Consider the following 115,343-nt stretch of genomic DNA (forward strand, 5'->3'; position numbering starts at 1 on the left):
GCCTGAAAGTGTCATAAACTCACGCAGTTTCACATTTGCAGCCAAAAGCCCCGAACCACCAAAGTGGAACGGGGCGAACGGGCATCTAAGCAACGCTAGGCGGAGAAGCCCGGTGGCGGTTCAGCGCACTGCCCCACCATCCACTACGGGCTACTACCTACCCAGCTAGTACACGACGCCGAATACCCACTGCAGGAGCGTCAGCGATGCCACAGAAATCACGATCAGTGCGACGACGTTCAGCCAGACACCGGCCTTGACCATGTTGTCCATGCTGACGTAGCCGGAGCCGTAGGCGATGGCGTTCGGCGGTGTTGCAACCGGCATCATGAATGCCGAAGTAGCTGCCAGTGCAACTGGAACTGCGAAGATCATCTGGTCGTGGCCCAGACCGATTGCCATCGCACCAACCAGCGGCAGGAAGGTCGCGGCCGTCGCGGTGTTAGAGGTGAACTCGGTCAGGAACAGCACAACGGCGCCGACGACAACCACGAGTGCAGCCACTGGCATCCAGCCGAGAGTAGACAGCTGCTCGCCAATCCAGTCCGACAGCCCAGAGGCACCGAACTGTGAGGACAGCGCCAGGCCACCACCGAACAGCAGCAGCACACCCCACGGCAGCTCCAACGCATTTTCCCAGCGCATGAGCTTCACGCCATTAGGGCCACCCGGAATAAGGAACAACGCAATACCCACGGTCATTGCGATAACCGCATCGGCAATCTTGGTGTCGGGCAGCAGCACCGGAACAAAGACCCACGCCAGTGCCGCCGCGATAAACACCAGGAGCACTCGGCGCTCTCCAGTCGACATACGGCCAAGGCGCTTCAACTCGTCACGCATGAGTTCGCGCCCACCTGGAATATGCGTAATCTCCGGCTTAAACAGAACATTTGTCAGCAAAAACCATGCACAGAGCATGAGCACAACCGCCACCGGGACACCCAGCAGCATCCACTGGCCGAACCCAATGTTGACACCCTGCTCCGCCATGTAGGCCGCCAGCATCGCGTTCGGCGGAGTACCAATAATCGTGCCCAGCGAGCCAATCGATGCCGCGTAAGCGATACCCAGCATCAGCGCGATACCGAAGTTTGACTTTGGCATCGGGTCATAGCTTGACGACGACTCCTCGGCCTCCTCCAGCGCATCCCCACCGGGGGTTTCAGCGACGGATTCACTCGCAGAGCCCGTATCCTCTGCAGGAACCTTTTCATCGTGCAGCATTCGGACAATGAGGCTCAGGACGGACACACCGATTGGCAGCATCATCACGGCCGTGGCCGTGTTGGAGACCCACATCGACAGGAAGCCAGTAGCCACCATGAAGCCGAGAATCAGCATTTTTGGTGACGACCCCATGAGCACCAGAACCCACAATGCGACGCGCTTGTGGAGGTTCCAACGCTGCATCGCCAGCGCCAACAGGAAGCCGCCCATAAAGAGGAAGATGGTCGGGTCTGTGTACTTGCCCGAGAAATCCTTAATCTCAGCGAGGTTGAGAATCGGGAATAGAGCCAGCGGCAGCAGAGCCGTAACGGCAATCGGGATAGCCTCGGACATCCACCACACGGCCATAAGCACTGCTACACCTGCGGTTGCACGCAGGTTGTGATCGAGCTCAGCCGGCATAAAGAAGTACACGAGCAGGGCCAGGATGATACCGAGTCCTAGACCGGTGCGCTTACGGAAAAGCTCCCGGCTGAGGTATCCACGGTCTTGTTGGCCCGGTGACAGTTCCGGGGAGTTGTCGCGCGTAGATGTCGCTGCCACGATTCACGCTCCTATTTAATAATCAGCAGACATCCTGTATTGCACGCGTGTTCAAACGTTTACCGCATGTAGGGGATGCCAAATGTGGGTACTTTCTGACACCAATATCATTACCAACACTCGGCCAAATATGAGATTTCACTAAGAAACCCCCGGCCGAAACTGCAGGCAGTTGGGCTTCGGGGGTGGATTACGGGGTTAGCTCATTTCCTGATTGCGTATTTGGCGTTGACCGAAAACTCCGGGCACAAAGTAAGACCGCCATTGATGTCGCTTCCGAACTCACTCCGATTGCTTCATTGGCTGATCAGTACCCATCTGCTTAGAGATGCACTCGGCATACTCTCCAGAGGTGCGCTCGAACTTCTCGCACTTCGACATCGCATCTGATGTCGACGAATACAGCATCAGCGACACCACGGCGGCCGCAATACCCGTCACAATGCCGACCACGCCCAATCCGAACGAACCGCTGATGACCGCGTCTCCCCCAGCTGCCTGCACGCGCTTCTTCGCACTCATTGCCTTCGCCATCGCGATGATGCCTAGAACAATGCCAAAGACACCGAGGATGCCACCAACAATCATCCAGGACATCAAGAGTCCGCCGACGCCAAAGATCAGCGCCAGCACGCCAATAGTCCGACCGTCATTGCCTGGTACAGCCGACAAACCACCGCCGGTCAATTCCGACGGCCTCGACTTATCACTGCTTGCCGACATTCTTCTCTCCACCATAGATTGCTTAGTTCGTTTGAAACCCTACCAATTACGCAGGTAGCTGATGCGATCACGCAACTGTTCCTCCGTACATAGCGCAGTCGGCGGGCCACCACAGGCGCGCCGAACCTCGTTATGCACTTGACCATGTGGCTTACCTGTCCGCGCCGCCGTCATCGACACCAGCGTATTGAGCTCCTTCCGCAACTTCGGCAACACCTCACTGGCCACCTTCTGCGGCCTTGGGTACGCTGATCCCTCAATCCGGTGCACCGCGCCCCCTTCGCCCCCGCTTGACGACGATTCCCTCGCCTCCTCGCGGGCTTCCTTCTCTCGGGCACTGGCGGCTTTAAGCTGTTCATCCTGCCGCTGACGCAGCAAGAGTCGCATCTGATCGGCGTCGAGAAGCCCTGGCAAACCCAGATAATCGGCCTCTTCGGCGGAACCGGCAACGGTTGCGGTGCCGTAGGAGGAGCCGTCGTAGATGAGGTAGTCAAGTTCAGCATCCGCGCCAATGGATTCGTAGGCCGGCAGCAATTCGTCGGGCTCATCCTTGCGGCGATTGGCCTCAGCGACCAAGTCATCTTCCCAGCCTTCCGAAGGCCGATCCGGCTTGCCGAGCACGTGGTTGCGCTGCACCTCCATCTGCGAGGCCAAGTCGAGCAGCACCGGGATCGACGGCAAGAAGACCGAAGCAGTCTCCCCTGGCATGCGGCTTCGCACGAATCGTCCGATAGCCTGCGCGAAGAATAGTGGAGTCGAGGAACTGGTCGCGTACACGCCGACCGCCAGCCTCGGCACGTCCACGCCTTCGGAGACCATGCGCACGGCCACCATCCACTCATCGGTGGACTCGGAGAAAGTCTTGATTCGTTCCGACGAGCCCGGTTCATCCGAGAGCACCAACGCCACCGGCGTAGAGGCAATCTGCTCGAGAATGCGTTTGTACGCACGAGCAGTTGCCGCATCGGAGGCGATGACCAGACCACCCGCGTCCGGGATATGCTGCCTCATCTGCGAGAGACGGGTGTGCGCTGCCCGCAGCACAGATGGCATCCACTCGCCCTTTGGGTCAAGCGCGGTGCGCCAAGCACGCGTGGTCTCCTCTGGGCTCATCACGGTGCCCAGTCGCGCAGCGAACTCATCACCCGCGCTATCACGCCAGCGAGCTTCACCGGAATAAGCCAAAAAGACCACTGGGCGCACGACGCCGTCGGCAAGCGCATTGGAATAGCCGTACGTGTAATCGGCGACGGAACGCGAGTAACCATCGCCGTCCGGCGAGTAGCGAACAAACGGAATCGCCGCGTCATCGGAGCGGAACGGCGTACCAGTTAGGCACAGGCGGCGTTCGACATCGCCGTAAGCTTCGGAAATACCGTCGCCCCAGCTCTTGGCATCGCCGCCATGGTGCACCTCGTCCAGAATCACCAATGTCGGCCGAGCGGTGGCTACGGCATGGTGCTTAAACGGATGCACTGCGACTTGGGCGTAGGTCACAACAATTCCCTGGTAGGAGGGGTTTACCACACCCTTGGCGTTGGTGAATTTGGGATCCAACGCAATCCCCGAACGAGCAGCGGAAGCAGCCCACTGCACTTTCAGGTGCTCAGTGGGAACCACGACGATGATGCGCTCGACGATCCGGCGCGACAGCAACTCACTGGCGATACGCAAGGCGAAGGTCGTCTTACCTGCGCCCGGTGTCGCCACTGCAAGGAAGTCCTTGGGGTTAGTCGCCAGGTATTTGTCGAGGGCCTCCTGCTGCCATTTACGAAGCCCGCTCACTTGCGACGCAGGGACTTGTAAATCCGCTCGCAGTCAGGGCATACCGGTGAACCCGGCTTCGCTGACTTCTTCACAGGGAAGGTTTCACCGCACAGAGCAACGACGTAGGAGCCGTTGACCGCGGAGTTCACGATCTGGTCCTTCTTGACGTAATGGAAGAACTTCGGGGTATCGTCCCTCGTCGACTCATCGACGCGGGTATCGGTGCGTTCAATCGTCTTTGTCGTCTTCAATGGAGTGCTCACAGATTCCAATTGTGCCCCATCGGTCAAATTATGCCCAGTGCCCCAGGTGCTGGCCGCTGCTGACTGCTGCCTTCCACAGCCATCCACAACATCGCTACGACTACGCGAGCATGCGGCTGCAACGGACATAGCTAGTTGAGACGACCCCACGCCACAGGCGTATGCTAGACAACCATGGCGCGAATCAATGACCGTCGCGACTCCGCGCTGCCGAAACGCGGAAGTTCCCGGCGACGCAAGAAAGACGCGGCGTTGATTACCGACGCCCGCGGCTCTCGGATTCGCAACTATGACCACCGCCGCCACGTCTACGCGGCTCTGCAATGGTCTCGCATTCCGCTGCTGCTTCTTTCCGGCGCTTTTTATCTGTGGTGGGATGTGCCGTGGATTGCAGCGATTCTCATGGTCGTCTCCGTACCCATGCCGTGGATCGCGGTTGTTATCGCCAATGGCGTTGGAGAACCCGCGGACAAGCGTAAGCCGCGCGTCTACAAGCCTGGAGTTGTACGCGAGCAAAACCGCAAATGGGAGGAGCAGCAACGCCAGCGCGCCCTCAAGGAAGCGGAGATGCGCGCGCTCGGTTCTGCCGCCAGTACCGAAGACACCGACGCACCGCCGCAGTCCGGTAACGAGACCATCTCACCCCCCTTCGATGATGCAAATGTCATCGATATGCCGGAAGACGACGATCCGTCGTCAAGCTCCCCTAACTAGCCCCTCCGCCCCGCTTTACGACGAAGGTAGTGCCTACGATGACCTTTTCCCCCTCCACCTTCACCCCACCGACTGATCAGCAGCTTCGTGATTTTGTCGACTGTGCGGAGGAATTTGCCACCGCGCTCAGGCGCCTTGAGTTTTCCAGCGAGTCACTGCGTCGAGTCCTAGGCGCCGAGGGACTGGCCGCGCTGGACCGCGGTGAGCCCGGCGTTGTCGATGTTCTACTTACCGAAACTGAGGGCGTTTCTGCGGACACTGTGACCGCGTTGCGTCTTTTCATCCTGGGCGATTTCGCCGACGCACAGCAGCTATTTGGGGCTGAGCTGACAGCCAAGTTACTGGGCAGCGGCATACTTGCCGGCACCGCCACCAACGCACAGGTGTGTATCGATGTGCGCCCGGTCGAGATTGCGGGAGTCGACCGTATTGTCTTTTCCGACCGCGATGCCTCTATGAGCGATCACGTTCCTGGACCCAATCATGTCTTGGGCGTAGGGCGGGCTTCCCGCTCCCTCCTCGATATTTCGCCGACCTCGGCGGTGGAATCCGTACTCGACCTCGGTGCCGGTTGTGGCGTCCAGAGCCTTGCCCAGCCTGATGCAAAGTCGATTGTCGCGACGGACATTCACCCCCGGGCGCTGTTTTTTGCCCGCGCTACTTTCGCAGCAAATGGCTTCGCCCAGGCGCAGGCCGTCGAAGGCTCGTGGTTTGAACCGGTTGCAGGCAAGAAGTTTGACCGCATTGTGGCGAACCCGCCGTTCGTCGTAGGGCTGCCAAGTGTGGAACATGTTTACCGTGACTCAGGATTGAATCTGGACGGTGCCACCGAACTTATGATCCGCGGTCTGGCCGACCATCTCACCGACGGCGGCACGGCGCATCTGCTCGGTGCTTGGGCCCATATCGAAGGCGAAAGTTGGCAACAGCGCATCGCCTCTTGGCTCCCTGCTGAAGGCCTAGAAGTGTGGGTAACACAACGAGATGTCGCCACGCCGGCGGAATACATCGGCACCTGGCTTCGAGACGAGTCCATCGACCCCCGCAGCCCAGAAGGCTGCGAGCGCTCCCGTGCCTGGCTGGAGCACTTCCGCAACAGCGGCGTGACAGGCATCGGGTTCGGCTACATCACGGTTCAGCGCATCGACGGCCCGACTTCCGCTGTGTGTGAAGAAATGCCTCAGCCTTTGGCCGCTCCCTTCGCCGCCGAAGCCGAGGAGTATCTCGGCCGCGCCGAATGGCTTCGTACACAAACTGCTGACACCATCCTCGAAGCTGCCTTTACTGTGCGACCCGGCGTCGCCTTAGAACGCGTTTCGCTTGCCGACGTCGACAGCGGCCAGGGCTTCACTGAGTTCGATACGCGCATCTCACGCACCGACGGCCCCGCCTGGACACACTCAATCGATGAGTCCGTCGCAACCATCCTGGGTGCACTGCATCCCGAAGCTGCCCTGGGCTCCGTCATCGACATCATGGCAATGTTTGGAGCCTTTGATGAGTCCGAAGTCCCTGCAATCAAGGACGCCCTAGTTCCCATCGTCGTTGACTTGGTTCGCCATGGTCTGATTCTCCCCACCGAGCTCTTGGAGGATAAACAGTAAATGAAAGCCGTTCTCACCCGAGTTAAATCCGCGTCAGTCACTGTCGACGGCTCCGTTGTTGGCCACGTTGACGGAGGCGATACCGGCGCCATTTTGGCGCTCGTAGGTGTTGGCCGCGAGGACACTGCCGATGCTTGGGAAACGATGGCCCGCAAGATCGCGGAGCTGCGCATTCTGGATGGCGAGCTCAGCGCTGTCGACGCTGGCGCCCCGGTGCTCGTTGTTAGCCAATTCACGTTGATGGGGGCGACAAAGAAGGGACGGCGGCCGTCGTGGGTAGACGCGGCTCCGGGCCCAGAGGCCGAACCCGTCATAGAAAAAATTGTCGAGAACTTGCGCAATCGTGGCTTGACGGTCGCAACGGGACAATTTGGAGCGATGATGGAGGTCGCATCCGTCAATGATGGCCCCTTTACAGTTCTCGTAGAATGCTAGTCGCGGCAGTTTTTCTTAACATTATATTTGCATGGCAAAATTACCCTATTGACATTCATCAACTTTCACGGGAACATTTCCGTAACTCCGTGCGTTGTAGTTATTGAGTCCACTTAAAAATCCAGGAGGCAGATTCATGAAGAGTGCCGATATTCAAAATGACGAACTGGAAGGTCAGCCACGGGACAAGGGGCGCCGCACTGGCAATAACTCCAATCCGTCCGCCGATTTGGTTCGTGTGTATTTGAACGGCATCGGAAAGACTGCTCTTCTCAGCGCTGAAGAAGAGGTGGAACTTTCTAAGCGCATTGAAGCCGGTGTATACGCCGAGCATTTGCTGCAGACCGGCGCGAAAATGACCCGCGCAAAGAAGCGTGATGTCAAGATTTTGGCAAAGGAAGGTAAGGCTGCACGCGCCCACCTACTCGAAGCCAATCTCCGTCTTGTGGTCTCGCTGGCGAAGCGCTACACCAACCGCGGTATGCCTCTGCTGGATCTAATCCAGGAGGGCAACTTGGGCCTCATCCGCGCCATGGAAAAGTTCGACTACACCAAGGGTTTCAAGTTCTCCACTTACGCAACGTGGTGGATTCGCCAAGCTATTACCCGCGGTATGGCTGATCAGTCGCGCACCATTCGCCTCCCTGTTCATTTGGTTGAGCAGGTCAACAAGATTTCTCGTATCAAGCGTGAGCTCTACCAGCAGCTCGGCCGTGAGGCTACGAATGAGGAATTGGCAGAGGAATCCGGCATTCCAGAGGCCAAGATTGAGATGCTGCTGCGTCAGTCCCGCGACCCGGTGAGCTTGGACATGCCGGTGGGCACTGATGAGGAAGCTCCTCTGGGAGACTTCATTGAGGATTCAGAGGCAACTGATGCCGAGGAGGCAGTTGTCGCTTCCCTGCGTCACCACGATGTCCGCAAGGTTCTGTCCACTCTCGAGATTCGAGAGCAGGAAGTTATTAAGCTCCGCTACGGTCTCGACGATGGCCTGCCCCGCACGCTGGATCAGATTGGCCGCCACTTTGGCCTGTCTCGAGAGCGCGTCCGCCAGATTGAGCGGGAAGTTATGTCCAAGCTCCGCGAGGGTGACCGTGCTGACAAGCTGCGTGAGTACGCAAACTAACGCCACATGGCGGTGACATCGATAGGGTTCCTAATTTCAGCCCTGAGATAGAGCTGGACTTCAATGCCGACCCCGTGCCGGAGTTTCATCCACACTGGCGGTCGGCGTTTTCGTCTGCACGTCGAACTTTCGACATCGCGTACGCTCCCTTCCGTCTCAGCAGCGCCCACCGAACCAAGCTTTTCGCTGCCTAATCAGCACCAAAGCCACTAGATTTGCGAGCCCTAACATCTTTCTTGCGCAAGTGTGGTTATCCTAATACTTGAGTGAAAACTTTTAAGACTGTGTTATCGGAGGAAAACCGTGAGGGATTTGGTTGACACCACGGAAATGTACTTACGTACGATTTTCGAACTCGAAGAAGAGGGCATCATTCCTTTGCGTGCTCGCATTGCCGAACGCCTTGAGCAGTCGGGGCCGACCGTTAGCCAAACCGTTGCGCGCATGGAGCGCGATGGCCTTCTCGTAGTTGCCCCAGATCGCAGCTTGCAGCTTTCCGACGAGGGCCGCAGGCTGGCCACGGCTGTCATGCGTAAGCACCGCCTAGCTGAGCGCCTACTTACGGATGTCATTGGCCTCGAATGGGACAAGGTTCACGACGAAGCCTGCCGCTGGGAGCACGTAATGAGTGACGAGGTCGAGCGCAAACTTCTCGACGTGCTTGACTCTTACACACGCTCCCCATTCGGCAATCCGATTCCCGGTTTGGGAGACCTCGGTGGGACTCAGTCACCAGAGTCGTTAGAGAACGTTCGCCGACTGTCCGATCTAAACCCCGGCGAGTACACCGTTGAGATCGTCCAGATTAACGAAATCCTGCAGGTCGAGCAGAGCTACATGAAGCGTCTCCACAAGGCTGGAATTATGCCGGGTACTGAGGCACTTGCCGAGGTTGCCGCCGGCCGCGTGACTCTCGCCCGTGGTGATCATTCTCTTGACATTCCGGATACTCTGTCTCACGCAATCATGGTGATTATCAAATGAAACTCCTCGTCACTGGTGGTGCCGGCTACGTCGGTAGCGTGTGCTCGGCAGTATTGATTTCTCTTGGCCACGACGTCACCATTCTGGACAACTTCTCTGTTGGCAACCGTGATGCGGTGCCAGAGGGCGCGACCCTAGTCGAAGGCGATGTGGCGGACAAGGCCTACGAGGTTCTGTCCTCCGACAGCTTCGACGGCGTCGTTCATTTCGCTGCGAAATCGCTTGTTGGCGAGTCTGTCGAAGTTCCTTCCGACTACTGGCACAACAATGTGGGCCAAACCCTGAAGCTACTCGACGCGATGCGTGATACCGGTACGAATAACCTGGTGTTCTCTTCGACAGCTGCAACCTACGGCGAGCCAGAGAAGACACCAATTACCGAAGACATGCCAACCGCGCCGACCAACCCTTACGGTGCCACCAAGCTGGCCATGGACTACGCCATCGCCTCTTACGCCAAGGCATACAACATCGGCGCTACCAGCTTGCGTTATTTCAATGTGGCGGGTGCCTGGGGCGGTTTTGGAGAAAACCGTGAGGTGGAAACTCACCTCATCCCACTGGTACTGCAGGTTGCGCTCGGTCACCGCGACAAGATTATGGTCTTTGGCAATGACTGGCCGACTCCGGACGGCACCGCGGTGCGTGACTACATCCACATCAAAGACCTCGCCGATGCGCATGTCTTGGCACTAGAGTCCAACACGCCGGGAACCCACCGTATCTTTAACCTCGGTTCCGGCGACGGCTTTTCAGTTCGCCAGGTCATTGAAACCTGCCGTAAGGTCACCGGTCACCCGATTCCCGCTGAGGATGCACCGCGTAGAGCCGGTGATCCGGCAACCCTTATTGCCTCTTCTCAGCGTGCCATGGACGAGCTCGGATGGAAGCCCAACCAGACGGAGCTTGAAACCATCGTCGCCGATGCATGGGAGTACACCAAGAACCTCGGCGACCGAGCCCACTCGGCGCACCGCTAGGTACTGCAGTACAGCTTGCAGGGTCGCTAATCAATACGCGGCATTTTCACCTTGTATACCCTGCGCAGTACCTCTTGTGCTGCTCCAAGAATTGTGCCGACGCACCTCGGCACAATTTGATTGGCGACCGCAATTTCCAGCAACTGAGTCAGTGAATGATTCGGTTGCTCCCCCGCTGCCTCATCGAGAGCTGTTTGCGCAAAGTTCTCCAGCCCAGCCGCGAACTTTGCGATGGCAAAACACGCTAAAGCGTTAGCACGCAGGCTGCCGCGGTGGACGATTGCGGCCTCGCGCCAGATTTCTCCCATTGATTGCGCCAACTGCGTAGTAATGAAAATCATGGACATATCGCGCAAGGTGACGTTGGTCAGTGCTGCTGCAATGGCATATCCTGCGTTTTCATCGCGCACCGCCTCATGTGCATCCATCACACCATCGGCCACGTTTTCCACGGCGGTTTTGAGCATGTCGAAGTGCTCAATGAGCGCGGGATTGTCCGAACCAATTTTGAGCTTCCTCGGCTGCTCAACGGCTGTCGCTCGTTCCCGGAGGCGTTCAATCAGAGCCCTGTCTTTACTGTCGTGGAATTGGCCACCTCGAAAATAGCTGCGGTACTCCTCATAGTTTTTGAAAATCTGCTCTCCCTGCCGGGAGATTAGATTTGCATTGTCGGTCATCAGACTGTCACCGACAATGCCGACGATCTCTCCCTGCTCGTCCGTGACAACTTCCCCCGCAGCAATAGTGGCAACGCCCGCCAAACGCACCTCATGCAGGCCGCCTTCTCGCAGCCAGCCTGTAATAGGTGTGGAGTCCTTTTCAATCCCCCAGGATTCGTCGATGATAAACACATCTGCGTGAGTGCATCCTTCATCGAGCAGGAAGTCCGCGGCTGCCCGCACCAAGTCAGGATTGTTCTCCATCGAAGCCACATCCTTGATCAGCATCGGGCCAGCATGCGCTGTCGGGTCAAACTCAACCTTGCCATCGATGAGATCTTCGACCTGCTGACGGTACAACGCCGCAATCACTACTTGCCCCCGCGGATAGAATCCAACGATTCCCGGCAGGTTCGTCAGAAAGACACTCGGCTCAATTTCAGGCTTTTGTCCTGCACCGAAGTTCTTTTTGTTTCCCATTAATTCCTTACCCCTTTTCCCCCATTGGAATAGCTCGACAGCGGACAATCCTCTCGCCATCTGGTGGCTCTCATTGTTATCGAATCCGCAACAGCCTTGCTTGTGCGCGACCGGAAGAATCGGCCCATCTGTGGACTACTTTCAACTTGTGGATAACTGGAATAATTTCTGCGGTATCGTGGTTGTTTACTTCAAATGACGAAAAATGTGATGCAGGAGGTAGTCGTACGTGAGTGATCCGACCGACAAGCCTCAGGGCAATATGTACGAGGTAGTTTTTCCGGTTCCTGACGTAACGGGAAGTGAGGGCCATCTGACCCTGGTCATTGCACTTAGCGGTTATGCGGATGCCGGTAATGCCGTCTCGGAATCAGCTAGTTTCCTCTTGGATGCTCTCGAGCACCGTCCATTGGTGAACTTTTCTATCGACGAGCTGATTGATTATCGTTCTCGCCGTCCCTCTGTGACGATGAACCACGACCAGATTGTGGATGTATCCGATTTGAACCTGTCACTCAATGTGGTTCGCGACAACGTCGGTAAGCCGTTCTTGCTGCTTTCTGGCCCTGAGCCAGACATGCGGTGGGAGGCTTTCTCGACTGCCGTGGCAGATTTGGCGGAGCGCTACGATGTCGGTCGGACTGTGTCGCTGTACTCGGCGCCGATGACGGTTCCGCACACCCGACCGCTGGGCATCATCGCCCACGGCACAGATAAGCAGAAACTCGGTGATATGCATACCTGGGGAAACCGCGTCACAGTTCCGGGTGCTGCGAGCCTGAACATTGAGTACGAGCTCGCAAGCCGCGGTTGTGATGCCTTTGGTTTCACCGCACAGGTGCCACACTATGTCGCGGCCTCTGAGTATCCGCTGGCGTCACTGCGGCTGTTGCAGGAGGTAGCAAAACTAGCCAAGCTCGAGCTCCCGCTTGAGGCGTTGGAGAAGGAATCCGCGCGGGTGGCGGAGCTGCTCAATACGCAGACGAATGATTCCGGCGAGGTCTCTCAGCTGGTCAATCTTCTCGAGGAACAGTACGACCAGGAAGTTCAACGTCGTCAAGAGCTGGAGACTTCTCCCCTGCTTGGACCTAACGGCGAGATGCCTTCGGCCGACGAGATTGGCGCTGAGTTCGAAAGGTTCCTCGCTTCTCAACCGCTGCGCCCAGTAGAGGATTCTTCCTCGCTTGACGACGAGGCGGAGACCCCGGCCAACTCGGATTCCTCGGCAACTACATCAGAGGACACTGACGCACACTCGGAAGAATCCGAGTCGGCCTCGGCGGATGATAGGTCTGCGGAGTTTTCTGCAGACGGCACTGCCGAACAGCCTGAGTCAGAACAGCCTCGGGAAGAGCAGGCGGAAAGCGAAGAATCCGGTGAACCGGAACAACCTCGCCGTCGGCGCGGCTGGAAGCCCTGGTTCCGCTTCTAATCCGGGGTTACCGCTAGGGTGGGAAGCGTGTCACTATCTGAAATGCTTCCCGACCTAGCTGAGGTTCCAGAGTCCCTTTTCGACGATGCGATTATGGACTCGTTCATTGCCTGGACCAGGGATCAGGGCATCACGCTCTACCCGGCCCAGGAGGAGGCCGCTATTGGTCTCGCTGGTGGCGACCACGTCATCCTTGCCACTCCGACAGGGTCGGGCAAGTCCATGGTGGCTATTGCTGCCCACTTCTGCGCGCTTGCCCGTGGCCAACGCAGCTTTTACACAGCGCCTATTAAGGCCTTGGTCAGCGAGAAGTTCTTTGCCCTCTGCGAGGTCTTTGGCGCTGAGAACGTCGGTATGATGACCGGCGATGCCACCGTCAACGGTGGTGCACCCATCATCTGCGCAACTGCGGAAATTGTCGCCAATATCGCCCTGCGCGACGGGGCCGACGCCGATATTGACCAGGTGGTAATGGATGAATTCCACTTCTATGCGGATCCCGATCGCGGGTGGGCATGGCAAGTGCCCTTGCTCGAGCTTTCCCGTTGCCAATTCCTGTTGATGTCCGCCACTCTCGGCGATACTCAAAAGTTTGAGACGGATTTGAAGGAACGCACGGGACTCGACGTCAACCTCGTTACAGGTACGACGCGCCCGGTACCGCTGGATTTCCACTATGTCTACACACCAGTTCATGACACGCTGGCGGAGTTGTTGGAATCCGGCAAAGCCCCAATCTACATCGTCTTTTTCTCCCAGCGCCAAGCAGCTGAACAGGCTCAAGCACTGACCGGTCTGAAGCTGCTGACGAAGGAGGAGAAGGAGCGGATTCGCGAAGAGATTGGCGATTTCCGGTTTACCACGGCCTTTGGTCGAGTTCTTTCCAAGTTGGTGCGCCAGGGCATTGGCGTCCACCATGCGGGAATGCTGCCGAAGTACCGTCGTTTGGTTGAGCGTCTCTCTCAGACTGGTCTGCTGAAGGTCATCTGTGGCACGGATACCCTCGGCGTCGGCATTAACGTGCCTATTCGCACGGTGCTGATTACCGGTTTGGCCAAGTTCGATGGCCGTCGTAGCCGTATTCTCAAGTCACGCGAGTTCCACCAGATCGCTGGACGCGCCGGCCGTGCTGGCTACGACACCGAGGGCACCGTAGTTGTCGAAGCACCTGAACACGAAATCGAAAACGCCAAGCTGCGGCGCCGTGCCGGCCAGGATGAGGCCAAACTGAAGAAGTTGCGGCTGAAGTCCGTTCCCAAGGGCGAAGTGACATGGTCGGAGAAGACCTTCGACAAAATCGTTTCTCAGCCACCGGAGCCGCTGACCAGCCGCTTTGCAGTTACCAACGGTATGTTGCTCAACGTCATTGCACGTGGTGGCGATACCTACGAACACATGCGTCATCTGCTGCGCACCAATCACGACACCCGCCACCAGCAAAATGAGGCTATTCTGACCGCAATTGAGCTCTACCGCGGTTTGGTCAACGCCGGAATCGTCGTCACGCATGGCGAGGGCGATGACTGCCGCCCCGAGCTGACAATGGAGCTGCAGCGTGACTTCGCGCTCAATCAGCCGCTGTCGCCTTTCGCCATCGCCGCGCTCGAACTGTTGGATAAGGACAGCCCGAACTACGCACTCGATGTCATCAGTGTGTTTGAGTCAATTCTGGAAGACCCTCGCCCACTGCTCATCGCGCAGCAGAAAAAGGCACGCGGTGAAGAAATCGCCGCGCTCAAGGCCGAGGGTGTTGATTACACCGAACGTATGAACATCGTCGAAGACATCACATGGCCGATGCCGCTTGCCGACGAGCTGGAGGGTGCATTCGACACCTATGCTCAAGGTCACCCGTGGGTGCGTGAGTTTTCGCTGTCGCCCAAGTCAGTAGTGCGCGAGATGGTGGAAAAGGCCATGACTTTCTCGGACGTGGTATCTGAGTACGGAATTGCCCGCTCCGAAGGTATTTTCCTGCGCTATCTCACCGATGCCTGGCGCACTTTGCGACACACTCTCCCTCCGGAAGCCGCTAACGAGGAACTCCGGGACATTGTGGAATGGCTCGGCGAGCTCGTTGTGCAGGTGGATAACTCCCTGGTGGATGAATGGGCGCAGATGGCCGATCCGGACAAGCCATTGGACGAGGAAACTCTCAAGGAAGCGGCTTTTGGCACCGACGAGTCGCGGCCCCTTACAGGCAACGAACGTGCATTTACCCGTATGGTGCGCAATCTCATGTTTCGCCACGTGCAGCTCTTTGCCTTTGAAAAGGAGGAGGAGCTGGCCGACCTGGACAACTACCTCGACGACGCACCTGATTGGCCTGCCGCGATGGATGACTACTTCGATGAATACGATGACCTAGGGATCGATGCAAAGGCTCGCGGCGGCGATATGATTTCGATTGACCGCAAGGCTGGTGAGGGCCTATGGCATGTGATCCAGATACTCGATGACCCTGAGGGCGACCACGGCTGGCGCTTTGAAGCGGGCGTTGACTTGGCTGCATCTGATGAATACGGCGAGGTCAGGTTGGCATCGCTGCGAATTATTCAGGGATAAACGCGAAAAACCGGGCTGGAACTACCAGCCCGGTTTTGCTTATTTCATACGCTACTGCGGCATGCGCCAAGAGAGCTTTAGGCAACAGCGTCTATGTAGGCCTGCCGTACCAGTTCAGCAATTCGATTGAACTCGCCGCCGCGTACCGATGATGCGCGGTGAACCAGCCCAATGGTGCGTCCCGGCCGTGCCGGACCTTCGAATCGCGCAACAGCCAGGCCGGGACGGTCGGCCTCAATCTTGACAGCCGATTCCGGTACAAGCGACTGCCCCAACCCACCGGCAACACACTGCACGACGGTCGATAGAGAAGCCGCCCGTGTTTCCAAGCTGGAGGTCTCGCCGTGAACAGCATCGACCTTGCGACAAATATCCAACACTTGGTCGCGCAGGCAATGACCGTCGTCAAGCAGAAGCAAGTCCAAGTCTCTGATTGCCTCAAGCTTTACCTCTTCCTTACCTGCCAGCGGATGATCCTCTGGCACGACGATGTAGAACTCTTCGTCGTAGAGGTAGATCTCTTCAAAGGAAGGCACATCGGACGGCAGTGCCATGATGGCTGCATCAATGGTGCCGGAGCGAAGTGATTCGATGAGGCGCTCGGTCGGCTCTTCGACGATCCTAGGCTTTAGATCTGGCAGCTCGTCACGAACCAACTGGAGGAAGTTGGGCAGCACGTATGGAGCAACCGTAGGGATAACACCAATGGATAGTGGTCCGGACAAATCATCTGTACGGCCAGAGGCGCGAGCAACGATCTCGTCAACAATTTCAGATGCTTGGCGGGCATATGGAATCAGACCGCGACCGAGTGGCGTCACCAGCACTCGGCGAGTCGAACGCTCTACAAGCTGCACCCCCAGTCCCTGCTCAAGGGTGGAAAGCGCTTGTGACAGGCTGGGCTGTGAAATGCCGAGGCGGGCAGCGGCTTGACCGAAGTGACCGGTATCGGCAATCGCGACAAAGGCACGTAACTGAGGCAAAGTGGGCCGATAATCTCTATTACGCATACCTATAAGCCTACACGAGCTTATTAACTTTTTCCTCTTGACGGTTCGGGAATCCATAGGCATAATGGTGTGTGACCCCAAAAGGAATACATTCAGGAGGATTCCATGGCAATTTTGACTGTTGGCGACAAGTTCCCCGAGTTTTCTCTGACCGCTCTGAAGGGCGGCAACCTGCGTGATGCAAACGCTTCTTCTCCGGATGACTACTTCGAGCAGGTAACCAATGAGTCCTACGAGGGTAAGTGGAAGGTCGTCTTCTTCTACCCGAAGGACTTCACCTTTGTCTGCCCGACTGAGATTGCTGCATTCGGCAAGCTGAATGAGGAATTCGAGGACCGTGACACCGTTATTCTCGGTGGCTCTGGCGACAACGAGTTCTCCCACTTCAACTGGCGTGCAACCCACGAGGAACTGCTGGACATCCCGTTCCCGATGTTCTCCGACATCCGCCATGACCTGATGCGTGCACTCGGCGTCGAGAACGCTGACGGTGTTGCAGACCGCGCAACCTTCATCATTGACCCGGACGGCATCATTCAGTTCGTTTCCGTTACCCCGGACGCTGTCGGTCGTAACGTTGACGAGGTTCTGCGTGTTCTCGACGCTCTTCAGTCTGAAGAGGTCTGCGCATGTAACTGGCAGAAGAATGACCCGACCAAGAACATCGACAAGATGGACGTTCTGAAGCAGGAGCTGAAGTAACTCATATGAGCATCGATAACCTTCGTTCCGGTCTACCGGAGTACGCCAAGGACATGAAGCTGAACCTTGGCACTCTCACCCGTTCTACGGAACTCTCCGAGCAGCAGCTGTGGGGTACCCTGCTTGCATCCGCTGCTGCCACCCGCAACGAGACCGTTTTCTCCGAGATCGCTGAGGAAGCCAAGGAGCACCTGTCTGACGAGGCTTTCGAGTCTGCGCTTGGTGCGGCCACCGTTATGGGCATGAACAACGTTGCTTACCGCACTCGCCACATGCTCGGTGATGACTACGCACAGGTCAAGTTCGGCCTGCGCATGAACATCATCTCCAATCCGGGTGTCGAGAAGGAAGACTTCGAGCTGTGGTCTCTGGCAGTTTCTGCCATCAACGGCTGTGAAGCTTGCGTGACTTCTCACGCAAAGGTCGTCCGCGATGCTGGTCTGACCAAGGAGCAGGTCTGGGAAGCTGTGAAGATTGCAGGCACCGTCTCTGGTGTTGCACAGGCTGTCTTCGCCGAGGCTACCCGCTAAATATTCGGAGCATAGGTTCGGCTTTTGATAGCCGAACGCTCCCCCGCAGAATTACCTGCTGACGAAATAGCGCCCAAGGAACCAATTTGTACCGGTTCCTTGGGCGCTTTTTCTTGTTCGTTTTTGGCTACTGCTGTGGCGGGTAATAACCCGGATTCTCCTGGGCTTCATTGATAACCCGCCGGCCACCGATGAGCTGACGGTAGATGTGTACTTGCACTAGGAGAGCAAGCGGGACTGTGTACAACATACCGATATAGAAGAGCATTGCACCTGCGGAAGAAACAATCGACGTCAGAATGAATGCAACGAGCATCGTCCAATACTGAGGCTTCACCAAGCGCCATGCGACGACCGGAGCCTCAAGTGCTGTTGCTCGACCATCAAAAACAAGAAGCGGCATAGTCGCTGTGATTGGCATGATGAAGATGGACAGCACAAATACCAACAGGTAGCCGATGGGAATCATCGCAGCTGCAGCTTCACTGCCGTTGGCAGACAGGGATGCTCCAGCGATGAAGAGTGCCATCCCCGGAAGCATGGCGAGCAGCCCCACCAGGAACGTGACAATGTAGGCACCGATAAGAGATCCCCACCGGTTTACACGGAAGAAAGTACCGTAGCTCGGCACTCGCCCGTCGACAGCTTCGAACGCACCGCGCAGCATGAATGCCTGCATCGCGAACATGCCCACCGCAAATAGCAGTGCCATCGCGCCGAGAGTCGCGAACATCGACCCTAGATCCTCAAACGGAACATCGCCTGGATAGTTCGGCTCAAAGTCCGGATCGAAGTCACCAGATGCAAAGAGAATTGCCGCTGCGCCAACAATCAGGGCAACTAGTACGGCGAAGAACGTCAGCATGATGCCAAGCCAGGAAGCAAAATTGCTGTTTAGACTACGAAACGCCGCGGAAAAGGCACGTCCAATGTCGACCTTCGTCGACCCCTGTGCCACAGGCTTCACCGGCGGCTCATCGCCACCTGGCATGTTGACACCTGGAGCAAGCGCGCCGGCTGCAGGATTCCCACCTGCCGGTTGCTGCCAGTAGCTCGAGTCCGCACCATGGGGTTGCCCGGCATAACTATCGCGAGACTCGCCAGTTCCATAAGAAGGAATTTCGCCATAAGCCTGTTCACGGCCGTAAGCCTGATTCCACTGTGGCGAATCCTCTGGTCCACGCGGGCCATGTTGTGCGTCCGAATCGAACCCGTAAGGGTTGTAATCCTGCGAACCATTGTTGGGAAAACCGTGACTCTGGGAGTCATAGTTATTGGACTCATTGTCCCGGCTGCCGTCACCGTAAGGATCGTTGTTGCTATATGGATCGTTTGAGGTATTCATGAAGCAAATTGCTCCTGCCAAATTGACGTATACATACAAATAATGCGCACAACGGACTATACGTGAGACAAGGCCTTGACGAGATTTTAAAGGCCGAAGTATAAGTCACATTGTGCGCATGGACGTATTTAATTGGACGTTCTTACACGAGCTCCACCGCGGCGACTCCCTCGAATGGGTTCAGCGAATCACCGGCACCCAACGCGCTACCACGCACGATGATGTCATACTTGCCCGGCGCGACTCCTCCGGTCTCCCAAGTGACCTTGGCGGTGGTATGAATACCGTCCTTGGCAAACTCAATGACAGTTGCCTGGTCCCAGTCGTCAGAAACGATCTCACCGCGGTCATTCTTGATAAGTAGGTAGCCGTCTTCCAGTCGCAAGTCGTTATTCGGATTTGCCGCGACGAATTGGGCAACGGCCTTCTGCCCTACCGTGACGCTTGCAGTCGATTCGAGCACGTCACCAAAATTCTTGCCCATTGGTGCGGAATCGATAATCTTTCCTCCTGCTGGCGACGGCGGGATGATGCCAGTGAGATCACCTGCAGCACTACCCGGGTCGACAGCCATGCCGTCGGCAAGCGCGTGGGCGAGATCGTGATAGATGGAGATCATCGCACTGAGCGTGTACTTGCCGAAAGCCGTCGCGCCGCCCTCGTAGTCCTGCTGATCGTATTCCTCTGGGGTAACGACGTAGTGTCCATAGCTGTTGGTGTAGCCCTGGCAGATGACAGTGTCGATTGGAACGCCGAGGACTTCGGCGACGTGCTGACGCATGCGGTAACCCGACATCGTGGTGGGTTCAAGGCCGTTGGTGATCAAGGTGAAGCCACCGATGCGGGTGATGGAGAACATATGGGTCTGCTGGAGAAGACCATCGATGTAGCCCACTGGCAGCAGGCACTCTTTCTCACCCTGAATCTCCCCGATATTCTTCGGGAGTACGACGTTATTGAGCTGACGTACCCACGGTGTGCCTCCACGCTGACCCTCGTTGAAACCTAGGGCCGGTTCGCCGCCGCCGTCCTCCTGGCTACTGGCTGCGAAGGCCGCACCGAGGATTGCAGGTCCAGTGCGGTGTGGCTGGCCATCGGGCGTGAATTGGCCATCGATGTCGACATCGCCGAGGTTGACCCACTTGTGGACGGTGGAGATCCCGCCTCCTGGCAGTGCAATGGTCTGGCCTTGGGTAGCGTCAATCTGACGCTGACCGAGAATGCGGGCGGACTCTGCTTCGTCTCCGTTGCCGGGACCCGAATTTGGCACGAGCCCCATGTTCGGGCTGATGTCACCCGGGCACGACATGGTAAATGCGGCGACAAAGGGGGCATCGGCCGGCTCACGGTGGGTAACCCCGCGGTCGACCTCGACCTTCCATGCTGCGTAGCCCTTGTTGTCGCCGTCGATGATGGTGTGCTCGGGGCCGAAGGTGGTCGGATGAATTCCATACCAGTTAATGAATCCGACTTCGCGGCCACCGCGACTCACGTGCAGTGTATGGCTTTCCGGGTTGACTCCGTCGGGGAAGCGACGCAGTTCTTCTTCAGGGTTACGCTTAAATGCCTCCAGGGAGCGGTTGACACCCGCATCCTGGGCAAGCCCCTTGGTCAGGTGGATAGTCGACGGCTGGTAATCAGCGTGTGCACGTTCAATCGCCTTGACCACACCAACGACCACAGCTTCGAAAGTGACGGGACGGAATCCGAGAGTAGTCAGGTCCACCATAAGATGGCCCGATGTACCACCCGGCGCGACATGCGTATGAGATGCGCAGATAAGCACGTTGCCCTCGTGGTAGAGGTCTCCGAAGAGAGCTCGCAGTCGCCGCAGAACTTCCATCTGGATGGACTGGAACATGAGCCCCATATCTGCGGTGACATGGACGACACGGTTGTCGTCGTCATCACCGAAGATGAATGCACGCGCCATCTGGCGAAGACGCAGACCCGAGGTGGTCTGGTCCATGACCGCATACCCGTTCATGCCAGCGCCAAGTGGCTCACCTGTCATGTCAGCCATTCCTCGACCGACATTCAAATTGGTGGTCGAATTCCCCGCGGCGGCAGAAGCCCCGTTTGCAGGAGCGGCGTTTGCCTTTGATGCACCATTTACGGCAGGCATCATACTCGCAGCTGACACGGCAGTTGCTCCGACGAGGAAGCCTCGCCTGCCCACTTGGTACGGGGCGCGTGCGGTTGGTTCTGCCGAATTCGACGATGATGCCATCTGGGGATCAAGCATGTCACATCCTCTTCATATTTCTTTTTGAATATCAATATGTTGGACTTTAATCAGACAATCCCCTACGCGTGGCCTAATAAGCCAAAGTTTCCAAAATTCCCCCCGCGACAGCAGTAACCGATACGACATTCGTAAGGCGGTATCACTACCATGGACACAGTAGAATTTCGCAAGCTTTAGCGCGCTCCCCCGCAGACACAACTTCAGAAAGGGCACCATGGCTCAGGCTGTCGGTTTTAACCGCGAAAAGTACATCGAAATGCAATCCGTTCATATTAAGAAGCGGCGCGCAGACATCGCAGGTGAAGGCGGCAAGCTCTATCTCGAAATGGGCGGCAAGCTATTTGATGACATGCATGCCTCGCGCGTGCTCCCCGGCTTCACGCCTGACAATAAAATCGCTATGCTCGATCGCCTCAAAGACGATCTGGAAATCATGGTGTGCATCAATGCCAAGGATCTGGAGCGCCACAAGGTCCGCGCTGACCTCGACATCACTTACGAAGACGATGTGCTGCGCCTCGTCGATGTCTTTCGGGAACGCGGATTTCTAGTCGACAGCGTCGTCGTCACGCAGCTTTCCGACGACAACACCCTGGCAAAGAACTTCATTGAGCGCCTACAGCGACTCGGATTGAGCGTCATCCGCCATCGCAATATCGAGGGCTACCCGACAAACACGGAGAAAATCGTCAGTGAAGCCGGCTTCGGGCTGAATGAATGGGCGCAAACGACGCGGGACTTGGTCGTTGTTACAGCGCCGGGCCCGGGCTCTGGAAAGCTGGCGACCTGTCTATCGCAGATTTACCACGATCACAAACACGGAATTCGTTCCGGTTACGCAAAATTTGAGACCTTCCCTATCTGGAACCTGGCGCTCGAACACCCGGTAAATCTGGCCTACGAGGCGGCAACGGCTGATCTCGATGACATCAATCTCATCGACCCTTTTCATTTGGCCGCCTATGACACCAAGGTCACCAGCTATAACCGCGATGTCGAGGTCTTCCCACTGCTGCGCACTCTGTTGGAGAAGCTCGCAGGCGAGTCGCCGTACAAGTCACCGACCGACATGGGCGTCAATATGGCCGGTTACTGTATTGACGATGACGAAGTGTGCCGAGAGGCATCCAACCAGGAAATCGTTCGCCGTTACTACAAGGCTCTTGTCGACGAACACAAGAACAGCGCAGACGACGAAGTCTCACAGCGCATTGCCATGATTATGAGCAAGGCCAACGTGTCGACAGCCGCCCGCCGAGTCGTCGCACCAGCTCTTGAAGTTGAGAAATCTACCGGGGCACCGGGCAGCGCAATCGAATTGCACGATGGCACAATCATCACGGGCAAGACTTCTGAACTACTCGGATGCTCAGCAGCAATGCTCCTCAACGCTCTCAAGAAGCTCGCCAATATCGACCCGGACTTGCACTTGCTCTCCCCTGCTGCCATCGAGCCAATCCAAACGCTTAAGACGCATCACCTGGGCAGCCGCAACCCCCGCTTGCATACCGACGAGGTTCTTATCGCCCTTTCCGTGTCGGCGGCCACCAGCGACGATGCCCGCGCAGCCCTCGCCGAGCTGAAGAACCTTCGAAACTGCGATGTCCACACCACCACCATTCTGGGCAGCGTGGACGAAACAATTTTCCGCAACCTCGGCGTCCTAGTTACTTCGGAGCCTAAGTACCAGAAGAAGGCTCTCTATCAGAAGCACTAAACCAAACCAGCAGTTCACACCGAAAATAGGATAACTGGGAGAGCAGACTAGAATAGTCCCCGTGAGCATCAGCAAGATTCTTCTGTACTACCAGTTCGCCCCGCTGTCCGATCCGCGTGCCATCATGCTGTGGCAGCGTGATCTTTGCGAGTCGTTAGGGCTCAAGGGCCGCATTCTGGTGTCCGAGCACGGCATCAATGGCACCGTCGGCGGTGATCTCGATGCCTGCAAGAGGTACATCAAGAAAACCAAGCAGTACCCCGCTTTTCACTCCATGCAGTTCAAGTGGAGCGAAGGCGGCGCTGATGACTTTCCAAAACTCTCCGTCAAGGTTCGCGACGAAATCGTCGCTTTCGGGGCTCCGGGCGAGCTGAAAGTCGATGTCGATGGTGTCATTGGCGGCGGCACACATTTGAAGCCGGAAGAGGTCAATAAACTGGTCGAGGAACGCGGCGACGATGTCATCTTCTTCGATGGCCGCAACGCAATGGAAGCCGAGATTGGCAAGTTTAAAAACGCTGTCGTCCCGGACGTAAAGACCACGCACGACTTCATCGACGAACTGGAATCCGGTAAGTACGACTGGATGAAGGACAAGCCGGTTATCTCCTACTGCACCGGCGGCATCCGCTGCGAGATCCTCTCCGCACTTATGAAGAACCGCGGTTTCGAAGAGGTCTACCAAATCGACGGCGGTATTGTGCGCTACGGCGAAAAGTTTGGCAATAAGGGGCTGTGGGAAGGCTCTCTCTATGTCTTCGACAAGCGCATGCATATGGAGTTTGGCGATGGCATCGAAGACGAGGACTACGTACAGCTCGGGCACTGCGTCCACTGCGGCAAGCCCACAAACACCTTCCAGAACTGCATCAACGAAGATACCTGCCGTCGTCAGGTACTTATTTGCGATGATTGCTGGAAGCACACCGAGACACAGCACTGTGGGCGCGAGGACTGCAAGGAAGTTGCCGACGAGCTAGCGGCGGCAAAGTAGGACGCTCCCTGCTGCCATCGGACTATCTCGAGCACCTCTTAATCAGCACAGATGTGGGTTGTCTCCCCAGACGCGGCTAATCTAGTAGGCAACCATGAGTACTCCTAGCCGTTCTGATAAACCAGCTCCACGTGCCCAGTCGGGAAACCACCACTCCGGCCACCGCAATTCCGCCAGGCCACAGCGCTCTGGCAAACCTGCTAAGGACACGCGTAAAAAGGAGCTCTACCAGCTCGCTGATCAATTGCCGATTCGGGAGGCTCAGTCCTTCCGACGCCGGCTAAAGCGAGCATCCGCGCCGAAGGCGCTGTCTGCAATCTCTGCAGACCTCGACTTTGCGCTGGAGCGGTTAGAAGATCGTCGTAAAGCGATTCCTCGCATCACCTACCCTGCCCAGTTGCCGGTGTCCGCGCGCCGCGACGACATTGCAGAGGCAATTGAAAACAACCAGGTCGTCATTATTGCTGGTGAGACTGGCTCTGGTAAGACTACGCAGATCCCGAAGATATGCCTCGAACTGGGACGCGGCGTGCGGGGCAAGATTGGTCACACTCAGCCACGTCGTATTGCGGCGCGTTCCGTCGCGGAGCGCATCGCTCATGAGCTGGGCGAAAAGATTGGACAGCACGTCGGCTATGCAGTGCGTTTTGACGATCGCGTGGGCAAGGATACCTGCATCAAACTGATGACCGACGGTATCCTGCTGGCCGAAATTGGCCGCGACCGGCTGCTGCGCGAGTACGACACCATCATCATCGATGAGGCGCACGAGCGCAGCCTCAACATCGACTTCCTGCTGGGATATTTAAAGCATATTCTGCCGCAGCGTCCAGATCTGAAAATCATTATCACTTCCGCGACGATTGATCCGGAACGGTTCGCTCGTCATTTCGCGCCTGACGACGAGCACCCTGCGCCCATCATCGAGGTGTCAGGGCGCACCTACCCGGTGGAAATCCGCTATCGCCCGCTGGTGCGGACCGTTGTTGCGAAGAATGGGCAGGAAAAGGAAGTCGCCATCGAGCAGATCGATGGTGTAATCGCTGCGTGTGAAGAGCTGATGCGGCTTGGCGACGGCGATATCCTGGTGTTCTTTTCGGGTGAGCGAGAGATCCGAGAAGCTGCCGAAGCCATCGAGGGCAAACACTGGAAAGGTGTAGAAGCCGTTCCACTATTCGGTCGGCTATCTAATGCAGAGCAGCATCGGATCTTCACTCCGCATTCCGGGCGTCGCATTGTGCTGGCGACCAACATTGCGGAAACGTCGCTGACGGTCCCTGGTATCGAGTATGTCGTCGATACTGGTACCGCACGCATTTCCCGCTACTCCACCCGCACGAAGGTGCAGCGCCTGCCAGTTGAGGACATCAGCCAGGCATCCGCGAATCAGCGCTCTGGACGCTGTGGCCGTGTAGCTGATGGTGTGGCGATTCGTCTCTACAGCGAAGAGGATTTTCTCTCGCGCCCCGAGTTTACGGATCCGGAGATTCTGCGCACCAATCTCGCTTCGGTTGTACTGCAAATGATTTCACTGCGGCTTGGCGCGATTGAGGACTTCCCCTTTGTCCAGCCACCAGAGCACAAAGCAATCCGCGATGGCATTAACCTGCTCACAGAGCTTCAGGCTATTACCACCACGTCGGGGTCTGATGCCCCCGAGCTGACGGACATCGGCCGACAAATTGCCCGTATCCCAGTCGACCCGCGTCTTGCCCGCATGCTGGTCGAAGGGTACGAGAACACCACTCTTGGGGCGGTAACCGTCATTGTCGCCGCTTTGTCTCTGCAGGATGTTCGCGAACGTCCACTGGAGTTCCAAGCTCAGGCAGATCAGCTACATGCCCGTTTTAAGGACACCACCAGCGACTTCAACTCCCTACTGAAGCTCTGGGAGTACCTGGAGGAAAAGCGTCGCGAGCTTAGCGGTAACCAATTCCGCAAGATGTGCAAGCGCGAGTACCTCCACTATCTGCGCGTTCGCGAGTGGCAGGACTTGGTGCGTCAGCTCCACCAGGCAACGGCCGAGCTGGGCTGGCATCTTTCGGCCCGCAGCTCAACCAACGGTGTCGACAATCCCGACGAGGTGGCAAAGTCACTGTTACCGGGTCTGTTATCGATGATTGGTACGCGCGAGGGCGAGGGCAAGGAATTTACTGGCACCCGCAACACTAAGTTCCTCATTCACCCCTCGTCCGCGTTGGCAAAGAAGCCGCCTCGCTGGGTGATGGCTGCGGAAATCGTCGAGACCTCGCGCACTTTTGCGCGCAACGTCGGCACGATTCAGCCGCAGTGGCTAGAGAAGGTAGCCCCTCATCTGCTCAAGCACCAGTACTCAAAGCCTCACTGGTCTACTAAGCGCGGTGCAGCGATGGCTTACCAGAAGTCGACGCTCTACGGCGTGCCCGTGGTGGTTGACCGTTTGATGCCTTATCACCGAGTCAATGCCGACGCCGCCCGCTCGATCTTCATTCGCTCTGCGCTTGTCGACGGCGAATGGAACACACATCACGAGTTCTTTAAGAACAATCAAGACAAACTTGCCGAAGCCGAGAAGATCGAGGAAAAGCAGCGTTCCCGCGGCATTGTCGTCGATGACGACGTGCTCTACGCGTTCTACGACTCCAAGCTGCCCGCCTCTATCACCACGGCCACCAATTTTGACCGCTGGTGGAAGAAAACTAAGCCCAAGCAGCCAAATCTACTGGACTTTGATCCCAATAAGCTGCTCAACCCCGAAGCCGGCGACATCGACGACAACGCCTTCCCCGAAATGTGGCAGCAGGGCTCGGTCGATTTCTCTCTGTCCTATAAATTCGAACCGGGCGCCCCTGATGACGGTGTGACTCTCCGTGTCCCCGTGCCTCTTCTTGCAGGTCTGCGTGAAGATGGCTTCGACTGGCAGGTACCAGGTCTTCGCGCTGAGCTCGCGGAAGCCTACATTCGCACTCTGCCGAAGGCACTGCGGAAGTCCGTTGTCCCCGCCCCGGATTTCGCACGCCGCGCGCTGGAGACGATGACTCCGTACTCAGGCCGCTTCGTCGATGTTTTTGCCGATGCTTTACGACGACTCGGAGGCTCGGGCATCAATGGTGCAGACTTTGCCCCTTCGAAACTGCCAGCACACTTGCGCTTTAACTACGCAGTGGTTGACCGCCATGGAAAGATCGTCGATCAGAGCCGGGATCTTGCTGCGCTTCGAGACAAGCATGCCCCGACGGTCTCAACTGCTGTGTCGAAACGTTCGAAGTCTGCAGCACGCGAAGCTGTGAAAAAGTGGACTTCAGAGAACTTGGGCGCCGTCTCAGAAACGGTCAAAAGTACTGTCGACGGTCAGTCCGTCACGATGTATCCGACGCTGGTGACCACCAAGGATGGCGTGGCCATTGAGGTCAAACCAACTAAGGCTCAGGCTGAGGCGACGTTGGCGACCACAAACTTGACAATGCTATTGCGGGATTGCCCAGTAAATGGTGCACAAATGACTAAGGGGCTTCCACTCCAGCAACGTGTTGGCGTGGACGCATGGCCACATGGGGGCGCCGATGGGCTTGTCGAGGACTGCCGTGTCGCAGTGATTCGCGACCGTATGATGGCTGCCGGTGGCCCGGTCCGCGATCCGAAGGAATTCGACAAACTACTCGAACACGTTCGTTCTGGAGTCGCCTCAGAGGTGCGCCAATTGGTCGTCGGCGTTGCCCAGGCAATGCCTCGTTATGTCTCGGTGGTGAATCAGCTAAACAAGTGGGAAGGCGATGCCATTGACGATATGCGTCGCCAGCTGGAGTTCATGTTCCCTAAGGGCGCTGTGGCAAGGCACGGTTGGCAGCACCTACGACATTTGCCACGTTATCTCCAAGCGATGGAGATTCGGCTTGAGGAAATGAACCGTGACCCGGACCGTGATGCTGAACGTGAGGATGAGGTGACTGAGGCCCGCGAATACTTGGCGGCAAAGCTTCAGCAGCTACCTAAGGCACGTTCGAATTCCGCGGAGGTACGGGATATTCAGTGGCTCATCCAAGAACTGCGTGTCAGCCTTTTCGCACAACGCTTGGGTACCGCCCAGAGCGTATCCCTGACTCGAGTAAAGAAACGTGTGGATAAACTGCGTTAGTCCTTTTTTACCTCGTTGCCATTAGCCTGCGGCCCTTTCCCCTTCCGCATGCTGGCAATCTCTTGCGCGAAATCGTCCGCGGAGGAAAAGGACTTGTACACCGAAGCGAAGCGGAGATAGCCAACTTCGTCCAGTTCTTTGAGCGGCTCAAGGATGGCAAGGCCAATATCGTTTGAGTCCACCCGGGGCGTGCCTTTCTCGCGGAGGCTCTCCTCCACTTTTTGTGCAAGTTTCTTCAGCTGAGACTCTGATACTTCGCGCCCCTGGCACGCACGTCGAACACCCTGGATGACCTTTTCACGGTTGAACTCCTCAGGGATTCCATCCCGTTTAACGACCATCAGCTGCGAGCGTTCAATCGTAGAAAAACGTTTACCGCAATTCAGGCATTCTCTCCGGCGACGAATCCCCATACCGTTATCTATTAACCGTGAGTCCAAGACTCGTGTCTGATCATGATGACAAAACTGGCAATACACAGTCTCCAGTCTACGTCCCACCCCAACGCAGGAAACCGGAATGATTATTGTGCGGAGTACGAAGCGTACGTGGACGTAAAGGTGCTTTCGACTGCCTCATTTTGCCCTTGTTCAAAGACCATGCTGCCGACAATTCCGAAGAAAGCACCAAGCCCTAGAGCCCATACCGCCATCAGGCGAGTCAGGTTAGTGCCTTCGGATACATCACTACGATTGGACTGCTGCGCCCTGCTAACGGATAGAGACGGACGCCCGTAGTTGACCGAGACATGACTGGGCCGCGACCTGTCCCTCCGCATTCGCGCCGATGAAGCCCCATTTCGATTGCGCTCTGCAATACGTGCACGCTGACCGGGCCGAACGATGTGCTGTGTGCAAGACGCACTACGTTCACCCCACACCAACGGGGCTTTCCGTGTCGTCCGAGCAGAGCGCTCAGAAACTTGAGAAAAGTCAATATCAGATGTGCTGCTAACACCTAGTGCGGTTGAAACCGTAGACATCATGTTTTCTCCCTTTCCAACGTTGACTCTCCCACCGTTGCCGGCCTGGAGAGAATAAGAGTTGTACGACCGTTTCCCGACGCTGTGGAGACTATGTCCAAGGGCGGATGCGGAGAATCCGTCTAGACCTTTTCATCAAACGACTGTTCGAGTAACTTGTCATGTTTGATTTATAACACCATGTTCGAACGTTGTCTACTGCTATCCGGATTTATTTTCGATTTTCGACATCGGCACCGCCTCCGAGCACGGATAATGTACATCTTTTCCAAAGAGTTTAAAGACGCACGGTGTTCGATGCTCGACGATTCGAACAGTTTTGAGTTATGATTCATTCGAAAGAGTTTGAGAAGGGATGTTCCATGGCTCAAAAGAAGAAAGCGAACCCTAAAACACTCACCGATCGGCAGCGTCGGATTCTTGACGTCATTTCGGATGCCGTCGTACTTCGCGGATACCCACCGAGCATTCGAGAAATTGGGGATGCTGTGGGCTTGAATTCCACCTCGTCGGTGGCATACCAACTCAAGGAGTTGGAGAAGAAGGGCTTTCTTCGCCGCGACCCACACAAACCCCGCGCGGTAAACGTAAGGGATTCGAAGTCCTCCGCTGGCACTTTCACTCCGGTAAAGCCTGGGCCAAAGGCTACTGGCACCACCCAAACTCCCGAGATGCCAGAGGACATGCCAGAGCCAATCTTCGTTCCTATCGTTGGACAGATTGCGGCTGGCAACCCTATTTTGGCGGAGCAGCATGTGGAAAGTCACATGGCACTTCCGATGGAGATTACGGGCTCTGGTCAGCTATACCTGCTCAAGGTCGTGGGTGATTCCATGGTTGACGCGGGCATTCTCGACGGAGACTGGGTGGTAGTCCGTTCCCAAGACGTGGTCGAACAGGGAGATTTTGTTGCAGCCCTGTTTGAAGATGAAGCAACAGTCAAGGAATGGCACGAAGACGCTGCTGGCAAGTGGCTCATGCCCCATAATCGCGCCTTTGACCCACTCCCCGCGGAGCACGCCAAGATCCTCGGCAAGATTGTCAGCGTCCTACGCAGCCTCTAATTTCCCACATTTTCGTTGCCCGAAACAGACATAAACGGGCATACTGGGAACAGATAGTAAAGCTGAGATTTCTTAACAGCTAAGGAGCGGGGAATGTACGCAGAGGAACGCCGCCGGAAGATTGCGTCTTTGACAGCAGTCGAAGGGCGCGTGACGGTCGCTGATCTTGCGGAAGCTTTCGATGTCACAGCAGAGACGATTCGCCGTGACCTAGCTCAGTTGGATGCAGAGGGCGCAGTTCACCGCGTACACGGTGGCGCTGTGGCTACTCGTTCTTTTCAGACTGTTGAGTTTTCAGTTGCCGCTCGAAAGAACGCGCAAAAGGACGCGAAGCTCTCTATTGCCCGCTGTGCTGCGGATTTTCTGCCTGACTCTGGTGGTGGAATTTTTCTCGATGCTGGAACTACCACCGAGGCTCTTGCAGAGCTGATGGTCCACTCCCCTGATAACCGCCGTTGGTCGGTTGTCACAAACTCTCTTCCCAACGCCATCACACTCGCAGGATCGAACCGCATTGAGCTTCAACTCCTTGGCGGCCAAGTTCGCGTCATTACTCAGGCGGTTGCTGGCGATACGGCACTCCGCACTCTCGCGGTTATGCGTGCCGATGTCGCTTTCATTGGTTCTAATGCCTTGACAATTGACCACGGTCTTTCTACTGCTGATCCACAGGAAGCGGCGGTAAAGCGCGCGATGATTACGAATGCGCGCAAGGTCATCGTTATGGCGGACTCGACGAAACTTGGCCGCGACTTCCTCGTCAGCTTTGCAGCATTGGAAGATATCGACGTCGTGATTACAGATTCCTCTGCCCCGGAACAGTTCGTCAATGACCTCAGGGAGCAAGGTGTCGAGGTTGTGGTTGCTTCATGATCCTGACCTTGACTGTAAATCCGTCAATCGATCGACTTGCTCGACTCGATACGGAGCTCAAGCGAGGTGGCGTGTTCCGTCTACCAATGGCTGAGGACATGGCTGGTGGCAAGGGAATTAATGTGTCCAAGGCGTTGCACTACGCCGGAGAAAAGACGCTCGCGCTCTACCCGGCATCGGACTCCGGAAAATTCACGCGCCTGTTGGAAGTCTCTGGCATACCTCATGAAGCCATCAACACGACTAACGAAGCCCGCGTTAATCTCACACTCGCAGAGCCAGATGGGACGACCACCAAGCTCAATTCCCCTGGCATGACATTGACGAAAGCGCACCGTAGGCGTGTCCTGGAGAAACTTATCCACCATGCTAAACACGCCACGTGGGTAGTTTTCGCAGGTTCATTGCCCCCTGGTGTCCCCAGGGATTTTTACGTTCAATGCACCGAGGCGGTGTATTCGGTCAACCCGAATATTCGTGTTGCTATGGATACGAGCGACGGCCCACTGACTGAGGTCGTTCGCGCATTTCCAAAGGTGCGACCTTTCTTGATGAAGCCGAACGCCTACGAACTTGGTCAAATCATTGATCAGGACGGCGAAGAACTTGAGGCCGCTGCAGCCGAAGGGAACTATCTTCCCGTAGCGCAGGCTGCTCGTGCGCTGAACGAGCTTGGCGTTTCCGAAGTCCTGGCCACTCTCGGCGAAGCAGGGGCGGTGCTTTCAGTGAAGTCAGGCGGTTGTTTCGCTGCTACCTCCCCCTCGATAGTCGCTCAGTCGACGGTCGGTGCTGGAGACTGTGCTTTGGCCGGCTACGTTATGTCCCGCGAACGCGGTGATAGCTACCAAGATGCACTAACCACCGCCGTAGCTTATGGGGCGGCGGCAACCAGTCTTCCCGGTACGACCATCCCCTATCCAGAACAGGTTCACCCCGAGGCCGGCCGGTTATGGCAGCTCGACACTTAGCTTTTCGATGCCTAGATAAGGAGCATTAGAAAACCATGTCTTCTTCGGCAGATTTTTCCGCTATTGCATCAGACCTAGCCGATGAGTCGACAGTGTTCCTTGACCTAGATATCGGTCCGCAAAAGGAGAAGATCCTTAACTATCTCATCGCTAAAGCTGTAGAGACCGGCCGCGCCACCGACAGCAACGGCATCGTCGCAGCAGCCCTCGAACGCGAAGAGAAGGCCCCGACAGGTCTGTCGGGAGGGATAGCCATCCCCCACTGCCGCCATGAGGACTGGTCGAAGCCGACCCTGATGTTTGCCCGCTTAACCAGCGCTACAGAATTCACCACACCAGATGGGCCGGCGGACCTGCTCTTTTTCATTGGTGTCCCATCTAGTAACAGCGATGTCCACGTCGATATTCTGGCCGCACTCGCAAAAGCACTTCGCGATAAGGGGTTTCGCGCAGCTCTTCGCGGTGCTGAAAGCGATGAAGAGACTGCCCGGATCATTAGCGAGCACGTCACCAAAGCGCCTCGTCGGAAAGCGAAAAAACCTCCGGCGAAGACCAATATCGTCGCCATCACGGCCTGCCCCACGGGCATCGCACACACTTATTTGGCAGCCGAAGCGCTTACTGGCGCGGCAGAAAGCATGTCTGATGTCACACTAACTGTAGAGACGCAGGGCTCGGCAGGAACCCAGGAAGCCCCCGCAGAGGCAATTGTCCGGGCCGACGTGCTAGTAATCGCAGCCGATATTGGGGTTACGGGGCTTAAGCGCTTCAGCGATAAACCACAGGTCAAAGTGCCAATTCGTAAGGCAGTCAATGAACCTACTGCGGTTATTAAACAAGCGAAGGCAAAAGCAGAACAATCACGGGTTCGCGCCTACGACCGAAAGGCGCCGCAACCTAAGGATGACCACGACAAGGAGGCCGGTTCGCAAACCGGTACTACAGGCGCAGACCCTTCATCTGAGAGGGTACAAGCAACTACGAAGGTGGGGGCACATAAATCATCGTTAGGCGGTGACAAAGCCTTCGGACACTGGGTTCGTGATGCCATTATGACCGGTGTCAGCTATATGGTGCCGTTCGTGGCCGCATCGGGGTTGTTGATTGCGCTGGGATTCCTCGTCGGCGGTCATCAGGTTGGTGTAGTAGCTGACGCCGTGACTAGGGATTTGCGGCTGCCGGAGATTATCGGACTCGATGCCCCGATTGCTGTGCCGACAGAAGATCTCGGCACCGTGCTAATTGATCGTAGTGGGCTGTGGCTGTATCTCGGCTCGGCGCTTTTTGCCATTGGCAACCACGGCATGCAGGTCATTGTGGCTGTAATGAGTGCTTATATCGCCTTTGGCATGGCTGGCAGAGCCGGCATTGCACCAGGCTTTATTGGCGGTGCCATCGCGGTCACGGTTGGCGCCGGCTTCCTTGGGGGCCTGGTGACAGGCATCCTGGCGGGACTAGTTGTAGCCCTACTGTTGAGGATGAAAGTCCCGGACTGGCTGCGACCGCTGATGCCGGTTGTCGTGATTCCTATGCTCGGCGCTATGTCCGTTGGGCTCACCATGTACCTGCTGCTCGGGATGCCGCTGGCGTGGCTGATGACGGCTCTGCAGCAGTGGCTGCAATCACTGGATACGACGGCGGCGTTCCTGTTCGGTGGTCTTCTCGGCGCAATGATGTGCGTGGATATGGGCGGAATGATCAACAAGGCTGCTTATCTTTTTGCCGTCGCAAACATCGCCTCAGCAGATCCCGCATCATGGAAGGTCATGGCCGCTGTGATGGCGGCGGGCATGGTACCTCCATTGGCTACATCTCTGGCAGTTGTGCTCCGACCAAAGCTGTTCAGTTCGGCGGAGCGTCAAAACGGCAAAGCGGGCTGGGTGCTCGGTGCGGCCTTCATTTCAGAGGGAGTAATTCCCTTCGCCGCCGCAGATCCGCTACGTGTGATTCCGTCGATTGTGATTGGCGGTGCCGTCACCGGTGGCACCTCAATGGCTTTGGGTGCGGCCACACGTGTTCCGCACGGAGGTATTTTTGTGCTGTTTGCAATCGACAACCCTGTCGCATGGCTTACTGCAATCGTCTTGGGCAGCATAGTGGCAGCAATTCTCGTTGTGGCAGCTAAAAGCCTGTGGCCGCGGCAAGTCAGCACCGATAATCAAAACCTAGAAGCAGACGTTTCAGCGGAAGCGTAGTTTTTACCGCACCGGCTGGTTTATCCCAACGAGCATTTCTACGATTTTCAGCAAACATTCCCCAACCCATCCGGGCAACCTATTAAGCTCAGAAATGGCATCGAGGAAATCGAGAAGCAGAAAGGCAGGATGCCGCTCGCATGGTTACTCAACATGTCCACGTCGGCTCCAAGGTGGGTATTCATGCCCGCCCTGCAACGGTCATCGCTGAGCGTGCCTCCCGTTTTCAGGAAGAAATTCTGGTCGAGCTCCTTGACTCAGACGAGCCCGACAACGAACCGGCCGATGCTTCATCCTCGTTGATGCTCATGGCACTCGGTGCCGAATTCGGCGATGAAGTCACTGTGACCAGTAGCAACGCGGTTGCGGTAGAGAAAATCGCCGAACTCATCGCCCAAGATCTGAGCGATTAAAAGCAATCAGCTTAACGACGAAACATCGTGGCAACGGTCACGTGGTTCCGTCGTTAAGCATTCGTGCGAGATTCTGCCCTGGACGGGTGGCCTACGAGCGGTTCTCACCGATGCGGTTGTAGAGCCAGTTCAAAATTGGATAGCCGATAATAATGCCGACCGAACCCCAAGCAATGCCCTCCAGCGTCAGCGAACCAATGTCGAGGGTGAGGTTACCGATACCCGCGATCAGCGCGGTGGCGGCAGCGGTGAGATTAACCGGGTTGTTGAAGTCGACCTTTTCGTCCATCCAGATGCGCACACCGAGCAAACCGATCAGGCCGTAGAGCACCATCGTTGCCCCACCGAGCACGCCGGTAGGAATGGTCAAGATGAGTGCGCCGAACTTTGGAATGAAAGCCAGTGCAATGGCGGTGAAAGCTGCCACCCAGTAAGCTGCGGTCGAATAGACACGGGTAGCGGCCATAACACCGATATTTTCAGCGTAGGTAGTGGTACCAGAACCACCAGCTGAACCGGCGATGGTGGTGGCTAGACCGTCTGCAATAAGAGCATCGCCAGCGATGTCATCGAGGTTTCGGCCGGTCATGGCAGCAACAGCCTTGACGTGACCGACATTCTCTGCGATGAGTACTACGATGACGGGCAGACCAATCAGCATCGCATTGAAGTGGAACTCCGGCGCGTGGAATGCGGGCAGACCAATCCAGGCGGCATTGCCGACAGTTTCTGTAGCCTCGGGCGAGAGATTTCCAGTGGCAGCGGCGAAGACCCAGCCGATTAGTACGCCGATAAGGACACCCAGACGGCTGACCATACCGCGGCCAGCGACGGTTGCGAAGACAATGGATGCCATCGTGACAAATGCGACCAACGGCTGAGTGGCGAAGTTCTCCGTGGCGGCAGGCGCCAGGTTAAGTCCGATGAGAGCGACGATGGCACCGGTTACTGCAGGTGGCATCACTGCATCGAGGACACGCTTGCCGGCGAACTTTACAACGCAGCCAACGAGCATGAGCGCGATGCCGGCGCAGAGCACGACACCGAGCTGAACACCAATACCCTGCGCCTGTGTCGCGGTCAGTGGTGCGATGAAGGCAAACGACGAGCCCAGGTAAGAGGGCAAGCGGTTTCGGGTGATTAGCAGGAAGACAATCGTGCCGATACCCGAGAACAGCAGTGTGGTATTGACTGGGAAACCAGTCAACAGCGGCACCAGAAGAGTTGCACCAAACATGGCAATGACGTGCTGTGCGCCAATGCCAATTGTACGAGGCCAATCGAGGCGTTCGTTGGGAGCCACCACGGCTCCCGGTGCAATCTTTCGACCGTCACCGTGAATATCCCAACCGAAAAGACGGCCACGTTCGGCGTTTTCAGCAGGCGGATTTGCGGAGGTTCCCTGTTGGGTCTCCGCGTCAGAAGTAGAATTCATGGTTGTAATGCTAGTGGATGCCCACCGCAGATCACGCCACGGATACCGCATTAAACCCAGGACTGCCGGAGCTCTTTGTCGCTCTCCCTATTCCAACTCCGCTCTCCCTATTCCGACTAGGCGTCGTTGCTACTATCCTCATTCGCATCCGCCGTGAAGTGAGGATCCGCTGCAGGTTCGATGCGGTATGCCGACAGTTCATCCGCGAGGCTAGTGGGCAAACGCACATCCATCTGGGTGCCTTGCTCTGTCCATGTCTCCGACAGCACGGTCGCATCTTCGTGGAGCATGGAGACAATATTGCCCTTGTCATAGGGGATCAACATGTGGACGTGAGACTCCAGCTCATTGAGTGCAAGCTCGAGTCGGGTCTCCAGTTCACCGATCCCCTCACCCGTTCGCGCAGAGACAAAGACCGCATCATCGAGCTGGTGACGCAGTTGCGCCAGAGTGATGCCATCGGCCTTGTCCACCTTGTTGACTACCAACAGCTCGGGCGGAATCTCGGCCTTTTCTTCCTCCGCGATTTCGTTGATGACTTTGTTGACAGCCTTAATCTGCTCCAGCGGGAATGGGTCAGAGGAGTCTACGACGTGCATGATGACGTCGGCTTCGAGCACCTCTTCCAAGGTCGAGCGAAAAGCTTCAATGAGCTGCGTCGGCAAGTGGCGAACAAATCCGACCGTATCGGTCATAATCACCGTGCGACCGTCGCGAAGCTTGGTGCGACGAGTCGTCGGATCCAGCGTCGCAAACAGCGCGTCTTCCACCAGCACACCAGCGCCTGTCAGTGCGTTGAGCAACGAAGATTTACCCGCGTTGGTGTAGCCGACAATTGCCACGCGCGGCAGGTGTCCAGCCTTACGACGTGCGCGCTTGATCTCACGCGCAGTCTTCATGCCAGCTAATTCCTTGCGGATTCGCGCCATATCTTGGCGTAGGCGCTGACGATCGGTTTCGATCTTAGTTTCACCCGGACCACGCAGACCCACGCCGCCGTTGGAGCCCGCGCGACCACCAGCCTGACGCGATAGGTTGCCGCCCCAGCCGCGCAGACGCGTGTACAGGTACTGCATTTGTGCCAGCGAGACCTGCGCCTTGCCCTCCTTGGACTTCGCGTGCTGAGCAAAGATATCCAGAATCAGCATGGTGCGGTCAATAACCTTGGCGTCAAGGCGATCCTCCAGCGCCACCAACTGGCCGGGAGACAGCTCACCGTCGCAAATAACTGTATCTGCGCCGGTAGAGGCGACAATATCGCGAAGCTCGTTGAGCTTGCCGGATCCCACGTAAGTACCAGGGTCCGGCTTATCGCGACGCTGCAGCACCATCTCTAAAACTTCCGAACCTGCAGTCTCTGCCAGTGCGGCGAGCTCCTCCATCGCCACTTCGGCTTCCTGCAGGGTCCCGGATGTCCAGACACCGAGCAGCACAACGCGTTCCAGTCGGAGCTGACGGTACTCGACCATCACTTCTTCAGACTCAGTATGTGCTACTGACCTGGTCAGCCGGCGCAGAGAGGAACGCGCCTCCAGATCCAAATCACCGACGGTAGGTTCCCTTTGCGTGCCGACGTTCGTTGCGAACGCATCCCCGGAGGCACTATCAGCGTTTTCGCCAGCATCATTAGCGTCGATGAAAAAACCGTCCATCTCGTGCGAGGTGCGAGCTTGCTGCGACGTTTCGCCGCTGACCTCATCAAAGTTGTTGGAAAAATTCGTCATACTAGCTGCTATTGTCGCATGACAAGCCAAATTCTCCGCATTGTGTGCGGAGAATACCGAGCCGAAGCTCAAGACTTAGGCTGCAGAAGGTGGCCTGCGTGTCAGAACCAGTGCGACCGGACCACTATTAGAACTACCGCCAGCACACGTACCACTGTCGGACATTCCACAGTTGGAACAACCTCCGCCTGGGCACATGCCACCGAGGGATTCTCGGCGCAGTTGGCCGGTGTGTTCCATGCGGTCAAGGATGAGGTCTACCGTTGCTCGCTGCAGGCCAGTGATTTCGCAAATCTTGCGTCGGGAGCTAATGCCCTGCGCAATTGCATCTTGAACGGCTTCTGAAGGCCGACGAGTAACCGTCGTATTCTTCCTGGCTCTAAAGAGTCCCACGGCGATAGCTCCTTTCCGTATCGCGATTCTTGTTGGATCTGATTTCTAGTTCGCAAGTGTGACTTAGTAGCTTTGCCGAAGCTACTAGGAATCGACGAGGCTTTACAGGAACAGCTTCAACCCTTGGAAAACAATCACGGCCAGTGCCCATGCAACGACCAGCTGCGCTAGCAAACCGAAGCCCGTCCACTTCAAGCCGATCTCTCGACGTTGTGCCGCGAGCGTAGCCACGCACGGTGTGTAAGCCAGCAGGAAGATCATGTAGGCCCAGACTGCTGCCAATCCGTGTCCATCGGATGCATTGTCAAAGTCACGTCGAATATTCTCCGCGAGCGGGCTGGAGGCCTGTTCGCTCGAATTGGAGTCGGTGACGTCCTCCACTGCATAGGTCTGTGCCCAGGTAGAAATGACGGCTTCCTTGGCCACAAAGCCCGTCACCAACGGACCTGTCAGAGACCATGTACCGAAACCTGCCGGGTTAAACACAGGAGCAATAGTTTCGCTGACTGCACCGTATGCGGAGTCCTGCGGTGCCAGGTCTTCATCGGCAAAGGAGTGCCCGGAGACAACCGGAATAGACATCAGTAGCCATACGACGATGACGGTGCTGACGATGATTCCACTAGCGGTCTGCAGGAAGCCCTTCAGACGCATCCACATCACAGATAGTGCCAGCCGCGCGGTCGGAAGCTGGTAGGTTGGCAGGTCAATGACCAGCGGTTCCGACGGCATGGTGCGCCACAGGGTCTTACGCAGTGCAAGGCCGGTCAGAACGATCAGCAGAATCGAGATCACGTACATAGCGAAGACGACTGTGCCCGCGTGTTCCGGGAAGAACACCGCACCCAACATGACATACACGGTTAGGCGCGCCGAGCAGGAGGTAAACGGAACCAGTAGAGCCGTCAAAATGCGGTGGCGCGGATTACTCAGCACACGTGTTGCCGAAATCGCTGGCACGTTACAACCAAAGCCAACAATGAGCGGAATAAATGCCTTACCCGGAAGACCAATTGCACGCATGACACGGTCAGCCACCACGGCTGCACGCGCCATATACCCTGAATCCTCGAGTACTGCGAGGCACAGGAACATGAGTGCCATCAGCGGAACGAAGGTCAGCACCATGCCGACACCACCGATGATGCCGTTTACAAGCAGCCCGGTGACAATCGGATGGTCCCATCCCACCGCTTCTAATCCACGGGTAACCAAATCTGCGAAATTACCGGTAATAAGGGTTTCCAAACCGTCCTGCAACGGTGCTGCTACCGTCGTCGTGATTTGGAAGACTGCCCACATAACTGCCAGGAACACAATCGGTCCGAGCACCGGGTGAAGAACCACGTTATCAATGCGGTCGGAGAAAGTCTGGCGATCTTCCACCCCGCCCGTAGATGCCGCAACCGCCGCATCAATCGCGGCAAAGCGTGCGTCGTCCAGGCGTTCAATCGATTCGCCATCGACCTGGCGAATCGGTGACGACACCGAACTACATCCGTCCAGAGCCGCTGCTACCGCGTCGGCCAACCGCGCCATTCCCGCTTTACGACGGGGATCCAGCGCTACCACCGGCATCCCCATAGCTGACTGCAATGCGTCCGGATTCACATCGATGCCCTTGGCCTTGGCAACATCTATTTTGGTCAGAGCCAGAACGATGCGCTGGGGCTGTTCCGCCAATTCCGCGGCCATGTAGAGACCACGGCCCAGTGCCGTGGCGTCGACAACGACAACGACGAGATCCGGGCGTTCTTCTTCCGGTTTCTCGATGAGCATCTCGCGAGTGAGCTCTTCGTCCGGGCTCATGGCATCCAGCGAGTAAGCACCTGGGAAATCGATGACATCGTACTCAGCGGCATCGGTCTTCCACGCGCCGCGGCTGACCTCTACGGTCGTACCAGGCCAATTGCCCATCTGCGCTTTCGCACCAGTCAAACTATTGAACAGTGTTGACTTACCGGAGTTCGGTGCGCCGACTACTGCGACAACAGGTGCACCATCCTTTGCTGGTGCTCCGCCACTGCATGCATGGCAGCTGGGCGTGGATGCGAATTTTCGCGTTGAGGAATCCGTAGGTGTTGTCATTGTTTACTTTCAGGAGGGAGGTGAGAAAAGAGATGTAGGGGACCTAACCCACGACGGACATCTTGTGCAGCGTGCTGGCATCGATGGCGTAGCGCGTTGCGCCAGCATGGACGATTCGCCCACCGCCGCTGGTGCTCCGTCCCACAGTGACACTCATTCCAGGGCGAAGCCCCAGTTGCGAAAGCCTGCGGCACAGGCGCTCATCCACATGCGACGCTCCCAGAGTGACGGTTACCCCCACCGGGACGTCGGCAAGCGACTGAATGTCATCCGACTGTTTTCGAGACCGCAATCCGAGCATGAGAAACCTCGCTTATATAGATAAGAATTAAGCTAAGCAAATCGTGTTTACGGAGATGAGCTTACTCTTAGGCATGCCTAAATGGAATAAACCGGGCACACCTAAGGAAAGTTATTTATGCCACACTTAATATTTGCCTATTTAGCGTGGCAGAATTGTTAGTCCCATCCGAATAGTTGCCGCGGCGTGGAGGAATGGTTCTAGGTACCCCAGAGCACAATGTGCTCACGTGCGATTCGTTAGTTCGCAGATGAAGATATGGGAAGTATCATCGAAAAGTATGACTACTGACTTGCGAAGCATTGGCATGGACTACCCCAGCTGGCGAGACGCGATGGAAGCCGCGATTGCCAGTGACAATCTGTCGGTCATCGGCGAGGTCCGCGGTGGCCAGCTGGTCCGTTTCGAAGATTCCTCTGGTGCGCGTCTGCACATCCTGGGTGTTGAACCATTTTCTACCTACGCCGGCTTCGCGGGCAGCCCGACCGTCACTGCCCATGTATCCAGCGTGGACGATGTCTTGGCGCTCGTGGAAATCGTCGAGGATGATCCCTCCTCGGATAACTTTGACAAGGTCATCGAGGTCGCTACCTGCCTGCTGTCACAGGGGCCAATGATTGTTGATACCGGAACTCAGACTTTTGAGCATGTCGCGCTATCAGCTCTAGCAACTGATTTCACCCTCGACGCATCCATCGAAGAGTACGAGAAGCGCACCGGGGCAATCCCGACAACATTGGACTTCGAAGGTGCTAAGGCAATTGTCGGAGATCAGGTCGGGAAGGCATCGCCTAGCGCAACCGTGAAACTGGCTGGTGTTATCAATAACTCCCGCAAGCATGTCAATGAGCTAACCGGCAAGAAGTTCTGGGTGCTCAACCTTGCTCTGCCGACTCCTATGGACGTACTTGTCCCCGGCGGCGACGAAGCTCCCCAGCCAGGCATGGTCGTTTCCGGTACTTTCTCACTGACCGGTGAGATCATTCCGCCTCAAGGTTGCGGAGGCGGCTGTGGCGATGGCGGCTGTGGTTGTGGCGACGGTGGCTGCGGCGGACACTAGTCCGCTGATTCCCCACCGCTTCCACTACCCCGCTAGTGCTCCTGCAGCACTAGCTACCAGTCACAGGGCTTCCAGCTCAATATCGCCGAGCGTGTGAATCACGCTCGGCCCGGTCAAGGTCGCCGAGAAGTCCCCATCCGCATTGCTGGCCTTGTGGACATCCACAGTCACCACACCGCCGGGCACCTTGACTGTCACAGCCCCCTCAATCCGGCCGGCATCGGCCAGCGCGGCAATAGCTGCCGCAACCGTACCGGTGCCACACGAGCGGGTCTCACCAACTCCACGTTCAATTACTCGCATGGACACCGAATCAGAGGCATCCAGCGGGGTGACAATTTCCACATTGAGGCCGTTCGGGAACATGGCTTCGTCGGCACGCACTGGCTTCGCGACACTACCCGCCGCTTCCAATTCCAGCTCCGCCAGAGCGGCGGCATTTAGGCCAGGCATGACGCAGGCCAAATGCGGATTTCCCACGTCGACACCAATCCCGGCGAATTTCTGGGCATTGTTGCCCGAACCAATGAACGCAGTAGCGAGGCCGAGGACTTCCGGCTGGCCCATATCCACCCCAACGACCGCGTGCCTGCGGCTGAGCTCATCAATCGAAACAGCGCGCAGCCCTGCTCGAGTGCCCACCCGCAAAGTTCCGTCGACGACACTGTCCGGGCTGTGAATCGCGGCAATATAGTGTGCAAAGACGCGGACACCATTCCCGCACATCTCGGCAATAGAACCGTCACTATTGCGGTAGTCCATAAACCAATCGTCGGCTTTAACGCCCTCCGGCAATGCCGCCAAAACACCGGCATCGACGAGTTTCCCCGCACGGGCAACCCGCAGGACGCCGTCAGCGCCAAGACCTCGCTGTCGATCGCACACTGCTGCGACCAGTGATTCGGTCAAATCAATCGACACCAAATCATCTGGAAAAATCAAGAAATCGTTTTGCGTACCGTGGCCTTTGGCAAATGAAACCATGCCCTTGATGCTAGCGGGAGGCCCGAATCTCTTACAGACCAAGTGCGGAAAACGCCTGTCCCGGCACGTCACCGGCAGCGTCTAGCCACATGATCCGATGATCACGGTTGAACCAGGAGCGCTGACGTCGCACATACCTGCGCGTACCAGTAATCGTGCGTTCACAAGCCGTATCCAGGTCGTAAACCCCATCGAAGTAGTCCAGCACCTGCGCATAGCCGATCGCGCGACTAGCGGTCACACCTTCGCGCAACCCTTGCGCAATCAAACTCTCAGTTTCTTCCACCAGGCCAGCGGCAAACATGCCCCGCGTACGCTGTTCAATCCGCGGATTTAGCCATTCCGCCTGCGTGCGCAACCCCAATATGCGAGTGTTCCACCGCGGTGGCTTATCAATCGACGGCTTCGACGCTGCAAAAGGTTTGCCCGTGAGCTCGATGACCTCCAGGGCGCGGACGGTGCGCCGCGGGTCATTGGTCTCAATAATTGCCGCCGCATCCGGATCAATCTCTGCCAGCCGATCATGCAACGCCGCCGGACCGATCTCGTCCTGCACTGTCTCCCACTTCGTACGTACTTCAGGGTCCGTAGGTGGGAACTGCCAGTCGTCCACCAACGCCTGCACATACATCATCGACCCGCCGACAAGGATGGGGACTTTCCCCCGCGCGCGAATGGCCTCAACATCCGCGACCGCCTCACGCTGATACGTCGCCACACTCGCCGGCTGCGTCACGTTCAGCACATCGAGTTGGTGGTGCGGAATCCCCCGCCGCTGGTCCACCGACAGCTTCGCTGTTCCGATATCCATTCCTCGATAGAGCTGCATCGAATCAACATTGACGACCTCACCGCCAAGCTGCTCCGCAAGTACCAGCCCCAAATCCGACTTTCCCGACGCCGTCGGCCCTACCACCGCAATCGGCACCGGCAAGCTCTCACTCTCGAAAGCCGTCACTACCCAGTTCACACTCCTGCACAAAAACTAAAATCGCGCGCTCTTACTTCGCAACACACCGCCAGCTGGCCACGTGGTAGCCGATTCCATAAGGCGCCCCGTCATAGTAAGAACGCTTTACGACGGTCAATCCAGACCCCTTCCAGCTTTCAGCAGCTTTACTCAGCTGCTGCCATAACTCGGCTGCGTACGCGCCGGGAGCTGGAAACACAATATTTTCCACGTTAATACTTGAGCAGTCCTGACCAGCAATCAGACTGCACAGCGCATCAACCTCCGCTGCACCTTCAATTACGCCGACCGGGGAATCGTCCGCAAGGCCGAATGCGCCGTCGACAAGCACAAGCAGACGCGTGTGACCGGCAGCGAGTGCCTCAGCGATAGAGTCGAAGCACGTTGCCTGAATGACGCGGCCAGTGGGTCCTTCAGAATTCCGTCGCGCGTAGTCTTCGATAAGCCAGCGTCCCAGCAGCTCAGGTAATTCGGTTCCGCCTGACACCGTGACATCAACCCCATACGGAGAAAAACTGCCGGGTGCGCTGGTCTGGTGCGGGGACTTCGCCTGCATCCTGCCAGTGATAATAGCGACCGCGCCGGGCTCCCCGGGTTCGTCATCTGTCCACAGCGTCGCGACGGTTTCACGGGCATGACGGCGCAATTCCGTGGCGATAGGTGCAAAACCACCCAGCTCCTCGACGATGAGGAGCGCACGCGGAACGATAACAAGCCGAGGCAAACGCGAATTCACGTCCTCAACGCTACCGTGAGGGGCTAGTCGATGCCTTAATCCGGCGGTGTTACGCGCGCTGTGCCAAAATTTTTGGGATACTCGAGCACATACCGTAAGTGTTTGATGGCAGCCGTGTCGCGCGGCAGTTCTGCATGAAGATTGGAAGAGGTTTACCCACTATGACCGGTACCAGCAATTCCCCTAAGCCAGGTCCACGCCCGGGTCCACGTCCGGGACCTCGACCAGGCTCAATGCCGGCTCATCGTAAGGCCCCTGGAGCTACTCCAGCGCCTGCGGGGTCGGCCGCTGTGGCACATGCCGTCCACAATGATCCAAAGAAGTTTGGCCGCATTGACGGAGACGGCACTGTTTGGCTGGTCACCAGCGCCGGCGAACGCAATATTGGCTCCTGGCAGGCTGGCACCGTAGAAGAGGGTTATGCCCACTACGGCAAGCGCTACGAGGATCTGGCCACCGAGGTCGAGCTACTGGAATCTCGTGTAGTCTCCCACCCGCAGGAGGCAAAGACCATTTCTCACAACGCAGTTGAACTGCGTGAGAGCCTTGCCACCGCCACGGTCCTCGGCGATATCGATGCGCTGGACAAGCGCCTTGCAGAGGTCATTGCCACCTCCCACGTCGCAGAGGAAAAAGTCGCTCACGACAAGGCAGAGCGCCGTAAGAACGCCATCGCACGTAAGGAAGAGCTCGCCGCAGAGGCCGAAGAGCTCGCAGAGAACTCCACCGAGTGGAAGGTCGCCGGCGACCGTATCCGCGAGATTCTCACGGAGTGGAAGCAGATTCGCGGCATCGACCGCAAAACTGATGATCAGCTCTGGCGCCGTTACTCCCGCGCGCGTGATTCTTTCAACCGCCGCCGCGGTGCCCATTTTGCGGAACTGGACCGCAACCGTGCGGCTGCTCGCCGCGTTAAGGAGGACATCATTGAGCGAGCTGAGGCCCTGAAGACCTCCACTGATTGGGGTGGCACCGCTGCTGCCTTCCGTGACCTGATGGCTGAGTGGAAGGCCGCTGGTCGAGCCCCGCGCGAGGTCGATGACAAGCTGTGGGCGCAGTTCAAGGCCGCCCAGGATGAGTTCTTTGGTGCTCGCAACGCGGTCAACGAAGCTCGAGACAGGGAGTTCGAGGAAAACGCTGCGGCCAAGGACGCACTGCTGGCTGAATACGAAGACCGCATTGATCCGTCCAAGGGCCTCGATCACGCTCGCAACGAACTGCGTCAGTTGCAGGAGAAATGGGAGGCCATCGGCTTTGTGCCGCGTGGTCGTGTGCGTGAGTATGAAAACCGCATTGGCGCACTGGAAAAGCGCGTCTCCGATGCTGCCGATTCGCAGTGGCGCCGTACCGACCCCGAAGCACAGGCTCGCGTCCAGCAGTTCGCCGACCGCGCAGCGGAGTTTGAGCAGAAGGCCGCCGAACTCGAGGCGAAGGGCAAGGCTTCTCAGGCAGCCAAGGCTCGGGAGCAGGCCGAACAGTGGCGACAGTGGGCAGAGCAGGCCGCGGAGACTCTCAAGGAGCTCTAACAGAAGCTAGTTGTGTGTCGGGGAAGCAGGTTCTCGCTCGCCGGCGTCCGCAACAGAATCCTGGCTCAGCTACGCGCTGGCAACGCGTCGATGGTTAAAAGTAAGGGGCTCTCTTCCGGAATGGAAGAGAGCCCCATACTTACTGCGCTAGTTAAAAAGTCTCACTACTCGTCGCTGACCTGTTCGTCCTTTTCGCCGGTCTGCTGAGAGACATTATCCGCGCTACTGCCCTGCTGGACACGATTGCGTCGGCGAGCGCGTTCACGGCGGTCGTCGACGACCTCAACATCCGTAGTCGTATTCGGGGTCAGGCCCGCCCGCAGGTAAACCTGCTGCGCGCGCAGTACCGGATCGGTGTCAGCGTGCTTGCGACGTTTCGTCGCGATTGCGAGCTGCTCCTTACTACGTCGGAAAGCGATGAAAGTCACGGAGATGGCCAGTAGAAAACTGCAGAAAATACCGAGCATCAGGCCGAAGGAAATACCCTCGCCGGCCAGTTCCTGTGGACGAGACTGACGCATCCAACCAGCGAAGACTGAGTAGACCATCTGAATACAGGCAAAAAACCAGGTGACGAATGCGAGAATCGTCGTCCGCGTAATCAGCGTGGCAATAGCTAGCAAGACACCTACCACCACGAGAATGGAGTAAATTCGCTCCGGTCGAGTCGTGAAGTACTGATGCGCAACATCCGTATCCAGCAACACATCAAAGCCCAAAACAACGCCCGAGTGCGGAAGGAAGAAACTCGTAATGAGGCCGATGACGGCAACCATCATCGGAATCACTGCACGGCCGAGATCCAGCTCGCCAGCGACCTTGCGCTCCTGAACCCGCAACGCCTGCGCGGATTCCACCGACTGCTCGCTAGTGGATTCCATATCACTTTCCGGCGAAGCCTTGTCACTACTCACAGCCGCATCCCTCACTTACACTCGTTTTCTCCGGGCGCCCAATCTTTGGCAAGCCCAGACCAACTCCAATCGGAGCGGTCGTCGGAGTCTGACCGACCTCTACATTATCCCCCGCCTTAGTGCGGCGGTGTGTGAGCACTCCGGAGTCGGCAATGAGGAAGTGCGGTGCGAAGTCGGTCACGCGTACTGTCACGTAATCACCTGGGCGAATCTTGCGGTCGACGACGCCTGGTTCGCTTTCCGACGGGCTGAAGTGCACCAGGCGGCCATCCCGACTCCGACCTGACATGCGATGAGTCTCCGCATTCTTACGGCCATCGGACTGGCTGACCAGCAGCTCGACTTCCCGGCCGACTAGCTTAGCGTTTTCTTCCTCGGAAATACGCTCCTGAAGCGCTAGCAGCCGACCATAGCGTTCCTTCACAACCTGTGGTGGAACCTGATCCGCCATGGTTGCCGCCGGAGTTCCCGGGCGGGGCGAGTATTGGAAGGTGAACGCCGAGCTAAAACGAGCCTTTTCCACCACGTCGAGAGTTTGCTGGAAGTCCTCTTCAGTCTCGCCTGGGAAACCGACAATGATGTCAGTGGTAATGGCCGCGTCCGGCATTTTTTCCCTAACCTTCTCCAGAATTCCCAGGAATTTCTTGGTGCGGTAGGAACGGCGCATGTCTTTCAGCACTCGGTCGGAACCGGACTGTAGTGGCATGTGTAGCTGATGAACCACATTCGGTGTCTCCGCCATAGCGTCGATGACATCATCGGTGAACTCAGCTGGGTGCGGAGACGTAAAGCGCACGCGCTCCAACCCCTCAATCTGGCCGCAGGCGCGCAACAACTTGGAAAAAGCCGAGCGGTCGCGTTCCATGTCAGGGTCGGCGAAGTTAACACCATAGGCGTTGACATTCTGTCCGAGGAGGGTGACGTCAGTAACGCCCTGCTCCACGAGTGCCTGTACCTCAGCGAGAATCTCGCCCGGACGACGATCGCGTTCCTTACCACGCAAACTGGGGACGATGCAGAAGGTGCACGTGTTATTGCAGCCTACGGAAATACTCACCCAACCTGCATAAGTGGATTCACGCTTGGCCGGCAGCACCGAGGGAAATTCTTCCAGCGCGTCCTTAATCTCGACTTCAGCCCGGTCATTATGAGCGGCGCGTTCCAACAAAGCTGGCAACGAACCCAAGTTATGCGTGCCGAAGACTACGTCCACCCATGGGGCCTTCTTTACGACGACGTCCTTATCCTTCTGGGCCAAGCAGCCACCGACGGCAATCTGCATGCCTGGGTGAGCATCCTTGACCGGTTTGAGCTGTCCCAATGTGCCATAGAGGCGATTGTCCGCATTCTCTCGAACGGCACAGGTGTTGAAAACGACCAGATCAGGATTATCGCCTTCTGCAGCCGCTACATAACCGTTTTCTTCCAGCAAGCCAGACAGTCGTTCCGAGTCATGGACGTTCATCTGACAACCGAACGTACGTACCTCATATGTGCGAGGCGAAGACTGCTGCTGAGAGTTCAAAGAAGGGGTAGTCACGGCAGTTTAGGTTAGCTGTTTATGGCCCATTTCCCCAATCAGCGACCCCTTTAAACCTGACGGGTCCGCAGCCGGCGTGCTAATCCGGCGTGCGGTGGCACCGGCGCTAATCTGTGTCCTCTTCGAGTTCCCGGTATCGCTCTTCTAACTGATCCCGAGCAATGCTCATGGACAATTCAGAGGGGAAACCGCGCCGCGCCAGCACACCGACGACTTTGCGTAAATCCTTTTGCTTGGTGTTGAAGTCAGGTGCCACTGTTTTAATAGTGGCCGCTTTCTTCGCCGCTAGCTTCCGGGCGACTTCTTCTTCCGCGTTGTGCGTAATCTGCTCCAACGCATCTGCACGAAGCGAAGCATCAATGCCCTTTTCCTGCAGCTCCCGGTTCAAAACCATCTTCGACTTGCCGCGACTGGCAAAGCGCTGCCGCACCCATTCGGATGCGAAAAGCTCGTCGTTGACCAATCCACTTCGGGTCAGGTCATCAACGACTTCTTCAATCATCGAGGTTGGAAACTCCTCGACTGCCTCGAGCCTTTCTACGAGTTCCTTGCGGGAACGCATTCGCTGATCGAGCAAGCGCAGTGCCTTAGCACGAATCGGGGCCTTGGATTCCTCACGACCCGCATCGTAGAGCGAACTACCGTCAGCTTCCGCAATTTGCTGAGCAAGCTTTTCGATAGTCTCCCGCACATCGCGGCCGTTACGATCCTCCACGGTCCTCACTTTTCGTGTGTCGCGGCACTACGCCTCGAGCTAGCTAGTCTTCCAAATCATCGAAGTCGATGTCCGGCACGACATCGACAGGGGCATCGATATCGGTCTCGTCCTCGACCTCCGCGAATTCCCCGACACCGAGCTTCTTCTTGATCTTGACTTCGATTTCCTGGGCAATTTCTGGATTCTCGCGCAGATGCATACGAGCCTTTTCCTTGCCCTGACCCAACTGATCGCCCTCGTAGGTAAACCACGAACCGGACTTCTTGACAATGCCGTTATCAACGCCCATGTCAATCAACGAGCCCTCACGCGAAATGCCCTCGCCGTAGATGATGTCAAACTCTGCCTGCTTGAACGGCGGCGACACCTTGTTCTTGACTACCTTCAAGCGCGTGCGGTTACCCACCGCATCCTGGCCGTCCTTCAACGTCTGAATTCGGCGTACGTCACAGCGAACGGAAGCGTAGAACTTCAGTGCTTTACCACCCGTGGTGGTCTCAGGAGAGCCGAACATGACGCCAATCTTTTCACGCAGCTGGTTAATGAAGATGGCAGTGGTGCCGGTGTGGGACAGCGCACCCGTCATCTTGCGCAGCGCCTGACTCATCAACCGCGCCTGCAGACCAACGTGGGAATCGCCCATTTCACCGTCGATTTCAGCCTTCGGAGTCAACGCGGCCACCGAGTCAACCACAATGATGTCAATAGCACCGGAACGCACCAACATATCTGTGATCTCAAGTGCCTGCTCACCGGTATCTGGTTGGGATACCAGAAGGTTGTCCGTATCTACTCCAAGCTTGCGCGCATAAACCGGATCCAGCGCATGCTCCGCATCAATAAATGCGGCAATACCGCCCTGCCGCTGCGCCTCTGCAATAGCATGCAGTGCGACTGTGGTCTTACCCGAGGATTCTGGACCATAGATTTCTACGATGCGACCACGTGGGAACCCGCCCAGGCCCAAGGCCACGTCGATAGCGATATTGCCGGAGGGAATAACCTGAATCGGAGGACGATTGTCGTCCCCCAGGCGCATAACTGCACCCTTACCGAAGTCCTTCTCAATATTCGCCAGAGCTACATCGAGCGCCTTCAGGCGATCATTGCCCTGGTTCGAAGCCGTAGCCTTCTTACGAGCCATAGTTCGTTGTTCTTCCTCATTGTCATTGTCGCGGTCATTGTCGCGTACGGTATCGGGTTCTGGAGCCGTACTCAGAGAATGTGTGTCCCGATTTTCATCCAAAACAGAAACTTCGCTCACACTTAATTAGGCGCGAAACTAGCCGTTCCGGTTCCAAATTGGTCCGCGACACCTCTACTGCCGGTTACACCCGGAAGTTATACCGAATCAGACGGATTGACTTCATCAGCACTTTCGATAATATGCGAAACCCTGTTCGAATGGCAACGACACGCAAGAGCCGTCGGCAAGCATTCACCGTCGTCTACGCCGGACCCTATTCGTCAGGACCGTACCAGCGGTCTTCGGGAATATCGTGTTCCCTACACAGCGCCCACCAGATATCCCGAGGTTCGACCCCGTCCTCGAGCAATTCGGCGGGAGTTTTTCCATATTCCATCAGTACGTGGGAATGCAACAGCCACGGGCCGTGCTGAGGCCCAAATTCGTGGTTGACGAAGTTGTGAAAATCGGCCAATCGCATGAGACCAACGTACAAGATACCTGTCACTGATACCTACCTGGCCACCCTCTTTTCATAACCTAATCCCCGGTCCCCTGCCTGAACAGTGCTCAACTCAGGGGTTTAAGATGAGAGCTGTGAATAATTCCAAGGTGTATGACCTCACTATTATCGCTGCTTTCGCAGCACTAATCATCGTGCTCGGCGGCATTGCCATTCCCGTTGGCGGCCTCGGCGTGCCAATCGTGCTACAGAACATGGGCATCGCACTGGCCGGGATGATTCTCGGATTCAAACGTGGCGGCCTCGCCACTACCCTGTTCCTGGCTGTTGGTCTCGTGGGTGTCCCAAACATGGCGGGCTGGAAACCACTTCTCGCCGCACTCCCCGGCCCTACCGTGGGCTACATTGTCGGCTATTTAATTGCAGGTTTCGCAATCGGCGCGATTGCCCAGCAAGCACCACGGGCGAAGGTTTCACGAATCAGCGTCTTCATCGGCGCGGGCCTCGTTGGAGTTCTACTACAGTACTTCTTCGGATCTGTCGGATTGGCTTGGCGTATGGGACTTAGCTTCACCGACGCACTGATTACCAACGTCCCGTTTATCCCAGGCGACGTGGCAAAGGTTGTCGTAGCCGCGCTTATTGCTACTGCAGTACTGCAGGCTTTCCCTGATTTGCTTCCCGACGCTGCCAACCGTAAGCAAAGTCGTTTGGTTAAGGAAGCAGCCACCTCGGGCAATTAACCCCACAGAATTAGAAAGGGTCTCGAGTCGCACTATGCCCACCATCGCTTTTGACCGCGCTTCCGCAACCTATTCGGGACGCCAGATACTGAAGCCGACCACGCTAACTCTCACAGAGAAGCGCATTGGCATTATCGGCGAAAACGGTGGCGGTAAGTCCACGCTGGTGCGACTCATTAACGGCCTGGGCCCGGTCACTGGTGGCACGGTCACGTATGAGGGCATGAATGTCGCAAAGCAGGCAAAGGCAATTCGCAAGAATGTCGGCTTCATCTTTTCTGATGCGGATAATCAAATTGTGATGCCTACAGTCGCAGAGGACATTGCCTTTTCACTACGCAAGCGAAAACTACCAAAGGATGAGCGCAACCAGCTGGTGCAGGAAGCCCTCGAGCGGTTTGGGCTTGCCGATCATGCTGACGCCTCGCCACACTTGCTCTCGGGTGGACAAAAACAGCTACTGGCGCTGGCGGCAGTGTTAATTCTTAATCCCACGACCATTATTGCCGATGAGCCCACTACGCTCCTCGACTTGCGCAATCGTCTCCACATTCGGAGTATTTTCGCCCAGCTTGAGCAGCAAATTATCGTGGTCACTCATGATCTGGATTTTCTTATGGACTTCGACCGAGTTATCCGTGTAAGCGCAGGAGAAATCGTCGACGACGGTGCGCCGAAGGAAGTTATTGACCGATACGTCAGCGATATGACTCGTGCGGAAGAAGGCCGCTCATGATTCATCCAGCCGATGTCCCGTTAGGGCTTTACCTAAACCATAAGTCGCCTGTGCACAGGCTCCCGACGGCCCCCAAACTCATCATTGTCATCGCATTTTTATTGCTCACCGGGATTCTCGTGGATACCTGGCTAGGCGGGGCGATTGCCCTGGCAATTGTCACCCTCGCTTATGCGGTGGCCAAGGTGCCACCAATGGTTGCTTTCCGACAGCTCCGTGGAGCCGTAGTCATTTTGGCGCTGCTTTCGCTTCTCCTGTGGTGGCGCGCCGGGGGTGAGCAAGCGCTGACGACCTTCCTCGCGCTTCTCGCCGCAATCGCAGCGGCAATATTGCTAACGCTGACGACCCGCGTCAGCGACATCATGGATACTTTGACCACTGCGATGCAGCCGTTCGCCCGTTTCGGCCTACCAGTCGACACCATCGCGCTCGCACTATCGCTGACGCTGCGTATGATTCCGCTTCAGGTTATGGCCGCTGCCGAGGTACTGGAGGCTCGAAAAGCACGAGGGGCTGCCGGCTCAATCATTGCCTTCGGCGTACCTGTGGTCATCCGAACCATTAATCGCTCGAAGGCAATGGGTGATTCGCTAATCGCACGTGGTGAAGGTGAGTAGGAGAATTAATTGCCCTCACGCAGCTGGCGCATGCGCTCAGCAACAGCAGGGTCAACGTTGGAGGCAGCGCTTCCCTCGATGGACTTCTGAGCCTCGCCACCAGAGAGCTCGTTGCCACCGTTCATTTCTGCGCGGATTTGCTCCAGGCGAGAGTGCCCAGCAAGCTGAACGCCTGCGGCCTCTACCTCAGCCATACGCCCCTGAACCGAGTTCTGAGCTAGCTCGGCCTGACCAAGAGCGTTAGCGTAACGACGCTCAATCTTGTCACGAACCTGATCCAGATTAGGTGTAGCCCCCGAAGAAATCTGATTCATCGACTGCAGGGACTCAGAGACTTTCTCCTGCATCTTTGCTTGCTCCAGCTGGCTGAGGAGCTTTGCGCGCTCCGCGACCTTCTGCTGCAGCTGCATGGAATTACGCTCGACGGCCTTCTTAGCCTGAGCCGCCTGCTGCAGCGACTGATCGTGCAGAGCCTTCAAATCTTCTACCGACTGCTCAGCAGTAACCAACTGAGCTGCGAAAGCCTCAGCTGCGTTCTCATACTCCGTAGCCTTGGCAGTATCCCCCTCAGCACGAGCCTTGTCAGCGAGCTGCAATGCCTGACGAGTGTTCCCCTGCAGCTTCTCAATCTCAGCGAGCTGACGGTTAAGGCGCATTTCCAGCTGGCGCTGATTACCAATCACCGCCGCTGCCTGCTGCGATAGTTCCTGGTGCTGCCGCTGGGCATCCTCGATAGCCTGCTGAATCTGCACCTTCGGATCAGCGTTTTCCTCAATCTTGGAATCAAAAGCGGCCATCAAGTAATTCCACAGCTTTACAAATGGATTAGCCATAGCGTCCCATACACCTTTCTTATTGCAACTACCTCAAAGCAGGTCTGTGCTTATCGCGCACCCAATCTTAACTAAAGCCGAGCGTCTTCGGGTGCTAAGTACCGGAGCAATGGAATGAAATTCCACCGCCGCAACCAATTTCTACATCGCTGCCAATTCTGGGCTCGCCGAATGCAGGGCCATCGCTGTGGCTGCTTCCATCATCAAATCCGACACCGTCACACCAAGCGCCGCGCATACCGACGCCAGCAGCTCAGATGAGACTTCTTTCCGTCCACGCTCAAGCTCAGACAAATAACCAGGGCTAATAGCCGCATTTTCAGAAAGCTCACGAAGCGTCTGTCCACTGCGCGAACGGATATCACGCAGCGTCTCCCCCAGTGCCTCTCGCAGGAGCGGCTCACGGGATTCTCCCCGTTCCGCCAAATCCTGTGCCGTTAACTTTGCAACCGATCCAGGCTGCTCCGCTACAGCCACTCGCGCCGACGGTGCTGTGGCGTCCATGGAAGCCTCCAAAGCAGCAGCGCTATCTACCTCTGGGTAGCGAATGGTCATAAGTGCAGTATTGTTGGTCATCACTTTGTCTAACGCTTTAGAAGGCCGACCTGTTCCCAATTTTCAAAAATTCTACTCACCGTCGAGATTCTGCAACAACAGTTCTAACGCCAATACCACTGCTTGACGACGAATCTCCGCGCGCGAACCCTCTTTATTCACCGGCAACCTAACAGCGGTTACCCCATCAAGGTACGAAACTCCTGGCGGTTTCAGACCACACCAGACTTCACCTACTGGGTGCCCATCCTGCATCGTTGGACCAGCAACGCCAGTTAGCGAAATCCCCCAGTCCGCCACTGTCTTATTCGCCACTCCAAGTGCCATATACCGGGCCGTCAACTCGGACACGGGGCCATATGCGGCCAAAACATCCTTTGGCACGTCGGCAAGCAACGCCTTCGTGTCAGTGGCGTAGGTGACCACGCCACCGCGCAGAACGGCGGAGGCTCCCGGTACGGAGGCGACGGTGGCGCAGAGAAGACCTGCGGTAAGTGATTCTGCGGCTGCAAAAGTCTCTCCGCGGGAGGCAAGCGCTTGGACGAGTTGAAGCGAAACGCCGTCGACAGCGTCAGCGTTTTCGTCACTCTGGGCGAGGTGGTCGACTGTGTTCACAGCTTTAACCTCCACTTAATTCCTCTACGAGACCTTACGCGCATCCACAATGTACTGGATTCCGGTACCGACGGTGACGACAATCGCGGCAATCATCACAATCCAGGACGGCCAGAACAACCAGTCCACTGGCATCAGGAATAGCCCCACTGCTACAGACTGCAGGACCGTCTTTATCTTGCCGCCCCGAGAAGCCGGAACAACACGCCCCTGACGCAGTGCGAACATACGCCAGATGGTGATGCCACCTTCGCGAATCACGATGATGACAGTCACCCACCACGGCAGAATCTCGATGATATTCATACCGATCAGCGCGGCCAGCATCAGCGCCTTATCGGCAATCGGATCGGCAATCTTGCCAAAGTCGGTAATGAGATTACGGCTGCGTGCGAGGTGCCCGTCCAACTTGTCAGTCGCCATCAGAAGCGCGAAGACGACAAACGACCACCAGCGCCAATTGGTGGCTTCGCCGCCCTCCTGAAGAAGTACCCACAAGAACACCGGCACTCCGAGGATGCGAAGCACGGTCAGGAAATTGGGCAAGTTCCAGTTGGAAACACGGCTTGTATCAGCACTTGGAGCAGTCACAGTTGTTACCTTATCTCACAATCGTGTTCGATTAATGCCCAGGCTCGTTCTTACCGGTGTGCGAACCGTTAGTTTCGTTTCCGGCCGACGCTGACCTCTCACCGACAGAGGCAGAAGAAGCGTGAGAGCCAAGGCCATCGTCGTTTCCATGATCATCGTGGTGAACACGCGGAAGGGCAATCGCACCCATGTTTTCATCACGCTTAATCTTGAGCCACGATGCCAGGACAGTCACCACCAGCACGATGACGATGACCGCCAGCGACACCCAGGTCGATACTTCAGGTACCGACACGTTCTCACCGCCGTTAATAAACGGCAGGTTGTTTTCATGCAGTGCGTGCAATAGCAACTTCACGCCAATGAAGGCCAGGATGACTCCCAGACCATAAGCCAGGTACACCAACCGATCCAGCAGACCGTCAAGCAAGAAGTACATCTGACGCAAACCCATGAGAGCCAGGGCATTTGCAGTAAAGACGATGTATGCCTCATCCGTCAGGCCGTAGATAGCCGGGATAGAGTCAAACGCAAACATCACGTCGATAAAACCGATGGACACCAGCGCGATGGCAAGTGGCGTCAAGTAACGCTTGCCGTTTTCCTTAACGGTCAGCTTGTCCCTGTTGTAATGGTCCGAAATCGGGACAATTCGACGCAGCCATTGAATCAGCTTCATATCCGACGGATCGGGTTCCGGCTTATCGACGGCTTCGTCGTACACCGTCTTGATAGCCGTGTAAATCAGGAAAATTGCAAACAGGTAGAAAACGTCGGACCACTTGGCAATAACGGCAGCACCAGCCCAAATGAACAGGCCTCGGAATACCAGCGCCATCGCAATACCGAACAGCAAAACCTTTTGCTGGTACTGGCGTGGAATCTTAAACGCACCGATGATGAGCGCAAAGACAAACAGGTTGTCTACGCTGAGCGCCTTTTCAGTGATATAGCCCGATAGAAACTCAATGCCTCGGTGGTGATCCCACAACAACCACACCATTCCGCCAAAAATTAATGCCAAGACTACGTAGAAAGCGGTCCAGCCGCCGGCTTCCTTCATAGTTGGGTTATGCGGCGTGCGAACGTGTGCATAGAAGTCAAAGGCGATAAAACCCATGACGACCACAATGGTGATGATCCATACCAATGCGGGGACATGCATATTAAAAAAAAGACCTCCGGTCGTGCGAACATGAACCGGAGGTCTCTCCTGCTTCTGCCAAAGTGGCAAAAGTGACGGCACCGGGATTGAATCTGCACAAAGCGAGTCTGTGCGTCCAATCCGTGCTGACGATAACCGTCACGGGCTAGCGGAAAACATCCGCTTTACCGGGGATACTCCCCTCCACGTGTGCCGACTATACACGCAATCAGAAACCGCGGTGAGGCTAGGTCGTCCTACGCCATAGACTGATTCGGATCAGCGTCGACTACGTTTACTTCTTCCTTAGGAGCGTCCTCCGGATTTGCGCCCTTGATCATCCACTTAATGGTTTCGAGCTCCTCTGGCTTGACCAGCACCTCACGTGCCTTAGAGCCCTCTGATGGCCCGACCACTCCGCGAGTTTCCATCAGGTCCATCAGTCGACCAGCCTTGGCAAAGCCGACTCGCATCTTGCGCTGCAACATCGAGGTCGACCCGTGCTGTGCGGTGACCACCAGCTCGACTGCCTGAAGCAAATCTTCCAGATCATCTCCAATATCGGGGTCAATGTTGCGCTCAGCCTCAGCGCTCTTATCCTCTGTGACACCCTCGGTGTAATCCGGCTCGGCCTGTGCCTTAGCTGCATCGACTACGGCCTGAATCTCCTCGTCTGTGACGAAGGCACCCTGTAGACGTCGCGGCTTGCCTGCACCCTGTGGGATGAACAGGCCATCGCCCATACCAATGAGCTTTTCAGCACCGCCCTGGTCAAGAATGACGCGGGAGTCCGTGAGTGACGAGGTAGCGAATGCCAATCGCGATGGCACGTTCGTCTTAATCAAACCGGTGACCACATCCACAGACGGACGCTGCGTAGCCAACACCAAGTGGATACCGGCGGCACGGGCCTTCTGCGTGATGCGCACAATCGCATCTTCGATATCGCGGGGTGCGGTCATCATCAGGTCTGCCAGCTCGTCGACGACACAGACAATGTACGGGTACGGACGGTACTCGCGTTCCGAGCCAAGTGGCGTCGTAATCTCACCGGACTTGACCTTACGGTTGAAGTCCTTGATGTGACGGACGCGGGCGGCCTTCATGTCCATGTACCGCTGTTCCATCTCTTCAACCAGCCACTGCAGAGCCGCCGCGGCCTTCTTCGGCTGAGTGATGATTGGCGTAATCAGGTGAGGAATCCCCTCGTAGGGAGTCAGCTCGACCATCTTCGGGTCCACCAGAATCAGTCGGACATCCTCCGGGGTTGCACGCGTCAGCAGCGACACCAACATCGAGTTTACGAACGCGGACTTACCCGAACCGGTCGAACCGGCAACGAGAAGGTGCGGCATCTTCTGGATAGAGTGCGAGATGAACTCGCCCTCAATATCCTTACCGAGGCCAATCAGCATCGGGTCATCGTTCGCAACGGTTTTGGGCGCGTTGAGTACGTCGGCAAGCCGAACCATCTCACGGTCGTTGTTCGGTACCTCGATACCAACGGCTGACTTGCCCGGAATCGGAGTCAGCAGGCGGACATTGTCGGTCGCTACCGCATAGGCAATGTTGGACTGGAGGTTCGTGATCTTCGAGACCTTCACGCCCGGGCCAAGCTCGACCTCGTAGCGAGTCACCGTCGGACCGCGAGAGAAACCAGTCACTGCAGCGTCGACCTTGAATTCTGCGAATACCTCAGTAATCGCTTCAATCATGCGGTCGTTCGTCGCCGTACGTGTCTTGGGGCGCTCACCTGGGATCAACAAGTTAGTCGATGGCAGGTGGTAGTCAGACTCCGGCGTGCATGCCGACGAAGCGGACGTACCCTCGGCGTCCTTTTCCAATTCAGACTTCGGAGTTGTGGCCGGAATCTTAGAGGCATCGATGCCAGAACGAGCGGCAATGGCATCCATAGTGCGACGGGTAGCCTCAGAAACCGCATCCCGCGAATCGTCGACAGACGACTCGCCCTGCGGGGCACTCTCGGGCGCTACGGTCTCAGGCTGAACGGGCTGTTTCGGAGCTCGGGAAGCGGAAACACGATTGCGTTCGCTGCTGCTCGCTGCAGCAGCCTCCTGCGTCGGGTACTCGGAGTACTCGTCATACTCCTCGTCGGCAGCGTGGTAGTTCGTGCCCCCGACAGCCGGAATAGTCGATTCCGTTTCGGCGGTGTCCCGATGCACAGCATCCGACTGAGTTTCCTCCACGTACTCAGCCGCCGGAAACGCCGGCTCCACCGGGGAGACTCGGTTGCAGTGCTGTGCCCCATGCCGGACATCAAACACTGTGGTCTTTGCCGAATCGTAGTCGACATCCTCAACCTGACGGGCAGGTCGCGGAGCCTGTCGAGTCCTCTGCGGCTCTTCGTCCAAAAGATCGTAGAGGTTACCGTCAGCATCCGGTTCATCGTAAGGCGCGGGTTCGGGTGCAGACATACGGCTATCCGCGCCACGGCGAGGAGCTCGGTAAGCAGAGAGATCGGTCGAACGCGACGAGGAATGATGCGTGCGGCCGCTGTGGCTTGGGCGACGCTCGATTAGCTGCGTCGGCTGGTCAAAGTCCTCATCGGCATATGCGGTATCCGAATCCCAGCTCGCACGACGTTCCAGCATGTCATCGACATTGCCGTAGGGATCGTCCGATTCCGGCTCGTCGCCGGCACGACGCGAAGACCACTCGGAAAAGTTGAAGTACTCCTTAGTGGCATCGATAAGTTGACGCACCGTCGCGCCAGAGAGCACCAGAGCGCCGTAAAAAACGATGCCCAGCAACAAAACCACGGCGACCCACGAGGTAAACCCGGCTGCTAGCGGCGAACCGATATAACCACCGATTGCGCCACCAGCTGCACGTCGCCCCTGCCAGTCCGCAGGACGACCAGAGCCGATATGCACAATTGCGAGCAGACCCACCACAATCAGCGAAGCTCCAGTAATGGTAGGTGTCAGACGTTCACGACGCGGCATCGCATCCAGCATCATCAATACGGAAACAACACCGAGCAGCACCGGAAGTACAAAAGCGCCGATACCAATGAGCGTGCGCACTGCCGTTTCAATGAACTCCCCCACTGGCCCCGCCAGGTGGAACCATGTCGAACCAGCCAGCACAATTGCCAACGCCAGCACGAGTAGTGCCAGGCCATCCTTCGATCCCGGTTCACCACCCTCATCGAAATCTGCGTCGAACTCGTCAGCTGGCACGGAGGCCGGTGCCGGAGGTTCAATTACATCGTCATAGCCGCTAGCTGCTTTACGACGCTTCCTACGGGGCTTCGTCGAAAAATCGGCGTCACTTTCGCGCCGCGACATATTCTCCTCTTCATTTCGCTTATTTTTGCGACCGCCTACCCGCCGGGCAAGACCGGCCACGCCGCGGGCAGTTTCAGTCCAGGCGCTGGCCAAGCTATTGCCCACGAACGACATAGCGCTAGGAGTGCGCTCGAATTCCTCCGTGGCGCTGTGCACGGGGTATCGCCGCGTGGCATCTGTCTCCGCAGAGCGGGAAGATCCACGACGATTGTCAGTTCTGGTTCGGCTGGTCGCAGACATGACCATTACCTTACAGCTAACACCGGATCGTTTTCACATTAGTCACACGCGTGTCATTGTTTAACAGGCGTGCTGTCGCGACCACCCAGAACTGAGAACGTGATTTTAAAGACTGTTGCGCTTGATGCCCGATTCGTCGCCGTCGATGGTGACGCGTACTTCGTCACGGCCATAGAGCCACAGCACCAGTTCCCCGACGCTTCCGTGGACAGTCACAACTGGAGCACCTTTAGCACTGTTGTCGATTAGGGTCACCGCAACCCCGTCGTCACGCATTAGCACCACGGTCGAGGTCGAACCGCGCAACATCATACGACCGGCAGTAGTGACCAGACGCCACAGGTCCGAAACTCCGGAGGGTGGCAGCTGACGAACGGTCCAGCCTTCCTGGGCACGACGGACATCCTCGTGATGGACGAAATTCTCCGCAGCGTTGACGTAGCGGTCTGCCCAGTTCATTGGATTCCATCGCGGAGCACCACTACCCCACTTCCCCACCACTTCGACGTAGGGCATTCGATTGACCTCAGCGGTAACAGCATCGAGGCGGTCCGAAAGCGCCTTGACGAACATCCCGCCCGCGGCATCCAGACGGTTTTCACGAATGTACAGGTGGTTGGCAAGATCCCGGGTCGTCCACCCCTCGCACAAGGTCGGGGCGTCGGGGCCGACGCTGAGCAGTAGATTAGCTAGGTCTTCACGTTCCCGTTCAGCAAAAGTCATAGCTCCAGCCTAGACCAGGCACGGAGAAGCCCGCATCCACACGGTTGTAGGTGGATGCGGGCTCTTACGCTAAAAGACGCTCTAGAAATTTAGATACTTTCGCGCGACTCCTGGATTTCCTCATCGGTAACCTCTTCGGCTGCCTCAGAGGACATCGGCACGATTGTCGGAACAACCATCGGGCTGCGACGCCACTTCTGGTTAATGACACGCTCGGTGCGGCGACGAACTTCCTGAGCCATACGGTACGGGTTGTTCTCGCCACTGCCAGCCAGGTCAAAGAGAGTATCGTCAACGACCTGCTCGACGGTTTCGAGCACTTCCTTGGCGTCGTCCGAGTAACCGCGAGCCTGAGCCCGTGGCTTCTCCAACGGGCGGCCAGTGCGGTTATCAATGACGGCTGTGACGGTGATAAGACCACCTTCACGCATTTCAGCACGGTCTGCCAGCACGTCAGCGTCGACGTCACCCATGGTGACGCCATCGACGTAGAGGTTACCGACCGGAACCTGGCCAACTACACGAGCGCGGCCATCAACGAGGTCGACTACCACACCGTTCTGAGCCAGGACAACGTTCTCTGGCTTCACGCCAGTGGACACAGCCAGCTCCTTGTTGGCACGGAGGTGGCGCCACTCACCGTGAATCGGCATGACGTTCGACGGACGAGCTGCGTTGTAGAGGAACAGCAGCTCGCCGGCAAAGCCGTGACCGGAGGTGTGAACCTTCGCATCCTTGCCGGTGATAACCGTGGCACCAATTTGGGCCAGCATGTTGATAACGCCGAAGACTGCCTCTTCGTTACCGGGTACCAGCGAAGAACTGAGGATAATCAGGTCGCCATCACGGACGGTGATCTGACGGTGCTCACGGCGGGCCATGCGAGACAGCGCAGCCATTGGCTCACCCTGCGTACCGGTAGTCACCAGCACGACCTTGTGGGGCGCCATGCGAGCGGCCTCGTTCATTTCCACAATGGTATTTTCCGGAGCGGTCAGCAGCCCCAATTCCTGCGCGATGCGCATGTTGCGAATCATAGAGCGACCGTTGAAGGCAACCTTGCGGCCAGCCTTAACAGCTGCGTCGATGACCGCCTGCACGCGGTAGACATTCGATGCGAAGGCCGCGACGATAACGCGCTGCTTGGCATCCATAATCAGACGGCGCAGAGTTGGAGCCAATTCCGCCTCGGATCCCGAGAAGCCCGGAATCGTAGCGTTGGTGGACTCACACAAGAAGAGGTCGATTCCCTCATCACCGTAGCGGCTCAGCGCCGGCAGGTCAGTCGGCTTTCCGTCCGGCGGGGTCTGGTCCATCTTCACGTCACCGGTGTGGACGACCATGCCTGCTCCGGTCTTAATGACGATGCCAAGGCACTCCGGAATCGAGTGGTTGACATTGAAGAAACGCAGATCGAACGGACCACGCTGAATGTGGCTGGTGTCGTTGACCTCGATGACCTTCGGGCGCTGACGGTGTTCCTGTGTCTTGGCCTGAATCAGTGCCAGGGTAAAGCGAGAAGCAATAATCGGGATGTCCGCGCGCTGCTTGAGCAACCAAGGGATAGCACCGATGTGGTCCTCGTGACCGTGGGTGACCACGAGAGCTTCCACGCGATCCCACTTGTCTTCCATGTAGGAGAAGTCAGGCAGGATCAGGTCAACACCCGGCTCATCCGAGCTCGGGAACAGCACGCCGCAGTCGACGATGATCAGGCGGTTCTTGTACTCCAACACGGTCATATTGCGACCGATTTCGGAAATACCGCCCAGTGCAACCACGCGCAGGCCGTCCTTGGGGGCCTTCGGCGGTGCAGGAAGACGCTGGGTCAAGTCCGCACCCTGCATCGACTGGACTACGTTACGACGGTTGCCACCGCGTCCGCCACGGCCACCCCTCGAACTATTTCCGCGATTACCTCCACGGCCACCGCGACCACCGCGGGAACCGCGGTTGGAAGAATTCGAGGAACCTTGGGACTTCTTAGCGTTACCGGAGTTCTTACGCTCACCGGAACGCTGCGAGGACTTCGAGCCGTTGGATTTAGCTCCACCCTTGTCGGAACCCTTGGATGCAGAGTTATTGGACTGCTCTGCTGCAGCCACGTCGGACTCGGAAGGCGGACCAGCCTTACGAGTTACCTTGCGGGCGCGATTGCGTCCTTCAGCCACTACAGAACACCTGCCTTCCGCATAGCTTCTTCAAGCACCTCAAGCTGCTGGTCATTTGCTGCAATTTGCGGCAAGCGTGGATCTCCTATCTCAATGCCCTGCAGACGCAGAGCGGATTTAGCAAAACTTACACCGCCAAGTGCAGCCTGAGCGGCAAACAGCGGAGTCATCTTCGCGTGGGCAGCCTGCGCACCAGCAAGGTCTCCCTTGTCAAAGCAAGAGCGCACCTCAGCCAGCAGCTGCGGGGCTGCATGTCCAATAACGGAAATAAACCCGGTGGCGCCAATAGACAGCCACGGAAGGTTCAGCACATCGTCACCGGAGTACCACGCCAAATCAGTATTAGCGATAATGCCGGCGGCAGCTCCCAAATCCCCCTTGGCGTCCTTAACAGCCTGGATTCTCGGGTGCTCCGCCAACCGGTAAATGGTATCAACTTCAATCGGAATAACCGAACGCGGTGGAATGTCATACAGACACACCGGCGCCTCGGTTGCGTCAGCCACTGCCGTAAAGTGACGGTACAGCCCCTCCTGGGACGGCTTGGAGTAATACGGCGTGACGACGAGCAGCGCATCCGCGCCCGCCTCCACAGAAGCCTTTGCCAGCTCGATGGACCCGGCCGTGTCATTGGTGCCGGCACCGGCCACGAGCTTAACCTCGTCACCCATCTCTGCACGGACAGCTCGGAGAAGCTCAAGCTTTTCCTCAACCGTCGTAGTAGGCGACTCGCCGGTAGTACCGGCCAGAATGAGTGCATCGCAGCCACCGTCTACAAGATGACCAGCGAGCTGCACACCCGCCTTGACATCGAGGTTTCCGTCCTTATCAAAAGGGGTCACCATAGCTACGGCGACGGTGCCGAAAATGTCAGCACCGCGAGTTGACGCAATTCCTGTGCTCATTGTTGACTACCTTTTCTTAAAAATCTCAATCGACTATATCTTCACACTGTACGTGCGATTACCCCTCGAAGGCGTAAGGACTCGACGCGACGACCGACCCATCCTTCAGAGTGTTAATCTCAAAATCCCCAAAAGCAACAGGAGCACAGCGCTGCAGCTCCCGCAGGCAAGCCACTGCCAACTCCCGAATTTCAGCATCGGCATGCTCAGTCGCACGCATCGAAATGAAGTGGCGCCAAGACCGGAAATTACCAGTAACCACGATTCGAGTTTCGGTGGCATTGGGCAAAACCGCCCGGGCTGCCTGGCGTGCCTGCTTTCGCCGCAAGATAGCGTTGGGCTCGTCGGCCCACTTCTCTTCCAGTGCGTCTAATAACTCACCATAGGCGAAACGGGACTGATCAACCGCGCTTTCGAAAACTCGCAACAGATCCGGGTCCTCCGCAATTGCGGGAGGAACCACAACATTGTTGGAACTGGCCGGCACAAACCGCTGCGACAACTGCGAAAAGGAAAAGTGGCGGTGCCGTGTGAGTTCATGTGCACACGAGCGCGACAGCCCACGAACATAGATGCTTGCACTTGCGTGTTCAAAAAGTGAGGTGTGGCCTACCTCAAGCACATGTCGCAGATATCCCCTATTCGTCGCCGTTCGTGGATTGGGCTTGTCCCACGTTTCATAACAAGCCCTGCCGGAGAACTCAATCAATGCTTCCCCACCATCGGCATCGGTATCAAAGTCGATGTCCTCCGGCGGGAAGAAGTTGGTCGCGGCGATTAGCTGCGCCTTGAGAGTGACATTTTCAGACATTTTCAGTTAACTCCCGGCCATTAAAGTCCCAGGAACGGCTCCAGTCCCACAGTCAGGCCCGGAAAATCCTCAATCTTGCGCACACCCAGCAGAACGCCTGGTACGAAGCTGGTGCGCGAGTAGGAGTCCTGCTTGATGGTGAGCGACTGCCCTTCTGCACCGAAGATAACGGTCTCGTGAGCCACCGAACCGGTCATACGGACTGCGTGCACCGGAATGCCCTCGACCTCAGCACCGCGAGCACCATCGAGAGTTTGCTCAGTGGCGTCCGGCTGCTCCCCCATGCCGGCTTCCTTGCGAGCACGAGCAATAGCCTCAGCAGTGTGGATAGCGGTGCCCGAGGGGGCATCCTTCTTAAAAGGGTGGTGCATTTCGATAACTTCAGCGGAATCGAAGTACGGAGCGGCTAGCTCCGCCATCTTCATCGTCAGTACCGCGGAGATTGCGAAGTTCGGTGCAATAAGAACATTGGCCTCACCGGCGGCGTCGTCAAGCCAGCGCTGCACCTGATCGAGGCGCTCCTTGGTAAAACCCGTAGTACCCACGACGGCGTTGATGCCATTCTTAATGCAGAACTCAAGATTGCCCATCACAGCGTCGGGCTGAGTAAAGTCAACAATGGTCTGCACACCAGCGGTGACAAGTTCATTCAGGTCATCGCCAGAGTCGAGACCCGCTGCCAGCTCCAAATCGTCGGCGGCTTCGACTGCCTCGCAGATGGTGGACCCTACCTTGCCCTTGGCGCCAAGTACGCCGACCTTGATATTGCTCACAGCTATTGTCCTTTCCCAACGGGTTTATCTTTCTCCCTTACCTTAGAATGTGTTGGCCAACTTGTGTGCCAATGCCCCCGTCCGCTTTGCCTTTTTGTCGACTTACGACGGGGTTTTTGTTGCGCTAAGATTCCATATCTTCGACAATTACCTATTTCTGTACCGATATATAGAAAGAGACTTCAATTGGTTTCTGAATCTGAAGATTCCGAACTCAGCCCAAGTTCGGAGGCACCACAGGCCGATGCGCCCAAAAGTGCTTATATGGCCATTTACGTGCTACTAGCTGCGGCATTCATGGCTATCTTGAACGAGACGGTCATGAGCGTCGCAATTCCCGTCGTCAAGGCGGACCTCGGAATCAGCGCAGCTACCGCAGGCTGGCTGACAACATCGTTCCTACTGACCATGGCAGTTGTCATTCCGGTCACTGGATTTCTCATTTCGGCAGTGCCGTTCCGCATTCTTTTCGCGGTCAGTCAAGGACTATTCGTCGTGGGCACTCTCATCGGTGCTTTCGCGCCAAACTTCGCGATCGTTCTGCTCGCACGCATTGTCCAAGCGTCCGGTACCGCAGTGCTGCTGCCGCTGCTGATGACCACGGTGCTCAACGTAGTACCGGAGCATGAGCGCGGGCGCATGATGGGACGAATGAGCGTGGTCATCGCTGTCGCGCCTGCTATCGGACCGACCATCTCCGGTCTCATTCTGGAGATTGCCAATAACAATTGGCATGCGCTTTTCGACACGATGTTGCCGCTCGGCCTAATTGTGCTGGTAGTGGGCGTCATCCTCGTTCCCAATATTGAGGAAAACTCCGCGAAGCCCATCGATATCCTCTCGGTGTTCCTCAGTGCCGGCGCATTCGGCCCGCTGGTGTACGCGCTGAGCCGCGTAGGCGCAGAGTTTTCGCTTATCGACGGAATCCTGTGCGCAGTCGGCATCGTGCTGTTGGTGTTCTTCATCATGCGCCAGCGCCGTTTGGCACCGCACAACCGAGCTCTGCTGGATCTTCGAACCTTCCGCACAAAGAGCTTTAGGCTGTCCACAATCATTCTGACCATTGGTTTCATGCTGATGTTCGGTGTGATCATCATTTTGCCGCTCTACCTCAATCTGCGAGGTGTCGACGTCAAGACTATTGGTTTGATTGTGATGCCTGGTCCACTGGTTATGGGTCTGATGGGACCGGCTGTCGGCCGGCTCTTTGACAGCTATGGTCCGCGCCCACTGGCAATTCCCGGCTCCATTGTCCTTGCCCTCGGTCTTTTCGGGCTCGGCTTCATCTCAGCATCGACTCCGCTATGGTGGATTGTCGCCTGCCACATCGTCCTTGAGATTGGCCTGGGGCTGCTGTTTACTCCGCTGTTCACATTCGGTCTTGGTGATCTTCCGAAGCGCCTCTACCCGGATGGCTCAGCAATCATGAACACGCTACAGCAGGTTGCCGGCGCTGTCGGTACCGCACTGTTTGTGGCGCTGTCAGCTGTTATTGCCACTGGCCTGTCCGGCACTGGTGCAGCAGCTCCTGCCGCCGACGACTTGATTCGTGGCTATAGCATTGCGATGTTTACCGCCGCGGGATTTGCCGTGGTGCTAATCTTCCTCACCACGCTGCTCAAGCCGCAGCGGAAGAAGATTGCATTACAGTAGCCCCCCCCAAGACCGGGGGGGGGAATACCGCCTAAACTAGGCGGCTTGCTCCCGGCCCGGGATTTCCAACGAAAAACTCCGGTTCCGGCATTCCTCTGTCACGGAAGGCCGACGCAACTGCATTCGCTGCAGCACTGACACGGTCGTGTGGCAGCAGCGCAATGGCACTGCCGCCAAAGCCACCGCCAGTCATTCGGGCACCAAGCGCCCCCTGCTCAAGCGCTACGTCCACAGCAAGATCCAGCTCTGGACAGGAAACTTCGTAGTCATTCCTCAGCGAAAGATGGCTTGCCACCATCAACGTGCCAAAGGCCTCGAAGTCCCCCTCGGAAAGCTTTTCAATCGCCTGTGCCGTCCGGTCAATTTCGGTAACAACGTGACGTACTCGGCGCGCCACGGTATCAACCCATTGATCCCTATCTGCCTCAGCTGGGACGTTCTCCTTCGCCCAATTGATAGCAGCACCAACTGCATCATCCAGACCGCGGAAATCAGATACCCCAAGACCATTTGTCACGGCATCGATGATTCCGCGACGCGTCGCATACTGACCATCCGAGAGACTATGCCGAACGTTGGTGTTGATTACCAAAACCTCTAGGTCCTCGTCTGCGAAAGCAGCCTTTACAAGCTGGTCAGAACTCTTCGCAAAATCAATGACCAGTGCGTGGTTTTCCTTGCCCTTGATGGAAATACGCTGATCCAGACCGCCGGTAGAGGCACCAATGACCTCATTTTCTGCGCGGATAGCCGCCTCAACAATTCCCTGCTGCTCTTCATCGTTTGGTGCGCGCCCGTGGACGAGCTCAAAGGCTGCAACGCCGACAGAACACTCCAGAGCGGCGGAGCTGGAGAGCCCGGAACCGATCGGAACATCGGAGGAAATCGCAATGTCAAGGCTTGGACAATCCGCGGGCAACAGCCCTGCCTCACGCATAGCCCAGATAGTGCCAACTGCGTATCCCGTCCAATTTGCAGGAGAGTTCGGACCGACATCGGACATTGCGATAGCAACCGGCTTGTCACCGTCTGCGGCGTCGTCCTTGTCCATCAAGTCCGAAACAACTCGCACTGTCCACGAGTCACCAGCAGCCTGGGCACCCACCGCTGCGAAAGTACTCTGTGCCAACGCGAATGGCAGACAGATACCACCGGCATAATCGACATGCTCGCCAATCAGGTTGACTCTGCCTGGGGCGCGGAAGACGCCCTGTGGTTCCGAACCGAAACTGCGGCGGAATTGCTCAGTTACGTCAGATACCGCCTGTTTATGGGAGCGAGTGGGAAGCCAGCGAGTCTGGCCAACTTCCCGGAAGCGGTCAGCGATTGCCTCCGGGGTCGTGTCCGAAATCCAGGCTCCTTGCCCGGACTCTGAACCCGCGAGGAACTTCATGCGTCCTGCAGAGCGCATCATGGAATAGAGCTGCAGGTGGAGGCGGCCAAACTGGTGATCCTCGCCTACCGGAGCTTGGTTCCATGCTGCGATGTACGGCGTTTTGTCGATGCCGGGGAAGAATCGGTCAATACGTCGCAGCAGGTCAAGGTACATTGCTGTCAGTTCGTCCTTCTCCGCATCGGTCAGCTCCTGAAAACTACCGACAGCGCGGTTAGCCATAATCATGACTTCGACTGGCCACTTAGCTGCAGCTGGGACGAATGCGGTGAAGTACTCCCCTTCTGCGATGATCCGTCGACCTGAAGCCTTTTCGGCCTCCAGGACATCCTCAAAGAGGTCACGACCGGTGGTTTCGAAGTGGGCTTTCGCGCGTGAAACAATGGCTGCCGCACGTGGGGGCAGATACGGGTACGAGTAAATCTGCCCATGAGGATGCTGCAGCGTTACCCCAATTTCCTTGCCCCTGTTTTCAAAGGGGAACACCAACCTCACACCTTCGAGCTTGCTGAGTTCCGCAGTGCGGTGCGCCCACGCTTCAATAACGGTGCGAGCACGAGTAAAGGTCAGATCCCGGAAGGAGTCCGAAACATTCGGGGTAAAGCAGACAACCTCGCACCGAGCCAAGGCCGGCTTCCGCGGGAAAATCTCGGCGCCGTCGACAGTTTGGGCAAAGTCATCCGGAACTTCCATGTGCATGGAAAGCGAAGGGAAGCGGTTTTCAAAAACCACCACGTCGTAGTCACTGGCAGGCACCTCTGTGGGAAGTTGTCCCGGCAGCGTCGGAGCTAGTGGGTTCTCACCAGCAGGAGGCATAAAGGTGCGGTTCATGCGGTGCGCCGCGTAGCAGTACCAATCACCTGTCAGCGGATCTTGGCGCAGCTCCGACTCCGTAATCGCCTGTGGCAAATCACGTTCGTCGGTTAACTTTCGAGTCTTTTTGCCCGAGACATAGTCCGGTTCATCGTCGAAGTAGATTAGCTCGCGACCGTCGGCAAGCGTAGTGCGCGTTACCGAAAAAGCGTGAGAAGGCTGGTCATCGGTTGTCATTTTTACTCCTTATGATTCTTCGACAACCGTTGGGCGCAGTTTTGCCCAGGCATAGAAAACGATTGCAAAGAGAAGCAGGGCTATGCCGCTGTACAGGTTATACATCGGCTCTTTGGCAACACTGGTCTCCGGGTTAACTCCAGGATCGAGGAACAGCCACGACAGCAGCAAAATGATGCCGTAAAGACCAAGCAGCGCCCCAATGACATTGCGAATGTCAAAGGCACCTGCTTTCTTATTACCGGTGCTGATAGTCGCTTCTACAGTTGAATTGTTGTGTGTCCGTGACATGATTTCTCACTAGCTCCTATGCGAAAACGATGTTAAGAACTACGGCCATCACCAGGCACAAAATACCCAGCGGAACAGTTCGCTGTAACAATGGCAGCTCTGCCTCAGCAGCGTCTGTGAAGTGAGCCTTCGGCGTGACGGACTTGACGAAGCCCACCAGCTCCTCATCGGGTTTCGGCGTTGTCATGAGCGAAACGACCACAGCCACCACAATATCGACGACGAATGCCACGGAGGCGGCAGCGAACGCAGTGCCTTGCCCCGGCAGCTCAAAGATGGTTGCGCTTGCCGACGTGAACTCGGAGATGTACCAGTACAAAATCGCAGCACCCGTTCCTGCGAGCAGAGACGTCCAACCTGCTGTCGGCGTCATGCGCTTCCAGAACATACCGATAAGGAAGGTAGCGAACAACGGTGCGTTGAAGAAGCCGAATAGCGTCTGCAGGTAGTCCATGACGTTGCCGAAATTATCGGCAATCAATGCGGTGAACACTGCGATGCCGGTCGCGCCAATGGTAGCGATACGACCAACCTTGAGGTAGTAATCATCTGCTCGATTTTTGACGACGTAGGTCTGCCAAATGTCGTAGCTAAAGACTGTGTTGAACGCGGAGATATTCGCCGCCATACCTGCCATAAAGGCTGCTAGTAGCCCTGCAATAGCGATGCCCAGCAGGCCGTTGGGAAGCAAATCTCTCATTAGGTACAGAATTGCGTCGTTAGGCTTGGCAGTCTGATCCATGATGGGTGCGACAGTCGCGCCGGCGATCATGCCCGGCAGCACCACGATGAACGGAATGAACATCTTTGGAAACGCGCCGATAATTGGAGTCTTGCGTGCGGCCGACAGCGAATCGGCTGCCATGGATCGCTGAACCTCCACGAAGTTCGTTGTCCAATAGCCAAAGGACAGCACGAATCCCAAACCGAATACCAATCCGATGACTGAAACTACCGGGTTGTCAAAACCAGAAATATCCGTGCCCGGCCAGGTGTGGAAGTGCGATTCAGTGGCAACTTTTTCCTTAAGCCCCGACCAGCCGCCGACGCTGTGCAGACCGATTAGAGTCAGTGGCATTAGAGCTGCGACAATCACGAAGAACTGAAGTACCTCGTTGTAAATCGCTGCGGACAGTCCGCCCAACGTGATGTAGGACAGCACAATGACTGCAGCGACGACCAATGTCAGCCACAGTGGCCAGCCGAGTAGCGCATTGACCACTTTGGCCAGCAGCAAAAGGTTGATACCCGCGATGAGCAGCTGCGCGACGGCGAATGAAATCGCGTTGACAAGGTGCGCTCCGGGACCAAAACGACGCAGCATGAATTCTGGTACCGAGCGAACCTTGGAGCCATAGTAAAAGGGCATCATGACAATGCCCAGGAACACCATGGCGGGAACCGCACCAATCCAGAAGTAGTGCATGGTCTGGAAACCGTATTCCACACCATTTGCGGACATACCGACGATTTCCACTGCGCCTAGGTTGGCTGAGACGAACGCCAACCCTGTCACCCAAGCCGGCAGTGAGCGCCCAGAGAGGAAGAAGTCAATGGAGCTGGACACTTTGGCTCGTGCAGCCCAGCCAATGCCTAGGACGAATAGGAAGTATAGGGCAACAATGGAGTAATCCACCCATGATGCCTCGAGCCGTAGGGCTGATTGCGCCACTATCACGACGGCCTCCTCACAATTAGGGAGTCAAAACGTATTCAGGAAATGCACGAATTGGGATTTCTTTTTCTCGGCACCTGGCTGGTGCACGCCCATCAAGGCCGTGAAAGTGGCTCGACCTACCCCGAAGTGTGGGGCCAGATAGCCACTATCCGGAACAAAAGGAAGACCTATTCTTTTACATTCGTCCCCAAGTGTATTTTCCATTCTTAATTCCAGGTGAATTAATTAAGAAGGTTTTAACCCGATTGAGGGGGCTGCACTCTTCTGCGCTGGGAAAACTATTTTCCGCCCGTTTCCGCGCGCAGTCCCATGGCAAGAGTTGTTGTCTCTCCAGCCTCAACTCGCAGCAAACCGGTACCGGAGCGTAGCGCATCCGGCGGACATGTCATTGGCTCCACCGCAATCGCATTCCCGTGCCCAGGAAATCCTTCTCGTCGTCCAGCGTCGGCAACATAGACCTGGAAGAAGCGGAATTCATCATCGGCCCAGAGCACAGCACCCTTGCCATTTGGTCCAACCAAATGTGCTTCACGACGGCACGGTGAGTGACTCCCCGCTGCCTCCGCGGCAGCAAAGAAGCAGTGATCCAGCCACAGTCCATCCAGGGATACCCCCTCTCGAAGGCTGGGAACCACTGTCTCCGCTGGCACCGCTGGGCCGGCGGGCAAGTTTCGAATTGGCTCCAGTGGCAGGTTGTTATCAACGGGCAACCGTAGTGTGCAACTGCCGAAGTCAGCGCCCAACGCGCTTAAATAGGGATGCCAGCCCAGACCAAACGGGCACTCCCTATCGCTGCGATTATGCACTGTGAACTCCGCCGATAGGCCATCTGCAGACGTGACTTGCCAGCGCACGGTCATACCGAGTTCCCAAGGCCAGCCCGGTTGCGGCTCAACTTCCACGCCCAAGGTGACGCTGCTGTCATCAGAATCGACCACAGACCAAACGCGATCTGCAACAAATCCGTGAATAGCATTCGCCCGGGACGGCTCCGAAATATCTAGTCGATGGACTTCCCCATCAAAGATGAATACTCCGTCAGCGACCCTGTTCGGCCACGGAGCCAGGAGCGTACCTGCGGACAACGGTGGATTGAACCCTTTGGGATAGTCAGTCAGCAGTGGCAGGCCACAGTACTCCAGTGATCTCGGTCCACCACCGAACTGGGAAATACTTGCGACATAGCCACCGGCCGCAATGTCGATGAATTCATGATCGTGCGCGACAAGTTGCATGCGCAAATTACCTTCCACGTGGGTTCGAAAATTAATCCCTTCGAAACCCGAGATTAACCCAAAACAAAAGCGCGGTTAGGTCAATTTGTGACCTAACCGCGCCATCGCTACACGCGTTGTTGGAGGCTACCTAAAGCACATCCTCCGTCGCCAAGCATTAATCGTCTTCGACCGGAACCAGCGAGATCTTGCCGCGGTTGTCGATATCAGCGATTTCGACCTGAATCTTGTCGCCGACATTGATGACATCCTCGACCTTCTCGATGCGCTTGTCGCCACCGAGCTTGGAGATGTGGATCAGACCGTCACGGCCCGGAGTCAGGGAGACAAAAGCACCGAAAGCGACAGTCTTCACGACAGTGCCCAGGTAGCGTTCGCCGACCTTCGGCAGCTGCGGGTTAGCAATGGCATTAATCTGCTCGATTGCAGCGTCCGCGGCCTTACCGGAAGTTGCCGAGACAAATACGGTGCCGTCGTCCTCGATAGAGATATCAGCACCGGTTTCCTCGGTGATGCCGTTGATGGTCTTGCCCTTCGGACCGATGAGCTCACCGATCTTCGAAGCCGGAACCTTAACGGTGGTGATCTTCGGAGCGAGACCACTCATCTCGTCCGGAGACTCGATGACCTCAGCCATGGTGGACAGGATGGCCAGACGTGCATCACGAGCCTGGGACAGAGCATCGGCCAGAACCTTCGACGGAATACCGTCGAGCTTGGTGTCCAGCTGCAGTGCGGTAATGAAGTCCGCAGTACCAGCGACCTTGAAGTCCATGTCACCGAATGCGTCTTCGGCACCGAGAATATCGGTCAGTGCGACGAAGCGGTTCTCACCGTCAACCTCGCCGGAAACCAGGCCCATGGCGATACCGGCAACCGGAGCCTTCAGCGGCACACCGGCGTTGTACAGCGACAGAGTCGAAGCACAGACCGAGCCCATGGAGGTCGAACCATTGGATCCAAGAGCCTCGGAGACCTGGCGAATGGTGTACGGGAATTCCTCGCGGGACGGCACGACCGGCAGCAGAGCGCGCTCAGCCAGTGCCCCGTGACCAATCTCGCGGCGCTTCGGAGAGCCAACACGACCGGTCTCGCCGGTGGAGTACGGCGGGAAGTTGTAGTGGTGGATGTAGCGCTTGGAGGTAACAGGAGTCAGCGAGTCAATCTGCTGCTCCATCTTCAGCATATCCAAAGTGGTGACACCCAGAATCTGGGTCTCGCCGCGCTCAAACAGCGAAGAGCCGTGGGCACGCGGAATCAGACCGACCTCAACGCCCAGGTCACGAATGTCGGTGACACCGCGACCATCGATGCGGAAGCCCTCAGCCAGAATCTTCTCACGGACAATCTGCTTCATCACTGCGTTGTATGCAGCGCGAATCTGCTTAGATGCAGCTTGCTCGTCGACATCATCGGATACGAAGCGCTCCAGCAGCTGCCCCTCGACGTCCTCCATGTACTCATTGGTGGCGTCATCTCGTTCCTGCTTACCCGGAATGGTGAGCAGCTTGGCCAGCTTCTTAGCGGACTTCTTCTCGACTGCGTTAAAAATCTCATCGCTGTATGCCGGGAACAGCGGGAACTCCTGCGTTTCCTTCGCTGCGCGCTCAGCCAGACCCTTCTGTGCCTCACACAGAACCTTGATGTGCGGCTTTGCTGCCTCGAGGCCAGCGGCGACGATGTCCTCGGTCGGCGCCGGTGCACCGTCAGCAATACGCTTGACGACGGTCTCCCCTGCTCCGGCCTCCACCATCATGATGGCGACATCTTCGACGTTCTTGCCGCGACGCTTGCGGGTGACGATACGGCCAGCGACGACCATCTCGAACAGAGCCTGCTCGTGCTGCTCCTCGGTCGGGAAAGCGACCCATGCACCCTCTGGGTGCTTGTCATCAGCAACAAGCGCGATGCGGACGCCACCGACAGCGCCGGAGACCGGCAGCCCGGAAAGCTGAGTTGCAGCTGACGCGCCGTTGATTGCGACAACGTCGTAACGGTCCTTCGGATCCCAGGACATGACGGTGACAACAACCTGTACCTCGTTGCGCAGGCCCTTGACGAAGGTCGGACGCAGCGGACGGTCAATCAGACGACATGCCAGGATGGCATCGGTAGACGGGCGGCCCTCACGGCGGAAGAACGAACCCGGAATCTTGCCCGCAGCGTACATACGCTCTTCAACGTCGACGGTCAGCGGGAAGAAATCAAAGCCCTCGCGGGGCTGGTTGGAAGCGGTGACGGTGGACAGGAGCATGGTCTCCTCGTCCAAGTAGGTGGTCACCGAACCATCGGCCTGACGAGCCAGCTGGCCCGTTTCAAAGCGAATGGTGCGGGTGCCGAAATCACCATTGTCGATGGTGGCAACGGCCTCGGTAATACCGAAATCCTCATCAAAGAAAAATTCAACAGCCTTGCTGTTGGCCATAGGTTTCTTACTCCTAGAAATAGCGGCGATCATCGATGTCGCCTGTAAAAGATCGAATGAACTTCGTTTGCGTCACGCATTCTACCAGCTAACGCGGAAAGTTCTCGTATTGGACGGATCGGAGATCTCTCACTGCATCTGGGTTCTTGCACCTACGCGGGGTTCTAGGAGTTTGCGGGGCGGGGGCACTTATCGATGACTTTTCTTGACTCATCGATGGTTTACCGTGTCTTATCGACGAATTACCGTGTCTTATCGATGGGGCCCCGGCACTTATGCGCACGCCTTCGATCAGCCCCTCCACCTGTCGATGAGGTATTCACTTGTGGCCACGCTACAGCGCATCGATGAGTGAATACCACAACGACAAGTGATCAAAAAAAAAGACCCGCCGTGAGCTTCCATCCAATGGAAACCCAAACGGCGAGTCTAAAAAGCTTAAAAGCCTTGAATTAACAGAGCAACTTACACCAATGAAGCTCTGACAAACAGGACCTTAAGGAGAACCTTAGCGACGCAGACCCAGGCGCTCGATCAGCTTACGGTAGCGCTCAACGTCGTTGTCCTGCAGGTACTGCAGCAGGCCCTTGCGGCGACCGACCAGCAGCAGCAGACCACGACGGGAGTGGTGATCGTGCTTGTGGAACTTCAGGTGCTCGGTCAGCTGACGAATACGTGCGGTCAGCAGTGCAACCTGAGCCTCCGGGGAACCGGTGTCGGTCTCGTGCAGGCCGAACTCCTTGAGAATCTCAGCCTTTTCTGCAGTGTTCAAAGCCATGTAAATCTAACTCCTTGAATCAAATTATGGTCGTTTTTTCAGTCCACATTCTCGGCTTTCCCGGAACCAAACAGCGTCTGGCAACTGGTTCCTCGCAACTGCTTGTGGACCGCAGTCACAGCCGACGTTTTACTTTAACAGCTAATCGGTCTTAGCCAAAATGGCTTCGGTGTCTGCCACGTCCTGGTTCATCCGGTCAATGAGCTCCTCGACCGAGTCGAACTTCTCCATGCCGCGAATCCGGTCGACAAACTCAACCTGCCCAGCGGTGCCGTAGAGGTCCGCATGACGGTCAATCACGTAGGCCTCGACCGTTCGATCAGTGTCTCCAAAGGTCACATTAGTGCCCACCGACACGGCCGCTGGGTAGCGCACCCCAAACTCGATATCGCCCTTCGGGTCCGGCTCCGGGCGGGCTGCCGTCGGCTGAACCGTGAACCATGCCGCGTAGACACCATCAGCCGGGATTGCCAGGCCCTCAGCGAAGTCAATATTGGCGGTCGGAAAGCCCAGCTGCGCTCCTCCACGCCCCTGACCTGGAAGAACATCACCATCGACACGGTAGAAGTACCCGAGACACGAGGCGGCTGCGGACACCGCACCGTCGGCAAGCAAACCGCGAATACGTGTCGACGAAACACGTTCGGTCGAGTCCGCGGCAGTGACGTCGAGAAGGTCGACGATGGTGACGTCGACCCCACACTTACAGCCGTGCTCCGGCATAGTCTCGGCGGTACCTGCGGCCTTCTGCCCATAGGTGAAGTTCTGGCCAACGAAGACGGCCTGTGCATTCAGCTTGTCGCGGACAACGGTGCGTACAAAGTCTTCTGCGGGGATGCTGGAGAAGTTCTTGTCGAAAGGCACGACAAGCATGGCATCGATTCCCTCCGCTTCTGCCAGCTCGGCGCGACGGGACACGGTGGACAGTGCCGGCGGCACCTTATCCGGGGCAAACAGCGCTACGGGATTGGGGTCGAAAGTCATCAACAGCGATTTCACGCCACGAGCGCGAGCGTCACTGACCGCAGCAGCTATCAGGCGCTTATGCCCAAGATGAATACCATCGAACACTCCGATGGTTACGACCGTGTCCCCCAGGTCTTCGGGTGCATTGTCCAAGCCATACCAAATCTCCACAGAGAGCCAGTGTATCTGGTCACCGTTTAACACACCGCATATAGCGCAACATAGGATTGCGTCTATGACCGACTTCGATCCGATTGCAGACTCCGGCATTGTTATCGTCGACAAGCCCCAAGGCTGGACAAGCCACGATGTAGTGGGCAAACTCCGTCGAATCTTCCGCACCAAGAAGGTCGGCCACTCCGGCACCCTCGACCCCATGGCCACCGGTGTGCTCGTCCTCGGCATCGGCCGCGGCACGCGTTTCCTACCGCATGTCCACGCGGACACGAAGTCCTACCAAGCCACCATTCGGCTCGGCGCTGCCACGCTTACCGACGACGCCGAAGGCGAGTTGCTCTCCGAATCCTCGGCGGCATCGGTGACTGATGAAATGGTTCGAGCGGAAATTGCGAAGTTCACCGGCACAATCATGCAAAAACCCGCGGCGGTATCAGCGGTGAAGATTGACGGCGTCCGCGCCTACGAGCGCATCCGCCGTGGTGAGAAGGTCGATATCCCTGCGCGCCCAGTGACAATCACCCGCTATGAGGTTCTGGACATCCGCCACGACTCCGATCCTTCGCGCCCCGGGGAGTGCATCGATATCGACGTGGAGGTCGACTGCTCTGCCGGCACTTTCATCCGCGCCCTAGCTCGTGACTTGGGGGATGCATTGGGGGTCGGTGGTCATCTCACCGCGCTTCGACGTACTGCCGCCGGCGTTTTCACTATTGATGAGGCGTTGACTATCGACGAACTCACGGCGAAGGCCGAGCAGTTCGACACCGCCAATCCAGAAATTGCGGAGATGCGACGCCCAGTCCCGGAGCGCGCCGCTTCCTTGCTGCCGATGAGTCTGGACGAGGCCTGCCTGCGTTGCTTTGATACCCGCGAAATTACTGAACAGCAGGCGGCTGATTTGGCTCAGGGCAAGTGGCTGGAGCCGATCGGAAAACCTGGAGTCTATGCGGCGGTGTCACCAACGGGAAAGGTTCCGGCGCTGCTCACAGAATCTGGCAAACGGGCTAAGACGGTCTTCGTGGTGCGCCCGGCCACGCTGTGACTACCTCTCAAGGATTTTAAGACTGCTCGAGCCACACCGCGGTTGCAACGATGCCTGCACCGCGAGCCCAGAAGCCTTTTACTCCGCAGAAGGCGTCGGGGATCTCACGGTGAAACGTTAGCTGTAAAGGTCCGCCTGTGAGTCCTCGGGAAAAACCTCGCGCTGCTATCCGTTTCTTTCGCAGTTGGACGGAGACTTCGTCGAAGTCTAGCCACTGCCCGACTATCGGCTCCCAGAGTTTGTACATTGATTCCTTGGCGCTAAATTGCACCAGCGGGTCAAGGCGTGCTTCGTCAGTGCGCAAGACTGCCTCGATGATTCCTAACTCTAGAGTCTGCTCGACCTCGACATCGATGCCAATCCCCTGCAGCTGTTCAGCGCTCGCGGACACGGCTGCCACGGCCCTGCCGCAGTGGCTAATTGACCCCACGATCCCTTGTGGCCACAGCGGCGCTCCGGTGGCCGACATGCCAATCCCATGTGGGGCAGACTCTCCTAGCCGTTGCACCGCCTCATGCGCAGCGAGGCGCCCTCGGGTGAAATCACGGATTCGAGCAGGTGCTGCACTATCAGACAGCCTCAACTCAGCAGTACGGAGCTGCTGCAATTCCGCATCACTAAACGGACGCTCGGCATTGGAGTCAATAACCAGCCGGCTACCGGCGGGCAAATGCCTGGCCAGGTACTCCTGGACGTCGGCAAGCACACTCATGCGCTGATGCCGTACCATTTCTCTCCACGGAAACGGGTAGCGACAAAGATTAGTCGCAGAATCATGAAGGCCAAGAGACCGCACCACACGCCGGTCAGCCCCCAGCCAAATGCCTGCGCCAGCCAGACCGGTGGGAGGAATCCGCACAGGACCGCGCTAACGGTGGCGTTACGGAGGAAGGCTGCGTCGCCGGCGCCGAGCAACACGCCATCGAGCGCGAAGACGACACCGCCGATAGGAATCATTGCGACAAGAATCCACCATGGTCCGGCGGTGACTGCGTCAATCACGCCTGTTGCGTCGGTAAAAATGCGGACGATGCTGGCATTACCTACTGCGAAAACAGCCGCTAGGCCGAGGGCAATGACGCTTGACCAGACCGTCACGCGCTTGCCAGTCCAGCGGGCAACGGCCGTGGAGCTACCGCCCAACGCTGCACCGACGAGCGTCTGTGCAGCAATCGCTAGCGAGTCGAGCACCAACGAAATCAGATTCCACAGTTGCAGCATGACCTGGTGCCCACCGAGCGTGGTCGGCCCAACGCGGCCAGCAACCGCGGCGGCGGAGAGGAACGCTACCTGGAAGGACAAGGAGCGAACGATGAGATCGCGGCCGAGGACCAGCTGGCTTTTGATAATGGCGCCATTCGGGCGCATGGAAAGCTTGCGGCTAGAGCACTCTTTGAAAAGACTGCGGAGGAACAGTCCGCCGGTAATCAATTCGCCGAAGAGAACGGCCAGCGCAGAGCCCTCGAGACCGAAGGCGCGGACCAGCGGCACAATCACAATGGCGGCCGGAACAAGGCCTGAGAGCACAAATAGCAGCGGCGCGCGGGTGTTTTGGATACCGCGCAACCAACCATTTCCAGCCTGCGCAATCAACGTCAGCGGAATGGCGAAGGCAGCAACTCGCAACCACTGCCCGGCATCATGAGCGACCTCCGGATGAGGAGCTAACCAACCGGTAAATACTGGTGCCAACCCCACGATGATGGCAAAGAGGCTAAGGCCCACAAAGATGGCGACCCACGTCGCTTGCAGTCCCTCTTCAACCGCCTCGTCCACGTTGCCCCTGCCAAAGGCTCGCGCTGATCGGGCGGTCGTGCCGTAAGCCAAGAAAGTAAGCTGCGTAGTTACCACAGAAAAAACCGTCGAACCAGCGGCAAGCGCCGCAAGCTGAACAGCTCCAAGCCGACCGATGACAGCCGTATCCAGCAGCACATAGAGTGCGGGCGCGGCAAGAACACCCAACGCTGGCAGCGCAAGCGAAACGATTGCGCGAAGGCTGACATCTGACTTCGCACTGTGCCCGGTTCGCTCTATGCCGGTTCGCTCTATGCCAGTTTGCTCTATGCCAGTTTGCTCAATCTCAGTGCGCTCCTGAGTTTCTCGCGAGTCCGACAATCCCCTAGGCCTCGCTCGTGCCTCGGCGTGCCTGGGCTGCGACATCGCTGGTGTCCAGGATGGCCTGCAGCAGCTCATCCTTGCTGCACTCCCGAGTCAGACCGGCGGCACGCTCGTGGCCACCGCCGCCAATTTCCAGGGCGACCTGGGAGACATCGACAAGCTCGCGAGAACGCAGCGAGACGGCCCACTGGTTTGGCTCATACTCCTTAAGCACGGCACAGACGTCGGCCGCATTAGTCGTACGCACAATGTCCACGACCGATTCAATCTCATCGTGGCCAACTTCGGCGGTCTGGTCGTGCTCAATGACGACGTGGATTAGGCCAGCGCCGTCGCCCCACTCGGGCACCAATGTCGCGGTGGAAAGCACCTTGCCCAGGAATGGAAGGTAGGCAAACGGATGTTCTTCCAGCAGCTGTGCACCAATCGTGCGCGGATTGAGCCCCTTATCCAGCAGGCGCGCCGCTGCAGTGTGCATGCGGGAATGGCCGAACTGGAACGATGCGGTGTCCGTCAACAGCCCTGCATAGAGAGCATGAGCCATCGGCGTGGTCAGCTTGATACCCCAGACACCAAAGAAGTCCAGGAGCACCATGGTCGAGGACTCTGCGCGTTCGTCAACCATGTTGACGGACCCAAAGCGAGTGTTGGTCGCGTGATGGTCAACATTGATAACGCGGTCGGAGGCCATCACGCGATCTTCCAGCGCACCGAGGCGCCCCGGGCTTGCGCAGTCGACAGTCACCCACGTGTCAATGTCTTCATCCAAGTCCGTGTACTCGACAAATCGCTCCCATCCGGGGATGGTCAACAGCGACTTGGCTGGCAAATCGCTCTCACCGTAGCTGGCTACAGCCGAAATGCCACGCTGTACAAGTGCCATGACCATCGCAGATGCAGCACCAATCGCATCCGCATCGGGGTGAACATGGGCAATGACGCCGACCTTCTTGGCGTCGGCAAGCATATCCTGCATCTGCTGAATCGGCTTGGACATGCGGCGATTAATCGCCTGGGAAAGCTGGTGAGCTGCCTGCTCCTGAGCCTGCGGAGAAGTGGTCACGTGGGTGCCCCTTTCATCGATAGATGTGGCCGGTGGAGAGTTTTACTCCTCGTCGCGGTATGGGTTGGCATCGCCTGCGGGCTTTGCGTTTCTAGCCTGCTCAGCCAATTCCGCGTCGCGCGCGCGAGTCTTATCGAGCAGCTCCTCAAGGTGCGCGGAAATCTCCGGCACCGTGTCAACCTCAAAAGCCAGCGTCGGTGTGTAGCGCACACCGGTGCCACGACCGACCAGGGAACGTAGCTGCCCCTTCGCCTTTTCCAGCGCTGCTGCTGCCGACTCGTAGTCCGATTCCTCGTCGAGCGTACGTCCGCGCACAGTGTAGAAAACTGTGGCGTCGTGCAAATCGCCGGTGACGCGGCAGTCGGTGATAGTCACAAACTCCAGCCGCCGGTCCTTAATCTCACGCTCAATTGCGCTGGCGACAATCTCCTGAATACGCTTGGACAGCCTGCGCGCGCGTGCTGGATCTGCCATTTTTGGCTACTCCCTATCTATCTCTACCTGTGCGTAACGATTCGTAGCTAGACCCCATTTAGCGTGGGGCCTGAAGTGCCCCTTCGCTGACAAAGACCCATTTGGGATCCGACAAAACGGTTCAATACAAAGGACTGCTAATACTAACACGCAAAACACTACTCAACTTCGAACCGCATGTTTCGCGACTTCGCCCGCACCCGTTTACCGAGTGCAGTCAATTGCTTCGCCGCACGCTCGCCCTTTGTTATTAACCCATTAATCATCACGACAACACTGCCACCACCATCGATGTCATCGACGGCATGGGGAGTCGCTACTACGGAATTGCGCAGCTGAAACGCAGCCTACCCGTACGCTCTTAACGGCGCTCCACGAAGTTGTACATCGGTAACCCATTAACATGGGAGCAGTCAGGCAGTGAATCCATCACACTATCCTGCAATGGTGTTTCTCCCTCGATGCCGAAAATCCATTTAACCGCAGCATTACCTAGCTCCAGCGGATGGAAAAGGTAACTTACCTCACCATTTTTATCCTTGGGCGCCACACTGCCATGGGTTTGTTCCCATTCAGCCACATCCGTCGGATGTAGTACCTCGACGTGTTCACCGTTAGCGAACGGTACCTCAAAATCCAACAGTCGTCCAGAGCTGAAAAACCGCTGCATGTCAAAATCATAGTCTTCGCAGCTTGCTTCTAATTCCCTGGTAGGAGTCTTATAGTGGCAGAAATCGACAACACTATTGATGCACAGTGACCAACTTTCGCGAGGATCGTTCGCCAACGCTGGGTCCTCAATAAGGTCGTATACGTCGTCGGTCCCGAAAAGCAGCGTTGGCCCAAACGCTACCGCGTGGAAGTACCAATTATGACCATCCTCAATGGTTTCTTCGGAATCAAAGGCGAATTTCCCTGGCCAAATCTTGTCCAATTGCGCAAGAGTCTCCTCTGCGCTCGCAGGAGGATAATTCAAAATATTCGTTCGCGGCAGTTCATCTGAGAGTGCAAAGAGATTAGTTTTGAAGCCCATAACGAACACGATACGCAAAAAGGCACTCCCCGAGGGGAGCGCCTTATCAAAGTTCACGCAGTGTTTAGCTTACGTCGCTACGTGCGCGGAACCTCGACCATCTCGTAGACCTCGATAACGTCGTCCACCTGGATGTCCGGGTAGGACAGCACCATACCGCACTCGTAACCGGCTGCGACCTCGGTGGCATCGTCCTTCTCTCGCTTCAGCGACTCGATAGTCGCCGAATCCGTAATGACGTTGCCGTCACGAACCAGGCGAGCCTTCGCGTTGCGGCGGACCTTGCCGGACTCGACCATACAGCCGGCGATGAGGCCAACTGCGGAGGACTTGAAGATGGCGCGAATCTCTGCACGACCAATCTCCTTCTCCTCGTAGACCGGCTTGAGCATGCCCTTCAGAGCAGCCTCGACATCCTCGATAGCACGGTAGATCACCGTGTAGTAGCGGATGTCAACGCCCTCAGCATTGGCAACCTCGGTGGCCTTGCCCTCGGAGCGAACGTTGAAGCCGATGATGACGGCGTCAGACGCAGCAGCCAGCGTGACGTTGGTCTGCGTGACAGCACCGACACCACGGTCGATGATGTTCAGAGCGACCTCGTCGTCGACCTCGATCTTGAGCAGGGCTTCTTCCAGTGCCTCGACGGTACCGGCGTTGTCGCCCTTCAGGATCAGGTTGAGGGTGTTGGTCTCCTTCAGAATCTCGTCCAGGTTCTCCAGGGAGACGCGCTTGCGACGACGTGCTTGCAGCGCATTACGACGACGTGCGTCGCGGCGGTCTGCAATCTGGCGGGCCGTACGATCCTCGTCAACAACCAGGAGGTTGTCACCAGCACCCGGTACGGAGGTCAGGCCGAGCACCTGAACCGGACGGGAAGGACCGGCCTCATCGACGTCGTTGCCGTACTCATCGACCATGCGGCGAACACGACCATATGCGTCACCGACAACGATGGAATCACCGACGCGCAACGTACCGCGCTGAACGATAACGGTTGCCACCGGACCACGGCCACGGTCAAGGTGAGCCTCAATGGCGACACCCTGAGCGTCCATATCCGGATTGGCGCGCAGATCCAGCGAAGCATCGGCAGTCAACAGCACTGCTTCGAGAAGCTGATCGATGTTGAGACCTTGCTTAGCGGAGATATCGACGAACATAGTGTCGCCGCCCCACTCTTCGTCAGTGAGACCGTATTCAGTCAGCTGACCACGAATCTTCTGCGGATCTGCAGTTTCTTTATCAATCTTGTTGACTGCAACGACAATCGGCACATCAGCGGCCTTGGCGTGGTTAATAGCCTCAACCGTCTGCGGCATGACGCCGTCATCAGCTGCAACAACCAGAATCGCGATATCGGTCGACTTGGCACCACGAGCACGCATGGCGGTAAACGCCTCGTGACCCGGGGTATCCAGGAAGGTAACCTTGCGCTTCTCACCGTCGAGCTCCACCGGCACCTGGTAGGCACCGATGTGCTGGGTAATACCACCGGACTCGTGTCCACCGACGTTGGCCTTACGAATCGTGTCCAACAGGCGCGTCTTACCGTGGTCGACGTGACCCATCACAGTTACCACTGGCGGGCGCTGCTCCAGGTCCTCATCGTCGCCCTCGTCCTCACCGAACTGGAGGTCGAAGGACTCGAGGAGCTCGCGGTCCTCATCCTCAGGCGAGACGACCTGGACCTTGTAATCCATCTCGTCGCCGAGCAGCTGCAGGGTCTCGTCGGAGACCGATGCAGTTGCCGTCACCATTTCGCCGAGGTTGAACAACGCCTGGACCAGCGATGCTGCATCGGCGTTAATCTTCTCAGCGAAGTCAGACAGGGATGCACCACGTGCGAGGCGAATGGTCGTGCCCTTACCGTTGGGCAGCTTAACGCCGCCTACCACGGATGGTGCCTGCATTGCCTCGTACTCGTTGCGCTTCTGACGCTTCGACTTACGTCCGCGACGCGGGGCGCCTCCTGGTCGCCCGAATGCACCTGCAGTTCCACCGCGACGTCCGCCGCGACCACCGCGCGGTCCGCCACCCGGGCCACCCGGGCCGCGACCACGGCCGCCGAAGCCACCGCCACCGCCACCGCGGCTTGCCTTTGCAGGCATCTGCCCCGGGTTCGGGTGCGAAGGCATCATTGCCGGAGTCGGACGATTGCCGCTCGGCTTATTACCGCGGCCCTGTCCACCCTGCGGGCGAGGGCCACCCTGGCGTGCTCCCGGTTTCGGGCCCGGACGGCCGTTTCCACCCTGCGGGCGAGGGCCACCCTGGCGTGCTCCCGGCTTCGGGCCCGGACGGCCGTTTCCACCCTGCGGACGCGGCATGTTGGACGGCCGCGGTGCCGGACGGGAGGATCCGCCGGTCGAGAATGGGTTGTTCGCCACACGCGGTGCGCGTGCGCCTGGCTTCGGCCCTGGCTTCGGGCCAGCAGGCTTCGGCGGGCGTGGCATTTCTTGTCCCGGCTTCGGCGAACGGGACGGTGCAGCTGGCTTGGCACCCGGCTTTGCCGCCGCTGGTGCAGCAGGCTTAGCGCCTGGCTTAGCTGCTGGCTTGGCACCCGGCTTTGCCGCCGCTGGTGCAGCAGGCTTGGCACCTGGTTTTGCAGCTGGCTTGGCACCCGGCTTTGCCGCCGCTGGTGCAGCAGGCTTAGCGCCTGGCTTTGCAGCTGGCTTGGCACCCGGCTTTGCCGCCGCTGGTGCAGCAGGCTTAGCGCCTGGTTTTGCAGCTGGCTTGGCACCCGACTTAGCAGCAGCCTTGGTAGTTGGGGCCTGGGCAGACGCGTCAGCACCTGCGCCAGCATTCTTCTCTTCGTAGACCTTCTTCATCTTCCTGACGACGGGTGGTTCCACCGTCGAAGAAGCGGTCTTAACAAACTCGCCCTGAGCCTTCAGCTCGGCGAGTAGTTCTTTGCTGGTGACCCCGAGCTGCTTAGCGAGCTCATGGACACGTAGCTTTCCGGACACTGCTCTCCTCACTAGTGGGGGCCGAGCAGCGCCCGATGGCGGATTTGTCCGCGCACCGAGAGCGCCTGCAGGGCTCCCTCTTATCTATTGCCGTTCATCGCTGATGCTTCATCGTGTGCTCATCAGTGTTCAGGTCTTTCTGTTGTCATTTTTCCTGCCTCCCTGCTTAGCGACACGCACATCGTCAGCGGGGGCGAAACCCTCCGCCGCTTCGTAGTGCGTGGCGATAAACTGTTTAACCGGAAACGCATCTACCTGCGTAGATACCTTCAGTGCGCGGCCAAATGCACGGCGCTTGTCGGCGATCTCCCAAGCCTTTAGTGTTGGGGTGATCCAGGCACCTCGCCCCTGCATCCGACGATGCGGATCAGCAACGACGGCTACTGAGCCATCTGAACGGGTGGTGGCGACAATGCGTAGCAGCTCCGAGCAATTGTGGCGCTGCTTAGTTGCAATACAGGTACGTGTGGGTGCAGGCGTATGAGTTGTCGAATTCGGGTTTAGCACCCGCGAAGTCGTCATACTCCTGACGCACCCACCTTCCTGCTAAGAAATTCAGCGCGAAAATTCGCATAGGAAAATCACGCCTTGTCGTTTGGCCACCTCCCAGCATAACCCGAAAAGGCGGAAAAGTGCCAACCCCCTAGGCACTTTCCCGCCACTTTCGCAACCGCTGGGACGCTGACGTTGTGTCTACTCCGCGTCGGAGTGGATATCGATTCGCCAGCCGGTCAGACGAGCCGCCAGACGGGCATTCTGTCCCTCCTTGCCGATAGCAAGAGAGAGCTGGTAGTCGGGCACCACAACGTGTGCACGGCGCTCGTCCATGTCCAGAATCTTGACACTAACTACCTTGGCGGGCGCCAGCGAGTTACCAACGAACTTCGCCGGATCCTCGTCGTAGTCGATGATGTCAATCTTCTCGCCCTTGAGCTCATTCATAATCGAGTTCACACGCTGACCGCGGGGCCCAATGCAGGCGCCCTTAGCGTTGAGGCCCTTGACCGTGGGGCGTACAGCAACCTTGGTGCGGTGACCGGCCTCGCGCGCAATGGAAATCAATTCCACTGCCCCATCGGCAACTTCCGGAACTTCAAGTTCGAAGAGCTTACGAATGAGCTCCGGATGCGTGCGTGACAGGTGAATCGCAACACCGCGCGGTGTCTTGTTCACACCGACGACGTAGCACTTGATGCGGTCACCGTGCTTGAGTTCCTCACCTGGCAGCTGCTCAGCCGGCATCAGAATACCGTCTCGGCCGTTGGCCTCCGAACCGATGTGGACGACGACAATGCCCTTTTCATTGGCATAGACATCGCGCTGGACCACGCCGGAAATGACCTGATTAGACAGGTCTGCGTATTCGTCGAGAACCTTATCGCTCTCCGCATCCCGCAGACGCGAAAGGATGGTCTGACGAACAGCGAATGCAGCGGTACGCTCGAAGTCCTCCGGAGTGTCGTCCCATTCGGAGATGAGATTGCCCTCGTCGTCTCGCTCCTGGGCAAAGACTATGACGTCACCGGTCTCACGGTCGATTTCGACGCGCGCATACTGTGCCGGTGCGGTGGTGCTACGGTAGCTTTCACGCAATGCTCGGGCGACCAGTCCCAGCATTTCGTCGACAGGAATACCCTTTTCCTTTTCCAAGGTTCGCAGGGCAGCTAGTTCAATCTTCACTTGTTATCCTCCAGCCTGGTCAAGGCATCGTCATAGTCTAGTCCCGCAAAATCCTTCTCGGCTGCGGGCGGATTAGAGAATTCAACTTGTACCACTGCACGGGCCACATTGGTTAATTGGACACGCTGGCCAACAGCCTTCAAACGTCCCTTTGGCCCCTTAGAGGTAACGAGAATGATGGATTCTTCATCCGGCGACAGCGCACCAATGCGGGCTGCAATCGCGGAACCGTCGGCAAGCGAAATCTCCGCAATACGACCACGGTTACGACGCCAGTGCCGAGGCTGGGTCAGCGGTGCGTCAATACCAGGAGTGGAAACTTCCAAGGTGTAGCCCTGAGCGCCGAAGTCCGCTTCACCACGTGCCTCCGCTGCATCCAGAGCCGAAGATACTTCATACGTGGCTTGTTCCAGAACATCGAGGTCAGGACGCTCATCTGCGTCAACTAACACAATGACCTGTGACTTTGCGCCGGCGCGAACGACCTTGACATCTTCCACATCCAGGCCGATTTGTGCGAGCGCCGGGCTCACAAACTGTTCAATTTTCTCGGGTGCGGGTATCGCCATAGTCGTAGAGTCTACAGGTCAAGTACTAGGAATTGCGCACCTGGGCGGTTTCCACACACCGCGTTGACACAAAGTGCCGCCCGCCGTGGCACCATAGTGAGGTGATTGTTGAACCTCCCTCCCCCAGTTTTGCTTCCGCATCGCATCGCACTCGTACTCTCTCGCGCCGTGGCTTCCTCGCTGCTGCCCTCGCCGTGGGATCATTTCCTGCGCTTTCCGCGTGCTCGCATCTGGTGGCACCGCGCCCCGATTACGCCATTGAGGTTCTCCATGCGCTGGCGGCGCGCGATGCACAGTCGCTTAGCGACGCCAATCCTGACCTCGCAGCGGTGCGCTCCGCGCAGGTAACCGAACTGGATAAGGAAATCACACGCGCCTGCGGTACCCACAAGGACGGTAAACCTGTCGATGAATGTGGCTCGGACGTAGCAGTCCCAGGATCCCTGGTTACCGGTTCCGATGCGAAATTACTGCTCACGGACTCGCGAAACAATCCCGTACTGACGAATGCCTTGGATTCACGCACTGCATTGCGGGAGGAGTACACTGCGCGCCTCGCCACGGCTGTCGATGGCGGTATCGTCCTCGCTCTGCGTGTTGCGGGCGCTGAGTGGGAGGAGCTTGTCCCATTGATTCCCAGTGACAGGGATGAAATCTCGGGTGCCGAAGAACAGATGACTAAGGCACTGCAAGCCGAATATATGATGATTTACGGTGTCGGCGTAGCCGCACCACGTGTCGGAGGCGATACCACTACTGCACTTTTGGCCCGTGGCGAGCGCCACCGAATTTTGCGCGATCGTGCCCGACTAATTCTGGAGGATTCCGACGTTGAGGTGCCGGAGAGCGCACCTGGCTATATGCCGGAAGGCGCTCCTTCGCCAGATACGGCACCCGTCGATTACATGATTGCATTGGAGCGCTATTGTGCCCAGGCGTGGGAAGACGTATTGCTCGCTGCTAATAACCCTCGGATGCGTATGTTCGCGCTGCAGGCAGCTGGCGTGGCTGCCGCCGGAGCGGCAGCGCTAGGTGGCAACAACTTGGAGCCGTTGCCCGGGCTCTAAGCCTTGCGAACCAGCTCCGCGACGTGAGCTGCAATGCCGTCAGCGGCGACCTCGTCGGTCTCGTTGGTCAGGCGGTTACGCAGCTCCACCTTGCCGTCCGCGTAGCCACGGCCAAAGATGACCACAAACGGCATACCCAGCAGCTCGGCGTCCTTGAACTTCACACCGGGGCTGACCTTCGGACGGTCGTCGAAAAGCACCTCAATGCCCTGCTGGCTGAGGTCTTCCGCCAGCTGTTCAGCGGCCTCAGCTGCTTCGGCGTTCTTGCCGGCCACAGCGATGTGAACCTTGTACGGTGCCGCGGCAACTGGCCACTTGAGGCCCTTTTCATCCAACTGCTGTTCCGCGAGGACAGCGACCAGGCGGGACACGCCAATGCCGTAGGACCCCATCGTCGGACGAGCACGCTTACCGTTGACATCGAGGATGTCGATTTCAAAGGCGTTGGTGTACTTGCGGCCCAACTGGAAAATGTGACCGATCTCGATTCCGCGCTCGATCTTTAGCGTGCCATGCCCCTCCGGAGCCGGGTCGCCGTCACGCACCTCTGCGACATCGCAAATACCATCAATCTGGAAGTCGCGACCAGCGACCACATCGACGATGTGCTTGCCTTCCTCGTTGGCTCCTGTAATCCAATTTGTGCCCTCCGCCACGCGGGGGTCAGCAAGGACCTTCACACCGCGATCGGCGAGCCCCTGCGGGCCGACGTAGCCCTTGATCAGGAAGTCATTGGCTGCGAAGTCCTTGTCCTCCAGCAAACGCGCCTCACCCGGTTCAAATGCGACTTCAAGACGCTTTTCATCGACCTCACGGTCACCGGGAACCAGGATTGCGGTGAGCTGTTCCGGCAGGGCGTTGCCCTCCTTATCGACCTTCTTCGGGTCGACGGCGACGAGAACGCACTTCAAAGTATCGGCAGCAGTGACCTCGCGTCCGAGGTCCGCACCATTGGCCCAATCAACAAGTGCTGCGATTGTGGTGCAGTTCGGAGACTCGTAAACCTTCGCCTCCGGTTGTCCCTCAATCGGCTGCGGTTCGACTGCCGGAATCTTCACGGCTTCCACATTGGCGGCGTACTCACCGTCGGTGGAGACTACGAAGGAGTCTTCGCCACTTTCGCTAACAGCCAGGAACTCCTCGGAGGCCGAACCGCCCATAGCGCCGGAGGTGGCGTGGCAGATTTCGTACTTAATGCCCAGCCGGTCAAAAATTCGCTGGTAGGCACCGCGGTGCTGCTGATAAGAATTCTCCAGCCCCTCGTCGTCCATGTCGAAGGAGTAAGAGTCCTTCATCACGAACTCGCGGCCACGCAGAATACCTGCACGCGGGCGAGCCTCGTCGCGGTACTTGGTCTGAATCTGAAACAGCGTCGTCGGGAAATCCTTGTAGGAGCTGAAAAGATCCTTGACAGCCAGCGCGAACATCTCTTCGTGCGTCGGCCCCAGCAGGTAGTCCGCGCCCTTGCGATCCTTCAGACGGAACAGCTCGGGGCCGTATTCGGTCCACCGATTCGTCGCCTCGTACGGTTCACGCGGGAGCAGTGCAGGGAATGCCAGCTCCTGTGCGCCAATGCCTTCCATCTCCTCGCGCACAACCTTCTCTACGTTGCGCAGAACCTTCAAGCCCAGTGGCAGCCAGGAGTACACACCAGGGGCAGTTCGCCGGATGTAGCCGGCACGGACGAGCAGCTTGTGGCTAGGGACCTCGGCGTCAGCTGGATCCTCGCGCAGTGTGCGCAGGAACAGCTGGGACATTCGCGTAATCATGAATGCTGATTTTACCCGTCGATCATTCTTCGCAACATGCGGGGCATTACTATGGTGCCCATGCTCGTAGTCCTACCCCCATCTGAAACCAAAGCCACTGGTGGCAGCCATCCCGCAGTGGACTTTTCCTCGCTGAGCTTCGGCTCCCTCAACCCCATCCGCGAGCGCATTGCAGCCGATCTCGTGGAGTTAAGTGCGAACAGGGAGGCCGCGATGAAAACACTGAAGCTGGGGCCACGGCTTGCTGACGAAGTCACAGCTAATGCCGCGCTCCTAGAGTCGCCGACCATGCCGGCTCTCGAGCGTTATACCGGGGTGCTCTACGACGCACTCTCCCCCAGCGATTTGCCGGAAACCGGCCGTGCTCGACTCGCCATCGGGTCAGCGCTCTTCGGTGCCATTGGCGGAGACGACCTCATCCCCCACTACCGTCTCTCTGGCACGGTCAAGCTCCCCTTCGCGGATCAGCCTGCCGACGCAGCTCCGACGATGAAGCGCCGTTGGGGCACCGCCATCACCGAGGCTCTCAATGATGTCGACTTCCTCATCGACCTTCGTTCCGGCACCTACGCCAATCTGGGCAAAGTCAAGAGCGCGACAACGATGACCGTGCTCACCGCCGAGGGCAAAATCGTCAGCCACTTCAACAAGCACTACAAGGGTCTATTTGCCCGCGCTATCGCCCTTTCCGACACGGCACCGACCTCCCCCGCAGAGGCCGTCGATATCGCGCGCGCCGCAGGATACGACGTCTCGCTTGACGACGACACCCTCATCTTCCGCGTCCCGGAAAACTAAATGTCGTCGTTGTAGCGCTTCCGGCCTGCCACAATGGCGGCAATGAGCGCTATGACAGCGATGAAAATGCTGTCGTATCGCGAGCCTTCTCCGCCGAGGAGAAGGAGTCGGAAGATGATCATGGCTCCGAGGTAGAACACCAGGAAGGTCGCAGCGCCCATCCAGATGGCGCTACGCAGCTGATCGTCGGCAAGCAGTCGGGTAACAAGCCCTGCCTTTTGCTGCTCTGGCTCACGCTTCCTCGACTTGTTGTTGCTGGACTTGTTGTTCTTACTCATCGCCCTCATCCAGACCGGCGACTTCACCGATGACGATAACGGCGGGCGGCTTGATTGCCTCTTCGACCATTCTCTCGCCGAGCTCGCCGAGTGTGCAGCGTAGCGACCTCTGATTCGGCAGCGTGCCGTCCTGGATGACCGCAGCCGGAGTCTTCGGGCTGCGGCCAGCCTTCATCAGAGCCTCGGCAATCTTCGGCCCGTTCTTGACTCCCATAATGATGGCAATAGTGCCGTGCATCCGACCCAGCGCATCCCAATTGACCAGGGACGTCTTGTGCCCCGGTGGAACGTGACCGGACACGACAGTGAATTCGTGGTTGACGCCACGCATTGTTACTGGAATACCAATCGTCCCCGGTACCGCCAGTGCTGAAGTAATACCCGGCACAACGCGAACCGGTACCCCGGCCTTCTGTAGCTCCTGAAGCTCTTCAAAACCGCGGCCGAAGATGTACGGATCGCCACCCTTAAGCCGGACCACAAAGTAGCCCTCACGGGCACGATGAACTAGCAGTTCATTGATGCGCTCCTGAGCCATGGCGCGGCCGTAAGGAAGCTTGCCGGCATCAATAATCTCGACATCCGGCTCCAAGTCACCGAGCAGCGACAGTGGACCGAGGTGGTCTGCAACGACAACGTCGGCAAGCCGGAGCAAGCGACGCCCCTCAACGGTAATCAGACCGGGGTCGCCCGGGCCACCGCCTACGAGTGCGACCTGACCAGCGAGGTCCCCAGCGCGCGACGCGCGACGGCCGGTCAGCGCCACAGGAGTAAGCGGGCTGGAAGCCCCGGTTTCATCGTCGACGAGAATACCTCGGCGGTGTCCCTCTAGAGTCACCTCACGCAGCAACGCCTCGTCACAGCAGACCATGAGAGCCTTGCCCCAGCTCATCGCCTCGGTAAAGCCGGTGCGGGTCAAAGTAATACGGCCGTCTGCAGCCCAGGCCTCAATCGCAGTTGTTACTTCCCCACCTTCACACACAGTGACATCAGCGCCAGAGTCCAACAGCCGAGGAATCACGCGCTCTGCAGCCGTGGAACCGCCAACCACCAACACACCGTAGTCTTTGAGAAGCAAACTCATAGCTAACACTTTACCCGGCGCACGAAGCGACAAAGCGACTGACGTTCCCCGGCGCACCCGCCGGATGAACATGCAGGTAACCGGCATGAATCCGCCCAGACTCGGAAACGAAGCCGTCGCGAACTGTTTCGCCTTGATATCCACGCCAACCCCAGGCTGGTTGCCACCCGGCCGCAGCAGCGACACTTGCGGTGTCATCGGTTAGGGCTGTCTTGTGGAACTCGTGACCGCGCACGCGCGTTCCTACCGGGCACAGCACAGAATCAGTCAGCGCCACAGCCTCCCGGTACCCCAGCTTCAACCGTGCCATGTGCGCTCGCCCCGGGATGATGCCACACATACGGCGCCCACCGAGATCTTCAAGCAGCCAGAGCAGCCCCGCGCATTCGCCGTGGATCAGCGCACCATCGTCGGCAGCCTGACGTAGATCGCGGCGAATGTCATCACGAATAGATAGCGCGTCGGCATGCTCTTCTGGGAATCCACCGGGCACGATGTAGCCTTCGGCTTCCGGCAGTTCGTCAACCAATGGGTCGAAATCCACGACCTCGGCTCCAGCGGCCTGCAATAGCTCACGGTGCTCTGCATAGGTAAACGAGAACGCAGGACCCGCCGCGACCGCTACACGCACGCGGCGCTGAGTAGCCAGCGGTACAACGAACTGTGCGGGGTTCCATGGTTCAGCTGGATAGGGCTGCCGGGCAAGCTGGATAATCCGGTCTATGTCGATGTAGGTCTCCACCAAGTTGGCCATCGATTCAATGACCGCTTCTAGCTGCTCACCCTGCTCGACTGCAGTGACCAGCCCCAAATGCCTGCTGGGCACCTCAATATCAGTCACTCGCGGAATAGCGCCGAGCACCTCGACCCCCATGGTCTCCACAGAACGGGTAATGATGTCCGCATGCCGCGGGCTGCCCACCTGATTAATAATCACGCCACTGACACGGACGTCAGTGCGAAGCGTGGAGAAACCGTGGACAACAGCCGCCGCCGACTGCGACATATGCCGGGCATCAATCACCAACACCACCGGAAGTCCCAACAGTGAGGCAATCTCAGCCGTCGAGCCCTCCACCGATAGCGGGTCGTCACCAATGCGGCCGTCGAAAAGCCCCATAACCCCTTCGACCACCGCAATATCGCTGTCGGCAGCTCCATGTGCGTAGAGCGGCCCAATCATCTCAGGCGCGCACATAAAGGAATCCAGATTGCGGCCGGGACGACCAGCGGCTACCCCGTGATAGCCAGGATCAATATAGTCGGGTCCGACTTTGAAAGGTGCCACCGCGTGACGGCGCGACAGTGCACGCATCAGGCCCGTGGAGATTGTCGTCTTTCCCGTGCCTGATGCTGTCGCCGCGATGACAATTCCAGGCGCTACCACTCGATGCCCTTTTGTCCCTTACGTCCGACATCCATCGGGTGCTTAATCTTGGTCATCTCCGTCACCAGATCCGCGACCTCCACGAGCTTCGGATCCGCATCGCGGCCAGTCATCACCACATGCTGGCGGCCGGGACGGTTCCTCAATGTCTCCACCACATCGTCGACATCAATCCAACCCCACTTGATTGGGTAGGTGAACTCGTCGAGCACGTAGAAGTCGTGCACCTCATTTTCCAGGCGGCGTTTAATCTCCTGCCATCCCTCGGCAGCAGCTGCCGCATGGTCCTCCTCAGTGCCCTGCTTACGCGACCAAGACCAACCTTCTCCCATCTTGTGCCATTCGACCGGGCCGCCTTCCCCCGTGTCGTCGTGAAGCTCGCCCAACCGGCGCATGACAGCTTCCTCGCCAACCTTCCACTTTGCCGACTTTACAAACTGGAAGACACCGATATTCATCCCCTGATTCCACGCGCGCATCGCCATACCGAATGCCGCGGTGGACTTGCCCTTACCTGGGCCCGTATGCACCGCAGTAATCGGAATCATGCGACGCTGCCTGGTGGTCAGTCCATCGTTGGGAATTGATTTGGGGTCAAGCTTTCCTTGTGCCATGGTCTCGATGATAGGCATGGACCACGCCCGCCACGGCTTCGGCATTGAGTTCGGAGAGATTTATGCAGGTCGCACCCAATTCCACGCTGAGTTCCTGTGCCAGCCCCAGCCGCACGCGAGAGCGCTCACAGTCGATAACCACCGTCGCCGCCAACGCTTGACGACGGATCTTTGCGGCCACAGCCCTCGCCTGCTGCAGGCCATTTTTACCCGTTGCTCGGCCGTCGGAGAGCAAGACCATGATTGCGCGCCGTGTGGGCTCCCTATGGGCTTCCCGAACTACCACTTCGTGTGCCTTCAGCAATCCTTCGGCCAATGGAGTTCGGCCACCAGTGCGGACATCTGCGAGGCGACGTACTGCGGTGTCGATAGACTTCGTCGGCGGTAAAACTAATTCGGCGTTATTTCCGCGGAAAGTAATGACAGCGACTTTATCGCGGCTTTGGTAGGCATCACGCAGCAGCGATGTGACCGCGCCGGTGACGGCTGCCAGACGGTCGCGTGCTGCCATGGAACCCGAGGTGTCCACGACAAAGACGACCAGATTGGACTCAGTTCCCTGTCGGATAGCGCCGTGAACGTCCTCTGGTTCCAGAGGGATCATCGAGTCGCCCATCCGGGCGCCACGATTGGCCGCCGCCAACACTGTCGCCGGCACGTGGAGACCATGGCCTCCCCGCTCGGCACCAATGGTGCTGCCCCGCGGGCCAATGGCCTTGGAACGCCGGCCGGAATCCCCTTGGCCGACACCGTCAACGCTGATTTTACGAACGGCGAAAGGGGGCGCCTTCAGCGGCGCGACCTCCCTTCGATCCCGCGGAATTCGACTGTTGCGGCTCCTGAGGCTCGGAGTTGGAGTCGAACTGGGAGGGCTTCTCAGGTTTGACTTCGGGCTGGTCTGAGGTCTCCGAATCCGACTCTGGCTGATTCTGGTCATCTCGGAACTGCTCCTCTGCATCCTGCAGAGCATCGTCGAGCTGTTCCTGGTCCAGTCCTGGTTCATCAAAGGGGTCACGGCGACGACGGTGCGGCAGTGCCATTTCCGCAGCTACCTTAATGTCTTCAGCAGTGATCTCAATTGGATTGCCGGGTGCCGGCTGCGCCGACTCGTCCCCGGCTACTCGCCAGGCAGCGTGAGCGCGGGCGGTACGTGCAATGACGATGTCGGCACGCATCCCGTCCACATCAAAAGCAGCGCACACTGTGGCAATTTGACCAAGAATGTTGGGGGTCAATTCGACGTCGTCAAGCAGTGCGCGCGCGCGATCGATGCGGGCGTGCAGTGCCTCGTCGTCGGCGGCGAACCGCGTGACAAAGCTCTCCGGGTCGGCGTCAAAGTCGAGGCGGCGGGCGACGATTTCCGCGCGGACAGCCGGATCCTTGGATGCGGTGACGTCGATGGCGAGACCAAAGCGGTCGAGAAGCTGGGGACGCAATTCGCCCTCTTCCGGGTTCATCGTGCCGACCAACACGAACCTGGAGGTTGCGGAGTGCGAGATGCCATCGCGTTCAACAACCACGCGACCGGTGGCTGCGGCATCGAGAACGGAGTCAACGAGATGATCCGGCAGCAGGTTGATCTCGTCGACATAGAGAATGCCACCGTCAGCCGCGCTGAGTAGTCCCGGGTTGAACTGTGCGTATCCGGTAGTCAGGACGGTCTCCACATCGATGGAGCCTACGACTCGATCTTCCGTAGCGCCGAGTGGCAGGTTTACCAACGATCCGCTGAGAAATGGCGCCAACGCGCGGACCGTAGTGGTCTTGGCTGTGCCCTTCTCACCGCGGATGACGACACCACCAATCTCCGGGGATAGCGCGGTCAGAATCAACGCAAGCTGTAGTCGCTGCTGCCCGACGATCGCAGTAAAAGGAAAAGTGGGCTCTGTTTGTGCAGTGGTCGCTGACGTGATTTTTTCCATAAGCACAGTTCTACCCCACTGCAAGCGGATGGCTCACAGCGGGGTAGAACAATGTTGGCTTAATTGAACTCTCTGAAGCTCTTCAGCGAGTTACTAGCGCTCCAGCTTCAGGGTCTTCTGGGAAGCCTCCCAGACCTCCTTGAACAGAGCCGGGTCATCAGCCAGGTGCGTACCGTAGGACGGGACGAGCTCCTTCAGCTTTGGAGCCCACTTGCCCATGTGACGGCCGAAGCAGCGCTCAATCAGGCTAATCATCACAGCCGGAGCGATGGAAGCGCCCGGGGATGCACCCATCAGGCCGGCAATGGTGCCGTCCCACGAGTTGATGACCGCGGTACCGAACTCGAGGGTACCGAAGACCGGAGCCTTCATCGGCTTAATGACCTGGACGCGCTGACCAGCGACGATTAGCTCCCAGTCCTCTGGGCGAGCGTTCGGGACGTACTCACGCAGGGACTCAATACGTGCGTCGAAGTCCTTCAGAACCTCAGTAATCAGGTACTTGGTCAGCCCCATCTCCTGGACACCAACACCCATCATGGATGGCAGGTTGGCCGGACGCAGGGACTTAATCAGGTCCAGGTTGTTACCGTTCTTGAGGAACTTCATGTTCCAACCGGCGTACGGGCCAAAGAGCAGGCCGCGCTTGCCGTCGATAACACGGGTGTCCAGGTGCGGAACGGACATCGGCGGCGTGCCGACGGAAGCCTTACCGTAGACCTTGGCGTCATGCTTAGCAATGACTTCCTCGTTGGTGCAGCGCAGCCACTGGCCGGAGACCGGGAAGCCACCGAAACCGCGAATCTCGTTAATACGAGCCTTCTGCAGCAGCGGCAGTGCGTCACCGCCGGCACCGACGAATACGAAGTTGGCAACCAGGGTGCGAACGTCCTTGGTGTGCAGGTTCTTCACGGTGACGATCCACTTGGAACCGTCGCGCTTCAGACCGGTGACCTCGTGTCCGTAGCGAATCTCAGTACCCATATCGGACAGTGCGGCCAGGTACTGCTTGGTCAGTGCACCGAAGTTAACGTCCGTACCATTCGGGTTACGAATAGCGGAGACCGGCTTGGAGAAGTCACGACCCTCGGACATCAGCGGAAGGTACTCAGCGAAACGGTCCGGATCCTCAATGAGCTCCTGACCGTGGAACAGTGGCTCCTTCTCAAGTGCCTCATAGCGACGACGCATGAACGCCATCTGCTCCGGACCCTGAGCGAAGGTGGTGTGATCAACTGGGTTGATGAATTCCTTCGGGTCAGTCAGGGTGCCGTTTTCAATCAGCGAGGTCCACAGCTGGCGGGAAACCTGGAACTGCTCATTAATGAGCTTAGCCTTGGTGACATCGACCTTGCCGTTCTTCTCCGGCGTGTAGTTCAGCTCGCACAGAGCAGAGTGACCGGTACCAGCATTGTTCCATGGAGAGGAAGACTCCTTGGCGGGCTGATCGAGACGCTCGAACAGAACCTGTGACCAGGATGGCTCGAGCTCCTTGAGCAGCACACCCAGCGTCGCACTCATTACACCTGCACCAATGAGGACGACGTCTACCTCGTCGCCACTGGAAGCAGGAAGCTTGTTATCAGCCATTTTGCTGTCAACATCCTTACTAACTTGATTAGTGATTCAAACTAGCGCTCGCTCACATGCGCGCACACAACTAAAGACGCAAAAGAGAGCTACCGTCTCAGTCCATAATCTATTGTGGCACACATTCCCACTACCCCCGGTAATCGGCGCTAGGCTTGTCCCTGTGACTACCGATATTCCCGATTTCGTTACCCCCACCTTTAACCCCGATAACCTAGGCGAAGACTACAGCCAACATGTCATCGAACTCGGCCAGGATCCCGACGGTGAGGGGTCGGTATGCGCGGTATTGGTCCGCTACTGCCCCGACTCGTCGGCAAGCGACTTCCAAACGCGTCCGGCGGTTCTATGGATTCACGGGATGTCGGACTATTTCTTCCAGAAGCACGTAGCGGAGCGGTACCACGCCGAAGGCTACGCCTTTTACGCCATTGACCTGCGCAAGTGCGGGCGCGCGCACCAACCTGGGCAGACTTGGCATGGATGCAGCGATTTAACGAATTACTTCGAGGATCTCAACGGGGCACTCGCGGTGTTGGACCACGCCGGCCATACAACTGTCACTGTTAATGCGCACTCCACCGGCGGCCTCATTGCCGTGCTCTGGCTCGATTGGTTACGAAGCACAGGCGGCCACGGCCCGCAAGCACCCAATATTTCCGTCACGGCTGCCGTCTTGAACTCACCGTGGCTTACTCTGCACGTTTCCCGGGCAAAGGCGCCCGTGTACTCGCTGGTGACTCGCGTTATGTCGCGGATTCGCCCCAACAGTCTTATTCCAGTGCAGTCTGCGGGCGGCTATGGAAAATCCATTAGCGCCGACCACCAGGGGCGCTGGGAGTACAACCGCACTTTCAAGCCGCTGGCTGGCCATGACAAGAACTGGCGTTGGCTCAATGCCATCATCGTCGGCCAGCAACGTGTCAGCCGCGGTATCGACACCGGTGTGCCGACGCTCGTCCTCCACTCGGACAACTACCTTCTCGGCTCCGACTACACCCCGGAGCTCAGCCGCGTTGACTCTGTCCTCAACACTGAGCAAATTGCCGATGCCACTGCCCACCTGGGTCCGCAGGCGCGCAACGTCGCGATTCCGGGTGCCCTCCACGACGTGTATCTCTCCGCACCCGAAGCGCTAGACCGCGCTTTTAATGAGACATTCCAGTTCCTTGCCACGGTCAATCCGGGAGGCAGCTCAAAATAGGAGCACAGAATAGGAACTCGGAATAAATCAGCATTCAGTACGGTTGAACCAAACTAGTTTGACCAGAATGCTAGGAGTGCTTGTGACCACTGAGAATTCGCCTGAGACTACCCCACGCCACTACGACGTCATCATTATCGGAACCGGGTCCGGCAATTCCATTCCAGCCCCGGCCTACGACAATGTCCGTATCGCTCTGGTGGAGGAAGGACGTTTCGGCGGTACTTGCCTCAACGTTGGGTGTATTCCCACCAAGATGTTCGTTCTGGCCGCTGATGCCGCCCGCAACATCCGCGAGGCCAGCCGCCTGGGCGTGCACGGCACCTTCGATTCCGTTGATCTCAAGCAAATCCAGGATCGCGTTTTCGCCCAGCGCGTCGACCAGATTGCCGACGGCGGCGAGGCATACCGCCGCGGGGACGAGACTCCCAATATCGATGTCTACGACCGCCACGCAACGTTCGTCGGCCCCCGCACTATTCGCACTGGCATCGGCGAGGAAACCGTCGACATCACAGCCGACAACATCATCATCGCTGCAGGCTCCCGCCCTCACGTTCCGGGCCTCATCGCAAACTCCGGGGTGGATTACTACACCAACGAGAACATCATGCGCGTCGACAAGCTCCCGCGCGAAATGATCGTCGTCGGCGGCGGCTACATCGCTAGCGAGTTCGCGCACGTCTTCGCCTCCTTCGGTACGAAGGTGCACATGTTGGTGCGCTCCGATGTCATGCTGCGTGGCTCAGACGCCGCTATCTCCGAGCGCTTCCACGAGGTTGCCGCCCGCGACATTGACATCCGCATGAACACCTCCATCACTGCGCTCTCCCAGGAGGGCGAGATCGTCACGGTCACGCTTGACGACGGCACGGAGCTCGCAGCCGATGCCCTGCTCGTGGCAACCGGACGCATCCCCAACGGTGACCGTATGGACCTTGCAGCCGGTGGTGTGGAGATGCACGACGATGGTCGCATCAAGGTTGACCAGTACGGCCGCACCTCTGCCGAAGGTGTGTGGGCGCTGGGCGATGTCTCTAGCCCGTACCAGCTGAAGCATATTGCCAACCATGAGGCCAAGGTTGTCTTCCACAACGTGCTGAACCCGTCGGACCTGCGGGCATTTGACCACCGCTACATTCCGTCGGCAGTCTTCTCACATCCGCAGATTGGTCAGGTCGGTATGACCGAGGATGAAGCTCGCGCCTGGGCTGCGGAAAATGGCACGGAGATTACCGTGAAGGTACAGAATTACGGCGACGTTGCCTACGGCTGGGCACTGGAGGATCGCGATGGCTTTGCCAAGTTGATTGCGGACCGGGCCACCGGCCGCCTGCTGGGTGCGCATTTCATCGGCGAGCAGGCTGCCACCCTAGTGCAGCAGTGCATCCAGATGATGAGCTTCGAAATGGATGTGCGCGAAGTTGTCAAGGGCCAGCACTGGATCCACCCAGCACTGCCAGAGCTGATTGAAAACGCGATCCTGGGCCTGGAGTTCGATAACTAGCCCAGCTGTTCAATACCTGTGGCCTGGGCCAATGCGGGCCCAGCCAGGTACTTCTCGACTGCATCGGCCAACAGGTCGACCTGTCGCAGCCGTTCTGCGGCAAACGAAGTATTAGAGCTGACCTCAAAGCCGTCCCGACCGACGGCAACTGCGACTTCGCTCAGCAACTGACGGCGCGCCTGATCATTTTCCAGGTAGCCGTGGCGGTGCGTACCCATCACCATGCCACACCGCGCCCCTTCTTCAGGCTCAGTGATAAAGGGCGCCTCGCTGCTTCGCACAACCTGTCCATTGTGGACTTCGTAAGAGCCATCCGGGTGGCTCACCAGCGTCTTCGTCCCCGCGAATTCAATGTCGGTATCGAACACGCCAAGCCCGTTCACTGTCCCGGCTACCGACTCCACCGAGTCAGTGATAGTGGTGCAGAGCATTTGGAACCCACCGCAGATGCCGATCAGCGGCAGCCCCCAGGCAGCTCGGTTCTCCAGCACGTCGTCAAGCCCACGCTCGCGCAACCACTTGAGATCGGCGACCGTCGACTTCGTCCCGGGCAACACGACCAGGTCGGCGCGAGCAACGACCGACGGATCGACCGTCCACTGCACGTGTACCCCTGGTTCACAGGCAAGCGCTTCGATATCGGTGGCGTTGGACACGCGCGGCAAGCGAATGGCGGCCACGGACAACGTTTCCGTACCCAGCGGTGCGTTCGCCGGCCCTACCGACGCACCAGCGACTGTGCCGAGCGAATCCTCCGCATCGATCCACAGCCCCGGAATAAAAGACACTACGCCGAGTACGGGCACGCCGGTGTGCTCGCGCACCACGTCCAATCCCGGTGTCAACAGCGAAACATCGCCCCGGAACTTGTTGACGATAAAACCGGTAATCCGCGCGCGGTCTTCGGGGCTCAAAATTGCATGCGTGCCGACGAAATGTGCAAGCACCCCACCGCGGTCGATGTCGCCGGCGACCACAACCGGCAAATCAGCGAGCTCTGCCAAGCCCATGTTGGCGATGTCTGACTCTCGCAGATTGACCTCGGCAGGACTACCAGCGCCTTCGCACAAGACGACATCGAACTGCCCCCGCAGCTCTTCCAATGTCTCCGCGACTACCCCGCGCAACGCTTTTCGACGCGACCGGTACGTCAGAGCGCTCACATGCCCATCGGCTTTGCCCTTCACCACCACCTGACTAGTGTGGTCCGAGCCCGGCTTGAGAAGCACCGGGTTAAAGGAGACATCCGGCTCCAGCCCACAGGCGAGCGCCTGCAGAGCCTGCGCGCGCCCAATCTCGCCGCCGTCAAGCGTGACAGCGCAGTTGTTGGACATGTTCTGTGCTTTGAAGGGTGCGACCTTCACGCCGCGGCGCGCGAGCAGCCGACACATGCCGGCGACCAGAACCGACTTACCGGCATCTGAGGTGCAGCCGGCAATCAGAGCTGCAGGGGCCTGCACGGGTTAGGCCTCGGGCTTCCAACCAGTTTGGAACTGACCTGGCACGTTCTGCTCATCCGGCAGAGTGAGGATTTCATAGCCGTCGGAGGTCACCAGCACCGTGTGCTCGAACTGGGCGGTGAACTTGAAGTCATCATTCTGCACAGTCCAGCCATTATCCCAGATGTGGTACGGCAGCTCACCAAGGTTAATCATCGGCTCAACAGTCAAGGTCATGCCCGGCTCGAAAATGGTGTCCTGGCTCGGCTCATCGTAGTGGAGAACGATTAAACCATTGTGGAACGTGGTACCGACACCGTGACCGGTGAAGTCCCGAACGGTGTTGTATCCAAAACGCTTAGCGTAAGACTCGATTACGCGGCCGATGACATTAATCTCACGGCCCGGCTTGATGACCTTAATGCCGCGCATGGTGGCGTTGTAAGTGCGCTCCACTAGCTGGAGGTGCTCCTCCGAGACATTGCCCGCGAGGAAAGTCGCGTTGGTGTCACCGTGGACGCCGTTCTTGTATCCGGTGACGTCGACATTGACGATATCGCCGTCTTCAATAACCTGAGTGTCCGGAATACCGTGGCAGACAATCTCATTGAGAGACACACAGCACGACTTCTCGAAACCGCGGTACCCCAGCGTGGACGGGTAGGTGTCGTGATCCAACAGGTACTCGTGCACCACCCGGTCAATCTCATCCGTGGTCACGCCCGGAGTTACGGCCTTGCCGGCCTCCACCAACGCGTTGGCAGCAATGCGAGAGACCTCTCGCATATTTTCAATATCTTCCGGAGTCTGTACCAGCGGCTCGCCGACGCCTTCCTGAACCTCGTCCTTCCAGGCGTACTCCGGCCGTTCAATATGTGCCGGAACAGTGCGAATTGGCGTGGACTTTTGCTGAGTAAGTGGAGAACGCTGAGTCATGGAACATACTCTACCCCTACCCCCGGATTAGCCTTTCGGCCTGTGCCGGTTTCGAAGCCAGAAATGCTCTAGCCCTCGTCTCCTGAACCTTCATCCATATTGGCGAAGAAGGCATCGGTAATCGCCACCGCATGTTCGGATCCACCACCACCGACGATGAGCGTGGCGAAGGCCAAGTCATCTCGATAGCCAGTGAACCAAGCGTGCGAGCCGCCTCCATACTCGGCCTCACCGGTCTTGGCGTAGACCTCACCGCGTCCGGCAATGGCCGAACCAGTACCAGAGGTCACCACCGCCCGCATGAGTGAGCGAACCTCGTTCAAAACCTCAGGTGGAAGTGGCTTCGACGTCTGCGACTGCCACGTTCCCGCGCTTGGCACGAGTGACGGCGTCGGAGTGCGCCCGGCCGCCACCGTCGCGGAAACCAGCGCCATGCCAAACGGGCTGGCCAAGTCATTGCCCTGTCCATAGCCCGCATCGATACGCTCGACTTCATCACTACCGTCAGACACGCTGCCGGTAATAGTGTCGAGGCCCGCGATGTGATAGTTGATTCCGATGCCGAAGTTCTTGGACTCCTCCTTGAACTGCCCTGGTTCCAACTTGTGGGAGATGTTGCCGAACGTGGTGTTGCAAGACCGCGCGAAGGCATCGCTCAGCGAGGTATCCCCGACACCACTTCCGTTGTAGTTGGTGACAATTCGCGGACCGATTTCCATCGAACCTGGGCACGGCACAGTCGATCCCGCATTTAGTCCCTCGTGCTGCACACCTGCAGCGGCAGTGACAATCTTGTACGTCGATCCCGGCGGGAACTGTCCCATCAGCGCAAGGTCACCGTCCTTGTCTGCTTCCGCCGTCTGGGCTACCGCCAGAATCTTGCCCGTAGACGGCTGCACAGCCACCAGCATTGCCTTCGCATCTTGCCGCGTATCGACTGCCTTCTGCGCTGCGTCCTGCACCTTTTTACTAATCGATGCCTGCACCGCCGGGGCTACATCCGGAGACACCTCATAGAGCGTGCCGACGACTGCTCCGCCCTCGTTGGCCGCCACGATCTTCCAGCCATCGGCACCGTGATCACCAGTGTCCACTAGCCTTTCCACACGGCTCATCAAATCAGGCGCAAACCCCGGGTCGGGTCGCACCATCGCTGCTTCATCGTTAACAGAAATTCCGTCAATGTCCGCGAGCTCATCCTTGACTCGCTGTGGCGTGGATGCCGGCAGCACAATCAGCGAAAAGTTACCCTTCCCACCAGCTGCCTGCTCCCCCACTGCTCGGGCGTCGAGCTTCGGACCATCTTCCGGCATTTCATTATTGATGACCGTCGCCGCCCGGTTAATCGACGACTGCACATTCTCCGCCCCATCGCGGTTGAGAATTACCCGGTGCACAGTCCCCGGCTCAAGCAAGGCCGCACCGTCCGAACCAACCACAGACGGACGTGGAGCTGCGATAGTGCGCAATTCTGGGTGCTGATTACGCCCCAGCTGTGGATGCAGGGATGCTGGCGACCAGCGCAACGCCCAATCCCGTTGCCCAGCCTCAGTCTTGGTCAGCGTGAAAGTGGTGTCATATCCCCAGCGTCGCTGATGCGGCAGCTGCCAATTCATGGTGACTTCGGCCGAGGACTGATTCGAGCTGGTATCGATACCCTCGATTTCATAGTCAAGCCCCTCCGGCTGAAGGCCGTCGGTGGCCGCATTCAGATCCCCCTCAGCGGAATCCGGATGATCGGTCAGCGCCGCCGCCTTAGCGACATCCCCTCCCGCCAGCGCCCCAAGGAATTCCTCAAGCACCTCGCGCCCGGTGTCAGGCCGCGGCGTACACGCGGCGGATGACAACACCAGACCCGTGATTGCCACAGCCGAGATACTGCGAAGCAGGGGCTTGCGGCGCGAAGTTTGTTCCATGTGGGCTGACGTTAGCACCGCTTTGCTTTACGACGACGCTGGCGCGCCGCAACCTGCTATCAGCGGTTCAGCACAATTGGATTGACCACGTCAGCAGCCATAACCAGAACGCCGAAGACCAGCAAAACTGCGGTAAAGGCCATAGTAATTGGCATGAGTTTGGTGTAATCGGCAGGCCCAAGCGCAGGCTTACCGAACGCCTTGCGAATCAGGTCGCGGATGCGCTCATAAATAACAACGGCGATGTGGCCACCGTCGAGTGGCGGCAACGGCACGAGGTTGAACACGGCCAGGAAATAATTGAGGTTAGCCAGCAACAGGAAGAATGAAGGCCACTGGTTCATCTCCACCAATTCACCACCGGCACGCGACGCGCCGACGACACTCATTGGGCTGGCCGGGTCACGCTGAGCACCAAAGATAGAGGCGACCACGCCGGGAACCTTCTCCGGGATGGAGAGCAGCCCGTTCCAAACCGCCCCGAAAAGGCTGCCTGTGAAGCTGGCCGCACCGCCGATGGCAGTCACTGCGTTGTACTCGTGAAGGATGGTCTCTGGTCGCTGGAAGGCGATACCAATTGCTGGCTGGTCGATGTCCTGGCCGTCGTTAGTCTTGCGCTTGACGACTTCCGGGGTGACCGTGACCGTCTGGGTGCTGCCATTGCGGTCGATGGTCATTTTGATGTCGCCACCTGCAGAGCTACCGATGAGAGACACAGCCTCGGGGTAGGACGTGATCTTGGTGCCATTGATCTTCTCAATCACATCTCCGGCACGTAGCCCTGCGCGCTCTGCAGGACCGGAACCAGTGCAGGGCTCCAGCGTACCGTCGGCACGCTGTGCCGGCGAGACGCACTGCACCGCCTGAATGCGTGGCGCCATTTCCTTACCCATGTTGGGCAAACCCCACGTCACGGCAATGAAGTAAAGAATGATGAATCCAACGATGAGGTTCATTGCCACCCCACCGAGCATCACGATAATGCGCTGCCACCACGGCTTCTTGTACATGGCGTAGGGTTCTTCGGCAGGAGCGATGGGATCCATTGCCGTCATGCCTGCGATGTCGCAGAATCCGCCAAAGGGAATTGCCTTTACTCCATACTCGGTGTCATGCCCACCTGCCGCAGCGTGATGCCGCTTGAAGGAAAACAGCGTTGGGCCGAAGCCAATGAAGTATCGACGCACTCGCATTCCACACAGGCGAGCTGCGGTGAGATGGCCCCATTCGTGAAGGGCGATTGTCACCGCGATGCCGATTGCGAAGAGTAAAACTCCAAGAAGAAATGTCACGAGTGCTCACCCTACCCCCACTTTGGGCAAACGAGCACACCGGCGAACAGTTTCCGGCCGGGCTAAGTCCCAATTTCAGCAAGTTCTAAGGTATCCTTACACCCGATACTCAAGATTGTCTGAAAATGCGCTCAGTCGCTTTCAGCAAAACCGCAGATAGACTGAAGTGCATATAGAGTGCAATTCGCCGAAAGTGTTAACAGGAGGACTTTCAAGTGAGCAACCACGAGCCAAAGGAAGAAATTTACCGCGGCGTCAGCACCCTCGACGAGCCGTCGGCGAAGTGGGGCTGGCACGGCATTAGCAAGAGCGCTATGCAGAAGGCCGGCTGGATTTCCGTAATCTTCCTGCTGGGCATGACCATTGGTAACCACAAGGGCAACGTCGAGAACTGGTGGCTGGTCGTCATCGCCGCCCTGATTGCTATTGGCCTGCTGTTGCAATTGTTCGCCCCGCAGGGTTCTCAGGTTCGCACCGTTACCGGTCACAACAAGCCGGAAGGCCACATTGAGCCGGAGTGGGCACGCGACCAGGTAAACGGCACTGGCGTCTACGCTAACCTGACCGACTCTCAGCTGCGCTCCTGGAACCGCCTGCCGGAAGGCCAGAACCAGTAGAGTTAGCCACTTTTGCTGAAAGTCTGGCCTAACAGCTCTATAGCAACAGCTCTATAGCGCTACAGCGCACAAAAAGATCCGCACCGAATTCGGTGCGGATTTTTTGCTACTTGTCGGCTAAACCTCTTCGGCCGCCAGCTGACCACACGCTGCCGCAATCTCGTTGCCACGGGTATCGCGGACCGTGCACGGTACCCCCTGCGCCTGTACGCGGCGGACGAACTCCTCCTGCTGCTTCTTCGGAGAGGCATCCCACTTCGAACCCGGAGTTGGGTTGAGCGGAATGAGGTTGACGTGGACACGTGAGCCCAGAGCATTATGGAGCTTCTTACCCAACAGGTCTGCACGCCAATCCTGGTCGTTAATATCGCGAATCAAAGCGTACTCAATAGATACGCGACGGCCTGTCTTGTCTGCGTAGTAGCGAGCTGCATCAAGTACCTCGGCCACTGTAAAGCGATTGTTGATTGGTACCAGCTCGTCGCGAAGCTCGTCATCTGGAGTGTGCAGAGACACCGCGAGGGTGACTGACAGGTCCTCGTCGGCAAGCCGTCGGATGTTCGGCGCGAAACCGACCGTAGAGACGGTGACATTGCGCATCGAGATGCCGAATCCCTCCGGCGACGGCCGCGTGATGCGATGGACGGCGGCGAGAACGCGATTGTAGTTCGCGAGCGGCTCACCCATGCCCATGAATACGATGTTGGTCAGACGACCGCCCTCAGCTGCCATCGTGGCAGCGGCCTCACGAACCTGGTCGACAATCTCCGCGGTGGAGAGATTACGCTGCAGACCGCCTTGACCCGTCGCACAGAATGGGCATGCCATACCGCAGCCCGCCTGCGAGGAAATACAGAGGGTCGCACGCCCCGGGTACTTCATCAGCACGGATTCCAGCAGCGTACCGTCACCTGCACGCCACAGAGTCTTACGCGTTTCGCCGTCGTCACAGGTGATGTGCCGCACGGGGGTCAACAGAGGTGGGAAGAGACTGTCTTTGACCTTTTGACGGTCTGCTTCCGGCAGATCAGTCATCGTCATAGGGTCAGCCTCAAGCCGACCGTAATAGTGCCGGGCAATCTGATCGGCGCGGAAGGTCGGCAGGCCCAGTTCCTTGACCGCAGCCTTCCGTTCCTCAACATCGAGGTCCGCAAAATGGGTCGCGGGCATGCCGCGACGTGGAGCTTTAAGAACGATTGGAAGTGAAGATGCCATGATGGCACCCATTTTCGCATGTAATGACGGTTTTGGCCTAATGAGCGACTAGGCAGCCGCAACTAAGTGGACCTTTACAAGTGGTACATACCTGCCAAAACGTGTTGAATGATAGGTATGACTAACGCTAATCAGCCGAATAACGACAGTCCGCTTTTCGACGATACTCCGTCGTACTCTCCAAATGATTCCGTGGCTCCTGCACCAGAGCAGGACAACCTTCCAGAGCCAGTCGTTGACGCGCCCGCAGAGAAGGACTCCACACCGGAGCCAGCGCCCGCTCCTGGCCGGCGCAAGGTGAAAAAGACTACCGCGGGCTCGATGTGGGTTGGCCTGGTCATCAGTGCAGTTTTGCTGATCGTATTGCTTGTATTCATTCTGCAGAATCAGCAGGAGACCACACTAAACCTGTTCGGCTGGGCCTGGAACTTCCCGGTCGGTGTCGGAATGCTGTTCGCTGCTATCCTCGGCGCCCTCATCACTGCGCTAATCGGTGGCTGGCGAATGTTTGATCTGCGCCGCCAGATTCGTAAGGGCGACAACTAAAGCCCGACTGAACCAGCCAAATTAAACCAGGCTGAAAAGCTGCAATATCAGCCACGTCATCGCGGCTGATGGCAGCATGCCATCCAGGCGGTCCATCAGACCGCCGTGGCCCGGCAATATCGAGGACATATCCTTAATCCCCAGATCGCGTTTGAACTGGGACTCCATCAGGTCACCAAGCGTGGCGGAGATAACCAAGGCAATGCCCAGCACGATGCCCTGCCACCACGGCGCGTGCAACATAAAGATTGCACAGAGCGCTCCAGTAATAGTGGCGAGTACGAGAGAGCCGCCGAACCCTTCCCAGGATTTTTTAGGGCTTACCTTCGGAGCCATCGGATGCTTTCCGAACATGACACCGGCGGCATAGCCTCCGACGTCATTGGAAATCACCCCGATCATGAAGGTCACAATGACCAGACGGGGATCGACTTCCCAGGGATTGTCCATGTGCACCAGCTGCACAGCTAGCGCCGCAAAGAACGGAATCCACATCACCACGAAAACTCCGACTGCGACATCCCGCAGCCAGTTCCGTGGTGCTTCAGCCATCCCGTGCAAAAACAGACGGGTGACTAGTAAAAGCATCAGGGTAACAGTCAGGCCCATGACCAGACCGTCAATCCCCCAGTAGGCGGACAGCCACACCATCAGCTGTCCGCCGAAAATCAAAACCGGGCGAGGGACCTGCCAATCGGACTCGCGGAGCCGCTCGCAGACCTCCCAGGTTGCAAGGCCAACCGCCGCGGCGACCAGAACGGTCCAGGCGAGCGCCCCCAGCAGCAAGCCGATGATGACGACTGCACCAAGTGCTACGCCCACCGTAATTGCAACCGGCAGGTTCCGACCTGCCGAGTTACGCGGCTTAATAAGCCGTAGCTCGTCTAGAACACGTTCCTTATTGGACGCTGGCTTCGACGTTGGCATTGGCGCCTCAAATCCCCTCTCCCGGTTGAATATGAAGGCCTAAACCTCCATCAGTTCCGCTTCCTTGCGCTCAACCAAGGAGTCCACCTGCTCGACGTAGTTCTTGGTGACCTGGTCCAGCTCCTTTTCGCCTGCCTGCACCTCGTCCTCGCCAGCGTCGCCGTCCTTCTGAATCTTCTTCAGAGTTTCCATGCCCTTACGACGGACATTGCGAATCGCGATCTTGGCGTCTTCGCCCTTCGAACGTGCGACCTTGACCATCTCACGACGACGCTCCTCGGTCAGCTGCGGGATAGTTACGCGCAGCACCTGGCCATCATTAGTCGGGTTCACGCCCAGGTCGGAGTTGCGAATCGCGTTTTCGATGTCGCCCATGACGCTCAGCTCATACGGCTTAATCAGCAGCATGCGCGGCTCCGGAACCGAAATGGTAGCCATCTGGGTAATCGGAGTCGGAACACCGTAGTACTCCGCAATAACGCCATTGAACATCGCCGGGTTCGCACGACCAGTGCGAATGTGCGTCAGCTCCTCGCGGCAGTGCTCTACGGAGCTACCGTACTTTTCTTCACAGTCAAGCAGGACTTCATCAATCATTGTGTTTTTAACCTCGGGTTTCTACTCGGGTTCTAGATAGTTCTAGAGCGCTCTGTGGAAAGAACGTATTACGAACAAATTTATCAGCTGTGGACGAGAGTACCGATTTGCTCACCGGCTACCGCGCGCGCAATGTTTCCGTCGGTAAGCAGATTAAACACGAGAATCGGCATGTTGTTGTCCATGCACAGGGAGAAGGCAGTGGCATCAGCAACGCGCAGGTCCCGTTCCAGAACCTCACGGTGGGTGATGTCATCGAACAGCTCTGCGTCCGGCACCTCACGTGGGTCGGCCGAGTAGACACCGTCAACGGCCTTGGCCATCAGCAGCACCTCGCAGCCGATCTCCAGGGCGCGCTGGGCGGCAGTGGTGTCGGTGGAGAAGTACGGCATACCCATACCTGCACCGAAGATGACCACGCGGCCCTTCTCCAGGTGGCGCTTAGCACGCAGCGGCAGGTACGGCTCTGAGACCTGTGCCATGTTGATAGCAGTCTGCACACGGCAGTCCACGCCCTCCTGCTCGAGGAAGTCCTGCAGAGCCAGGCAGTTCATAACCGTGCCCAGCATGCCCATGTAGTCAGAGCGTGCGCGGTCCATGCCGCGCTGCTGAAGCTGTGCGCCACGGAAGAAGTTACCGCCGCCGATGACGACACAGACCTCGACGCCCTTTCGGGAAACTTCCGCAATCTGTCGGGCAACGTTTTGCACCACGTCCGGGTCAACGCCAACCTTGCCGCCACCGAACATCTCACCACCGAGCTTGAGCATCACACGCTTGAAGCCATTGCGCTCGACAGATTCTGCCATGACCATGCACCTTTCTCACACCGTTTAAAAAGTCGCAGACGAGTCTACCCGGTCACGACAGCAAGGCACACTTGACGCTCCGCATTATCGGCTACAGGACAGCAAAATGCCCCGCCCGGGTTCCCGAGCGGGGCATTTAAACTAGCTCACAGCTAGAGGCTTATGCACAAATTACAGCGAATTAGTGCTGGCCAACCTCGAAGCGAACGAAACCGGTCAGGGTAACGCCAGCCTCTTCCATGAGCTGCTTAACGGTCTTCTTGCTGTCGGCGACAGACGGCTGCTCCAGCAGAACAACGTCCTTGTAGAAGCCGTTCAGACGACCCTCGACGATCTTCGCGATAGCCTGCTCCGGCTTGCCCTCTTCGCGGGTGATCTTCTCGTAGACAGCGCGCTCTGCCTCGACGCGGTCGGCCGGGACATCCTCGCGGGACAGGTACTGAGCCTTCAGAGCGGCAACCTGCATAGCTGCTGCGTGAGCAGTCTCTGCAGCACCCTCGCCCTCACCGGTGTAAGCAACCAGAACACCGACAGCTGCCGGCAGGTCTGCTGCACGGCGGTGCAGGTAGACAGCGATGTTGTCGCCCTCGAGAGTAGCGGCGCGACGCAGCTCCAGCTTCTCACCGATCTTTGCGGAGAGCTCCTGGGTAGCGTCAGCTGCGGTCTGACCGTCGAGGTCAGCTGCTGCGAGCTCTTCCGGGGAGTTTGCCTTGACTGCTGCGGCAGCGTCGGCGACCTTGTTGGCGAAGTCGATGAACTCCTGGTTCTTGGCAACGAAGTCGGTCTCGGAGTTGACCTCGACCATGGTGTTACCAGAAACAGCGATCAGGCCCTCGGCGGCGGTGCGCTCTGCACGCTTGCCGACGTCCTTTGCGCCCTTAATACGCAGGATCTCGACAGCCTTGTCGAAATCTCCGTCGGTCTCGACGAGTGCGTCCTTACAAGCCTTCATGCCGGAGCCGGTCAGCTCACGGAGCTTCTTGACGTCAGCAGCAGTGAAATTCGCCATGCTGGGCGTTCCTCCTTGTGGTGGTTAGAACTTGTGGTGGTTAGAAAGTTCAGCTTTACTCAGCGGATGCCGTCTCAGTTGCAGTGGAGCCCTCGGCGTCCATCTCTGCAGCCTGGTCGGTGTTCTCAGCGGCGGACTCGATCGGAGCGTCGCCTGCTGCCTCGCGAGCAGCGTTGGCCTCGCGCTCAGCGCGAGCCTTGCGGCCCTCTTCAACAGCGGTGGAGATGATGCGGGTCAGCACGGAAGCAGCGCGGATTGCGTCGTCGTTGCCCGGGATCGGGAAGTCAACGTCATCCGGGTCGCAGTTGGTGTCCAGGATGGCAACAACCGGAATGCCCAGCTTCTTAGCCTCGGCGACAGCGATGTGCTCCTTGTTGGTGTCAACAATCCACAGTGCGGACGGAACCTTGGACATGTCGCGAATGCCGCCCAGGGTGCGCTCCAGCTTGGTGCGCTCACGGGTCAGCATCAGGATTTCCTTCTTGCCGCGACCCTCGTAGCCGTTCTCAGCAGCGTCCATTGCCTGAAGCTCCTTCAGGCGAGCCAGGCGCTTGGAAACGGTGGCGAAGTTGGTCAGCATACCGCCGAGCCAGCGGTGGTTGACGTATGGCATGTCAACGCGCTCTGCCTCGTTCTGAACGGCTTCCTGAGCCTGCTTCTTGGTACCGACGAACAGGATGTTGCCACCGTGAGCGACAGTCTCCTTGACGAACTCGAAAGCCTCGTCGATGTAGGTCAGGGTCTGCTGCAGGTCGATGATGTAGATGCCATTGCGCTCGGTGAAGATGAAACGCTTCATCTTCGGGTTCCAACGACGGGTCTGGTGACCGAAGTGGACACCTGCATCGAGCAGTTCTCGCATGGATACAACAGCCATGTCATATTCAGGGAAGATCCTCACGTCCAGCCTGACTAGGGCTGCGGCTGCTTCCCTTCCTTTCTTATCCGATATAGGTGGTTACAGTTCACGCACAGGCTTTCCCTGTGCCCTAGCGCTCCCCCGCTGCCTCACACCCGACAGATATTCTTGCCGAGCACCCGTGAACCAGCCGGAATGGGTCGCGCGCGTAGTCTTTGTGCTAATGACCGCCCGATTAAGGCAGACACCGCGAGCGTCATCTTATCTGATACATCGCGCAGGTCGCAATATCTGACACGCCCTGCTATCCACAGGACAAAAAGTCATCCACAGCTAGAACCGTTTGCAATGCACTGCCGCTTGTCGACGAGTGCAGCGTCCGCAACACTATCGCGTATGACGACCAAGCAGAGTTTCAGGCGCTCGCTAATGCGCACATTAGCGCTATTCGTGCTCGCTGTCGCGCTAACAACACCCCCAAGCCCACCTGCAGCTACCGGCGAGCCAATATCCGCCATTGCGCATACCTTCCCTGTGCACGGCAAAATACTACGCGACTACGCCCCACCGGAAAAACGCTGGCAGCCTGGACATCGCGGAGTAGACCTGAACGCCTCCCCGGGCCAGCCAATCCGCGCCTCAGCTCCCGGTGTGGTGCATTTCGCCGGTTCGATCGCCGGAATGACTTCCGTGTCAATCATGCACGCCGATGGCATCCGCACAACCTATCAGCCCATAGATACCGCGTTAGAAAAGGGAGACCACGTGGCCGCTGGCCAGGTGATTGGTCATCTTGTGGTCAACGCCAAACATCCCGAACCGGGCCTGCATTGGGGCGCACTGCGCGGCAAAGACTATCTCAACCCACTGGATTTGATACAGCGGAGACCAATCGTGCTCAAGCCTGTACGCAATTAAACAACCCTGCGCAATTAAGCGCGCGGATGTGCCCGCTTATGTACTTCACGGAGACGATCCGCTGAGACGTGGGTATAAATCTGCGTGGTCGCCAGACTCGAATGACCGAGCATCTCCTGCACCACACGCAAGTCAGCGCCACCTTCCACCATGGCCGTGGCCGCAGAATGTCGGAGAGCATGCGGTGAAACATCAGCCCATTTATGAATAACTCGGCGCGCCTGACGAGGATTCAATCTACCTCCACGCACACCGAGAAAAAGCGCATGTTCGGCCTGTGCGGAAGCATGAAAGCTTCCACGCACCTGGAGCCAGCCTTTGAGTGCCGCCTCCGCTGGTGCACCGAAGGGCACGATGCGCTGCTTGTTCCCCTTACCCACTACCGAGATGATGTGGCGGGAAAAGTCCACATCAGAGACGTCGGCCTTGCACAGCTCTTCTACACGCATCCCGGTGGCATACAACAGTTCCACAATGGCCAAGTCGCGAGCCGCAACTGCGCTGTCCTCGGATGAGACTTTCTCGATTGCCTCCTCAACCCTCTCCGGCGAGAGCACTTCCGGAAGATGCTGATGTTTCTTCGGCGTTGACAGCCGCAGCGACGGATCAGCATCGAGAATTTGCCGAGCTACGAGCCAACTACAGAACTGGCGAATGGACGTCGTTAAGCGAGCCAGCGATGACCGCGCAGCACCCTCCGCATGCTTCGCGCCGAGGTGCGCACGGATGACAGGGGTGGAGAGTTCACTGATGTGGTCCAGGCCGGCGAGGAGGGGGATGAGATCGGCTCGATAGGCACGGACGGTTGCGTCAGAGAGTCTGCGGGAATAAGTCAGCTCATCGAGAAAATCCATGAGCACGGCCTCAATATTGGCGGATAACCCGAGATCCAGCTCAGTCCTGTCGTCGTTATTGGTTGCGCGCTTCACGGTTCTGACCTTAGTAGATGCACACCGCAAGACCTCACCAGACAGCGGAAAAAGGCA

Annotated in this window: 99 protein-coding genes and 2 pseudogenes; 32 read left to right on the top strand and 69 right to left on the bottom strand. The window is 57.7% G+C overall.

Translation table 11 applies throughout. The features are described 5' to 3' along the window. Nucleotides 1-165: 165 nt before the first annotated feature. The 4 genes from QKE19_RS00005 to QKE19_RS00020 form a co-directional block, all read right to left on the bottom strand. Nucleotides 166-1,773 carry an SLC13 family permease gene (locus QKE19_RS00005; RefSeq protein WP_070549534.1) on the bottom strand — a complete coding sequence of 536 codons (1,608 nt, stop codon included), beginning with the start codon at nt 1,771-1,773 and terminating at the stop codon, nt 166-168. A gap of 282 nt (nt 1,774-2,055) precedes the next feature. Continuing rightward, on the bottom strand, nt 2,056-2,496 hold the full coding sequence (locus QKE19_RS00010; protein ID WP_070429445.1) for a hypothetical protein: 441 nt from the start codon (nt 2,494-2,496) through the stop codon (nt 2,056-2,058). Nucleotides 2,497-2,535: 39 nt separating this feature from the next. Beyond that, a complete protein-coding gene (locus tag QKE19_RS00015) occupies nt 2,536-4,281 on the bottom strand; it encodes a DEAD/DEAH box helicase (protein WP_048733265.1) in 1,746 nt (581 codons plus the stop codon). Then, the gene (locus QKE19_RS00020) at nt 4,278-4,526 is read right to left on the bottom strand and encodes a DUF3039 domain-containing protein (protein WP_005509477.1); all 249 of its coding nucleotides are present in this window, start codon (nt 4,524-4,526) and stop codon (nt 4,278-4,280) included. The genes QKE19_RS00015 and QKE19_RS00020 overlap by 4 nt, the downstream gene beginning before the upstream one ends. A 174-nt stretch (nt 4,527-4,700) precedes the next feature. On the opposite strand from QKE19_RS00020, the gene QKE19_RS00025 reads away from it, so the two are divergent. The 6 genes from QKE19_RS00025 (at nt 4,701) to galE (ending at nt 10,369) form a co-directional block, all read left to right on the top strand. Continuing rightward, nucleotides 4,701-5,240, top strand: a complete 540-nt coding sequence (locus QKE19_RS00025) for a DUF3099 domain-containing protein (protein WP_049170917.1) — start codon at nt 4,701-4,703, stop codon at nt 5,238-5,240. Nucleotides 5,241-5,278: 38 nt separating this feature from the next. Continuing rightward, a complete protein-coding gene (locus QKE19_RS00030; RefSeq protein ID WP_070546938.1) occupies nt 5,279-6,844 on the top strand; it encodes a methyltransferase in 1,566 nt (521 codons plus the stop codon). Continuing rightward, nucleotides 6,845-7,279, top strand: coding sequence for a D-aminoacyl-tRNA deacylase (gene dtd, locus QKE19_RS00035; RefSeq protein WP_150961073.1), 435 nt, complete (start codon nt 6,845-6,847; stop codon nt 7,277-7,279). It begins immediately after the preceding gene. A 136-nt stretch (nt 7,280-7,415) separates the two neighbouring features. Further along, nucleotides 7,416-8,405: a sigma-70 family RNA polymerase sigma factor gene (locus QKE19_RS00040; protein ID WP_016422644.1), complete on the top strand. Its 990-nt coding sequence runs from the start codon at nt 7,416-7,418 to the stop codon at nt 8,403-8,405. Nucleotides 8,406-8,708: 303 nt separating this feature from the next. Beyond that, complete coding sequence (locus QKE19_RS00045) at nt 8,709-9,389, top strand: metal-dependent transcriptional regulator (protein ID WP_016422643.1); 681 nt, start codon at nt 8,709-8,711, stop codon at nt 9,387-9,389. Continuing rightward, entirely contained in the window at nt 9,386-10,369 is a 984-nt protein-coding gene (gene galE / locus QKE19_RS00050; RefSeq protein WP_069358725.1) for a UDP-glucose 4-epimerase GalE, read from the top strand. The genes QKE19_RS00045 and galE overlap by 4 nt, the downstream gene beginning before the upstream one ends. Nucleotides 10,370-10,395: 26 nt before the next feature. Here galE and QKE19_RS00055 read toward each other — a convergent pair whose 3' ends face one another. Beyond that, on the bottom strand, nt 10,396-11,508 hold the full coding sequence (locus tag QKE19_RS00055; RefSeq protein WP_246815110.1) for a DUF4192 domain-containing protein: 1,113 nt from the start codon (nt 11,506-11,508) through the stop codon (nt 10,396-10,398). A gap of 229 nt (nt 11,509-11,737) precedes the next feature. Here QKE19_RS00055 and QKE19_RS00060 point away from each other — a divergent pair, with 229 nt between their 5' ends. After that, entirely contained in the window at nt 11,738-12,940 is a 1,203-nt protein-coding gene (locus QKE19_RS00060) for a PAC2 family protein (protein ID WP_347890055.1), read from the top strand. Nucleotides 12,941-12,982: 42 nt separating this feature from the next. After that, nucleotides 12,983-15,502: a DUF3516 domain-containing protein gene (locus tag QKE19_RS00065; protein ID WP_284870499.1), complete on the top strand. Its 2,520-nt coding sequence runs from the start codon at nt 12,983-12,985 to the stop codon at nt 15,500-15,502. Nucleotides 15,503-15,579: 77 nt separating this feature from the next. On the opposite strand, the gene QKE19_RS00070 is transcribed toward QKE19_RS00065, so the two are convergent. Continuing rightward, nucleotides 15,580-16,512, bottom strand: coding sequence for a hydrogen peroxide-inducible genes activator (locus QKE19_RS00070; protein WP_049193018.1), 933 nt, complete (start codon nt 16,510-16,512; stop codon nt 15,580-15,582). A 105-nt stretch (nt 16,513-16,617) separates the two neighbouring features. Here QKE19_RS00070 and QKE19_RS00075 point away from each other — a divergent pair, with 105 nt between their 5' ends. Together QKE19_RS00075 and QKE19_RS00080 are read left to right on the top strand one after the other, a co-directional pair. Continuing rightward, on the top strand, nt 16,618-17,214 hold the full coding sequence (locus QKE19_RS00075; protein ID WP_016422637.1) for a peroxiredoxin: 597 nt from the start codon (nt 16,618-16,620) through the stop codon (nt 17,212-17,214). A gap of 5 nt (nt 17,215-17,219) precedes the next feature. Further along, nucleotides 17,220-17,744 (top strand): carboxymuconolactone decarboxylase family protein, encoded by a 525-nt coding sequence (locus QKE19_RS00080; protein WP_016422636.1) that lies wholly within the window; start codon nt 17,220-17,222, stop codon nt 17,742-17,744. Nucleotides 17,745-17,871: 127 nt separating this feature from the next. On the opposite strand, the gene QKE19_RS00085 is transcribed toward QKE19_RS00080, so the two are convergent. Next, on the bottom strand, nt 17,872-19,089 hold the full coding sequence (locus QKE19_RS00085) for a hypothetical protein (protein WP_049189739.1): 1,218 nt from the start codon (nt 19,087-19,089) through the stop codon (nt 17,872-17,874). A 142-nt stretch (nt 19,090-19,231) separates the two neighbouring features. Beyond that, on the bottom strand, nt 19,232-21,334 hold the full coding sequence (locus tag QKE19_RS00090; protein ID WP_049189740.1) for a neutral/alkaline non-lysosomal ceramidase N-terminal domain-containing protein: 2,103 nt from the start codon (nt 21,332-21,334) through the stop codon (nt 19,232-19,234). Between the two features lie 217 nt (nt 21,335-21,551). Here QKE19_RS00090 and QKE19_RS00095 point away from each other — a divergent pair, with 217 nt between their 5' ends. The 3 genes from QKE19_RS00095 (at nt 21,552) to hrpA (ending at nt 28,162) form a co-directional block, all read left to right on the top strand. Next, a complete protein-coding gene (locus QKE19_RS00095; protein ID WP_147719061.1) occupies nt 21,552-23,054 on the top strand; it encodes a DUF1846 domain-containing protein in 1,503 nt (500 codons plus the stop codon). 61 nt (nt 23,055-23,115) lie between these two features. Further along, entirely contained in the window at nt 23,116-24,048 is a 933-nt protein-coding gene (locus tag QKE19_RS00100; RefSeq protein WP_347890056.1) for a rhodanese-related sulfurtransferase, read from the top strand. A gap of 94 nt (nt 24,049-24,142) precedes the next feature. Further along, the gene (gene hrpA / locus QKE19_RS00105; RefSeq protein ID WP_347890057.1) at nt 24,143-28,162 is read left to right on the top strand and encodes an ATP-dependent RNA helicase HrpA; all 4,020 of its coding nucleotides are present in this window, start codon (nt 24,143-24,145) and stop codon (nt 28,160-28,162) included. On the opposite strand, the gene nrdR is transcribed toward hrpA, so the two are convergent. Next, complete coding sequence (gene nrdR, locus QKE19_RS00110) at nt 28,159-28,641, bottom strand: transcriptional regulator NrdR (RefSeq protein WP_049189643.1); 483 nt, start codon at nt 28,639-28,641, stop codon at nt 28,159-28,161. The genes hrpA and nrdR overlap by 4 nt on opposite strands. A gap of 865 nt (nt 28,642-29,506) precedes the next feature. On the opposite strand from nrdR, the gene lexA reads away from it, so the two are divergent. The 5 genes from lexA to QKE19_RS00135 all read left to right on the top strand — a co-directional run bounded on the left by lexA (nt 29,507) and on the right by QKE19_RS00135 (nt 34,657). Further along, nucleotides 29,507-30,208 (top strand): transcriptional repressor LexA, encoded by a 702-nt coding sequence (gene lexA, locus QKE19_RS00115; protein WP_016422629.1) that lies wholly within the window; start codon nt 29,507-29,509, stop codon nt 30,206-30,208. 93 nt (nt 30,209-30,301) lie between these two features. Next, nucleotides 30,302-31,081, top strand: coding sequence for a DeoR/GlpR family DNA-binding transcription regulator (locus QKE19_RS00120; RefSeq protein ID WP_016422628.1), 780 nt, complete (start codon nt 30,302-30,304; stop codon nt 31,079-31,081). Next, nucleotides 31,078-32,049: a 1-phosphofructokinase family hexose kinase gene (locus QKE19_RS00125; protein ID WP_016422627.1), complete on the top strand. Its 972-nt coding sequence runs from the start codon at nt 31,078-31,080 to the stop codon at nt 32,047-32,049. The genes QKE19_RS00120 and QKE19_RS00125 overlap by 4 nt, the downstream gene beginning before the upstream one ends. A gap of 35 nt (nt 32,050-32,084) precedes the next feature. Continuing rightward, entirely contained in the window at nt 32,085-34,244 is a 2,160-nt protein-coding gene (locus QKE19_RS00130; RefSeq protein ID WP_049189641.1) for a fructose-specific PTS transporter subunit EIIC, read from the top strand. A gap of 140 nt (nt 34,245-34,384) precedes the next feature. Continuing rightward, nucleotides 34,385-34,657 (top strand): HPr family phosphocarrier protein, encoded by a 273-nt coding sequence (locus QKE19_RS00135; protein WP_016422625.1) that lies wholly within the window; start codon nt 34,385-34,387, stop codon nt 34,655-34,657. A 91-nt stretch (nt 34,658-34,748) separates the two neighbouring features. Here QKE19_RS00135 and QKE19_RS00140 read toward each other — a convergent pair whose 3' ends face one another. The 5 genes from QKE19_RS00140 to QKE19_RS00160 all read right to left on the bottom strand — a co-directional run bounded on the left by QKE19_RS00140 (nt 34,749) and on the right by QKE19_RS00160 (nt 40,598). Beyond that, entirely contained in the window at nt 34,749-36,092 is a 1,344-nt protein-coding gene (locus QKE19_RS00140) for a solute carrier family 23 protein (RefSeq protein ID WP_224433128.1), read from the bottom strand. A 116-nt stretch (nt 36,093-36,208) separates the two neighbouring features. Further along, nucleotides 36,209-37,816, bottom strand: coding sequence for a GTPase HflX (gene hflX / locus QKE19_RS00145; RefSeq protein ID WP_347890060.1), 1,608 nt, complete (start codon nt 37,814-37,816; stop codon nt 36,209-36,211). Nucleotides 37,817-37,891: 75 nt separating this feature from the next. Next, on the bottom strand, nt 37,892-38,209 hold the full coding sequence (locus tag QKE19_RS00150; protein WP_141739556.1) for a FeoC-like transcriptional regulator: 318 nt from the start codon (nt 38,207-38,209) through the stop codon (nt 37,892-37,894). A gap of 102 nt (nt 38,210-38,311) precedes the next feature. Then, nucleotides 38,312-40,297, bottom strand: a complete 1,986-nt coding sequence (gene feoB, locus QKE19_RS00155) for a ferrous iron transport protein B (RefSeq protein WP_347890062.1) — start codon at nt 40,295-40,297, stop codon at nt 38,312-38,314. A 43-nt stretch (nt 40,298-40,340) separates the two neighbouring features. Then, nucleotides 40,341-40,598, bottom strand: a complete 258-nt coding sequence (locus tag QKE19_RS00160; protein WP_016422620.1) for a FeoA family protein — start codon at nt 40,596-40,598, stop codon at nt 40,341-40,343. 280 nt (nt 40,599-40,878) lie between these two features. Between QKE19_RS00160 and QKE19_RS00165 the strand changes: the two genes are divergently transcribed. Beyond that, nucleotides 40,879-41,658: a hypothetical protein gene (locus QKE19_RS00165; protein WP_347890064.1), complete on the top strand. Its 780-nt coding sequence runs from the start codon at nt 40,879-40,881 to the stop codon at nt 41,656-41,658. A 60-nt stretch (nt 41,659-41,718) separates the two neighbouring features. On the opposite strand, the gene dapF is transcribed toward QKE19_RS00165, so the two are convergent. From dapF to QKE19_RS00180, 3 genes are all read right to left on the bottom strand, one after another. Next, nucleotides 41,719-42,642 carry a diaminopimelate epimerase gene (gene dapF, locus QKE19_RS00170; RefSeq protein ID WP_101738659.1) on the bottom strand — a complete coding sequence of 308 codons (924 nt, stop codon included), beginning with the start codon at nt 42,640-42,642 and terminating at the stop codon, nt 41,719-41,721. Nucleotides 42,643-42,673: 31 nt separating this feature from the next. Continuing rightward, nucleotides 42,674-43,576, bottom strand: coding sequence for a tRNA (adenosine(37)-N6)-dimethylallyltransferase MiaA (miaA, locus tag QKE19_RS00175; protein WP_042389282.1), 903 nt, complete (start codon nt 43,574-43,576; stop codon nt 42,674-42,676). Between the two features lie 67 nt (nt 43,577-43,643). Further along, the gene (locus tag QKE19_RS00180) at nt 43,644-44,348 is read right to left on the bottom strand and encodes a hypothetical protein (protein ID WP_016422616.1); all 705 of its coding nucleotides are present in this window, start codon (nt 44,346-44,348) and stop codon (nt 43,644-43,646) included. A 161-nt stretch (nt 44,349-44,509) separates the two neighbouring features. Here QKE19_RS00180 and QKE19_RS00185 point away from each other — a divergent pair, with 161 nt between their 5' ends. Beyond that, a complete protein-coding gene (locus tag QKE19_RS00185) occupies nt 44,510-45,874 on the top strand; it encodes a DUF349 domain-containing protein (RefSeq protein WP_347890067.1) in 1,365 nt (454 codons plus the stop codon). A 164-nt stretch (nt 45,875-46,038) separates the two neighbouring features. Here the strand turns inward: QKE19_RS00185 and QKE19_RS00190 are convergent, their stop codons facing one another. The 5 genes from QKE19_RS00190 to QKE19_RS00210 form a co-directional block, all read right to left on the bottom strand. After that, a complete protein-coding gene (locus QKE19_RS00190) occupies nt 46,039-46,788 on the bottom strand; it encodes a hypothetical protein (protein WP_241482392.1) in 750 nt (249 codons plus the stop codon). After that, a complete protein-coding gene (miaB, locus tag QKE19_RS00195) occupies nt 46,781-48,328 on the bottom strand; it encodes a tRNA (N6-isopentenyl adenosine(37)-C2)-methylthiotransferase MiaB (protein ID WP_070595180.1) in 1,548 nt (515 codons plus the stop codon). The genes QKE19_RS00190 and miaB overlap by 8 nt, the downstream gene beginning before the upstream one ends. Before the next feature lie 106 nt (nt 48,329-48,434). Further along, nucleotides 48,435-49,043: a regulatory protein RecX gene (locus QKE19_RS00200; RefSeq protein ID WP_070858233.1), complete on the bottom strand. Its 609-nt coding sequence runs from the start codon at nt 49,041-49,043 to the stop codon at nt 48,435-48,437. A gap of 43 nt (nt 49,044-49,086) precedes the next feature. Then, nucleotides 49,087-50,190, bottom strand: a complete 1,104-nt coding sequence (gene recA / locus QKE19_RS00205; protein WP_049170952.1) for a recombinase RecA — start codon at nt 50,188-50,190, stop codon at nt 49,087-49,089. A gap of 316 nt (nt 50,191-50,506) precedes the next feature. Then, nucleotides 50,507-50,713 (bottom strand): DUF3046 domain-containing protein, encoded by a 207-nt coding sequence (locus tag QKE19_RS00210; RefSeq protein WP_042389280.1) that lies wholly within the window; start codon nt 50,711-50,713, stop codon nt 50,507-50,509. Nucleotides 50,714-50,820: 107 nt separating this feature from the next. Here QKE19_RS00210 and QKE19_RS00215 point away from each other — a divergent pair, with 107 nt between their 5' ends. The 3 genes from QKE19_RS00215 to QKE19_RS00225 are packed head-to-tail and all read left to right on the top strand — an operon-like array spanning nt 50,821 to nt 52,791. Further along, complete coding sequence (locus QKE19_RS00215; RefSeq protein ID WP_038628756.1) at nt 50,821-51,438, top strand: biotin transporter BioY; 618 nt, start codon at nt 50,821-50,823, stop codon at nt 51,436-51,438. Nucleotides 51,439-51,472: 34 nt separating this feature from the next. Beyond that, nucleotides 51,473-52,174 carry an ABC transporter ATP-binding protein gene (locus QKE19_RS00220; RefSeq protein ID WP_049170859.1) on the top strand — a complete coding sequence of 234 codons (702 nt, stop codon included), beginning with the start codon at nt 51,473-51,475 and terminating at the stop codon, nt 52,172-52,174. Continuing rightward, nucleotides 52,171-52,791, top strand: coding sequence for an energy-coupling factor transporter transmembrane protein EcfT (locus QKE19_RS00225; RefSeq protein WP_049170855.1), 621 nt, complete (start codon nt 52,171-52,173; stop codon nt 52,789-52,791). Before QKE19_RS00220 ends, QKE19_RS00225 begins: the two co-directional genes overlap by 4 nt. Nucleotides 52,792-52,796: 5 nt before the next feature. Here QKE19_RS00225 and QKE19_RS00230 read toward each other — a convergent pair whose 3' ends face one another. The 11 genes from QKE19_RS00230 to dapB all read right to left on the bottom strand — a co-directional run bounded on the left by QKE19_RS00230 (nt 52,797) and on the right by dapB (nt 65,463). Then, nucleotides 52,797-53,624 (bottom strand): PspA/IM30 family protein, encoded by an 828-nt coding sequence (locus tag QKE19_RS00230; RefSeq protein WP_005509356.1) that lies wholly within the window; start codon nt 53,622-53,624, stop codon nt 52,797-52,799. A 141-nt stretch (nt 53,625-53,765) separates the two neighbouring features. Beyond that, nucleotides 53,766-54,200, bottom strand: a complete 435-nt coding sequence (locus QKE19_RS00235; RefSeq protein WP_048733491.1) for a helix-turn-helix transcriptional regulator — start codon at nt 54,198-54,200, stop codon at nt 53,766-53,768. Nucleotides 54,201-54,251: 51 nt separating this feature from the next. Further along, nucleotides 54,252-54,794 carry a nicotinamide-nucleotide amidohydrolase family protein gene (locus QKE19_RS00240; protein ID WP_149420953.1) on the bottom strand — a complete coding sequence of 181 codons (543 nt, stop codon included), beginning with the start codon at nt 54,792-54,794 and terminating at the stop codon, nt 54,252-54,254. A 24-nt stretch (nt 54,795-54,818) separates the two neighbouring features. Continuing rightward, nucleotides 54,819-55,385 carry a CDP-diacylglycerol--glycerol-3-phosphate 3-phosphatidyltransferase gene (gene pgsA / locus QKE19_RS00245; RefSeq protein WP_048733493.1) on the bottom strand — a complete coding sequence of 189 codons (567 nt, stop codon included), beginning with the start codon at nt 55,383-55,385 and terminating at the stop codon, nt 54,819-54,821. Nucleotides 55,386-55,416: 31 nt separating this feature from the next. Next, nucleotides 55,417-56,550 carry a TerC family protein gene (locus tag QKE19_RS00250; protein WP_070602732.1) on the bottom strand — a complete coding sequence of 378 codons (1,134 nt, stop codon included), beginning with the start codon at nt 56,548-56,550 and terminating at the stop codon, nt 55,417-55,419. 236 nt (nt 56,551-56,786) lie between these two features. Further along, nucleotides 56,787-60,080 carry a DNA translocase FtsK gene (locus QKE19_RS00255; RefSeq protein ID WP_347890073.1) on the bottom strand — a complete coding sequence of 1,098 codons (3,294 nt, stop codon included), beginning with the start codon at nt 60,078-60,080 and terminating at the stop codon, nt 56,787-56,789. A 105-nt stretch (nt 60,081-60,185) separates the two neighbouring features. Then, nucleotides 60,186-60,803: a TIGR03085 family metal-binding protein gene (locus QKE19_RS00260; RefSeq protein WP_070602471.1), complete on the bottom strand. Its 618-nt coding sequence runs from the start codon at nt 60,801-60,803 to the stop codon at nt 60,186-60,188. An 89-nt stretch (nt 60,804-60,892) separates the two neighbouring features. After that, on the bottom strand, nt 60,893-62,974 hold the full coding sequence (locus QKE19_RS00265; protein WP_049170842.1) for a ribonuclease J: 2,082 nt from the start codon (nt 62,972-62,974) through the stop codon (nt 60,893-60,895). Next, nucleotides 62,974-63,879 carry a 4-hydroxy-tetrahydrodipicolinate synthase gene (gene dapA / locus QKE19_RS00270; RefSeq protein ID WP_049170841.1) on the bottom strand — a complete coding sequence of 302 codons (906 nt, stop codon included), beginning with the start codon at nt 63,877-63,879 and terminating at the stop codon, nt 62,974-62,976. Before dapA ends, QKE19_RS00265 begins: the two co-directional genes overlap by 1 nt. A gap of 58 nt (nt 63,880-63,937) precedes the next feature. Then, nucleotides 63,938-64,690 carry an FAD-dependent thymidylate synthase gene (gene thyX, locus QKE19_RS00275; protein ID WP_049170838.1) on the bottom strand — a complete coding sequence of 251 codons (753 nt, stop codon included), beginning with the start codon at nt 64,688-64,690 and terminating at the stop codon, nt 63,938-63,940. Between the two features lie 20 nt (nt 64,691-64,710). Then, nucleotides 64,711-65,463 carry a 4-hydroxy-tetrahydrodipicolinate reductase gene (dapB, locus tag QKE19_RS00280; protein WP_049170836.1) on the bottom strand — a complete coding sequence of 251 codons (753 nt, stop codon included), beginning with the start codon at nt 65,461-65,463 and terminating at the stop codon, nt 64,711-64,713. A 264-nt stretch (nt 65,464-65,727) separates the two neighbouring features. On the opposite strand from dapB, the gene QKE19_RS00285 reads away from it, so the two are divergent. Then, nucleotides 65,728-67,116, top strand: a complete 1,389-nt coding sequence (locus tag QKE19_RS00285) for an MDR family MFS transporter (protein WP_224433133.1) — start codon at nt 65,728-65,730, stop codon at nt 67,114-67,116. A gap of 31 nt (nt 67,117-67,147) precedes the next feature. On the opposite strand, the pseudogene galK reads toward QKE19_RS00285, so the two are convergent. From galK to QKE19_RS00325, 8 genes and pseudogenes are all read right to left on the bottom strand, one after another. Then, nucleotides 67,148-68,359: pseudogene (gene galK, locus QKE19_RS00290) on the bottom strand (galactokinase); the annotation flags it as partial. Between the two features lie 54 nt (nt 68,360-68,413). After that, a pseudogene (gene galT / locus QKE19_RS00295) lies at nt 68,414-69,559 on the bottom strand (galactose-1-phosphate uridylyltransferase); the annotation flags it as partial. Nucleotides 69,560-69,568: 9 nt separating this feature from the next. After that, a complete protein-coding gene (locus tag QKE19_RS00300; protein ID WP_049170832.1) occupies nt 69,569-69,850 on the bottom strand; it encodes a hypothetical protein in 282 nt (93 codons plus the stop codon). Nucleotides 69,851-69,866: 16 nt separating this feature from the next. Beyond that, nucleotides 69,867-71,528 carry a sodium:solute symporter family protein gene (locus QKE19_RS00305; RefSeq protein WP_172954607.1) on the bottom strand — a complete coding sequence of 554 codons (1,662 nt, stop codon included), beginning with the start codon at nt 71,526-71,528 and terminating at the stop codon, nt 69,867-69,869. A 278-nt stretch (nt 71,529-71,806) separates the two neighbouring features. Continuing rightward, complete coding sequence (locus tag QKE19_RS00310) at nt 71,807-72,763, bottom strand: aldose 1-epimerase family protein (protein ID WP_347890078.1); 957 nt, start codon at nt 72,761-72,763, stop codon at nt 71,807-71,809. 157 nt (nt 72,764-72,920) lie between these two features. Further along, nucleotides 72,921-75,218 (bottom strand): polyribonucleotide nucleotidyltransferase, encoded by a 2,298-nt coding sequence (locus QKE19_RS00315; RefSeq protein ID WP_172954647.1) that lies wholly within the window; start codon nt 75,216-75,218, stop codon nt 72,921-72,923. Nucleotides 75,219-75,696: 478 nt separating this feature from the next. Beyond that, nucleotides 75,697-75,966, bottom strand: a complete 270-nt coding sequence (gene rpsO / locus QKE19_RS00320) for a 30S ribosomal protein S15 (protein WP_016422594.1) — start codon at nt 75,964-75,966, stop codon at nt 75,697-75,699. A 141-nt stretch (nt 75,967-76,107) separates the two neighbouring features. Further along, nucleotides 76,108-77,103, bottom strand: a complete 996-nt coding sequence (locus QKE19_RS00325; protein ID WP_042388641.1) for a bifunctional riboflavin kinase/FAD synthetase — start codon at nt 77,101-77,103, stop codon at nt 76,108-76,110. Nucleotides 77,104-77,167: 64 nt separating this feature from the next. On the opposite strand from QKE19_RS00325, the gene truB reads away from it, so the two are divergent. Beyond that, nucleotides 77,168-78,154, top strand: coding sequence for a tRNA pseudouridine(55) synthase TruB (gene truB / locus QKE19_RS00330; RefSeq protein ID WP_224433135.1), 987 nt, complete (start codon nt 77,168-77,170; stop codon nt 78,152-78,154). 16 nt (nt 78,155-78,170) lie between these two features. Here truB and QKE19_RS00335 read toward each other — a convergent pair whose 3' ends face one another. The 9 genes from QKE19_RS00335 to rimP all read right to left on the bottom strand — a co-directional run bounded on the left by QKE19_RS00335 (nt 78,171) and on the right by rimP (nt 88,057). Further along, entirely contained in the window at nt 78,171-78,884 is a 714-nt protein-coding gene (locus tag QKE19_RS00335) for a 4'-phosphopantetheinyl transferase superfamily protein (protein WP_347890080.1), read from the bottom strand. Next, the gene (locus tag QKE19_RS00340; protein WP_149420960.1) at nt 78,863-80,269 is read right to left on the bottom strand and encodes an MATE family efflux transporter; all 1,407 of its coding nucleotides are present in this window, start codon (nt 80,267-80,269) and stop codon (nt 78,863-78,865) included. Before QKE19_RS00340 ends, QKE19_RS00335 begins: the two co-directional genes overlap by 22 nt. A gap of 4 nt (nt 80,270-80,273) precedes the next feature. After that, nucleotides 80,274-81,335, bottom strand: coding sequence for a DHH family phosphoesterase (locus QKE19_RS00345; protein ID WP_049170820.1), 1,062 nt, complete (start codon nt 81,333-81,335; stop codon nt 80,274-80,276). 42 nt (nt 81,336-81,377) lie between these two features. After that, nucleotides 81,378-81,809 (bottom strand): 30S ribosome-binding factor RbfA, encoded by a 432-nt coding sequence (gene rbfA / locus QKE19_RS00350; protein WP_347890083.1) that lies wholly within the window; start codon nt 81,807-81,809, stop codon nt 81,378-81,380. Between the two features lie 361 nt (nt 81,810-82,170). Further along, nucleotides 82,171-82,899 (bottom strand): hypothetical protein, encoded by a 729-nt coding sequence (locus QKE19_RS00355; protein WP_048733528.1) that lies wholly within the window; start codon nt 82,897-82,899, stop codon nt 82,171-82,173. Between the two features lie 20 nt (nt 82,900-82,919). Further along, nucleotides 82,920-85,808: a translation initiation factor IF-2 gene (infB, locus tag QKE19_RS00360; protein WP_126108001.1), complete on the bottom strand. Its 2,889-nt coding sequence runs from the start codon at nt 85,806-85,808 to the stop codon at nt 82,920-82,922. 129 nt (nt 85,809-85,937) lie between these two features. Then, a complete protein-coding gene (locus QKE19_RS00365) occupies nt 85,938-86,330 on the bottom strand; it encodes a YlxR family protein (protein ID WP_016422585.1) in 393 nt (130 codons plus the stop codon). Between the two features lie 171 nt (nt 86,331-86,501). Then, the gene (gene nusA / locus QKE19_RS00370; protein WP_070862709.1) at nt 86,502-87,488 is read right to left on the bottom strand and encodes a transcription termination factor NusA; all 987 of its coding nucleotides are present in this window, start codon (nt 87,486-87,488) and stop codon (nt 86,502-86,504) included. Next, nucleotides 87,485-88,057 carry a ribosome maturation factor RimP gene (rimP, locus tag QKE19_RS00375; RefSeq protein WP_016422583.1) on the bottom strand — a complete coding sequence of 191 codons (573 nt, stop codon included), beginning with the start codon at nt 88,055-88,057 and terminating at the stop codon, nt 87,485-87,487. Before rimP ends, nusA begins: the two co-directional genes overlap by 4 nt. Nucleotides 88,058-88,158: 101 nt before the next feature. On the opposite strand from rimP, the gene QKE19_RS00380 reads away from it, so the two are divergent. Then, nucleotides 88,159-89,124, top strand: a complete 966-nt coding sequence (locus QKE19_RS00380; protein WP_224783777.1) for a DUF4439 domain-containing protein — start codon at nt 88,159-88,161, stop codon at nt 89,122-89,124. On the opposite strand, the gene QKE19_RS00385 is transcribed toward QKE19_RS00380, so the two are convergent. Then, nucleotides 89,121-90,893, bottom strand: coding sequence for a proline--tRNA ligase (locus QKE19_RS00385; protein ID WP_016422581.1), 1,773 nt, complete (start codon nt 90,891-90,893; stop codon nt 89,121-89,123). The genes QKE19_RS00380 and QKE19_RS00385 overlap by 4 nt on opposite strands. 60 nt (nt 90,894-90,953) lie before the next feature. Between QKE19_RS00385 and QKE19_RS00390 the strand changes: the two genes are divergently transcribed. Further along, a complete protein-coding gene (locus tag QKE19_RS00390) occupies nt 90,954-91,691 on the top strand; it encodes a peroxide stress protein YaaA (protein ID WP_347890176.1) in 738 nt (245 codons plus the stop codon). On the opposite strand, the gene QKE19_RS00395 is transcribed toward QKE19_RS00390, so the two are convergent. The 7 genes from QKE19_RS00395 to mqo all read right to left on the bottom strand — a co-directional run bounded on the left by QKE19_RS00395 (nt 91,688) and on the right by mqo (nt 98,566). After that, entirely contained in the window at nt 91,688-91,969 is a 282-nt protein-coding gene (locus tag QKE19_RS00395; RefSeq protein WP_224783776.1) for a hypothetical protein, read from the bottom strand. The two genes, QKE19_RS00390 and QKE19_RS00395, sit on opposite strands and share 4 nt — an antisense overlap. Then, a complete protein-coding gene (cobA, locus tag QKE19_RS00400) occupies nt 91,962-93,053 on the bottom strand; it encodes a uroporphyrinogen-III C-methyltransferase (RefSeq protein ID WP_347890087.1) in 1,092 nt (363 codons plus the stop codon). Before cobA ends, QKE19_RS00395 begins: the two co-directional genes overlap by 8 nt. A 10-nt stretch (nt 93,054-93,063) precedes the next feature. Then, nucleotides 93,064-94,440, bottom strand: a complete 1,377-nt coding sequence (locus tag QKE19_RS00405; protein ID WP_049170806.1) for a cobyrinate a,c-diamide synthase — start codon at nt 94,438-94,440, stop codon at nt 93,064-93,066. After that, nucleotides 94,434-95,054 carry a cob(I)yrinic acid a,c-diamide adenosyltransferase gene (cobO, locus tag QKE19_RS00410; protein ID WP_042389270.1) on the bottom strand — a complete coding sequence of 207 codons (621 nt, stop codon included), beginning with the start codon at nt 95,052-95,054 and terminating at the stop codon, nt 94,434-94,436. The genes QKE19_RS00405 and cobO overlap by 7 nt, the downstream gene beginning before the upstream one ends. Further along, nucleotides 95,035-95,712 (bottom strand): VWA domain-containing protein, encoded by a 678-nt coding sequence (locus tag QKE19_RS00415; protein ID WP_016422575.1) that lies wholly within the window; start codon nt 95,710-95,712, stop codon nt 95,035-95,037. The genes cobO and QKE19_RS00415 overlap by 20 nt, the downstream gene beginning before the upstream one ends. Before the next feature lie 106 nt (nt 95,713-95,818). Further along, nucleotides 95,819-96,976 (bottom strand): AAA family ATPase, encoded by a 1,158-nt coding sequence (locus QKE19_RS00420; protein WP_347890089.1) that lies wholly within the window; start codon nt 96,974-96,976, stop codon nt 95,819-95,821. A 93-nt stretch (nt 96,977-97,069) separates the two neighbouring features. Continuing rightward, nucleotides 97,070-98,566, bottom strand: coding sequence for a malate dehydrogenase (quinone) (gene mqo, locus QKE19_RS00425; protein WP_049170803.1), 1,497 nt, complete (start codon nt 98,564-98,566; stop codon nt 97,070-97,072). Between the two features lie 163 nt (nt 98,567-98,729). Here mqo and QKE19_RS00430 point away from each other — a divergent pair, with 163 nt between their 5' ends. Continuing rightward, a complete protein-coding gene (locus QKE19_RS00430) occupies nt 98,730-99,770 on the top strand; it encodes an alpha/beta hydrolase (RefSeq protein ID WP_347890090.1) in 1,041 nt (346 codons plus the stop codon). 67 nt (nt 99,771-99,837) lie between these two features. Then, complete coding sequence (gene mtr, locus QKE19_RS00435; protein WP_049189664.1) at nt 99,838-101,277, top strand: mycothione reductase; 1,440 nt, start codon at nt 99,838-99,840, stop codon at nt 101,275-101,277. On the opposite strand, the gene QKE19_RS00440 is transcribed toward mtr, so the two are convergent. From QKE19_RS00440 to QKE19_RS00455, 4 genes are all read right to left on the bottom strand, one after another. Continuing rightward, nucleotides 101,274-102,737: a cobyric acid synthase gene (locus QKE19_RS00440; RefSeq protein ID WP_347890091.1), complete on the bottom strand. Its 1,464-nt coding sequence runs from the start codon at nt 102,735-102,737 to the stop codon at nt 101,274-101,276. The genes mtr and QKE19_RS00440 overlap by 4 nt on opposite strands. Before the next feature lie 3 nt (nt 102,738-102,740). Then, nucleotides 102,741-103,652 (bottom strand): type I methionyl aminopeptidase, encoded by a 912-nt coding sequence (map, locus tag QKE19_RS00445; protein ID WP_049189666.1) that lies wholly within the window; start codon nt 103,650-103,652, stop codon nt 102,741-102,743. 68 nt (nt 103,653-103,720) lie between these two features. Continuing rightward, nucleotides 103,721-105,568, bottom strand: a complete 1,848-nt coding sequence (locus QKE19_RS00450) for a penicillin-binding transpeptidase domain-containing protein (protein ID WP_070644015.1) — start codon at nt 105,566-105,568, stop codon at nt 103,721-103,723. Nucleotides 105,569-105,627: 59 nt separating this feature from the next. Then, nucleotides 105,628-106,860, bottom strand: coding sequence for a M50 family metallopeptidase (locus tag QKE19_RS00455; protein ID WP_070546673.1), 1,233 nt, complete (start codon nt 106,858-106,860; stop codon nt 105,628-105,630). 215 nt (nt 106,861-107,075) lie between these two features. On the opposite strand from QKE19_RS00455, the gene QKE19_RS00460 reads away from it, so the two are divergent. Then, on the top strand, nt 107,076-107,477 hold the full coding sequence (locus QKE19_RS00460; RefSeq protein WP_016422566.1) for a DUF2631 domain-containing protein: 402 nt from the start codon (nt 107,076-107,078) through the stop codon (nt 107,475-107,477). A gap of 117 nt (nt 107,478-107,594) precedes the next feature. On the opposite strand, the gene rlmN is transcribed toward QKE19_RS00460, so the two are convergent. Continuing rightward, complete coding sequence (rlmN, locus tag QKE19_RS00465; protein WP_347890093.1) at nt 107,595-108,692, bottom strand: 23S rRNA (adenine(2503)-C(2))-methyltransferase RlmN; 1,098 nt, start codon at nt 108,690-108,692, stop codon at nt 107,595-107,597. 117 nt (nt 108,693-108,809) lie between these two features. On the opposite strand from rlmN, the gene QKE19_RS00470 reads away from it, so the two are divergent. After that, nucleotides 108,810-109,238, top strand: coding sequence for a lipopolysaccharide assembly protein LapA domain-containing protein (locus QKE19_RS00470; RefSeq protein ID WP_065421645.1), 429 nt, complete (start codon nt 108,810-108,812; stop codon nt 109,236-109,238). Between the two features lie 21 nt (nt 109,239-109,259). Here the strand turns inward: QKE19_RS00470 and QKE19_RS00475 are convergent, their stop codons facing one another. The 5 genes from QKE19_RS00475 to rpsB all read right to left on the bottom strand — a co-directional run bounded on the left by QKE19_RS00475 (nt 109,260) and on the right by rpsB (nt 113,457). Continuing rightward, the gene (locus tag QKE19_RS00475) at nt 109,260-110,165 is read right to left on the bottom strand and encodes a phosphatidate cytidylyltransferase (RefSeq protein ID WP_049170784.1); all 906 of its coding nucleotides are present in this window, start codon (nt 110,163-110,165) and stop codon (nt 109,260-109,262) included. A gap of 39 nt (nt 110,166-110,204) precedes the next feature. Next, nucleotides 110,205-110,762 (bottom strand): ribosome recycling factor, encoded by a 558-nt coding sequence (frr, locus tag QKE19_RS00480; protein ID WP_038628675.1) that lies wholly within the window; start codon nt 110,760-110,762, stop codon nt 110,205-110,207. Nucleotides 110,763-110,845: 83 nt separating this feature from the next. Then, nucleotides 110,846-111,571, bottom strand: a complete 726-nt coding sequence (gene pyrH, locus QKE19_RS00485) for a UMP kinase (RefSeq protein WP_005509726.1) — start codon at nt 111,569-111,571, stop codon at nt 110,846-110,848. Between the two features lie 181 nt (nt 111,572-111,752). Next, the gene (tsf, locus tag QKE19_RS00490; RefSeq protein ID WP_049170780.1) at nt 111,753-112,580 is read right to left on the bottom strand and encodes a translation elongation factor Ts; all 828 of its coding nucleotides are present in this window, start codon (nt 112,578-112,580) and stop codon (nt 111,753-111,755) included. Nucleotides 112,581-112,635: 55 nt separating this feature from the next. After that, nucleotides 112,636-113,457 (bottom strand): 30S ribosomal protein S2, encoded by an 822-nt coding sequence (rpsB, locus tag QKE19_RS00495; protein ID WP_040360682.1) that lies wholly within the window; start codon nt 113,455-113,457, stop codon nt 112,636-112,638. A gap of 378 nt (nt 113,458-113,835) precedes the next feature. Between rpsB and QKE19_RS00500 the strand changes: the two genes are divergently transcribed. Beyond that, a complete protein-coding gene (locus QKE19_RS00500; RefSeq protein WP_070603824.1) occupies nt 113,836-114,357 on the top strand; it encodes a M23 family metallopeptidase in 522 nt (173 codons plus the stop codon). A 14-nt stretch (nt 114,358-114,371) separates the two neighbouring features. Here QKE19_RS00500 and QKE19_RS00505 read toward each other — a convergent pair whose 3' ends face one another. Continuing rightward, nucleotides 114,372-115,211 (bottom strand): tyrosine recombinase XerC, encoded by an 840-nt coding sequence (locus QKE19_RS00505; RefSeq protein WP_176719093.1) that lies wholly within the window; start codon nt 115,209-115,211, stop codon nt 114,372-114,374. Between the last annotated feature and the right edge of the window lie 132 nt (nt 115,212-115,343).

Source organism: Corynebacterium sp. c8Ua_99, from assembly GCF_039907185.1.
Lineage (GTDB): Bacteria > Actinomycetota > Actinomycetes > Mycobacteriales > Mycobacteriaceae > Corynebacterium > Corynebacterium jeikeium_D.

Excerpts from the sequence above, each read along its gene's own strand:
- QKE19_RS00010 (WP_070429445.1), bottom strand. The coding sequence starts at position 2,496 with ATGTCGGCAAGCAGTGATAAGTCGAGGCCGTCGGAATTGACCGGCGGT.
- QKE19_RS00025 (WP_049170917.1), top strand. The coding sequence starts at position 4,701 with ATGGCGCGAATCAATGACCGTCGCGACTCCGCGCTGCCGAAACGCGGA.
- QKE19_RS00030 (WP_070546938.1), top strand. The coding sequence starts at position 5,279 with ATGACCTTTTCCCCCTCCACCTTCACCCCACCGACTGATCAGCAGCTT.
- dtd (WP_150961073.1), top strand. The coding sequence starts at position 6,845 with ATGAAAGCCGTTCTCACCCGAGTTAAATCCGCGTCAGTCACTGTCGAC.
- QKE19_RS00040 (WP_016422644.1), top strand. The coding sequence starts at position 7,416 with ATGAAGAGTGCCGATATTCAAAATGACGAACTGGAAGGTCAGCCACGG.
- galE (WP_069358725.1), top strand. The coding sequence starts at position 9,386 with ATGAAACTCCTCGTCACTGGTGGTGCCGGCTACGTCGGTAGCGTGTGC.
- QKE19_RS00055 (WP_246815110.1), bottom strand. The coding sequence starts at position 11,508 with ATGGGAAACAAAAAGAACTTCGGTGCAGGACAAAAGCCTGAAATTGAG.
- QKE19_RS00065 (WP_284870499.1), top strand. The coding sequence starts at position 12,983 with ATGCTTCCCGACCTAGCTGAGGTTCCAGAGTCCCTTTTCGACGATGCG.
- QKE19_RS00070 (WP_049193018.1), bottom strand. The coding sequence starts at position 16,512 with ATGCGTAATAGAGATTATCGGCCCACTTTGCCTCAGTTACGTGCCTTT.
- QKE19_RS00075 (WP_016422637.1), top strand. The coding sequence starts at position 16,618 with ATGGCAATTTTGACTGTTGGCGACAAGTTCCCCGAGTTTTCTCTGACC.
- QKE19_RS00080 (WP_016422636.1), top strand. The coding sequence starts at position 17,220 with ATGAGCATCGATAACCTTCGTTCCGGTCTACCGGAGTACGCCAAGGAC.
- QKE19_RS00085 (WP_049189739.1), bottom strand. The coding sequence starts at position 19,089 with ATGAATACCTCAAACGATCCATATAGCAACAACGATCCTTACGGTGAC.
- QKE19_RS00090 (WP_049189740.1), bottom strand. The coding sequence starts at position 21,334 with ATGCTTGATCCCCAGATGGCATCATCGTCGAATTCGGCAGAACCAACC.
- QKE19_RS00095 (WP_147719061.1), top strand. The coding sequence starts at position 21,552 with ATGGCTCAGGCTGTCGGTTTTAACCGCGAAAAGTACATCGAAATGCAA.
- hrpA (WP_347890057.1), top strand. The coding sequence starts at position 24,143 with ATGAGTACTCCTAGCCGTTCTGATAAACCAGCTCCACGTGCCCAGTCG.
- lexA (WP_016422629.1), top strand. The coding sequence starts at position 29,507 with ATGGCTCAAAAGAAGAAAGCGAACCCTAAAACACTCACCGATCGGCAG.
- QKE19_RS00120 (WP_016422628.1), top strand. The coding sequence starts at position 30,302 with ATGTACGCAGAGGAACGCCGCCGGAAGATTGCGTCTTTGACAGCAGTC.
- QKE19_RS00125 (WP_016422627.1), top strand. The coding sequence starts at position 31,078 with ATGATCCTGACCTTGACTGTAAATCCGTCAATCGATCGACTTGCTCGA.
- QKE19_RS00130 (WP_049189641.1), top strand. The coding sequence starts at position 32,085 with ATGTCTTCTTCGGCAGATTTTTCCGCTATTGCATCAGACCTAGCCGAT.
- QKE19_RS00135 (WP_016422625.1), top strand. The coding sequence starts at position 34,385 with ATGGTTACTCAACATGTCCACGTCGGCTCCAAGGTGGGTATTCATGCC.
- QKE19_RS00140 (WP_224433128.1), bottom strand. The coding sequence starts at position 36,092 with ATGAATTCTACTTCTGACGCGGAGACCCAACAGGGAACCTCCGCAAAT.
- hflX (WP_347890060.1), bottom strand. The coding sequence starts at position 37,816 with ATGACGAATTTTTCCAACAACTTTGATGAGGTCAGCGGCGAAACGTCG.
- feoB (WP_347890062.1), bottom strand. The coding sequence starts at position 40,297 with ATGACAACACCTACGGATTCCTCAACGCGAAAATTCGCATCCACGCCC.
- QKE19_RS00160 (WP_016422620.1), bottom strand. The coding sequence starts at position 40,598 with ATGCTCGGATTGCGGTCTCGAAAACAGTCGGATGACATTCAGTCGCTT.
- QKE19_RS00165 (WP_347890064.1), top strand. The coding sequence starts at position 40,879 with ATGACTACTGACTTGCGAAGCATTGGCATGGACTACCCCAGCTGGCGA.
- dapF (WP_101738659.1), bottom strand. The coding sequence starts at position 42,642 with ATGGTTTCATTTGCCAAAGGCCACGGTACGCAAAACGATTTCTTGATT.
- QKE19_RS00185 (WP_347890067.1), top strand. The coding sequence starts at position 44,510 with ATGACCGGTACCAGCAATTCCCCTAAGCCAGGTCCACGCCCGGGTCCA.
- recA (WP_049170952.1), bottom strand. The coding sequence starts at position 50,190 with ATGGCTCGTAAGAAGGCTACGGCTTCGAACCAGGGCAATGATCGCCTG.
- QKE19_RS00210 (WP_042389280.1), bottom strand. The coding sequence starts at position 50,713 with ATGCGATTGGCCGATTTTCACAACTTCGTCAACCACGAATTTGGGCCT.
- QKE19_RS00215 (WP_038628756.1), top strand. The coding sequence starts at position 50,821 with ATGAGAGCTGTGAATAATTCCAAGGTGTATGACCTCACTATTATCGCT.
- QKE19_RS00220 (WP_049170859.1), top strand. The coding sequence starts at position 51,473 with ATGCCCACCATCGCTTTTGACCGCGCTTCCGCAACCTATTCGGGACGC.
- QKE19_RS00225 (WP_049170855.1), top strand. The coding sequence starts at position 52,171 with ATGATTCATCCAGCCGATGTCCCGTTAGGGCTTTACCTAAACCATAAG.
- QKE19_RS00230 (WP_005509356.1), bottom strand. The coding sequence starts at position 53,624 with ATGGCTAATCCATTTGTAAAGCTGTGGAATTACTTGATGGCCGCTTTT.
- QKE19_RS00235 (WP_048733491.1), bottom strand. The coding sequence starts at position 54,200 with ATGACCAACAATACTGCACTTATGACCATTCGCTACCCAGAGGTAGAT.
- QKE19_RS00250 (WP_070602732.1), bottom strand. The coding sequence starts at position 56,550 with ATGCATGTCCCCGCATTGGTATGGATCATCACCATTGTGGTCGTCATG.
- QKE19_RS00255 (WP_347890073.1), bottom strand. The coding sequence starts at position 60,080 with ATGTCTGCGACCAGCCGAACCAGAACTGACAATCGTCGTGGATCTTCC.
- QKE19_RS00260 (WP_070602471.1), bottom strand. The coding sequence starts at position 60,803 with ATGACTTTTGCTGAACGGGAACGTGAAGACCTAGCTAATCTACTGCTC.
- dapA (WP_049170841.1), bottom strand. The coding sequence starts at position 63,879 with ATGAGCACAGGAATTGCGTCAACTCGCGGTGCTGACATTTTCGGCACC.
- thyX (WP_049170838.1), bottom strand. The coding sequence starts at position 64,690 with ATGTCTGAAAATGTCACTCTCAAGGCGCAGCTAATCGCCGCGACCAAC.
- QKE19_RS00285 (WP_224433133.1), top strand. The coding sequence starts at position 65,728 with ATGGCCATTTACGTGCTACTAGCTGCGGCATTCATGGCTATCTTGAAC.
- QKE19_RS00300 (WP_049170832.1), bottom strand. The coding sequence starts at position 69,850 with ATGTCACGGACACACAACAATTCAACTGTAGAAGCGACTATCAGCACC.
- QKE19_RS00310 (WP_347890078.1), bottom strand. The coding sequence starts at position 72,763 with ATGCAACTTGTCGCGCACGATCATGAATTCATCGACATTGCGGCCGGT.
- rpsO (WP_016422594.1), bottom strand. The coding sequence starts at position 75,966 with ATGGCTTTGAACACTGCAGAAAAGGCTGAGATTCTCAAGGAGTTCGGC.
- truB (WP_224433135.1), top strand. The coding sequence starts at position 77,168 with ATGACCGACTTCGATCCGATTGCAGACTCCGGCATTGTTATCGTCGAC.
- QKE19_RS00335 (WP_347890080.1), bottom strand. The coding sequence starts at position 78,884 with ATGGTACGGCATCAGCGCATGAGTGTGCTTGCCGACGTCCAGGAGTAC.
- rbfA (WP_347890083.1), bottom strand. The coding sequence starts at position 81,809 with ATGGCAGATCCAGCACGCGCGCGCAGGCTGTCCAAGCGTATTCAGGAG.
- QKE19_RS00365 (WP_016422585.1), bottom strand. The coding sequence starts at position 86,330 with ATGACGACTTCGCGGGTGCTAAACCCGAATTCGACAACTCATACGCCT.
- rimP (WP_016422583.1), bottom strand. The coding sequence starts at position 88,057 with ATGGCGATACCCGCACCCGAGAAAATTGAACAGTTTGTGAGCCCGGCG.
- QKE19_RS00385 (WP_016422581.1), bottom strand. The coding sequence starts at position 90,893 with ATGATTACGCGAATGTCCCAGCTGTTCCTGCGCACACTGCGCGAGGAT.
- QKE19_RS00390 (WP_347890176.1), top strand. The coding sequence starts at position 90,954 with ATGCTCGTAGTCCTACCCCCATCTGAAACCAAAGCCACTGGTGGCAGC.
- QKE19_RS00395 (WP_224783776.1), bottom strand. The coding sequence starts at position 91,969 with ATGAGTAAGAACAACAAGTCCAGCAACAACAAGTCGAGGAAGCGTGAG.
- cobA (WP_347890087.1), bottom strand. The coding sequence starts at position 93,053 with ATGAGTTTGCTTCTCAAAGACTACGGTGTGTTGGTGGTTGGCGGTTCC.
- cobO (WP_042389270.1), bottom strand. The coding sequence starts at position 95,054 with ATGGCACAAGGAAAGCTTGACCCCAAATCAATTCCCAACGATGGACTG.
- QKE19_RS00420 (WP_347890089.1), bottom strand. The coding sequence starts at position 96,976 with ATGGAAAAAATCACGTCAGCGACCACTGCACAAACAGAGCCCACTTTT.
- mqo (WP_049170803.1), bottom strand. The coding sequence starts at position 98,566 with ATGGCTGATAACAAGCTTCCTGCTTCCAGTGGCGACGAGGTAGACGTC.
- mtr (WP_049189664.1), top strand. The coding sequence starts at position 99,838 with ATGCTAGGAGTGCTTGTGACCACTGAGAATTCGCCTGAGACTACCCCA.
- map (WP_049189666.1), bottom strand. The coding sequence starts at position 103,652 with ATGACTCAGCGTTCTCCACTTACTCAGCAAAAGTCCACGCCAATTCGC.
- QKE19_RS00450 (WP_070644015.1), bottom strand. The coding sequence starts at position 105,568 with ATGGAACAAACTTCGCGCCGCAAGCCCCTGCTTCGCAGTATCTCGGCT.
- rlmN (WP_347890093.1), bottom strand. The coding sequence starts at position 108,692 with ATGGCATCTTCACTTCCAATCGTTCTTAAAGCTCCACGTCGCGGCATG.
- QKE19_RS00470 (WP_065421645.1), top strand. The coding sequence starts at position 108,810 with ATGACTAACGCTAATCAGCCGAATAACGACAGTCCGCTTTTCGACGAT.
- QKE19_RS00475 (WP_049170784.1), bottom strand. The coding sequence starts at position 110,165 with ATGCCAACGTCGAAGCCAGCGTCCAATAAGGAACGTGTTCTAGACGAG.
- frr (WP_038628675.1), bottom strand. The coding sequence starts at position 110,762 with ATGATTGATGAAGTCCTGCTTGACTGTGAAGAAAAGTACGGTAGCTCC.
- pyrH (WP_005509726.1), bottom strand. The coding sequence starts at position 111,571 with ATGGCAGAATCTGTCGAGCGCAATGGCTTCAAGCGTGTGATGCTCAAG.
- tsf (WP_049170780.1), bottom strand. The coding sequence starts at position 112,580 with ATGGCGAATTTCACTGCTGCTGACGTCAAGAAGCTCCGTGAGCTGACC.
- rpsB (WP_040360682.1), bottom strand. The coding sequence starts at position 113,457 with ATGGCTGTTGTATCCATGCGAGAACTGCTCGATGCAGGTGTCCACTTC.
- QKE19_RS00500 (WP_070603824.1), top strand. The coding sequence starts at position 113,836 with ATGACGACCAAGCAGAGTTTCAGGCGCTCGCTAATGCGCACATTAGCG.
- QKE19_RS00505 (WP_176719093.1), bottom strand. The coding sequence starts at position 115,211 with ATGGATTTTCTCGATGAGCTGACTTATTCCCGCAGACTCTCTGACGCA.